The organism is Cytobacillus luteolus, from assembly GCF_017873715.1.
Taxonomy (GTDB): domain Bacteria; phylum Bacillota; class Bacilli; order Bacillales; family Bacillaceae_L; genus Bacillus_BV; species Bacillus_BV luteola.
Map to the genome: position 1 here is coordinate 1 of NZ_JAGGKM010000006.1, position 115343 is coordinate 115343.

The 115343-nt window shown below is 37.2% G+C and carries 110 protein-coding genes, 1 pseudogene and 1 riboswitch (1 of these 112 running past the window's edge); of the genes and pseudogenes, 44 read left to right on the forward strand and 67 right to left on the reverse strand.

Annotation, left to right across the window (positions count from 1 at the left end):
* Positions 1–308: 308 nt before the first annotated feature.
* On the reverse strand, positions 309–1178 hold the full coding sequence (locus J2Z26_RS16765; RefSeq protein WP_193539767.1) for a nucleotidyltransferase-like protein: 870 nt from the start codon (positions 1176–1178) through the stop codon (positions 309–311).
* A gap of 147 nt (positions 1179–1325) precedes the next feature.
* Between J2Z26_RS16765 and J2Z26_RS16770 the strand changes: the two genes are divergently transcribed.
* On the forward strand, positions 1326–1679 hold the full coding sequence (locus J2Z26_RS16770; protein WP_193539768.1) for a YgzB family protein: 354 nt from the start codon (positions 1326–1328) through the stop codon (positions 1677–1679).
* A 32-nt stretch (positions 1680–1711) separates the two neighbouring features.
* On the opposite strand, the gene perR is transcribed toward J2Z26_RS16770, so the two are convergent.
* The 4 genes from perR to J2Z26_RS16790 all read right to left on the reverse strand — a co-directional run bounded on the left by perR (position 1712) and on the right by J2Z26_RS16790 (position 4010).
* Positions 1712–2149, reverse strand: coding sequence for a peroxide-responsive transcriptional repressor PerR (gene perR, locus J2Z26_RS16775; RefSeq protein WP_193539769.1), 438 nt, complete (start codon positions 2147–2149; stop codon positions 1712–1714).
* Positions 2150–2297: 148 nt separating this feature from the next.
* Positions 2298–2846 carry a cob(I)yrinic acid a,c-diamide adenosyltransferase gene (locus J2Z26_RS16780; protein ID WP_193539770.1) on the reverse strand — a complete coding sequence of 183 codons (549 nt, stop codon included), beginning with the start codon at positions 2844–2846 and terminating at the stop codon, positions 2298–2300.
* A 226-nt stretch (positions 2847–3072) separates the two neighbouring features.
* Positions 3073–3537 carry a thioredoxin-dependent thiol peroxidase gene (gene bcp, locus J2Z26_RS16785; protein ID WP_193539771.1) on the reverse strand — a complete coding sequence of 155 codons (465 nt, stop codon included), beginning with the start codon at positions 3535–3537 and terminating at the stop codon, positions 3073–3075.
* A 65-nt stretch (positions 3538–3602) separates the two neighbouring features.
* Complete coding sequence (locus J2Z26_RS16790) at positions 3603–4010, reverse strand: potassium channel family protein (RefSeq protein WP_193539772.1); 408 nt, start codon at positions 4008–4010, stop codon at positions 3603–3605.
* Positions 4011–4213: 203 nt separating this feature from the next.
* Between J2Z26_RS16790 and J2Z26_RS16795 the strand changes: the two genes are divergently transcribed.
* The 3 genes from J2Z26_RS16795 to J2Z26_RS16805 all read left to right on the forward strand — a co-directional run bounded on the left by J2Z26_RS16795 (position 4214) and on the right by J2Z26_RS16805 (position 12057).
* Positions 4214–5509: a glutamate-1-semialdehyde 2,1-aminomutase gene (locus J2Z26_RS16795; protein WP_193539773.1), complete on the forward strand. Its 1296-nt coding sequence runs from the start codon at positions 4214–4216 to the stop codon at positions 5507–5509.
* A gap of 380 nt (positions 5510–5889) precedes the next feature.
* A complete protein-coding gene (locus J2Z26_RS16800) occupies positions 5890–10359 on the forward strand; it encodes a glutamate synthase-related protein (RefSeq protein ID WP_209794389.1) in 4470 nt (1489 codons plus the stop codon).
* A 627-nt stretch (positions 10360–10986) separates the two neighbouring features.
* Complete coding sequence (locus J2Z26_RS16805; RefSeq protein WP_193539774.1) at positions 10987–12057, forward strand: FUSC family protein; 1071 nt, start codon at positions 10987–10989, stop codon at positions 12055–12057.
* A gap of 49 nt (positions 12058–12106) precedes the next feature.
* Here the strand turns inward: J2Z26_RS16805 and J2Z26_RS16810 are convergent, their stop codons facing one another.
* A complete protein-coding gene (locus J2Z26_RS16810; protein WP_193539775.1) occupies positions 12107–13693 on the reverse strand; it encodes a glutathione ABC transporter substrate-binding protein in 1587 nt (528 codons plus the stop codon).
* Positions 13694–14060: 367 nt separating this feature from the next.
* Between J2Z26_RS16810 and J2Z26_RS16815 the strand changes: the two genes are divergently transcribed.
* From J2Z26_RS16815 to J2Z26_RS16830, 4 genes are read left to right on the forward strand one after another with little or no spacing between them, the layout of a single operon-like run.
* Entirely contained in the window at positions 14061–14960 is a 900-nt protein-coding gene (locus J2Z26_RS16815; protein WP_193539776.1) for an ABC transporter permease, read from the forward strand.
* A gap of 23 nt (positions 14961–14983) precedes the next feature.
* Positions 14984–15907, forward strand: coding sequence for an ABC transporter permease (locus J2Z26_RS16820; protein ID WP_193539777.1), 924 nt, complete (start codon positions 14984–14986; stop codon positions 15905–15907).
* Between the two features lie 21 nt (positions 15908–15928).
* On the forward strand, positions 15929–16951 hold the full coding sequence (locus tag J2Z26_RS16825) for an ABC transporter ATP-binding protein (RefSeq protein WP_193539778.1): 1023 nt from the start codon (positions 15929–15931) through the stop codon (positions 16949–16951).
* Complete coding sequence (locus tag J2Z26_RS16830) at positions 16948–17961, forward strand: ABC transporter ATP-binding protein (protein ID WP_193539779.1); 1014 nt, start codon at positions 16948–16950, stop codon at positions 17959–17961. The genes J2Z26_RS16825 and J2Z26_RS16830 overlap by 4 nt, the downstream gene beginning before the upstream one ends.
* Positions 17962–18150: 189 nt before the next feature.
* Here the strand turns inward: J2Z26_RS16830 and J2Z26_RS16835 are convergent, their stop codons facing one another.
* From J2Z26_RS16835 to fabL, 5 genes are all read right to left on the reverse strand, one after another.
* Positions 18151–19899: an ABC transporter ATP-binding protein gene (locus J2Z26_RS16835; protein WP_193539780.1), complete on the reverse strand. Its 1749-nt coding sequence runs from the start codon at positions 19897–19899 to the stop codon at positions 18151–18153.
* Positions 19900–20002: 103 nt separating this feature from the next.
* Positions 20003–20533 carry a nucleoside tri-diphosphate phosphatase gene (gene ntdP, locus J2Z26_RS16840; RefSeq protein ID WP_193539781.1) on the reverse strand — a complete coding sequence of 177 codons (531 nt, stop codon included), beginning with the start codon at positions 20531–20533 and terminating at the stop codon, positions 20003–20005.
* Between the two features lie 276 nt (positions 20534–20809).
* The gene (locus tag J2Z26_RS16845) at positions 20810–21064 is read right to left on the reverse strand and encodes a YgaB family protein (RefSeq protein ID WP_193539782.1); all 255 of its coding nucleotides are present in this window, start codon (positions 21062–21064) and stop codon (positions 20810–20812) included.
* A 203-nt stretch (positions 21065–21267) separates the two neighbouring features.
* Positions 21268–21453: a gamma-type small acid-soluble spore protein gene (locus tag J2Z26_RS16850; RefSeq protein ID WP_193539783.1), complete on the reverse strand. Its 186-nt coding sequence runs from the start codon at positions 21451–21453 to the stop codon at positions 21268–21270.
* A gap of 91 nt (positions 21454–21544) precedes the next feature.
* On the reverse strand, positions 21545–22294 hold the full coding sequence (fabL, locus tag J2Z26_RS16855; RefSeq protein ID WP_193539784.1) for an enoyl-[acyl-carrier-protein] reductase FabL: 750 nt from the start codon (positions 22292–22294) through the stop codon (positions 21545–21547).
* A 100-nt stretch (positions 22295–22394) separates the two neighbouring features.
* On the opposite strand from fabL, the gene J2Z26_RS16860 reads away from it, so the two are divergent.
* Positions 22395–22619, forward strand: coding sequence for a hypothetical protein (locus J2Z26_RS16860; RefSeq protein WP_193539785.1), 225 nt, complete (start codon positions 22395–22397; stop codon positions 22617–22619).
* Positions 22620–22681: 62 nt separating this feature from the next.
* Here the strand turns inward: J2Z26_RS16860 and mutY are convergent, their stop codons facing one another.
* Positions 22682–23773, reverse strand: a complete 1092-nt coding sequence (gene mutY / locus J2Z26_RS16865; RefSeq protein WP_193539786.1) for an A/G-specific adenine glycosylase — start codon at positions 23771–23773, stop codon at positions 22682–22684.
* A gap of 31 nt (positions 23774–23804) precedes the next feature.
* On the reverse strand, positions 23805–24113 hold the full coding sequence (locus tag J2Z26_RS16870) for a hypothetical protein (protein WP_193539787.1): 309 nt from the start codon (positions 24111–24113) through the stop codon (positions 23805–23807).
* Positions 24114–24194: 81 nt separating this feature from the next.
* Here J2Z26_RS16870 and J2Z26_RS16875 point away from each other — a divergent pair, with 81 nt between their 5' ends.
* Positions 24195–25175 (forward strand): metal-dependent hydrolase, encoded by a 981-nt coding sequence (locus J2Z26_RS16875; RefSeq protein WP_193539788.1) that lies wholly within the window; start codon positions 24195–24197, stop codon positions 25173–25175.
* Positions 25176–25203: 28 nt separating this feature from the next.
* On the opposite strand, the gene J2Z26_RS16880 is transcribed toward J2Z26_RS16875, so the two are convergent.
* Positions 25204–25473: a YfhJ family protein gene (locus tag J2Z26_RS16880; RefSeq protein WP_193539789.1), complete on the reverse strand. Its 270-nt coding sequence runs from the start codon at positions 25471–25473 to the stop codon at positions 25204–25206.
* 140 nt (positions 25474–25613) lie between these two features.
* On the opposite strand from J2Z26_RS16880, the gene J2Z26_RS16885 reads away from it, so the two are divergent.
* Positions 25614–25778, forward strand: coding sequence for a small, acid-soluble spore protein K (locus tag J2Z26_RS16885; protein ID WP_193539790.1), 165 nt, complete (start codon positions 25614–25616; stop codon positions 25776–25778).
* A gap of 66 nt (positions 25779–25844) precedes the next feature.
* On the forward strand, positions 25845–26006 hold the full coding sequence (locus J2Z26_RS16890) for a YpzG family protein (protein ID WP_193539791.1): 162 nt from the start codon (positions 25845–25847) through the stop codon (positions 26004–26006).
* 28 nt (positions 26007–26034) lie between these two features.
* Here the strand turns inward: J2Z26_RS16890 and J2Z26_RS16895 are convergent, their stop codons facing one another.
* Positions 26035–26352: a YfhH family protein gene (locus J2Z26_RS16895; RefSeq protein ID WP_193539792.1), complete on the reverse strand. Its 318-nt coding sequence runs from the start codon at positions 26350–26352 to the stop codon at positions 26035–26037.
* Between the two features lie 126 nt (positions 26353–26478).
* Between J2Z26_RS16895 and J2Z26_RS16900 the strand changes: the two genes are divergently transcribed.
* Entirely contained in the window at positions 26479–27147 is a 669-nt protein-coding gene (locus tag J2Z26_RS16900; protein WP_193539793.1) for an SDR family NAD(P)-dependent oxidoreductase, read from the forward strand.
* A gap of 233 nt (positions 27148–27380) precedes the next feature.
* Here the strand turns inward: J2Z26_RS16900 and recX are convergent, their stop codons facing one another.
* Positions 27381–28202, reverse strand: coding sequence for a recombination regulator RecX (recX, locus tag J2Z26_RS16905; protein WP_193539794.1), 822 nt, complete (start codon positions 28200–28202; stop codon positions 27381–27383).
* Positions 28203–28247: 45 nt separating this feature from the next.
* Here recX and J2Z26_RS16910 point away from each other — a divergent pair, with 45 nt between their 5' ends.
* From J2Z26_RS16910 to J2Z26_RS16930, 5 genes are all read left to right on the forward strand, one after another.
* A complete protein-coding gene (locus J2Z26_RS16910) occupies positions 28248–29159 on the forward strand; it encodes a TIGR01777 family oxidoreductase (RefSeq protein WP_193539795.1) in 912 nt (303 codons plus the stop codon).
* 51 nt (positions 29160–29210) lie between these two features.
* Positions 29211–30341, forward strand: a complete 1131-nt coding sequence (locus tag J2Z26_RS16915; RefSeq protein ID WP_193539796.1) for an amidohydrolase — start codon at positions 29211–29213, stop codon at positions 30339–30341.
* A gap of 314 nt (positions 30342–30655) precedes the next feature.
* Positions 30656–31216 (forward strand): GNAT family N-acetyltransferase, encoded by a 561-nt coding sequence (locus J2Z26_RS16920; RefSeq protein ID WP_193539797.1) that lies wholly within the window; start codon positions 30656–30658, stop codon positions 31214–31216.
* Positions 31217–31319: 103 nt separating this feature from the next.
* Entirely contained in the window at positions 31320–31448 is a 129-nt protein-coding gene (locus tag J2Z26_RS16925) for a YfhE family protein (protein WP_193471289.1), read from the forward strand.
* A 98-nt stretch (positions 31449–31546) separates the two neighbouring features.
* Complete coding sequence (locus J2Z26_RS16930; protein WP_193539798.1) at positions 31547–31729, forward strand: YfhD family protein; 183 nt, start codon at positions 31547–31549, stop codon at positions 31727–31729.
* A gap of 799 nt (positions 31730–32528) precedes the next feature.
* Here the strand turns inward: J2Z26_RS16930 and J2Z26_RS16935 are convergent.
* Positions 32529–33548, reverse strand: coding sequence for a DUF3231 family protein (locus J2Z26_RS16935; RefSeq protein WP_193539799.1), 1020 nt, complete (start codon positions 33546–33548; stop codon positions 32529–32531).
* A 1891-nt stretch (positions 33549–35439) separates the two neighbouring features.
* Between J2Z26_RS16935 and J2Z26_RS16940 the strand changes: the two genes are divergently transcribed.
* Positions 35440–36441, forward strand: coding sequence for a DUF3231 family protein (locus tag J2Z26_RS16940; protein ID WP_193539801.1), 1002 nt, complete (start codon positions 35440–35442; stop codon positions 36439–36441).
* Positions 36442–36612: 171 nt separating this feature from the next.
* Here J2Z26_RS16940 and J2Z26_RS16945 read toward each other — a convergent pair whose 3' ends face one another.
* The gene (locus J2Z26_RS16945; RefSeq protein ID WP_193539802.1) at positions 36613–36912 is read right to left on the reverse strand and encodes a hypothetical protein; all 300 of its coding nucleotides are present in this window, start codon (positions 36910–36912) and stop codon (positions 36613–36615) included.
* Positions 36913–37583: 671 nt separating this feature from the next.
* On the opposite strand from J2Z26_RS16945, the gene J2Z26_RS16950 reads away from it, so the two are divergent.
* The 6 genes and pseudogenes from J2Z26_RS16950 (at position 37584) to J2Z26_RS16970 (ending at position 43003) form a co-directional block, all read left to right on the forward strand.
* Positions 37584–38159, forward strand: a complete 576-nt coding sequence (locus J2Z26_RS16950; RefSeq protein ID WP_319638103.1) for a CBO0543 family protein — start codon at positions 37584–37586, stop codon at positions 38157–38159.
* Positions 38160–38539: 380 nt separating this feature from the next.
* The gene (locus J2Z26_RS16955) at positions 38540–39328 is read left to right on the forward strand and encodes a hypothetical protein (protein ID WP_193539803.1); all 789 of its coding nucleotides are present in this window, start codon (positions 38540–38542) and stop codon (positions 39326–39328) included.
* A gap of 4 nt (positions 39329–39332) precedes the next feature.
* Complete coding sequence (locus J2Z26_RS16960) at positions 39333–39791, forward strand: hypothetical protein (protein ID WP_193539804.1); 459 nt, start codon at positions 39333–39335, stop codon at positions 39789–39791.
* Between the two features lie 1265 nt (positions 39792–41056).
* Positions 41057–41569, forward strand: a pseudogene (locus J2Z26_RS22200) (peptidoglycan recognition protein family protein); the annotation flags it as partial.
* Entirely contained in the window at positions 41564–42115 is a 552-nt protein-coding gene (locus J2Z26_RS22455; RefSeq protein ID WP_319638106.1) for a peptidoglycan-binding domain-containing protein, read from the forward strand. The pseudogene J2Z26_RS22200 and the gene J2Z26_RS22455, both read left to right, overlap by 6 nt.
* Positions 42116–42223: 108 nt before the next feature.
* A complete protein-coding gene (locus tag J2Z26_RS16970) occupies positions 42224–43003 on the forward strand; it encodes a DUF4397 domain-containing protein (RefSeq protein ID WP_193539806.1) in 780 nt (259 codons plus the stop codon).
* Between the two features lie 39 nt (positions 43004–43042).
* Here the strand turns inward: J2Z26_RS16970 and J2Z26_RS16975 are convergent, their stop codons facing one another.
* Positions 43043–44347, reverse strand: coding sequence for a DUF2254 domain-containing protein (locus tag J2Z26_RS16975; RefSeq protein WP_193539807.1), 1305 nt, complete (start codon positions 44345–44347; stop codon positions 43043–43045).
* Between the two features lie 434 nt (positions 44348–44781).
* On the opposite strand from J2Z26_RS16975, the gene J2Z26_RS16980 reads away from it, so the two are divergent.
* Positions 44782–45048, forward strand: a complete 267-nt coding sequence (locus J2Z26_RS16980; protein WP_193539808.1) for a hypothetical protein — start codon at positions 44782–44784, stop codon at positions 45046–45048.
* A gap of 21 nt (positions 45049–45069) precedes the next feature.
* On the opposite strand, the gene qoxD is transcribed toward J2Z26_RS16980, so the two are convergent.
* The 10 genes from qoxD to glsA all read right to left on the reverse strand — a co-directional run bounded on the left by qoxD (position 45070) and on the right by glsA (position 54250).
* Positions 45070–45375, reverse strand: coding sequence for a cytochrome aa3 quinol oxidase subunit IV (gene qoxD / locus J2Z26_RS16985; RefSeq protein ID WP_193539809.1), 306 nt, complete (start codon positions 45373–45375; stop codon positions 45070–45072).
* The gene (gene qoxC, locus J2Z26_RS16990; protein ID WP_193539810.1) at positions 45376–45981 is read right to left on the reverse strand and encodes a cytochrome aa3 quinol oxidase subunit III; all 606 of its coding nucleotides are present in this window, start codon (positions 45979–45981) and stop codon (positions 45376–45378) included. It lies immediately after the preceding gene.
* Positions 45971–47947 (reverse strand): cytochrome aa3 quinol oxidase subunit I, encoded by a 1977-nt coding sequence (qoxB, locus tag J2Z26_RS16995; protein ID WP_193539811.1) that lies wholly within the window; start codon positions 47945–47947, stop codon positions 45971–45973. Before qoxB ends, qoxC begins: the two co-directional genes overlap by 11 nt.
* Positions 47937–48926, reverse strand: coding sequence for a cytochrome aa3 quinol oxidase subunit II (gene qoxA / locus J2Z26_RS17000; RefSeq protein ID WP_193539951.1), 990 nt, complete (start codon positions 48924–48926; stop codon positions 47937–47939). Before qoxA ends, qoxB begins: the two co-directional genes overlap by 11 nt.
* A gap of 597 nt (positions 48927–49523) precedes the next feature.
* Positions 49524–50078, reverse strand: coding sequence for a hypothetical protein (locus tag J2Z26_RS17005; RefSeq protein ID WP_193539812.1), 555 nt, complete (start codon positions 50076–50078; stop codon positions 49524–49526).
* Between the two features lie 4 nt (positions 50079–50082).
* Positions 50083–50715 carry an SCO family protein gene (locus J2Z26_RS17010; protein WP_193539813.1) on the reverse strand — a complete coding sequence of 211 codons (633 nt, stop codon included), beginning with the start codon at positions 50713–50715 and terminating at the stop codon, positions 50083–50085.
* A gap of 105 nt (positions 50716–50820) precedes the next feature.
* A complete protein-coding gene (locus tag J2Z26_RS17015; protein ID WP_193539814.1) occupies positions 50821–52512 on the reverse strand; it encodes a cbb3-type cytochrome c oxidase subunit I in 1692 nt (563 codons plus the stop codon).
* 13 nt (positions 52513–52525) lie between these two features.
* Complete coding sequence (locus J2Z26_RS17020; RefSeq protein ID WP_193539815.1) at positions 52526–52993, reverse strand: cytochrome c oxidase subunit II; 468 nt, start codon at positions 52991–52993, stop codon at positions 52526–52528.
* A gap of 11 nt (positions 52994–53004) precedes the next feature.
* Positions 53005–53145, reverse strand: coding sequence for a hypothetical protein (locus tag J2Z26_RS17025; protein WP_193539816.1), 141 nt, complete (start codon positions 53143–53145; stop codon positions 53005–53007).
* Between the two features lie 175 nt (positions 53146–53320).
* Positions 53321–54250 (reverse strand): glutaminase A, encoded by a 930-nt coding sequence (gene glsA / locus J2Z26_RS17030; protein WP_193539817.1) that lies wholly within the window; start codon positions 54248–54250, stop codon positions 53321–53323.
* A 165-nt stretch (positions 54251–54415) separates the two neighbouring features.
* On the opposite strand from glsA, the gene J2Z26_RS17035 reads away from it, so the two are divergent.
* From J2Z26_RS17035 to J2Z26_RS17050, 4 genes are all read left to right on the forward strand, one after another.
* Positions 54416–54895 (forward strand): glutathione peroxidase, encoded by a 480-nt coding sequence (locus tag J2Z26_RS17035; RefSeq protein WP_193539818.1) that lies wholly within the window; start codon positions 54416–54418, stop codon positions 54893–54895.
* 32 nt (positions 54896–54927) lie between these two features.
* Positions 54928–55362 (forward strand): MarR family winged helix-turn-helix transcriptional regulator, encoded by a 435-nt coding sequence (locus J2Z26_RS17040; protein ID WP_193539819.1) that lies wholly within the window; start codon positions 54928–54930, stop codon positions 55360–55362.
* 230 nt (positions 55363–55592) lie between these two features.
* Positions 55593–56792: an iron-containing alcohol dehydrogenase gene (locus J2Z26_RS17045; protein WP_193539820.1), complete on the forward strand. Its 1200-nt coding sequence runs from the start codon at positions 55593–55595 to the stop codon at positions 56790–56792.
* 30 nt (positions 56793–56822) lie between these two features.
* Positions 56823–58193, forward strand: coding sequence for an aldehyde dehydrogenase (locus J2Z26_RS17050; RefSeq protein WP_193539821.1), 1371 nt, complete (start codon positions 56823–56825; stop codon positions 58191–58193).
* Positions 58194–58465: 272 nt separating this feature from the next.
* Here J2Z26_RS17050 and J2Z26_RS17055 read toward each other — a convergent pair whose 3' ends face one another.
* On the reverse strand, positions 58466–58636 hold the full coding sequence (locus J2Z26_RS17055; protein ID WP_193539822.1) for a hypothetical protein: 171 nt from the start codon (positions 58634–58636) through the stop codon (positions 58466–58468).
* A 266-nt stretch (positions 58637–58902) separates the two neighbouring features.
* Here J2Z26_RS17055 and J2Z26_RS17060 point away from each other — a divergent pair, with 266 nt between their 5' ends.
* A complete protein-coding gene (locus J2Z26_RS17060) occupies positions 58903–59658 on the forward strand; it encodes a thermonuclease family protein (protein WP_193539823.1) in 756 nt (251 codons plus the stop codon).
* Positions 59659–59713: 55 nt separating this feature from the next.
* On the opposite strand, the gene pepF is transcribed toward J2Z26_RS17060, so the two are convergent.
* Together pepF and J2Z26_RS17070 are read right to left on the reverse strand one after the other, a co-directional pair.
* The gene (pepF, locus tag J2Z26_RS17065; protein WP_227413879.1) at positions 59714–61522 is read right to left on the reverse strand and encodes an oligoendopeptidase F; all 1809 of its coding nucleotides are present in this window, start codon (positions 61520–61522) and stop codon (positions 59714–59716) included.
* Positions 61523–61635: 113 nt separating this feature from the next.
* A complete protein-coding gene (locus J2Z26_RS17070) occupies positions 61636–62289 on the reverse strand; it encodes an HAD family hydrolase (protein WP_193539824.1) in 654 nt (217 codons plus the stop codon).
* Positions 62290–62507: 218 nt separating this feature from the next.
* On the opposite strand from J2Z26_RS17070, the gene J2Z26_RS17075 reads away from it, so the two are divergent.
* The 4 genes from J2Z26_RS17075 (at position 62508) to J2Z26_RS17090 (ending at position 66634) form a co-directional block, all read left to right on the forward strand.
* On the forward strand, positions 62508–63620 hold the full coding sequence (locus tag J2Z26_RS17075) for a Fe(3+) ABC transporter substrate-binding protein (RefSeq protein ID WP_193539825.1): 1113 nt from the start codon (positions 62508–62510) through the stop codon (positions 63618–63620).
* Between the two features lie 159 nt (positions 63621–63779).
* Complete coding sequence (locus J2Z26_RS17080) at positions 63780–65423, forward strand: ABC transporter permease (RefSeq protein WP_227413880.1); 1644 nt, start codon at positions 63780–63782, stop codon at positions 65421–65423.
* Positions 65423–66133, forward strand: a complete 711-nt coding sequence (locus tag J2Z26_RS17085; protein ID WP_193539826.1) for an ABC transporter ATP-binding protein — start codon at positions 65423–65425, stop codon at positions 66131–66133. The genes J2Z26_RS17080 and J2Z26_RS17085 overlap by 1 nt, the downstream gene beginning before the upstream one ends.
* A gap of 114 nt (positions 66134–66247) precedes the next feature.
* Positions 66248–66634 carry an SET domain-containing protein gene (locus J2Z26_RS17090; protein ID WP_193539827.1) on the forward strand — a complete coding sequence of 129 codons (387 nt, stop codon included), beginning with the start codon at positions 66248–66250 and terminating at the stop codon, positions 66632–66634.
* Positions 66635–66689: 55 nt separating this feature from the next.
* Here J2Z26_RS17090 and J2Z26_RS17095 read toward each other — a convergent pair whose 3' ends face one another.
* Entirely contained in the window at positions 66690–67061 is a 372-nt protein-coding gene (locus tag J2Z26_RS17095) for a hypothetical protein (protein WP_227413881.1), read from the reverse strand.
* Positions 67062–67329: 268 nt separating this feature from the next.
* Between J2Z26_RS17095 and J2Z26_RS17100 the strand changes: the two genes are divergently transcribed.
* Positions 67330–67500 (forward strand): hypothetical protein, encoded by a 171-nt coding sequence (locus tag J2Z26_RS17100; protein ID WP_193539828.1) that lies wholly within the window; start codon positions 67330–67332, stop codon positions 67498–67500.
* Between the two features lie 154 nt (positions 67501–67654).
* Positions 67655–68353, forward strand: coding sequence for a hypothetical protein (locus tag J2Z26_RS17105; protein ID WP_193539829.1), 699 nt, complete (start codon positions 67655–67657; stop codon positions 68351–68353).
* 61 nt (positions 68354–68414) lie between these two features.
* On the opposite strand, the gene J2Z26_RS17110 is transcribed toward J2Z26_RS17105, so the two are convergent.
* The 8 genes from J2Z26_RS17110 to J2Z26_RS17145 form a co-directional block, all read right to left on the reverse strand.
* Positions 68415–68876, reverse strand: a complete 462-nt coding sequence (locus tag J2Z26_RS17110) for a hypothetical protein (protein ID WP_227413882.1) — start codon at positions 68874–68876, stop codon at positions 68415–68417.
* A 640-nt stretch (positions 68877–69516) separates the two neighbouring features.
* Complete coding sequence (locus J2Z26_RS17115) at positions 69517–70983, reverse strand: protein adenylyltransferase SelO (RefSeq protein ID WP_193539830.1); 1467 nt, start codon at positions 70981–70983, stop codon at positions 69517–69519.
* Positions 70984–71070: 87 nt separating this feature from the next.
* Positions 71071–72060 (reverse strand): UDP-glucose 4-epimerase GalE, encoded by a 990-nt coding sequence (gene galE, locus J2Z26_RS17120; protein WP_193539831.1) that lies wholly within the window; start codon positions 72058–72060, stop codon positions 71071–71073.
* Positions 72061–72146: 86 nt separating this feature from the next.
* On the reverse strand, positions 72147–72515 hold the full coding sequence (locus tag J2Z26_RS17125; protein ID WP_193539832.1) for a PH domain-containing protein: 369 nt from the start codon (positions 72513–72515) through the stop codon (positions 72147–72149).
* Between the two features lie 153 nt (positions 72516–72668).
* Positions 72669–74192, reverse strand: coding sequence for an NCS2 family permease (locus J2Z26_RS17130; protein ID WP_227413883.1), 1524 nt, complete (start codon positions 74190–74192; stop codon positions 72669–72671).
* Positions 74193–74236: 44 nt separating this feature from the next.
* On the reverse strand, positions 74237–74806 hold the full coding sequence (locus J2Z26_RS17135; protein ID WP_193539833.1) for a xanthine phosphoribosyltransferase: 570 nt from the start codon (positions 74804–74806) through the stop codon (positions 74237–74239).
* Positions 74807–74953: 147 nt separating this feature from the next.
* Positions 74954–75055, reverse strand: a riboswitch (purine riboswitch).
* Between the two features lie 100 nt (positions 75056–75155).
* Positions 75156–76826, reverse strand: a complete 1671-nt coding sequence (abc-f, locus tag J2Z26_RS17140; RefSeq protein ID WP_193539957.1) for a ribosomal protection-like ABC-F family protein — start codon at positions 76824–76826, stop codon at positions 75156–75158.
* Between the two features lie 492 nt (positions 76827–77318).
* Positions 77319–78026, reverse strand: a complete 708-nt coding sequence (locus J2Z26_RS17145) for a M48 family metallopeptidase (RefSeq protein ID WP_193539834.1) — start codon at positions 78024–78026, stop codon at positions 77319–77321.
* 164 nt (positions 78027–78190) lie between these two features.
* Between J2Z26_RS17145 and J2Z26_RS17150 the strand changes: the two genes are divergently transcribed.
* Positions 78191–78919: a uracil-DNA glycosylase family protein gene (locus tag J2Z26_RS17150; RefSeq protein WP_193539835.1), complete on the forward strand. Its 729-nt coding sequence runs from the start codon at positions 78191–78193 to the stop codon at positions 78917–78919.
* Positions 78920–79304: 385 nt separating this feature from the next.
* Here the strand turns inward: J2Z26_RS17150 and nagB are convergent, their stop codons facing one another.
* Positions 79305–80078, reverse strand: coding sequence for a glucosamine-6-phosphate deaminase (gene nagB, locus J2Z26_RS17155; RefSeq protein WP_193539836.1), 774 nt, complete (start codon positions 80076–80078; stop codon positions 79305–79307).
* A 13-nt stretch (positions 80079–80091) separates the two neighbouring features.
* On the reverse strand, positions 80092–81276 hold the full coding sequence (gene nagA, locus J2Z26_RS17160) for an N-acetylglucosamine-6-phosphate deacetylase (RefSeq protein ID WP_227413885.1): 1185 nt from the start codon (positions 81274–81276) through the stop codon (positions 80092–80094).
* A gap of 247 nt (positions 81277–81523) precedes the next feature.
* Here nagA and glcD point away from each other — a divergent pair, with 247 nt between their 5' ends.
* Both glcD and J2Z26_RS17170 read left to right on the forward strand, forming a co-directional pair.
* Positions 81524–82936 carry a glycolate oxidase subunit GlcD gene (gene glcD, locus J2Z26_RS17165; protein ID WP_193539837.1) on the forward strand — a complete coding sequence of 471 codons (1413 nt, stop codon included), beginning with the start codon at positions 81524–81526 and terminating at the stop codon, positions 82934–82936.
* Positions 82933–84267, forward strand: a complete 1335-nt coding sequence (locus tag J2Z26_RS17170) for a (Fe-S)-binding protein (protein WP_193539838.1) — start codon at positions 82933–82935, stop codon at positions 84265–84267. The genes glcD and J2Z26_RS17170 overlap by 4 nt, the downstream gene beginning before the upstream one ends.
* Before the next feature lie 58 nt (positions 84268–84325).
* Here J2Z26_RS17170 and J2Z26_RS17175 read toward each other — a convergent pair whose 3' ends face one another.
* The 9 genes from J2Z26_RS17175 to murQ all read right to left on the reverse strand — a co-directional run bounded on the left by J2Z26_RS17175 (position 84326) and on the right by murQ (position 95242).
* Positions 84326–85378: a serine hydrolase domain-containing protein gene (locus J2Z26_RS17175; protein WP_209794391.1), complete on the reverse strand. Its 1053-nt coding sequence runs from the start codon at positions 85376–85378 to the stop codon at positions 84326–84328.
* 19 nt (positions 85379–85397) lie between these two features.
* The gene (nagZ, locus tag J2Z26_RS17180; protein WP_193539840.1) at positions 85398–87170 is read right to left on the reverse strand and encodes a beta-N-acetylhexosaminidase; all 1773 of its coding nucleotides are present in this window, start codon (positions 87168–87170) and stop codon (positions 85398–85400) included.
* An 18-nt stretch (positions 87171–87188) separates the two neighbouring features.
* Entirely contained in the window at positions 87189–88361 is a 1173-nt protein-coding gene (locus tag J2Z26_RS17185; RefSeq protein WP_227413886.1) for an anhydro-N-acetylmuramic acid kinase, read from the reverse strand.
* A complete protein-coding gene (locus J2Z26_RS17190) occupies positions 88358–89251 on the reverse strand; it encodes a MurR/RpiR family transcriptional regulator (protein WP_193539841.1) in 894 nt (297 codons plus the stop codon). Before J2Z26_RS17190 ends, J2Z26_RS17185 begins: the two co-directional genes overlap by 4 nt.
* A 24-nt stretch (positions 89252–89275) precedes the next feature.
* Positions 89276–90886, reverse strand: coding sequence for a beta-N-acetylhexosaminidase (gene nagZ, locus J2Z26_RS17195; RefSeq protein ID WP_193539842.1), 1611 nt, complete (start codon positions 90884–90886; stop codon positions 89276–89278).
* Positions 90887–91858: a carbohydrate ABC transporter permease gene (locus J2Z26_RS17200; protein ID WP_227413887.1), complete on the reverse strand. Its 972-nt coding sequence runs from the start codon at positions 91856–91858 to the stop codon at positions 90887–90889. It abuts the gene before it with no gap.
* A gap of 19 nt (positions 91859–91877) precedes the next feature.
* On the reverse strand, positions 91878–92807 hold the full coding sequence (locus J2Z26_RS17205; protein ID WP_193539843.1) for a carbohydrate ABC transporter permease: 930 nt from the start codon (positions 92805–92807) through the stop codon (positions 91878–91880).
* Between the two features lie 89 nt (positions 92808–92896).
* Positions 92897–94207 (reverse strand): sugar ABC transporter substrate-binding protein, encoded by a 1311-nt coding sequence (locus J2Z26_RS17210; RefSeq protein WP_193539961.1) that lies wholly within the window; start codon positions 94205–94207, stop codon positions 92897–92899.
* Between the two features lie 123 nt (positions 94208–94330).
* Positions 94331–95242 (reverse strand): N-acetylmuramic acid 6-phosphate etherase, encoded by a 912-nt coding sequence (gene murQ / locus J2Z26_RS17215; RefSeq protein WP_193539844.1) that lies wholly within the window; start codon positions 95240–95242, stop codon positions 94331–94333.
* Positions 95243–95604: 362 nt separating this feature from the next.
* On the opposite strand from murQ, the gene J2Z26_RS17220 reads away from it, so the two are divergent.
* Complete coding sequence (locus J2Z26_RS17220; RefSeq protein ID WP_193539845.1) at positions 95605–97182, forward strand: SpoIID/LytB domain-containing protein; 1578 nt, start codon at positions 95605–95607, stop codon at positions 97180–97182.
* A 51-nt stretch (positions 97183–97233) separates the two neighbouring features.
* Here J2Z26_RS17220 and J2Z26_RS17225 read toward each other — a convergent pair whose 3' ends face one another.
* The 11 genes from J2Z26_RS17225 to J2Z26_RS17275 all read right to left on the reverse strand — a co-directional run bounded on the left by J2Z26_RS17225 (position 97234) and on the right by J2Z26_RS17275 (position 109572).
* The gene (locus tag J2Z26_RS17225) at positions 97234–98379 is read right to left on the reverse strand and encodes an exo-beta-N-acetylmuramidase NamZ family protein (protein WP_193539846.1); all 1146 of its coding nucleotides are present in this window, start codon (positions 98377–98379) and stop codon (positions 97234–97236) included.
* Positions 98379–99371, reverse strand: a complete 993-nt coding sequence (locus J2Z26_RS17230) for an N-acetylglucosamine kinase (protein WP_193539847.1) — start codon at positions 99369–99371, stop codon at positions 98379–98381. The genes J2Z26_RS17225 and J2Z26_RS17230 overlap by 1 nt, the downstream gene beginning before the upstream one ends.
* A gap of 143 nt (positions 99372–99514) precedes the next feature.
* Positions 99515–101281 carry a methyl-accepting chemotaxis protein gene (locus J2Z26_RS17235; RefSeq protein ID WP_193539848.1) on the reverse strand — a complete coding sequence of 589 codons (1767 nt, stop codon included), beginning with the start codon at positions 101279–101281 and terminating at the stop codon, positions 99515–99517.
* A gap of 193 nt (positions 101282–101474) precedes the next feature.
* Positions 101475–102392: an ABC transporter permease gene (locus tag J2Z26_RS17240; RefSeq protein ID WP_193539849.1), complete on the reverse strand. Its 918-nt coding sequence runs from the start codon at positions 102390–102392 to the stop codon at positions 101475–101477.
* Between the two features lie 16 nt (positions 102393–102408).
* Positions 102409–103410: an ABC transporter permease gene (locus tag J2Z26_RS17245; protein WP_193539850.1), complete on the reverse strand. Its 1002-nt coding sequence runs from the start codon at positions 103408–103410 to the stop codon at positions 102409–102411.
* A 90-nt stretch (positions 103411–103500) separates the two neighbouring features.
* The gene (locus tag J2Z26_RS17250) at positions 103501–105147 is read right to left on the reverse strand and encodes an ABC transporter substrate-binding protein (protein ID WP_193539851.1); all 1647 of its coding nucleotides are present in this window, start codon (positions 105145–105147) and stop codon (positions 103501–103503) included.
* Positions 105148–105188: 41 nt separating this feature from the next.
* Positions 105189–106157: an ABC transporter ATP-binding protein gene (locus tag J2Z26_RS17255; RefSeq protein WP_193539852.1), complete on the reverse strand. Its 969-nt coding sequence runs from the start codon at positions 106155–106157 to the stop codon at positions 105189–105191.
* A gap of 1 nt (position 106158) precedes the next feature.
* Entirely contained in the window at positions 106159–107142 is a 984-nt protein-coding gene (locus J2Z26_RS17260) for an ABC transporter ATP-binding protein (protein WP_193539853.1), read from the reverse strand.
* A gap of 250 nt (positions 107143–107392) precedes the next feature.
* Positions 107393–108145, reverse strand: coding sequence for a hypothetical protein (locus J2Z26_RS17265; protein WP_193539854.1), 753 nt, complete (start codon positions 108143–108145; stop codon positions 107393–107395).
* Positions 108138–108857, reverse strand: a complete 720-nt coding sequence (locus J2Z26_RS17270; RefSeq protein WP_227413888.1) for a hypothetical protein — start codon at positions 108855–108857, stop codon at positions 108138–108140. The genes J2Z26_RS17265 and J2Z26_RS17270 overlap by 8 nt, the downstream gene beginning before the upstream one ends.
* Before the next feature lie 151 nt (positions 108858–109008).
* Positions 109009–109572, reverse strand: a complete 564-nt coding sequence (locus tag J2Z26_RS17275) for a TetR/AcrR family transcriptional regulator (protein WP_193539856.1) — start codon at positions 109570–109572, stop codon at positions 109009–109011.
* A 122-nt stretch (positions 109573–109694) separates the two neighbouring features.
* Between J2Z26_RS17275 and J2Z26_RS17280 the strand changes: the two genes are divergently transcribed.
* The 3 genes from J2Z26_RS17280 to J2Z26_RS17290 are packed head-to-tail and all read left to right on the forward strand — an operon-like array spanning position 109695 to position 112444.
* The gene (locus J2Z26_RS17280) at positions 109695–110942 is read left to right on the forward strand and encodes a glycosyltransferase (protein WP_193539857.1); all 1248 of its coding nucleotides are present in this window, start codon (positions 109695–109697) and stop codon (positions 110940–110942) included.
* Between the two features lie 4 nt (positions 110943–110946).
* The gene (locus J2Z26_RS17285) at positions 110947–112185 is read left to right on the forward strand and encodes an MFS transporter (RefSeq protein WP_193539858.1); all 1239 of its coding nucleotides are present in this window, start codon (positions 110947–110949) and stop codon (positions 112183–112185) included.
* Entirely contained in the window at positions 112175–112444 is a 270-nt protein-coding gene (locus J2Z26_RS17290) for a hypothetical protein (RefSeq protein WP_193539859.1), read from the forward strand. Before J2Z26_RS17285 ends, J2Z26_RS17290 begins: the two co-directional genes overlap by 11 nt.
* 369 nt (positions 112445–112813) lie before the next feature.
* On the opposite strand, the gene truA is transcribed toward J2Z26_RS17290, so the two are convergent.
* From truA to pdaA, 4 genes are all read right to left on the reverse strand, one after another.
* On the reverse strand, positions 112814–113551 hold the full coding sequence (gene truA, locus J2Z26_RS17295) for a tRNA pseudouridine(38-40) synthase TruA (RefSeq protein ID WP_193539860.1): 738 nt from the start codon (positions 113549–113551) through the stop codon (positions 112814–112816).
* Between the two features lie 16 nt (positions 113552–113567).
* Positions 113568–114953, reverse strand: a complete 1386-nt coding sequence (gene rlmD / locus J2Z26_RS17300; RefSeq protein ID WP_193539861.1) for a 23S rRNA (uracil(1939)-C(5))-methyltransferase RlmD — start codon at positions 114951–114953, stop codon at positions 113568–113570.
* A 71-nt stretch (positions 114954–115024) separates the two neighbouring features.
* Entirely contained in the window at positions 115025–115219 is a 195-nt protein-coding gene (locus J2Z26_RS17305; protein WP_193539962.1) for a hypothetical protein, read from the reverse strand.
* Between the two features lie 90 nt (positions 115220–115309).
* A protein-coding gene (gene pdaA / locus J2Z26_RS17310; protein WP_193539963.1) for a delta-lactam-biosynthetic de-N-acetylase crosses the window boundary here: on the reverse strand, positions 115310–115343 show its 3' end. The gene runs 752 nt beyond the window's last position; 34 of the gene's 786 nt are visible here — the last part of the coding sequence; its start codon lies off the right edge, out of view; the stop codon is at positions 115310–115312.

Below are 115343 nucleotides of genomic sequence, written 5' to 3' on the forward strand. Positions count from 1 at the left end.
TCAAACTCTCCAATAGAGTTGATTAGCTCATGCTAAAACAATTTTTAAAACAAACATTGACGCTTGTGTTGTGTTCAGTTTTCAAAGAACTTTTTAACTCAATCGCTCGTAAGCGACTTTATTAATATAACATGCTGTGTTTTTTAAGTCAACATGTTTTTTGTTTTTCTTTATCGCTGTTTGTTTGTGTATCGCAGCGACGAAATATAATATACCACGTATTCTTTTATAGAGTCAATACTTTTTCAGAAAAACTTTTTAGAGGTGAAATGGCTCCTATATTATTCTATAGAAGCCATACATTTTAATCAGCTCAGAGCTGTGTATCTTCTATGGTAAATACCCACACCTTTTGTCTCGATTCTTTCAACGGATACTAGTCTTTTTTCGATTAGATATTCTAGTAACACTTCTAAATCCACACTATACGACTCTAATTCCGGATGTTCTTCCATTTCACTGTAGGACCACGTTTCAGTTTTTGCATTCAGAACATTGATTAAGTGCTTCCCTCCAATTGCTGCTCGAGAGTGAATTAGAAATTCACTTGCAAGGAAAAGCAGCTCAAGTCTTTTGTTAATTGGCTCTTCACTTTCAATCAGTTCCTGATAAAGCTTATGTATTTGAGGTTCCATTTGCTTCACTTGATTCCAGACAGTTACTTCTGGATGAAATCCTTTTTCAATTACAGATAATCTTGCTAAATGATGAAGAGCGTGTACAACGTTGTTATAGGCATCCAGGTAATTTTTCTGTGCTAAAAATCCCTTTCCATCCTGATATCTTCTTATTAACTTAGCAAATTCGATTCCCATTTTCTTTTGACGGTCGGACATAGGAAACTCATGATATTCTTCTTTTAAGTGTTGGATATATTCATTTCGGTCAAAAAGAACCTTCCCATGTAGAACCCATTCCGAGACTTTCCGGTTAGTTCCGTATAGCAGCCAATTCTTTAGTTGATCATCCCTCACCGTGTATAAGGAAGCTTTTTGATTTTCGTATTCATAATGCCTTATTGTCATTTGTTTTTCTTGCTCTTTTACAATAACTAATATCACACTATCAAAGGAATCAGTAATCGCAAGTAAGCTTTTTGCTTTTTCTACCATAATGATTCCTAGCGTGTTTGTTTGACTCGCTCTTTCTTGATAAATAGGACGTAACAAATCTTTCATTCAACTGTCCTCCATATTTATAGTTGTGTAATACTTTCGACAGGACTATCAATAAACCCTTTCTAAATAGAAAGTTTTTGGGTCACAAAATTTCCCCTTTTTAAAGCTATTATGTAATATGGTATAGTATGTATAGGAGGAATGAAGATGGCATTAAAATATTCTAGTAAAATTAATAAAATTAGATCGTTTGCTCTTATCTTAATCTTTGTTGGGTTTGCCGTAATGTATGGAGGTATCTTCTTCCGTGAATCCGTTTGGGCAATGACCATTTTTATGTTATTGGGGCTTCTTTTTATAATCGCTAGTACAGTCGTTTATTTTTGGATTGGGATGCTTTCAACGAAAACCGTTCAAGTTGTCTGCCCTTCCTGCAACAAATCTACGAAAATGCTTGGAAGAGTCGACATCTGCATGTACTGCAATGAAACACTTACTCTAGATCCCGCTCTTGAAGGAAAAGAATTTGACGAGAGCTACAATCGTAAAAGTTTAAAATAAAAAAAGCTGATAGCTACTTGCTATCGGCTTTTTTAATGTGCATTATTTTTCTGGCAATCCGGGCATTCTCCGTAAACTTCCATTCGATGTTTATTCACTTTAAATCCAGTAACATGTGCAGCTAACGCTTCTACCTCATCTAGGCCTGGATAATGAAAGTCTACAATTTTTCCACAATTATCACAAATAACATGATAATGATCTGTAGTGACATAGTCGAAACGACTTGATGCATCACCGTATGTTAGTTCTCTGACAAGACCAACTTCACGAAATACTCTTAGATTATTGTAAACAGTAGCAACACTCATATTCGGAAATTTCCCTTCGAGTGCTTTATATATATCATCTGCGGTTGGATGAGACATGGCATTTATTAAATATTCAAGTACCGCATGACGTTGAGGAGTGATTCTGACCCCTGTCTCCTTTAACGTTTCAAGCGCTTCTTTTAGTTGATTATTAGACATCGCCATGCACCTCTTTTCTAAATAAAGATATTCTTACTTTATAATATTTATAATTAGTGTACCTTGTGATTCCTACTTTTGTCAATATTTCTACGTTTACTATATGATTAATCAAGGATTTTCATTACTGAGAATCACTTTCCTACTATTATTGATGAAGGGTTGGTTCTCCTTTTCCTTCTTTAAAGTTTATGAACCTTGCTGCAACAAATAAAAAGTCAGAAAGACGATTTAAATATGAAGAAACTATAGGATTTACTTCATCACCAATAGCAACAGCTCTCCTTTCGGCTCTCCTTACAATTGTTCTCGCAATATGTAGAACAGCACCCGCTTCACCGCCTCCTGGCAAAATAAAGTTAGTTAGTTGCGGCAATTGTTGATCCCATGCATCAATCACTGCCTCTAGTTCTTTAATGTCTTCTTCAGTTAATTTCCACTTCACTTCCTTACCTGTTGGTGTGGCAAGTTCTGCTCCAACATGGAAAAGTGTTGTTTGTATTTTACGTAGGATTTGAATAATGTCATCTTTTTCACTATAGGTAGCCTTTTGAATATGTGTTAAAGCTAAACCTATAAATGAATTAGCTTCATCACAAGTACCATATGCCTCAACTCTTAAGTCATTTTTAGATACTCTTTCTCCGTAAATTAGAGAAGTCGTCCCTTTATCACCGGTACGTGTATATATTTTCATTATATTACCCCCTGTCTGAATCTATTATCTATATTATCAAGTCTTATCAATTAAGAAAATACAGTAAAAAGAGATCTATTTCCCTTTCCTCAAAAAAAGGTGCGGGAAATCAATTCCCGCACTTCAATCACGCTAACATCTGAGGAGGTATGCCCTACACTCATAAAATACTCACCTGGCAGTCTTTTTGTATAGACGTATGCCTGTGTTTTGAAAAATAGGCTATTTATCTTTCTTTAATTTCTTCTAATGCTTCTTCCACATGACCTTTTACCTTAACTTTACGCCACTCTTTTACGATTTGACCCTCAGGATTAATTAAAAAAGTGGAACGCTCGATTCCCATGTATTCTTTCCCGAAGTTCTTTTTTAGTTTCCAAACATCATAAATTTTAGCCACTTGATGTTCATCATCGACTAGAAGTTGAAATGGTAAATCATATTTCTCTGTAAATTTTTGATGCTTCTCTGCTGAATCCGGGCTAACCCCTAGAATAACTGCGTTTAAATCAGAAAAGCTTTTATAGTGATCACGGAAGTCACAAGCTTGGGTTGTACACCCTGGCGTCATGTCCTTCGGATAGAAATAAAGTACAACATATTTCCCTTTGTAATCCGATAACTTAATACTTTCTCCATTGGTTGATTTTAATTCAAAATCTGGTGCTACCTTTCCAACTTCAACTGACATTACATTTCCTCCCTCAAACTAGTCTTTGCTTCTAGATTATCGAAAACTAGGCAGGAATACAAATGTTAGTCCCTTTCATAATTTACGACTGAACGTACTACAAACGCAGTCGGCATAATGTACCCTAGTAACGCTTCAATAATTGATAGCCAACGCCCCACACCAACTGGCGTTATATCTCCATATCCCACCGAAAAGAGAGTGATTGCACTAAAGTACATAGAATCCTGAAGTACAGAGAAAAAGTCACCGCTTATGTATTTTCCATCTTCAATTAAAATCGGTGCTCCTAACATGATAAATGAGGTATATATGATTCCGAATCCAAGTAACACCGTTATATAGATAAAAAATAGTAAAACAATGTTTTCAAAGGAGATGTACTGATTTCTCTTTCTACTCATCGAAAATAAGGATTTTATGCTCATCACTAAACCTGCTATAACCATTGATAAAATAAATAATGGAAACAAACCTATCACCTCTATTAATAGGGTTCATTTATGTATACGAGAGGCTTGGTTAACTTAGTACTGTTATATGGACAAACTCCTTCGACAGTATATATAGAAGGAACTAATCGAAGACGATTCGACAAGTGCGTGGCATTTGTCGAAAAACTGGTCAATTCATGCTAAAATAACCATGGATGTTAATTAGTACTGGAGGTATTTAAATGAACTTCTCTAAATCGGAAGAATTACATAAAGAAGCACTTGAACATATTGTTGGTGGAGTAAATAGTCCATCTCGTTCTTACAAAGCGGTTGGAGGTGGGGCTCCAGTTGTGATGGAAAGAGCTAAAGGGGCCTATTTTTGGGATGTTGATGGTAATAAGTATATCGATTATCTAGCAGCGTATGGACCTATTATAACCGGACATGCTCACCCTCATATTACAAAAGCGATTCAAGAGGCAGCAGAAAACGGCATATTGTACGGAACACCAACTCCTCATGAGATTAAATTTGCAAAGATGTTAAAAGAAGCGATGCCTGCATTAGATAAGGTCCGTTTTGTGAACTCAGGTACTGAAGCAGTTATGACCACAATTCGTGTTGCACGAGCTTATACAGGAAGAGATAAAATCATTAAATTTGCTGGGTGCTATCATGGACATTCAGATTTAGTTTTGGTCGCAGCTGGCTCTGGGCCTTCAACGCTAGGTACACCTGATTCTGCCGGAGTTCCTAAAAGCATAGCCCAAGAGGTAATCACAGTTCCATTTAACGAGATCGAACCTCTACGAGATGCCCTTGAAAAATGGGGAGATCAGATCGCTGCAGTATTAGTTGAGCCAATCGTAGGGAATTTCGGGATTGTTGAACCGTACGAAGGATTCTTAGAACAAGTTAATGAACTTACTCATTCAGCTGGCGCTCTAGTTATATATGATGAAGTCATTACTGCTTTCCGTTTTATGTATGGCGGCGCCCAAGATTTATTAGGGGTTAAACCTGATTTAACGTGCTTAGGTAAAATTATCGGTGGAGGACTTCCTATTGGAGCCTATGGTGGTAAAAAGGAAATTATGGAGCAAGTTGCACCACTAGGTCCTGCCTATCAAGCTGGGACAATGGCTGGAAACCCAGCTTCAATTCTCTCTGGTATTGCTTGTCTTGAGGTTTTAAAACAAGAAGGTGTGTACGAGCAGCTTGATAAGTTTGGAGCTATATTAGAAGAAGGTATTTTAACACACGCCAAAACCTATAATATTCCTATTACGATTAACAGGCTAAAAGGTGCTCTAACGATTTACTTTACGGATGAGAAAATTGTGAACTATGAACAAGCAGAAAATACAAACGGAGAAATGTTTGCTACATTTTTCAAGCTTATGCTTCAACAAGGGATTAATTTAGCTCCTTCAAAATATGAAGCTTGGTTCTTAACAATTGCACACACAGAAGAAGATTTAGATGTCACTTTAAAAGCAGTTGAACATTCTTTTAAAATTATGTCTGGTGAATAAATATACATTTTTTAAAGTTAGGGTATTTCCACTTTCCCTAACTTTTTTATTTTTTCTTTGAAAACGTTTACACCTTACTCCCTACTGTTTTGAGCAGTCTGAATTAAATGAATACTCTATCCAATTGGATGAATAGATAATTGATTTCACTTTTTTACTATGGTAAGATAAAGTATACTTTTCTGAAAATTTATTTTATTTGTTCTTTTTTTCACCGTGTAATCACTATCATTAACATAGTCTTACAATAATCTTATGCAAACAAAAACTTACAGGAGGTGAAGGCTGTAAGTAGGGGGAATGTAAAGAATTCATTAATTGAATAAAACCAATTCTTTTTAAATCCATTATTATTAAACCCTCCTCAAAAAGCCGCATTAATGAAAAAAAATTGGAGTCCAAGTACGTTTAGAGATTTCCACCATCAAGAGCATGATGCCTGTGGAATCGTATCCGCAATTGAAAAAAGAAGAATCCCCACAAAATTGAATATTGATACATGTATTAATGCCCTCGTGACAATGAATCACCGTGCAGGATTTATCAATGGTGAAGGTGACGGAGTAGGAATTCACATCGACATTCCCAAAGCGCTGTGGACAGAAAAGCTAGGAAAAGCTGGAGTGGATCCAAGTGTTGTGGATAACAAAAGCTTTATCGTTGGTCACTTTTTTATCAATCAAAACATCGACCTCGAAGAAAAGAAAAACTATATTCGTCAGCTCTTTGTTGAAAACGGATTAGATCTTATTTTTGAAACAGATGAAGCGACCTCTTCAAGTGCTCTTGGTCCAATCGCCACACAGCAGGAGCCTCTTTTTTGGCAGGTTGCCTTAGTAGCACAATCTCTTGAGAATCTACCAAAATGCCTATTTAATGTTTCTATTGATATCGAAGAATGTGGAAATGTACATGTTGCTTCACTTAGTAATTATCATGCCGTTTATAAGGTGTTAGGTGCTGGTGATATTTTACCTAAGTATTATCATGATTTGGCCAACCCACTTGTTGCTTCAACAATGACACTAGGACATAACCGTTATTCAACCAATACATTATCTAATTTTTTCCGTGTTCAGCCCTTCAGCTTGCTAGGTCATAATGGTGAAATTAATACCATTGCAAAGCTTCGCGATGAGGCTAGGATGATTCATGTTCCCCTAACAGATGGCGGAAGTGACTCACAAGATTTAAACCGTACAATTGATACCCTTATATCACGTGATGGTTATAGCTTATTTGAAGCTGTCGACTTTATGTTCCCACCAATCATCAATGAAATGAAGGCCTATCCAGAGCATTTACAAGATTTATATACGTATGCTCGTGAGGCATGGGGTCATTTTGCTCAAGGACCTGCGGGGATTATTTCTCGATATGGAGAAGAAGCAGTCTTTAGTGTTGATGCTCTCGGCTTAAGGCCAGTATGGATGCTAGAAACAGAAACCTCTTATTTATTTGCGTCTGAACCCGGTATCATCCCTTCTACCGAATATACAGCTGAGCCAAAACCACTTTCTCCTGGTGAAAAGGTTGGTATGCGCTGGGATACTAATGATACTATGCAGGTTTTCCATTACGCAGAGTTTCAAGAAGAGGTATATCAAAGAGTATCAAAAAGAGTGGATGTTACAGACTATCGCTCTAGATTATCGACACCTTCTTTCCCAAAAACAATTACAGTAACAAAATCGTCTACTGTCCACAATGGACAATATTCTGCCTTCGGTTGGGACCGTGAGCATATTCAGCTGATTGAACAAATGGCTGAAAAAGGTGCTGAGCCTATTCGATCATTAGGTCATGATGCTCCACTTGCAGCCATCGACCCTGGTAGAAAGAATATAGCAGATTTTATAAAAGAAAGTGTAGCCGTTGTAACAAATCCTGCCATTGATCGTGATCGTGAAACAGAACATTTTTCAACACGTTCAATTATCGGCAAGCGCCCTTCCCTAGTTTCTGATGACAACAATGACTTTGTGATCGAGCTATCTTCACCTTTATTAATTGAAGGAAGTCAGGGCTATGATTGCTCTTCAACACTAGGTCAACCATCGTATGATCAGGTTGTGAATGCTTTTTCCGAAAAAAAGCTAACTCATTATTTATCTGCAACGTATACAGAGAATGAGAGTTTACAAGATGCACTCGTTCGTCTTGCAAAAGAAGCTGAGGATGCAGTAGAACAAGGTAAATCACTATTAATTATTGATGATGCGAATGCACATCAGAACGGAAATCTATGGATTGACCCACACTTAATTTTAGCTGCGGTCGACCAAGCATTAGTAGGTAAGCAGATTCGCCGTCATTGTTCAATTCTCCTTCGTTCAGGAGCGATTCGTTCATTGCATGATATTATTGTTGCTTACGGTCTTGGTGCGAATATTATTAGTCCATATTTACTTTTTGCAACCGTTGTTGAAGAAACAATTCAGCCTTCTGTTAACCTATTCTCATCACTGAATAAAGGGTTAGAAAAGGTTATCTCAACGATTGGAATCCACGAGCTACGTGGTTATGGTCGGTTATTCTCAGCCATCGGTCTGAATGAAGAGGTTGCCGATGTGCTACGAGTTGTAAATTTCCTAGGTTCTGAGTCTGTAGCCTATAACTTTGAAACTCTTACAAAAGATGCACTCGAACGTGCAGAAGACTTCAAGAATGAGAAAGCAAGACCTGGTAAGTTGTTCCACATGTTCCCGCGTATTTGGAAATCAATCGGTGATGTTGCCCAAACTGGGAATTATGATAGTTACCGTGAAAAGCTTACAGAACAAGAAGAAACGAACCCTACAACGATTCGTCATCTAACTGCTTTGAAAAAATCAGATAAGAACGTTTCTCTTGAAAAAGTGAACATCGGCGTCGGAGACCATAGTCTACCATTTGTCATTTCGTCCATGTCCTTTGGTTCTCAAAATGAAATTGCCTTCCGTGCATATGCAGAAGGTGCAGAACGCCTAAACATGATTAGTCTTAATGGTGAAGGCGGAGAAATTAAGGATATGCTTGGCAAGTATCCTCGCACAAGAGGACAACAGGTTGCGTCTGGTCGTTTCGGGGTAAATGCTGAGCTCTTGAACTCTTCTAATCTATTAGAAATAAAAATTGGTCAAGGTGCTAAGCCTGGTGAAGGTGGACATCTACCTGGTTCGAAGGTTACTGCAAAAATTGCAGAAGCTCGTAATGCAACCATTGGTTCAGATTTAATCTCACCTTCAAACAACCATGATATTTATTCAATCGAAGACTTGGCTCAAATGATTGCAGAATTAAAAACAGCCAATGATCAAGCAAAAGTATCTGTTAAGGTTCCTGTTGTTCCGAATATCGGAACAATCGCAGTAGGTATTGCAAAAGCTGGTGCAGATGTTATTACGCTAAGTGGCTTTGATGGCGGTACAGGGGCTGCACGAATTCATGCACTTCAACACGTTGGTTTACCGGTCGAAATAGGAGTAAAAGCCGCTCACAATGCGTTACTCGAAGCCGGATTGCGTCAAAATGTTGAGCTTTGGGCAGATGGCGGTATCAAAAGCGCGCTTGATGTTATGAAGGTTATGCTTCTTGGAGCGAACCGCGTTGGTTTTGGTACTTTATCCATGATTGCCATTGGTTGTACGACTTGCCGTGGTTGTCACCTTGATACATGTCATGTCGGAATTGCCACACAAATTGAATCTGAGGCTCAAGCAAAAGAGCATGGGTTACGCCGCTTCGTACCTCGTCAACTGGATAATGCTGTTCAAGGCTTAGTTAATCTATTTGGTGCTTTTGGAAACGAGCTAAAAGCGTTAACCGCTTCATTAGGCTTTGACAACCTCCAAAGCATTGTCGGTCGTTCGGATTTATTAGAACAAGTTCGAGGACTAGATTCAATGGATTTAACTGAACTCTTAAAGCCTCTTGAAATTGAGCAACTGACCTTTAAAGAAGTGGCAGCAAGTGCCGAGGAAAAACAATTGCTAGTTGCTGTTGGCGCTGAGTATTTAGATAACAACATCGAGGAGCTTCACACTTCTCGTGAATTCGCAACTGTTACATCAGAGCAAAGGGTTCTAGGAAGTCGCGTATCCTGCCACCGTGTCCGCGGCAGATTAGATGGTTCATATCGAAATTTACCTGATATCACGTTGAAATACACGGAAGGTTCGATCCCTGGTAATGGCTTAGGTGCCTACAACAGTAGTGGTATTAATATCCACGTCCAAGGTGGGGCCCAAGATGGCATCGGTAAAACTGCATTCGGTGGAAACATCCTTATTTTTAAATCAAAAGGCAAGGATGGCCAGTTCTATAATGGTTCCGTCGGAAAAGGCTTTGGCTATGGAGCACAAAGTGGTGTTCTTTTAGTTCAAGGTAATGCCGATGCACGTGCTGGAATTCGTCTATCTGGTGCAGATATGATTATCGGTGGCCAAGTGACGAAACCAATTGAAGAAAGTGAACATGGCAATATCGGTGTTCATGCAAATATCAAAGGCTTTGCATTTGAGTACATGACTAACGGCCGAGGCCTTGTACTTGGAGATCCGGGTCCATGGATCTGTGCTGGGATGACAGGTGGAGTGGTTTATCTAAGACACCAAGCAGAAATGGGCCTAACAAAAGCAGCCATTGAAAGACGTATCGCTAAAGGAGCTAAGGTTTCCATTGCTACCCTTTCTGAAAAAGGGAAAAAAGACGTTGTTGAGCTGCTTACGAAGTACATCGATGGACTTGTACTACATGGGCAAGTTGGGGAAGCTGAGAAGTTGAGGAAGTTACTAGATAACCCAGCAGAACACTTCTTCCAGATTAACCCTACTAAAGAGCAGGCTGATCCGGCTGTATCTACTGAATAAAGCGAAAAGAGCACTCGTGGCGAGTGCTCTTTTTTCTTGCTAGTGGAGCTGATGGAACAAAGATGGGATTCGGACTTGTTTCAGGGATTTTTGCTGAACCTGTCCGAATCATCCTGTTATTCCGACTGGTCCCTTCGATTACATGCTCAACCTGTCCGAATCATCCTGTTATTCCGACTGGTCCCTCCGATTACCTGATCAACCTGTCCGAATCACCCTGTTATTCCGACTGGTCCCTCCGATTACATACTCAACCTGTCCGAATCACCCTGTTATTCCGACTGGTCCCTCCGATTACATACTCAACCTGTCCGAATCACCCTGCTATTCCGACTGGTCCCTCCGATTACATGCTCAACCTGTCCGATTCACCCTGTTATTCCGACTGGTCCCTCCGATTACAAGCTCAACCTGTCCCAATCACCCTGTTATTCCGACTGGTCCCTTCGATTACATGCTCAACCTGTCCGAATCGCCCGCGGACAGCGAGGTAGAAATTAAAGAAAATCTCTTTAATTTTCATTACAACTCAAGCCCTACTAACAATTAGGACTTTACTGTTTAAACATTTTGTAATAGGCTAAATACTATCATAAAGGTACTTTTACAAAGAAAGGTTTGTACATAATGAAACTTGGTGCCCGCATTTTTAAAACGGGAATAGCCATCACCTTAGCACTTGTGCTGGCTGATATGTTGAATCTATCAGCACCCGTATTCGCAGGAATTGCTGCCATTTTTGCAATTCAACCATCTATTTACCGGTCAGTTGTCTCCGTTATTGAACAGTTTCAAGCCAATGTGATCGGTGCTGGTTTAGCGATCTTTTCTGTCTTATTATTTGGTAATGATCCATTTATCATTGGATTAACAGCTATCCTGGTTATCGCTATCACCATTAAGCTTAAAATTGAAACTACCATACCCGTTGCTGTAGTCACCGTTATCGCCATTATGCAAAATCCTGGAGAAGAGTTTTTATCGTTTGCCCTTCTACGGTTTTCAACGATTATGCTTGGAATCTTATCTGCCTTCTTGGTCAATCTAGTCTTTATCCCACCAAAGCATGAGAAGAAACTCTATTATAAGATCGTTGACCAAACTGAAGAAATTTTAAAATGGATTCGAATGAACACTCGAAACGCATCTGAATTTGGCGTGTTAAAGTCAGATATTGATAAAATCAAAGACGGCATGCAAAAGGTAGAGCAGTTTTACGTATTGTATAAGGAAGAACGAAACTATTTAAAAAATAACAAATATGTTAAAGCCCGTAAATTAGTTATTTACCGTCAGATGATTAAGACAACAAACAAGGCTCTTGCTACTTTAAAAAAGCTACATAGACTTGATAATGAGCTAAAGAGCATGCCAGATGATCTTCAGCAATTAATTATTGAAGAGTTGAACGACCTATTGTATTTTCACGAGCAAGTGCTTTTAAAGTTTATCCGAAAAACAAAACCTCACCCAGAGGATCTCCATGGAGAGCTAGAATTCAATAAAAAATCAGTCATTGAACGATTTGTTAAGTATAACAAACTTGATGATGAACGAGCGCAAAAGGATTGGTATCACCTTTTTCCACTTATCTCCACAATCGTTGAGTATAGTGATGAGATGGAACATCTTGATACATTAATTGATCGATATCAAGCCCATCATAAAGCTGATGATGACTTTGAGAAAAATGCATAATGAAAACCCCCATTCGAATATCGAACGGGGGTTTTACTTTTGTTAGTTATTATTTAAGGCTAACACCTTTGAAGAATGGAGTACCACTGAAGTTTACGAATAAACCTTCGATACCATTCATACCGTGATTGAAGTCAGGGTGTTGTAGGTATGCCATAGGCACTTCTTCTACAAGAATTTCAGAGATCTCTTTGTAAGCCTCATTACGAGCGTCTTGGTCAGGATTTTGACGAGCAAGGTCTAGAAGCTCATCAACTCTTTCGTTTTTGTAGAATGAACGGTTACCAGGTGAACCAAAGTTCTTAGAGTGGAATAATGCATATAGACCGTAGTCAGCATCACCAGTTACAGTTGTCCATCCAAGGATGAATAATTCGTGCTCACCAGCAGCAGTCTTCTCAAGGAAAGTACCCCACTCGATGATATCAATTTCAACTTCAATTCCAAGCGGCATTAATTGAGCTTGAATTAACTCAGCGATATCTGCACGCTCTTTGTTACCTTCGTTAACCATTAATTTTGTTTTGAATCCATCAGCAAATCCAGCTTCTGCTAAAAGTGCTTTTGCACCTTCAACGTCATAAGGAAGTGGAGTTAAGCCTTGGTAGTTACCAACTACAGTTGGAGCTAATGGTCCTACAGCTTCAACACCTTGGCCATCTAATACTCCGTTTACGATATCGTCTTTATTAATTGCCATAGCAATTGCTTGACGTACTTTAATGTTATCAAAAGGAGCTACGTTCATATTGAATCCTAGGTAGTCCATACGTGTTCCACGAACATTATCAATTTCAATACCAGGCATAGCAGATACACGTTCAACATCTGAAGCACCAACTAGCATTACATGAGCTTCACCAGTTTCAAGCATTGCAACACGAGTTGCTTGCTCAGGAACGTTCTTCATTACTACACGGTCAACTTTTGCAAGCTCTCCCCAGTAGTTTTCGTTTTTAACGAATACAATTTCAGCACCACGGTTCCAAGATTCGAATTTGAATGGACCAGAACCGATTGGATTTTCGTCAACTTTTTTACCGCCACTTCTTTCTTCTTCAATTGCAGAAGGAGCAACGATTGAACCTGCGTTATGAGCTAAGTGAGCAGGTAGTGGAGCGAATGGGAATGCAGTTTTAACATGAACTGTTAATGGGTCAACTACAACAACCTCAGTGATCATGTTAAGTACAACAGCACGTGGTGATGCAAATTCAGGATCAATAATACGCTCAATGCTTAATTTAACAGCATCTGCATTAAAGTCTGTGCCATCATGGAATTTTACGCCTTCACGTAATTTGAATTCCCAAGTAGTTTCATCTACAGAACTGAACTCAGTTGCTAGTAAAGGTACAACAGACCCGTCAGCAGCATAAGTAGTTAAAGTTTCAAAAATTTGAGATGTTGCAGTAGTAGTAGATGTATCATTTGATCCGTGTGGATCTAGAGTTGGAGCATCTGAACCAGATACATAAACTAACTCTCCGCCACCTTCAGATGCTGCGGGAGCATCAGTTGAGTCTTTTGAATCAGCTGGTTTATCAGTAGCATTGTCTCCGCCACCGCTACAAGCCGCTAACGCAAATACGAAAGCTAGTACTAATAGTAGTAAGAAATTTTTTGTGAACTTCATTCGTGTTACCCCCTAATTAGTTTTTCTAAGATAGCTAAGCTACCTTTCACTTTTTTATAATAATCTAAAAATTATAAACTTACAATATATTTTTTTAATTTGTTTAATATTCTTGTAACCTTTGTAATAAAGTGGAAATAATTAGTGACTTTTGTTATTCGAATAATATTATTTACTTGTTCATATTTTCCAATTATAGTGTTAATCTCTCTTTTCTTCCTATATAAATTATATCATTTAGAAAATCTAGAAAAGTCTCTATATAACTATTGTAAATTCACTTTAACATAGCTATTATAGTTACTAACTGTGTTTAAAATATTACAAAAATTAAAAATGTTACATTTTAGAAAGGATGGAAAAGGACATGAGTCAACCGCAACTTCAACCTACAACAGGAACTCCTGTTAAAGTACAAAACACGAACACTACAGCTTGGAAGGCATTCTATAAGAAGCTTGCCAAAAATAAAGCTGCTCTTGCAGGAGCCTTCATCGTAATGGTTTTTGTATTTCTTGCGATATTTGCTCCTTTATTAGCCCCACATGACCATATCATGCCTGTAATGAGCAAAAAGCTTGAAACACCATCAGCAGAACATTGGTTAGGAACAGATGATAAAGGGAGAGATATTTTAAGTCGTCTGCTTTATGGATCTAGAATATCGTTAACAGTTGGAGTTCTATCAACTCTATTAGGTGCCTTTGTTGGTATCATCATGGGAATTGTAGCAGGCTACTATGGTAGATGGATAGATTCCTTGATTATGAGAATCTGTGATGTGTTATTAGCTTTCCCTGGTATTCTATTAGCACTTGCAATTGTAGCGATCCTAGGTGCAAGTACAACAAATGTTATCATCGCTGTTGCTTTCTTCGCGGTACCAACATTTGCACGTATTGTTCGAGGTTCCACTCTAAGTGTTAAAAAACTAGAATATATTGATGCAATTAAAGCAATGGGAGCTAGTGATTTCCGAATCATATTCAAACATATACTTCCAAACATTGTTTCACCAATTATCGTACAAGCCACTCTTTATATCGCGTCAGCAATTATTACAGCAAGTGCCCTTTCCTTCCTAGGAATGGGAACAAAACCACCTACTCCTGAATGGGGTACGATGCTAAGTGATGGACGCTCATATATTGCCCAAGCGCCACACTTAACTCTATTCCCTGGGTTAACGATTTTACTTGTTGTTATCGGATTTAACTTATTCGGTGATGGTTTACGAGACGCGCTTGACCCTAAAACAAAGAAATAATTCATAAAGGAAGGTGACTACAAATGTTGATTTATATGATTCGAAGACTACTTCAAACAATTCCCGTTATGATCGGGGTAACATTAGCTGTATTTTTGATGATGCACTTAATTCCAGGCGACCCTGCACAAATTATGGCAGGTGAAAATGCAAATCCTGAACAGGTTGAACAAATGCGTATCAACTTAGGCCTTGATGATCCACTTCATGTTCAATATTTCCGTTATGTTTCAAACGCTATCCAGGGTGACCTTGGAGAATCGATTAGAACGAAGCGTGATGTGACAGAAGAAATCTTTACAAATCGTTTTTGGATTACAGTCCAGTTAGCAGTTATCGGTACAGCATTATCCGTACTACTAGGTTTAGTAGCAGGTATTATCTCAGCTACTAGAAAGTACACCTTCGCTGATGTATCTATCATGATTGTTGCTTTATTTGGTTTATCAATGCCAAACTTCTGGTTAGGGATTATGTTGATTTACTTATTCTCTGTTAATCTAGGAGTTTTACCTGTAGCAGGCTGGGGATCTTGGGAGCAAATGATTCTTCCTGCCATCACACTAGGAACTGGTGGAGCAGCAATCATTGCTCGTATGACACGTTCTAGTATGCTAGAAGTTATTAATCAGGATTACATTCGAACTGCTTATGCAAAAGGGGTAAGCGATAAATTAGTAATTTATAAGCACGCTCTACGTAATGCATTAATTCCTGTTGTAACAGTTGTTGGTTTACAATTCGGAGGATTATTAGGTGGAGCAATCATTACTGAAACAGTATTCGCAATTAATGGTTTAGGTCGTCTAATCATTGACTCAATCCGAGCGCATGATTTCCCAATGGTACAAGGAACGATTCTTGTATGTGCGGTTCTGTTTGTATTTGTAAACTTCCTTGTTGATATTACGTATCGCTTAGTAAATAAACGTATTGATTTGAACTAGAACGAAGGACGGTGAAAGACTATGACTGAATCAAAAAAGGATCTAATTCTTGAGGTAAAAGGACTGCGCACCTCTTTTTTCACAGATGAAGGTGAAGTTAAGGCTGTAGATGGTGTTGATTTTTCAATCGAAAAAGGGAAAACAATTGGAATCGTTGGGGAGTCTGGATCTGGTAAAAGTATTACCTCTCTTTCCATCCTTCGTCTTCTAGAAGAAGGTATCGGTAAGATTGTTGGTGGAGAAGTCATCTTTAAAGGTCAAAATCTATTAAATAAATCTAAAAAAGAAATGCGAAATATCCGTGGTAACAATATTTCAATGATTTTCCAAGAGCCAATGACTTCTTTAAATCCTACTTTAACCTGTGGTGAGCAAATTGCTGAATCGATTCGTATCCACCAAAAGCTTGGCAGAAAGGAAGCATGGGTAAAAGCGGTAGATGCACTTCGTTTAGTAGGAATTCCATCCCCTGAAAGTCGTGCTAAGCAATACCCATTTGAGCTATCTGGTGGTATGCGTCAGCGTGTTATGATTGCCATTGCATTAGCTTGTAATCCTGAATTACTTATTGCAGATGAACCTACTACTGCACTTGATGTGACAATTCAGGCTCAAATACTAGATTTAATTAAAAACCTACAACAGGAGCTTGGTACTTCATTAATGATTATTACCCATGACCTTGGGGTTGTAGCGGAAATGTGTGATAAGGTTGCTGTAATGTATTGCGGAAAAGTTGTTGAGTATGCAGATGTTAAAACGATTTTCAATGATCCTAAGCATCCTTATACTATTGGACTACTAAACTCTGTACCAAAACATGACCAAGACTACGAAGGAGATCTTGCAGTTATTGAAGGCTCAGTACCGAGTCCATTTAACCTACCACAGGGCTGCAGATTTGCTCCACGTTGTCCATATGCTAGAGAAATCTGTCACTCCCAATTACCAGAATTAGTTACAGCTGAAGACGGAGATCAAGTTCGTTGCTGGATTCATACAGATCAATGGGATAAGGTAGAGGAGGTCGCAGGTAAACGATGAGTAAAAAAGCGTTGTTAGAAGTTAAAAATCTTAAACAATACTTCCCTATTAAAGGTGGAGTGTTCGGACGTACAGTAAACCATGTAAAAGCAGTTGATGATGTTAGTTTCACAGTGTATGAAGGCGAGACTGTTAGCATCGTAGGTGAGTCTGGTTGTGGTAAATCAACAACAGGTCGTGCGATTCTCCGTCTTGATAACCCATATGCTGGAGAGGTTAATTTCGAAGGTGAAAATCTAGTTAACCTTAGTAAATCGAAAATGAGGAAAAAACGTAAGGATCTACAAATCATTTTCCAAGATCCGTATGCGTCACTTAACCCTCGTCAAACGGTTAGTCAAATTTTAGAAGAAGCCTTAGCTATTCAAAATGTAGTACCCGCTGGAGAGCGACGTCAAAAGATTGTAGATTTGCTAGAAACAGTTGGTATCGGTGCTCACCAAATTGACCGTCACCCACATGAGTTCAGTGGTGGTCAGCGTCAACGTGTCGGTATTGCTCGTGCCCTTTCTGTTAACCCGAAGCTTGTAATATGTGACGAGGCCGTTTCAGCTCTAGACGTTTCAATCCAAGCCCAGGTACTGAATTTGTTGAAGGATTTACAACGTAAATTTAGCTTAACTTATCTGTTTATCTCACATGACCTTGGGGTTGTTCGTCATATCTCTGACCGCATCATTGTTATGTATCTTGGTAAAATTGTTGAGATTGGTGATAAGAAGTCTTTATTCGAAAATCCTCAGCATCCTTATACAAGAGCGTTATTATCAGCTATTCCAAGTACGAACCTGGATGAGAAAAAGGAGCGAATTATCTTAAAAGGTGATGTTCCTTCTCCTATCAATCCACCAGCTGGCTGCCGCTTCCATACTCGTTGCCCATTTGCAATGGACCGCTGTGCAACTGAAGAGCCTGCGCTTCATAACGTACCTGGCAAAGAGCACCAAGCAGCATGTCACTTAATTGAAGAAGGTCCAGTTGATTTTTCAACACTTACTTCTAACTATTAATACTTTTGTTTAAGACCAAACAGTGATTGTTTGGTCTTTTTTTTAGTTAAAAAATAAACAAACATTTATTTGTTTTTTTCAACCCCTTGATACTCTTGGGTTAAATCCAACTCCTCAAACGTTTGATTATTTTGCCTTAAATCAAAAAAGCTGCACTACCAAAAAATTAGTAGCTACAGCTTCGTTTAACTAACTATCCAATTGTTGCACCTGGAACAACTTAAAGTACGCTCCCTCTGCTTTCATTAACTCATTATGTGTGCCGACTTCACTGATTTCTCCGTTTTCTATCACAACAATCTTATCAGCATGGGTAATAGTCGAGAGTCGATGAGCGACAATAAAGGTTGTGCGGTCCTTTGCTAACTTTTCCAAGGCTTCTTGAATTAAATGCTCACTCTCCAAATCTAGTGAAGATGTTGCTTCATCAAGAATCAACAGTGGTGGGTTCTTTAAAAACACCCTTGCAATCGCAATCCTCTGTTTTTGGCCTCCAGACAACTTAACTCCGCGCTCTCCTACCTTTGTATCATAACCTTGAGGTAAGTTTAAAATAAAGTCATGGGCATTTGCCGCCTTGGCTGCTTCGATCACTTCTTCTTCAGTTGCATCTTCTTTTCCAATTAAGATATTGGCTTTAACAGAATCACTAAACAAAATTGTATCTTGTAAAACCATCCCTATTTTATCTCTCAGACTTCTAACCTTTAAATCCTTTATATCAACACCATCTACCAGGATACGCCCCTCTGTTACATCATAAAAGCGTGGAATTAATCCTACAAGAGTGGACTTGCCTCCACCACTCATACCTACCAATGCAACCGTCTCGCCCTTATTAACGTCGAGTGATACATTATGCAACACATCTGAATCCTCATCATTGTAGGTAAATGAAACATTTTCAAATTGAACATGCCCCTCAATCGTTGGACAATCAATTGCATTAGGCTTATCTTCAATGTCATACTTTTCATCAACAAATTCAAATACACGATCCATTGAAGCAATCGACTGAGTAAGTGTAGTTGAAGAGTTAACTAGGCGTCGTAGTGGATTATACAACCGATCGATAAATGCAATAAAGGCAACCATTGTTCCTACGGATAATTCACCTTGAATAACTTGATACCCCGCAAAAGAAATAACAAGTAAAGGAGCAATATCCGTAATTGTATTAACAACAGCATAGGTTTTAGCATTCCAACTTGTATGTTTTAATGCTTTATCTAAAAAATTACTATTCTGCTTATCAAATCGATTTTGCTCCAAATCTTCTATTGCGAAGCTTCTTATCACAGGCATCCCTTGAACCCGCTCATGAAGGTATCCCTGCACTTCAGCTAATGCTTGCGAACGATCACGGGTTAGTGAGCGAAGCCTTCCATAAAAGTGCTTCACTGATAAACCATAGAAAGGGAATAACACTAATGATACAAGTGTAAGCATCGGATCCATCGTTACCATGATTGCTACTGCTATGACGATTGTTATCATATCAAGCCATAAGTTCATTAATCCTGTAATAACAAATGTTTTCGTTTGCTCAACATCGTTTATAACACGAGAAATAACCTCTCCAATTCTCGTATTTGAATAATAGCGTAGGCTCAGTTTTTGGATATGTCTAAAGAGCTGATCTCTTATATCGTATAAAATTTTACTGCCTACCCATTGTGCGTAGTACTGTCTGTAATATTCAATGGGAGGACGAACAATCACAAAGATGAAAAAGATAAAGCCCATTATTTTTAAAAGCTGATTCGTCTTGTCCTCGGTTGACATGTCTTTCGAACCGATAATATCATCGACAACGTATTGCAACAAAAGTGGAATTAATAAAGGAATGGTAAACTTTATAACACCAATTGCTACTGTACCAATTATCTGCCAACGGTATGGTCTAACAAACTGCATATAGCGCTTAATACTACCCATATGGCCTCCTAAAATGATTCATGAATAAAAACCTGTTGTCACTTGATTCAACAGGTTTCATTTACTACCGAAACTATATACTCTCTTTATTTTCAAAGGTGATTTACCTGCGATACGTTAAATAACGTTCATACCATTGATCAATGAATTCTGGTGCAAAAGGCCCTTTACGCCCGCGAATCCAGCGAATTAGCCTGTCCACATTGCTCCAAAGGATACGGTCAATTGGTTCAGGATATTTCATTTCACGTCGATGGCGTTCATATTCATCCTCATCCAATAAAATATAGGTCATGTCCGGGAAAACTTTAATATCTAAATCATAATCTATATATTTTACTGCCTCTTGATCCCAAATAAAAGGGGAACTAATATTACAATAATAATAAATTCCATCTTCCCTGATCATTCCAATGATATTAAACCAGTGTTTAGAATGGAAGTAGCAAATCGCCGGTTCCCTTGTAATCCATGTGCGTCCATCTGATTCTGTCACGACTGTACGATCATTTGCACCAATTACAAGGCTTTGCGTCCCTTTTAGAATAGTGGTTTCATCCCAAACACGATGGATATTTCCATTGTGTTTATAGCTATGTATTTGTACTCTGTCTCCTTCCATGGGAGCATCCATTTCTCTTCCCCTACTTTCATCCTGGACGCTTTGTTACTATAAGCATATTTGCAATTAGTGTTTTCTTGATTTTATCAAGCATAGATTCAAAAAATTGTGAAATCAGTAAATAGTAAATGTGGTGAATGCTTGATAAAATTGTATGTAAAAGTGCTGTTTAGTAAACAAAGATTTTACCATTTACTACTATTATAACGGTTAAAGTCATAATTTAAAACAAAAGAGCCATCAGTTTTTTGATGACTCGGGATTTTTATAAATAATTATCCTGAAAAATTAAGCAATAGGCTGTTGTCTGTCTTGGTATGTACGGATGACTTCCTCGGTTTGGTGTTCGAATGTTTCTTGTATTTGGCGAAGTTCTAGTTTCATGTTGCTGATTTCTGCTTGGATTGAATCTAGTTCTGTTTGGTTTTGGAGTGTTATTAGTTCTTTTTCTAGTTGTTGGCAGCGTTCGATTTCAGATTGGATGAATAGTAATTTATCCATTGTTTTTAATTGTTCACTAACAAGTTGGTCAAAGCGATTCATTGTTGATTGTCCCCTTCCAATACTTTGGTCTCAAGTGGATGCTCAAAATCATCATACTATAGATTTCTTTCTGTTTTTGTTATTTCCTCTGACTAGTTATGGCTATTTTTGGTAAGTTTTGTCGAGAGAGGTATCTTTTCTTTTTTTCCACAAGAAAAGCACTCCCTATCGTAAGATAAGAAGTGCTATGGGTTAAGTACTAATTAAGAATTGCCTTGACCTTTGTTAGCTTGGCTTTGTTGGTTTTGACGTCTTACTTCTTGAGCGTTTGTTTCGCTAGCGAATTCAGTTCCGAATTGACCAGCTCCACCTTGAGATTGTGCATTCTGTTGTCTAACTTTTTGAACGTTAGTTCCAGCAGATGTTTGATTTGGATTTTGGTTTGCCATTGTAATCACCTCCACGAAGATTAATTTGTCCCGGAGGTAATTTTATTATCCAGAAAAAAAGTAAATTTTTTTTTTTGTTTTTTTTCGAAAATTAAACGAGTAGTGATCTGCCACCATCAACAATAATGGTTTGCCCTCTGATCATGCTTGCTTGGTCAGATAAAAGGAACATTACCGTATTTACAAGGTCTTCAGGTTCCACCATTCTACCAGCAGGTGTATTTTTTCTTGCATCATCTAACAATTCTTCCCGGTTCGGAAAGTGTTTTAGTGCATCAGTATCTACCGCTCCACCTGAAACAGCATTGACGATGATATTTTTTTCAGCAAGCTCTACTGCAAGATATCTTGTTAGTGATTCTACAGCTGCTTTTGAAACACCTACGGTTGTGTAATTTTTGAGATAGCGGATGGAGCCTAATGAACTTAAGCTGACAATTTTCCCTCCACCATTCTTCTCCATTCTTTTTGCAGCCTCTTGCGCACAGAAAAGAAGGCCTTTGCTGTTAATATCCATCGTCCAATCCCAATGAGACTCTTCAAGCTCCATAATTGGACGAAGCACACCTGATGCTGCATTACTAACTAATATATCTAACCTTCCAAAAGCTTCATCGATTTCTTGAAACATTTCAGCAATCTTTTCTGGTTTCCCTACGTTTGCTTTTACTACAAGAGCTTTACGTCCTAATGCTTCGATCTCTGCTGCAGCCTCAAGTGCCGCTGACTTGCTTCTCGCATAATTGATTACGATATCATATCCTTCGTTTGCTAAACGGATGGCAATGGCTTTTCCTATTCCTCTACTGCTTCCAGTTACAAGTGCTACTTTATTAGACATGTTAAATCCCCTTTTATGTAAATTTTAATTAAGAGTATAGACAGTGTTATTGTATCAAAAACTAAGTAAGATTTCGGTATTTCCGAGGAGGTTATATTCCATGTATGTAGGTCGAGATATGACTGAACTAACGATGATGAGCATAAATGATTGGAAGGATAGTGAATTAGCCTTCTTCCACCACTCCTTCCAGCAAATTGTTCCATATTTAAATGCAGAAGGTCAAGCCATCCATCGAGATATCATTATTGAAATCGAAAATAGAGGCGGCTTAATGAGGCAAGAAGCTGATTGGACGCACGGAACAAGAGTAACCTACGATTAAAAGGTTGGGGCCTGACCCCCGGCGCGTTAACACGTTAACGCACTGGGGGTCAGGCCCCGCTCTTAGTTTTTGTACTCTTTATATATCTTCTGGTGAGAAACAGGGAATGGATATTCAGTGATATCCTTCTCCGAAACTAATTTCAGGTTTTCTTGGCCTTCAAATTCGCTAACCAATTTTCCTTTATAGACGGCGATATTCCAGATTAAATGTGAAAACACATGTTGAATGGATGTAAATTGTTCTTTGATCTCAACTTTCAGGCCATAGGTCTCCTGAAGATAATCTTGTAAGTGTTTTTTCTGTACATCATATTCAGTCACTGTTTCATGATTCGGGAATTCCCATAGGTTAGCAAGTAATCCCTTGCCCGGTCTTTTGTGGATTAACACATTTCCTTCTGAATCTTCAATCACAACTGCAGCCATAGCGACTGATTTCGGCTGCTTTTTCTTACTTTTTACAGGCAGTTCTCTTTGGACTCCCTCAGCAAACGCTTTGCAATGCTTTTGAACAGGACATAATAAACAAGCTGGGTTTGATGGGATACAAATTAAAGCACCTAGCTCCATGAGACCTTGATTAAAGTAGGACGGATTTTCTTTTGAAATGATTTCTCTAATAATTTCTTCAAATTGCTGACGTGTTTTCGTTTTTCCGATATCATCCCAGATCGATAATATCCTTGATAGCACCCTCATTACATTGCCATCAACAGCCGGCTCTGGTACCCCGTACGCGATACTAAGAATGGCACCTGTTGTATACGGGCCAACTCCTTTAAGCTTCGAAATCTCATCAGCAGTATTTGGGACGATTCCATTATAGGATTCCTTTACCTCTCTAACACCCGCTTGAAGATTTCGTGCTCTTGAGTAATACCCAAGCCCTTCCCATGCCTTTAGGACCTTTTCCTCATCTGCTTCTGCTAAGGAGTCTATCGTTGGAAACTGCTCTATGAAGTTGTTAAAATAAGGGATAACCGTATCAACTCGAGTTTGCTGAAGCATGATTTCGGATATCCATACTTTATAAGGGTCTTTATTTTTGCGCCAAGGAAGATCTCTCTTTTCCTTTTCAAACCAAGTAATTAGATCATCCTGAAATTCATCTATAGAAAAATGTTCTAGTGTCTCTTTAGTTGTATTATTCATTTTTTCCCCCAGGTTGTCTGTGAAAAGTAGGTTATGAGCTCTTTTTTAAAGCCCAATATTGAATGCTCGCTCCCCCACCTTCAACAAAGTTTTCAAAATGAGTGAATAGTGCATGACTCTTAGAGGTACGTATCTTTTTTAAGGCGTAAAAATGAGCCTCTGTTGGTACCTGAAAGACTTCAATATATTTGTTCGTTTGGTGTGTTAAAGAATACCATTCAATTCTTTCTGCACCGAACTCAGATAGTAATGATATCACATTTTTCATAAGATGTTCATATTGATGATTAAAAGTCTTTTTAACTTCATATTCAATAAAAACTTGAAAGCTATTTGTCATTCTTTTTGTCACTCCTTTTAAAATCTATATAGTTGGATAAATTAAAGTGAAGAAGTTTCATGCTTAAGGAGGTTAAACTGATTGGATACAGGCACACATGTAGTCATGGGCCTTGCACTGGGTGGCATTGCGACAATTGACCCAACTGTATCAGCGCACCCTGCAACTGCCCAAGCAGTTATGTTAGGTGCAATTATCGGCTCACAAGCACCTGACTTAGATACCATACTTAAATTAAGAAATAATGCACAATATATACGAAATCATCGAGGGATCACTCACTCAATACCAGCCATTATCCTTTGGCCCCTACTAATTTCAGGGATCATTCATTATTTTTTACCAAACGCTAACTTTTTCCACTTATGGATTTGGACATTTATTGGTGTAATCCTTCATGTTTTTGTCGACATATTTAACGCTTATGGGACCCAAGCCCTTCGACCATTTTCGAAAAAATGGGTCGCTTTAGGAGTAATTAACACATTTGATCCTTTCATTTTTTTCATGCATATCGTGGGAATCTTGCTCTGGGGCTATGGTGCACATCCTGGTTACACCTTCCTAACCATTTACTTGATTCTCATTGGCTACTACATTTTGCGATTTAGTCAGCGTAGAAAAGTGGCGAATGCTGTCAATGAAAAAATTGAAAATATTGAAGAAATCATTATTTCACCAACCCTTCGTTTTAACCAATGGCATATTGCTGTTACAACTGACCGTTATTTTTACGTGGCAAGGTCTGTTAACAACGAAATTGTCATTCATGATACATTTGAAAAGTGCCCATTGCCGGAGTCACCGTTATTTAATGCAGCTAAAAAAGATAAAAATGTATCTGCTTTTTTATCTTTTTCACCGGTTTATCGATGGGAAGTGGATGACTATGATGATCACTACGAGGTTCGATTCATTGATTTACGATACAGAAGTAAAGGGTATTACCCCTTTGTCGCAGTCGTACAGCTTGATGCACAATTAGAAATTGTAAGCTCTTATACAGGATGGATTTTTAGTGAAGAAAAATTGAGGAAGAAACTTGAATTAATACCAAATTAAAAAGGCGGAGGTCCTAGAACCTTCGCCTTTAATGTTGCAAATAATCGTTCTGATTAAGCAAATGTTTATATTTTGGATTGTTTGTCACAAACTCATGAAGGTTTGCGCCATACTGGTTGATCCATTGGGTTACAATTTTCTCTGTTACTTCTTTCCCTTTATAATTATATCCCGCTTTAGCATAAGATGTTTCAAAATCATCCCATAATAATTCAACCCATGTTTTTGCCTGGGCATAGGAAAGACTATCGTTTTTTTCTAAAAGATATGCTGTTAACTTTTCATAATAATCGTTCATCATTTTTCCACCTTTCTGGTAATATTTCACGCTTCAAATAACACATACTCACACCCGAAAAACCCATACTAATAGTACGTGTTTAAAGAAAACACATTTCTTTTTACACGATACTTTTTGTTTTAGGAGGAATACTCTATATGGTTAGAAACAAGTCAAGAGGTTTCCCTAATCAAAATAACAACAAGTTTGAGGGTGAGCCGCGAGCAAAAGCTGAATATAATTCACGCCGAGCTGATGGCACTATTAACACTCACCCACAGGAACGAATGAGAGCATCGGGTAGACGACAAGACCACTTTTAAAAAGTGTACTGTGTAAAAATTTCTGATTAGCTAACGATTCCTTATTCAACAGCGGAGGTGCTTAGATTGGGAAAACATACTAAGAAGAAGTTTTACGATAATCTTTATTCGAATCCTTTTCAACAAGCTTGGGCTAATCCAAAACACTCTTGGGCTCAGGTTAATGGGGAAACAAAACAGACACAGAACCTCATTATTCTTGAACACCAAACTAGAAAGCGTTCGTAATTGTTAGGATAAGCTAGTTTTTACTAGCTTATCCTTTTCTTATGAGCATTGAAATTGGAAGTGCGTCTTCCTCTTTACTCCCTTGGCGGTGCCCCCATGCAAATATGCCGTTCATATAGTCAATCTTGAAGGTAGCCCCTGGGTCTCCTTCAATTTCATAGACTTCTCCGGGTTTAAAGTCCTCGGGATTTAAAAGGTATGCTTTCGCCATTACCACTTTGCGTTCAAGCACCGCATATTCATTCACCATTCCAAGCTGTTCAGCTTTTCGTGCCTTTTCAGTAAGTGTTGCAATTTCCTGCTTCAACTCATACTCACTCATTTGGCTATATCTTTTATCTTGCATCGATTTCCACTCCTATGTGTAAAAACTCTTCTTAAATTATAGAAGAAAATTAGGACTTAATACAATGTTTAAGGATATAACGTATAATAGTACTACAATTATTCCCTTATTAAAGGTGGAGTTCACTTGGAGACAATCTTAATTACAGGTGCAGGTTCGGGCTTAGGTAAAGAACTAGCCCTTCAATATGCAAATAAAGGTTATCATATACTATTAGTTGGCAGAACACTTGAAAAACTTACTGATACAGAAAAAGAAATTATTACTAACGGTGGAAAAGCTACATCATTTGCCATGGATATAGGTGATATCGATCAAGTAGAAAAATGGACTGCAACCATTTTAAAAAAACATAAGATTACACATTTGATTAATAATGCAGGTGTAGGCTATTTCGGCCCTCTTACCTCATTAACTAATCGTCAAGTGGATGAGATGATTCACACAAACATCACGGGTACTATAAATGTTACAAAGACACTACTACCACATTTACTCGCCCATCCTAACACAAAAATAATGAACATCATTTCAACCGCCGGACAAAAAGGCAAAGTTAACGAATCTGTTTATGTTGCTTGTAAATATGCCATTAGAGGATTTACTGAAAGCTTGATAAAAGAGCTTGAAGCGTCTTCTACGTCTGTCACCGCCGTTTATATGGGAGGCATGGATACGCCGTTCTGGAACAATGCCCCTGGCCATATCAAAGACAAATCAAGGCTTCGCACACCAAAGGATATTGCTTCGACGATTATAAGTGAGTTTAATGGGCAGGCGGAGTTATTTGTATAAGTGGCTGCGCTCCAAAAGGAAATTTATCGGACTCAGTCCACATAAGCTAGGTTAAAAAACAACTCTAGATATTTTTAATGGAGTGGATTGGAGCGAAAGGCACTTGACTCCTGCGGGAAGTAGAGGAAAGGTCGAGACCCCGCAGGCGAAACGCCGAGGAGGCTCGACTTCCTCCCCGCGGAAAGCAAGTGCCTGCAGCGCAAAGGAACGGTCTATGTTCATTGTGGGGGCCCCTACTCTTCCTCTTTCATCAACTCAATAAACCTCGAAATCAAATCCATAGAAAAACCTTTCCTATAAAGAGCCTGTTTCATCTTTTGCTCATACTCCCAGCCTTCATACTTTTTATAACGACTATGCGCTTTACGCCCCTGATATTGGACTGCCTCCCACTCTTCATCTTTTTCTGGATCATCATCGTCAGTTGCAACCTCTTCATTCACAATCTGAATAACATCCCATGAAAAGCCTTTGCGCATTAACATCTCTTCTGTTTTCTGTTTTTGTTGAATTTTAGATACCTTATTTGCCTTTTTCTGTATCTTAGTTGTAAGCTTTAATGCTGTTTCAACCTGATCTTCCTTACTAAACAGAGCTAAACTCGATTCAATAATATCCCTAGATACTCCCTTTTCTATTAACTCCTGTTTTATGATACCTGGACCTTTGCTGCTCGTATTGATTTGCGTTTTTACATACGCTTGGGCAAACTCCAAATCATCTACATAATTTAATGATTTTAATTTATGTATGATATCAGGAATGACTTGATCGTCAACTTCTTTACTTTTTAAATGAGCGACTATTTCTTTCTCTGAACGCATACGATATGACAAAAATACCAGCGCCTGATTTAATGCCTTCTTTATATCATCCTCAAACTGAATTTCTGTCAAATCAAGCTCGTCTAATTCTAAGCCTTTTTTTAAATGAAACTTTATTAAAACATCTTGATTGACACTAAAAGCATATTCCTCGCCTTTTCCGTAGTCGATGAACACATTATAGCGTTCTTTATTTTTTTGTTGTGTGGTAATCTTGGTAATATAAGCCATATTTATCACCTCATAAAATCTAACTTAATTATAGGGGGTCTTTATTTGAATATTGCAATCGCAGGTGGCACAGGATTTGTTGGAACCGCGTTGACACATTATCTCATATCAAAAGGACATACTGTTTTTATTTTAACTCGAAATGTAAACAATAAGAAAGAACAACACCCTAACTTACACTATGTAAAATGGTTAAGTCCAGATTCTACTCCTGAAGCAGAGCTAACCTCAATAGATGCAATTGTAAACCTAGCAGGAGAATCCATTAACAGTGGTAGATGGACGACGGAAAGAAAAAAGAGAATTTTAGCTAGTAGAATAAATGCGACAGAGAAAGTTGTTAACTTAATTTCTTCACTACCAAAAAAGCCTGAAGTGCTAGTTAATGCTAGCGCAATTGGAATCTATGGTACCTCACTAGATGAAACTTTTACCGAGAGTTCAAAACGTGTTGGCTCAGATTTTTTAGCAACAACTGTACACACATGGGAAAAAGAAGCACAAAAAGCTGAGGACCATGGTGTTAGGACTGTGTTAGCCCGCTTTGGAATTATTCTAGGTGAACGTGAAGGAGCACTACCAAGGATGGTCTTACCTTATAAGATGTTCATCGGAGGGACAATTGCTTCTGGCCAGCAATGGTTATCTTGGGTCCACATACAAGACGTTGTTAGAATGATTGAATTTGCGATTACTCAAGAGTCCATACAAGGACCATTAAATATTACTACTCCTGAACCGAAAAGAATGAAGGACTTCGGCAAAACCATTGGTGCTGTAATCGGTCGACCTCACTGGTTACCCGTACCAAGCTTTGCCCTACGTCTACTGTTAGGAGAAATGAGTACTCTCGTAGTAGATGGACAAAAAGTATTGCCTACTAAGATACAGCAAATGGGCTATCGTTTTCTTTATGAAAACCTTGAAGAAGCACTAGAAAACATACTAAAAACATAGTATTGTTGAAGCTAGTATATTTAATTTTATTGAGAGAAATGGGAGTACAAAATGCCAGAGATTTTATTTAAAAATGCAACTATTTATCCTATTACTTCAGCTAAGTTAATGAATGCAGATGTACTTACTCAAAACGGCAAAATTAAAGAGATAGGCTTTGGAATACAACCTACTGAACAAACAAAGGTTATTGAATGTGACGGTAAACACCTTCTGCCAGGATTGATTGATGTTCATACTCATCTTGGGTTATATGACGAGGGAACTGGTTGGGCTGGTAATGATGCGAATGAAACGATTGAGCCACTTACACCACATATTCGTGCGCTAGACAGTGTTCACCCACTAGACCCAGCGTTCGGTGATGCCATCCGATATGGTATTACTACAGCACATATTATGCCTGGAAGCTCAAACATTATTGGTGGAACGACCTCTGTTATCAAAACACATGGCAATAATGTTTCGAAGATGCTGATGCAGCCATTAGCAGGCTTGAAAGTTGCCTTTGGTGAAAATCCAAAGCGAATGCACAGCCATGGTAACAAAGAGTCAATCACGCGAATGGGTATTATGGGGATGCTTAGAGAAACCTTCTATAAAGCACTTTACGGAACTCATGCTGAAAATGATATTCGCGTCATTCCTATTATTAAAGCACTGAAGCGAGAAATTCCTGTCCGAATCCATGCACATCGTGCGGACGACATCATGTCTGCGGTTCGATTTGCCGATGAATTTAACTTGGATTTTAGAATAGAACATTGTACTGAAGGACATTTAATTGTAGATGAGTTAGCTGATCGAAATTTAAAGGTATCCGTTGGACCAACACTAACACGCCGTTCAAAGGTTGAATTGAAAAATAAAACCTGGAAAACGTATCAAGTGTTGACTGATAACGGAATTGAAGTTTCAATAACGACTGACCATCCTTATACACCAATTCAATATTTAAATGTATGTGCTGCAATAGCTGTACGCGAAGGTATGGATGAACATAAAGCGTTAGAAGGAATCACCATAACGGCTGCAAGAAACTTAAGAATTGAAGACCAAGTGGGAAGCCTTGAAGTTGGTAAAGATGCTGACATCGTTTTATGGAATCATCATCCGTTTCATTTTCTTGCAAAACCTGAATTAACTATGATCGGTGGAGACATCGTTTATCAAGGAGAATAAGGGGTTTTTATACACTTTGACATCGTTAGACAAATGTAAACTTTTTTCGTCGAATTATAGAAGAAATTTACATTATTTTTTTACAAAAAAGTAGTATCTTTTTCATTTAAATTTTAGTATTATACGTTAGTAATTAAAAAATTTAATAACTTTACTTAAATAATCTGTGATTATTTATGGGAAGGCAAATGGTGCGCCACCAGTGTGACTGGTTCTAGTGGGTTCGATTCCCACCCCGAAATTTTTCTCAACACAAAAATTTCGAGGGTGGATCGATACTACGAGTCTGTCTGTCCTCTTTTGGAGGGATAAAGATGCTGAAAAAACGTGATCTTCAAGATTGCCAGGCTCTTTATGAATTAATGGTGCACCCAGATGTCTTCCCTTTTGTGCGTCATAAAGCTAATTCATATGAAGAGTTTCTATTTTTAACAAAGCAAACAATTGAAGCTGAAGAGCGTGGTGAATTGATTTCACGTACCATTCTTGATGAGTGGGGCTCTCCAATTGGGACAATTAATTTATTTGATTTACAAGACAACGCAGGGTTTCTTGGTACGTGGTTAGGTAAACCTTATCACGGAAAAGGATACAACCAATTAGCAAAGGATCAATTTTTCAATGAACTATTTTACGATATGGATATTGAAAAGATCTTTATGCGTGTTCGAAAAATAAATGAACGTTCTAATAAAGCAGCTGCAAAATTACCATATGTGGCCTTTGCGAACAATACAAGAAAAAGCCTACTTGATGAAATTAACGCTGGGCAAGATATTTATAACTTGTATGAAATCTCTAAGGATCAATACACACTTCATACACTACGAACAGCAGCCGTATACGAAGAAAGCCAACATTTATTAGAAGCTTAATTATAAAAAAGTCTATTTTTAGAAATAGGCTTTTTTTGTTGTTTTAAATAACTAACATTAAGGGCAAAATAATACTAAATTGTGGAAAGTGAGGTTGTATATTATGGCAAAAGAGAAAAGAAGAGAACGTACAAAAAGCACTTTAAGCAGCGCACAGGAATTAGCATACGCTAGAGACTTTAAAATGGCTGACCAAGCTGGTGGCTACACTGAGAAAAAAGCACGTCATTAATATTTCCTTCTACTGCCACTTATGAATTAGTCGCGATAAGACAACCTATTAGATGAGGAATATCACATTCTTCATATACATGATAGGGGGCATTTGGTATGGGAAGATCGCATGGACATAAAACACGAGACAAAAATAAAGCAACATTGCCACAAGTACCTAAAAACATGAAATCTGACGGCATCGACGAGGAATTTTCACGTGAACTAGCAGACCAAAACGACTTGGAAGCACAAGCACGTGCTGATGCTGCAGACAGAAGACAAGGGAAAAACCGCTAAGAAGTTTTTCCGGATGTTGTAGCCCCAATCACCTATTGATTGGGGCTGCTCTTTTATAAAAAAACTATTGTAAAGACTAAACGGTTCCGTTTCTGTAGAGAAACATACGAAATAGCATACTAATTAGCAGACCAATTCGCATATGATTTGGTCTGTTGTTTTTTCCTTCTATATCAACGTTTATTGGTTATAAATACTCCGATTCGCATACTAAATCGCACCTCAAATAACATAGTGACAACAGCTGTTGTCAACGTGCTAATTACAATGTTAATTGGTATGTCATTTGCTATGAAGTTCCATCAATTAATTGTAATTAAATGTTAAAATAAATATAGAGCTTGTGAAGTGTTACACTTAAACTAACGGAGCAGGGTAGTGGAAAAAGTAAGTCATCATTTCTTAATACGTAGTAGACACATACTGTGCAACAAAATGTCTTTATTTTCAAATGACTTTGTGAGAAGAATTTACTTAAGTTAACGCAGAAAAGTAAAAAAAGACAAAAAGACTAAACAAATAACACTGCTGCTTAGTCTTTGTCTTGTCTTGGGGGAACTTGATTATCTTTGGCTAAGTAGTCTTTTTAGGCTCATAAAGCCGCTTATAAATAAAAAAGTAAAGGATAAAGATGTATAGTTATGAAAAAAATCCATTTTTTTCAAACGGTTAAGTTAGTTTTCCCTTCTATTCAACACTCCAAGACTGTCAAAGGAAGGCTATAAATTAAAAGTTTTTTTCTATTTTTAAAACATAAATATATACATCCTTTTTAACTTTATTGTGTAAGCCACTCATTTTATTTTGCTTGAGAAAGTTTCTTACGATCAGCGGATTGAGGTGGCTCTTCAAGCCAACCATTTTTTATCATGATATCAGCCCCACTTTTCCCTAACCTTGCAACCTCTAAAGCAAGTCTAAAATAGTCTGTTCCTAAATCCATCCTCATACTTACTGAAGCAGCCAATCCGTAATTCCCCATTCCAGTATTACTTATTAAAGTAGTAATAAACATCATAAGTTTATCGGAGAATGCAGGTGTTGTGGAATTCTTAACACTCGTATCCCATGACATTGGTGCCTGCATATCATTATCTACCAATGCTTTTCCGAACACCTTTATATGCTTCTGTGCAATTTGTTGTGCTCGTGTCATAAACTCTCGTACCTCTTTTGACTGTGCCATTTGTGCAAAGCTTGTAGTTAACATACTACCAAGTAAATTAGTTTGGGTATTCATAAATAAATGAGATACTTCAATAGCATTTAATGGCCGCTTACTAGTAAATGGGTTTAAACTGGCACTTAAATACTCCTTATCCTCCACAAATTCAACTTTCTCTGGGTATGATATGTATGGAGGTCTTACTAAAACTCCTTTTTGTACGGATACCTCAGTTGTGTTCTTGTATATATTACTTGTAGATACTAGACAATCCTGAAAGAACCCAACTATGTCTTCTCTAACTGCTAATGATGTTGCGCTGCTATACGTTACCATTCCTACCTTAGCCATTTGTCTTAAAAACAATAAAAAAAATGTATCTTCGTATATTCGGGGAACATTGGGAAACACATCTTTTTCTTTAGAAAAACCAACTGGTATAGGGATATTCTCAGTATTAAAAACTTGAGTAATAAACCCAATGTTTTGTTCAGAGAGTGTTCTCGCCATTTGAATAATAGGTTCAATATCAGAATCCTCGTTCTTTGCTAAAAAATATTCAGTTATACAAATGGATAAAGTATCATTTTGATAAGTAGTCCAAAGTGTTGCGATCTCTGCTGATGTTAACTTTATCTTAGAATGGGATGCCATTTTTAACCTCCTACTATAAAAAACATTTATTTCTACTTATTTTGCCTATAATATTTAATTTCATTAATATAGGAATTAAAATGTAAAGATTATTTAGCTTAAGGAAACTTTTTAAGAACAACTACAAAAAAGTCATTTACTGCATAGTACAACAAAGATAATGGTAATAGATTAATATTCAAGAGATAATTGCTTTTAAAGTATTCGTCTTTTTCTTATTTGACTAAATACTGAGCAACAATATTTATTAGTTTGTGTTACTTTGTGTAAACTAGTTGTGAATGGTATTGTAATGGTACTTTGAAACTTTTATTAATTGCGTTGAGAACTATTCATAAGGCAAAAGATTTCAGCTAAATTGGTGGTCTCGTTAAAAAGGAAAACTTGTTTACAGTTCGAAGAAATGGATAAAAACAGATGGATTTGGAATATTATAGTTAAAAGGAGGACATGAGGTGAAGTCTATATTCTTAATACCTGCTATGATAATATGTACAGTAACACACTTTCTCTTTACACGATATTCTCTTAATAAGCAGAAGAAAGCTTCTTTAGTCAGTGGTGTTATATTGACTTTGTTAGGTGTCATATATTCCACAGTCCAAACTCAATACATAGTGAATAAATTACCTAAGAAATTAAATGATTAACTATTTCCTTGCCTTCTAACTAGTTGTTGGTAGCGTTTAAATATATTCCACTAATCAAGGCTGGTCTTGATTAACAAAGGCATTCTATAATTCAATTATAAGACTAATATTTTTTTGATTTCATCAGGTTTTACATGCCTGTCATTTATAACAGGTCCCTTTACTGCAAAGTACAAAATTACTGTTTACAAAATTACCTAATATCAGACGAATACGGTCAAAGTGATTGTCTTTTTACATTTACTTATAGTGCGCAGTAATTTATTTCATAAGAATATATAAATTAACGAAATAGGCTAATGTAACATGAGAGCACACATCATTAAATAACATTGATGTGTGCTTTCGAGTTTTTTATATCCTTATATTTTTCGAAATAAATAATAAAAACAGAGTAATGACAGCTGGAATAGGCAATTCCCAATAACTCTCCTTACTCTTATGACTAGAGCGATAAAGTGGAATAAAATTGAGTTGATAAATTTTTAAAAACTGACATAGATGGATTTTAATTACACATACTAAGATTGTTAAGTTTTACTTGACTTGACAACTGTCATCCCAAACAACGCTGACGGGAAAGGTGTTGTTTGGGTAATTATGTAGATTTGAACAGAAAATACGATCAGACATTGTGAGTAAAGTTGGAGTCGGTCCATACTTATAACCGTTCTGAAAAACATTTCGATTAGATTGAGATATAAGCATTGCATAGTTGCTATGTTTGTTTCACAGGGGCAATTACTGCTTGATAATTTAGATTTATTGTGGCAAATTACCATACCTATTCTCTTTTTTTTTTATTATAGAGACTTCTTCGTTGGGAAAAGATGGACAGTTTATGAAGTCCTAAACTCCGACATAACAAGTTTAAATTTAACTACTTTAGCAAGAAATTCTCCAATTGCTTTAGATATTGCTATGATTGCATTTCATGACCAACCTTTAATAGCTTTAACATTTTTATATGCTGCGCAGTACAACGATGCTGTTCAATAATAAATTAATGATGAACAAATTGGTCTATTTCAAGTAAGTGTTGGTGAAAGTCTTACTAGTAGGGAATTGTTTCGGTAAGTATCTTTAAAAAATCTCACTTAACAATATTCCAATTAGAAACCATTCATTCTGATCAAACTTTTCGGGAAAGGGAAGAATCATTATTAACGATTACAATATGGTTTTCCATATGGGAATCTTTTTTGTATTTGGAAAAAATATATAAAAAGGGGGACTGTGCTATGACTACTCATAACAGCGTTAAATTAGTATCATCAGAATTAGCTAATATATGGAAGTTATATCAGTTTGAGACTTTAAACAGATGTATGTTACAGCATTTTTTAGAGACTGTTGAGGACAGGGATATAAAAAATATCATTCAAATAAAATTAGAGGCAAAAGAAGTTAGAATACAACAAATTGCTTCTATCTTTAATAAAGAAGAAATACCCACACCTGTAGGATTTACTGAAAAAGACGTTCATTTGAAAGTACCAAGACTTTTTACGGATGTATTTATGGCAGAATATATTTATTATATGGCTATTGTTGGATTAGAGTCATATGCTAGAGCAATGTCTATTTCTCCTCGTGCAGATGTTCGTCATTTCTTTTATGAAGGTATGACCTTTTTTGGGGATATTCAAAATAAGATTATGGACCTTTTACTACAAAAAGGGATTTTTACTCGACCGCCTTATATTCCATATCCCACTCGGGTTGATTTTGTAAAGGAACAAAGTTTTTTAACTGGATGGTTTGGAGAGAGAAGATCTCTTCATTGTATGCAAATTACACATTTATTTTTTAATTTAAGAAGGAATGCGATAGGTAAAGAATTACTAATAGGTTTCAGTCAAACTGCCCAATCAGAAGAAGTTCGTGAATATATGGTAAGAGGAAAAGAGATAACAAATAAATTAATTCATACATTTCATTCCATATTAGTAGCTGATGATATAACACCTCCTACCTTTGGAGGTATGGTAGTCACAGAGTCAAAAATTGCCCCTTTCTCAGATAAGTTAATGCTTAGTTTAATAACGTTTCTTGACGCATTTGGTATGGCTACATATGGATTATCCTTATCGGAAAGTACAAGAAGGGATTTGTTTGCTCAATACACGAAAATCATTGCACAAATTGGAGCATATGGAGAAGATGGGATAAATTTAATGATTAAGTACGGATATTTCGAACAACCACCGAAAGCTCCAGATAGAAATAAGCTTTCTCAATAGTTTTTTTCCAATACGCTTCCTTAAAACAAGTTTATATTTATGTAAATGTAAATAGGAAAGCAGTGAGATTTCGGTGGAATCTACTTCTTTTTTAGGTGGATATTAACATATGGTGAGAGATGTTCATATTAAGTTACTGCACAGTACAATACTGTGCATATTCACTCCATACTATAAAGCATGCTTATAATTCTCACTTACAGATTCCTTTCTGATAATTACACCAATAAGTATTACCTTTAGATAGTTTGATATATTGCTGTTTCTCTCTTTTATAATTACTAATTGATTTAATAAATTCATTTTTTCTTCATAGGATAAATTTTCCTTGATTGTTTTGATTATAGACTTCTGGTTAAGTAGGTAAACTTTTTTGTCTATTTTTAATTTAATTTCTATTTCTGGTATATAATCGTATGTTACGTCTTTCTCACATAGTTCTAGCATGTAATCAATAACTTTTGTGCTCATTATTTGTCATTTCCTCCTTGGTGACTTGGCTATCATAGTGTATATGAACACTTTAAACCCATAGTATTTTGTCCATATCTTCAGAAAAAACTAGGTTTTAATAAACACTATATAACATTTCGACAAATTTCGCATCAATAATTTTTAGAATATAAAATTTATTCAGTATTTTAGGTTTCCGAAATAAATTAAAGAAGGGCCTTAATAAAAAAAAGAGCAGGATAATGAAATAAAAAGAAATAAAAAAATGGGTAATTCGCTAGAGCACTTTTAATATAAAATTTGTATAATGTTATTAACAAATCACCTCCAAATGATTTGTACGACATGATAGCACTGTTTCTTTCCTCCTATTCGGTTAGAAACGGGGAGAGGCAATTACCCTTGGAAAAGGTAATTGTCTTTTTAATTTTGGTATTTTAACTAATTTCAATAAAAATACAAAGATTAGAAATGAGCCTAAATAAATGACTTATTACAATTAAATAAAACTATCTGTGAGTTACATAGTCAATACTGGCCTACAGAAGTTGTTATTTCGTTTTCCTAGTGGTATTAATAGTTACGAATTTATATGATGTAAATTCTTATATTAGGTATATCCATTTCAACCTTCATAAAATGCGGTTAATTAACAAATAATAAATGTAAATTTGAGAGGGGGAAACTCTTTGGAGTATAAAATGGAAAAAAATCAGGAAGAGTTCTTACAAAAGATACGACACACTACTGAAGATCTTTACCAACTTCAAACTGATTACTGGAAAGAGTTTTCTTACTTCGATGATTTGAAATTTTGGGTCGTAGTCCTAATGTTAATTGTTCCACTAATAATATTATTCATTAAGATTGATAGAAGTAAAATCTTACTATTAGGATTTTATGGACTCAATTATCATATATGGTTTGCATATACAAATTCTGCCGGTATTAGACTAGGTTTATGGGAATATCCTTATCAAGTTTCTCCAATAATACCTAGTTTTGCATTAGATGCTTCTTTAGTACCAGTTGCATTTATGCTTGTATATCAATGGACACTAAATAAGAATAAAAAATTTTATCTCTACTCAACAGTTCTTTCAGCTTTCTTTGCTTTTGGTATGAAACCCATATTAGTAAGTCATCATTTTTTTAGGATGTTTGAATGGGTAAATTACTTACACTTGTTTTTGTTTTACATATTATTTTTTGTAATATCTAAATTAATTACGAATGGGTTTTTAATCCTTCAAAAAAGCCGTTGATAGAAAAATTTCACAAATGGTGTAGAAGATTTAAGACAAGGACAAAAATGTGAAACTATGGTTGTACAGCACAAAGGCAGATAATGAAAAAATTGCTGTAGTATTTAACCTATTTAATTTCAGTTAGTGCTCTTAAGCTAAAGGGGGCAAGAGAGGAACAAGGAGTTGCCAGTATGGCAGCTCCTATTGTATTAAAGAGCATTAATGTGGAATAAGCAGTCGTAGATGCGTAGTAGACTTATACTGCACAGCAAAAACTTAATTTTTTTAGGTAACTTTGCGAAAAGAATGTAAGAGCAGATGAGGTGAAGAAGCGAATAGATAAAGAAGCTTTAAGGAATGATATTAGTTAAATATTGTATTTCTTAAGGTGACTTCCTATGGACAATTATACGAATAACAACACCGCAAGACGATATAAAGCCCATGTTAGTATTTTGGGGACGACTCAAATTCATTTGCGAAATCCATATATTATTGCATGGTGGAGTGCTGCATTTCCAGGATTCGGACACTTGCTTCTTTCAAAATATTTACGTGGATTTGTCCTTTTTATTTGGGAAGTAATTGTGAATATCAAAGCAAATGTCAACTTAGCAATGATTTATTCATTCCAAGGCGAGATTCAAATGGCAAAGGATATATTAGATACAAGGTGGCTTCTCATTTATATTCCTGTTTACTTATTTGGGATATGGGATAGTTATCGAACAACGGTTGATATGAATAAGGTGTATTTGTTAGCAGAACATGAAGAACACAAATTTAATTCGTTTAGTATTGGTGCACTTGAAATCAATTATCTAGATAAAAGAAACCCCATTATGGCTGTAATTTGGTCTTTATTTGTACCTGGTCTTGGGCAGCTTTATATACATAGAATCATAACAGCATTTTTTGTGATTATTTGGGTAGTCACATTCTCGTATTTTTCGCATGGTCTTGAAGCTATTTCTCTTTTATTTTTAGGAAAGGTACAAGAAGCTACATCCGTATTAAAGCCTGAATGGCTTCTCTTTTTCCCTTCCATCTATGGATTTTCCGTCTTTGATTCATACATCAACACAGTAGAAAATAATAAACTTTATGAAAAAGAGCAGAGAAAATATTTAAAAGAAAATTATCAGGCAAAGACTTTTAAAATTCTAAAAGGACAAAAAGTGAAGTGATGACATGCAGCTAATTTCCACATTTGAAAATAATGCATTTTTAGAACTAGCGATATCCATGCTTGAGAAAAAGGGAATAAAAAAAGAAAACATCTATGCAGTACCATTAGATAATCGAAAAGATGAACGTAAGGTTTTTGATACCATTCATCGTTCAGATGGCACATCTCTTATAGATATTGGAATGGCTCTTGGAACTGCTTTTTCTGTTATTGGAGCAAGCATTGGGTTTAAGTTATCATGGGGTCCCATCTACTGGGGGTTAATTGGGGCTTTTATTGGATTTATGTTAGGTTTTGTTATCCGTCTTTATACAGAATTAGTGTTGAAAAAGAAAAAAAGAGTCTTGAAAGGAAAACAGTCAGAAGTTGTATTGATTATAGAGTGTGAAGAGGCACAATCAGAGTTAGTTGAAAATATTTTATGGCATCACTATGCGCTTGGAGTGGCTAAGGTTAAATGAAATATTTTTTAATTGGACTCTACATGTAACGGGAAGCTTTGGTTTAACAAGGACTTTTCATTTTTAAATGCTTTTGCTGCACAGTACAACGATACTGTTTCAGCAGGAAAATAAAAAGGATGAATGCCACAAAAGTGGAATTCGTCCATCTTCAACTATAGGGAGCTTTACTTGAATAAGGAGTAAAAAACAAAGAACGTTTGGATATGAAAAAACTCCAAGCGTTCTTTTTGCTATTTCTACTGCAATTATGGTGCTAAAATCACTGTGATTAGGTATGCTATTTCATCTGTTTTTTTACGTTTTCCCCACAGTATCGGAACCGTTTATGTAAAGACTTGTTAGTTTTTAAAATTTTTCTTTGTTACTAATCTGGAGTCGAACTGGAGTAGCTAATTAACGTGCATCTTCTCCGAATGGGCCTAGTATTTCGACTCGACTAGGGAAATTCTCGCGCTTCCTGTCTGATTAACCTCTGGATTCAGACTCGTTTTGCCCTGCTACTACTCAACCTGTCCGAATTAGCAAGGAATTCAAACTTGTTTTCCCTTACTACTACTCAACCTGTCTGAATTAGCTCGGGATTCAGACTTGTTTTCCCCTGCTACTACTCAACCTGTCCGAATCAGCAAGGAATTCAGACTTGTTTTCCCTTACTACTACTCAACCTGTCTGAATTAGCTCGGGATTCAGACTCGCTTTCACTTGCTACTACTCAACCTGTCTGAATTAGCTCGGGATTCAGACTCGTTTTCACTTGCTACTACTCAACCTGTATGAATCAGCCCCGTATTCGGACAGGTTTGCCCCTACTTCCTAACTTCCTGCCCGAACCCACCTCCGTAATCGTCTATTCTAAGCTAATTTCCAACCTAATCCATTTACTTTATTTTGACTGTTCACAAATTCTCCATATTTCTGTGCACAACTTGTCCACAGTACTGTGGATAATGTGGATAAGGAATTCTACCACTCTATTATGTAGTTATATTGACTTACTAAGATTGTGTATACTTTCTGTGGATAAGCACTGTTTTAATGTGGACAATGTGGATAAACCTGTTGGTATGTTCATTTATAGTCTTATGCTACTGCGTCAATATAATCAACTTTTACCTACTGAGGAACAATGGGCTCTTTATTGTCATATGCTAAAATGACTCCATTTTACTCTAAGTGATTTGGAGTTACTCTTTTTCTCTATTCCATAAATCACGATATGCTAACCTACGAATCCCTTAAACTGTTGAAAGAGGTGTTTTTTAGTGAGATATACTATTACACAAGATTATATTCGGACAGGTAATTCAAGGTCCGGACAGCAAATTTCGAATGTAAGATTTATTGTAAGTCACGATACCGGAAATCCTGGATCCTCTGCATATGCAAACCGTAATTACTTTGACCGCCAGCAACCATCAGCATCTGCTCATACATTTATTGATGACCAGTATATTTTAGAAATCATTCCTTTAGATGAAAAAGCTTGGCATGTTCAATACAATAAACCCACGGATAATAGATTGTTTGGAGCAGATTCAAATGATGCTGCTATTGGAGTTGAGCTTTGCTATGGTGGTCGAATAAACTTTAACGAGGCGTATAGACGGTATGTTTGGTACCATGCCTATTTGTGTGATCGATTTAATCTGGATCCACAAAGACATATTGTGGCTCATAGCCGATTAGATCCTGAGCGACGAACAGATCCCCAAAATGCACTTCAGCCTCGAGGCATTTCCTGGAATGGTTTTATTGAAGATGTTCAAAATGTGTATAACCAAGACTTTAATGGCAACTCAGGCGGTTCACCAAATGACGAACCCGCTGTAAGAGGTATTTCTACTAGACTTCCATTAAGAGAAGGAGATAGTGGCCAATTTGTAAGAGAGATTCAACAGGAGCTAATAAGTGCTGGGTTCCCACTCCCACGATTTGGAGCTGATGGCCAATTTGGGTCAGAAACCGATGGAGCTGTAATGAGATTTCAAAAGCGCTATGGTTTAACAGTTGATGGACTCGTAGGTACTAATACAATCAATAAGCTACGTGAAGTCAATATGCAACAGCATGCTACTACTTCGGTTGCATTCCCTCTTCCTGAAGGTATCTATAGAAGTGGAGCTGAAGGAGAAGAAGTACGGATGATCCAAAGAGCCTTAAGGCATCTTAACTTTGATCCTACCTATATTGATGGTATATACGGAAATCTTACTGAAAATGCAGTACGCAGATTTCAATCAACCTTTTCAGCTTTAGCTAATGATGGTGTATACGGTCCGAATACAAGGAAGTATATGCAAATGGAACTAAACGATAACTAGCCCACACTTATGTGGGTTATTTTTTTTACCAAAAACCAGTGGACAATTTGCGAGCCCATTTTTTAAGAATACAATACCTTGGTATTACTTTTTAAAAGGAGTGGCAAAATGAACCATCATTATCAATATACTGACCAACTTGTTCAAAAGTCCCTTAAATACGAGCTGTTAGCCAACTATTACAAGTATATAGACCCAGCAAGACATATTCATTATTACCAAAAGCACTTCCAATGTGTTCAGCGCCTTATGACAATGGGCTACAGAGCTGACATGCAGCAGCTAATGAACATGATGGAATCAACACCTCGAATGGCTAACATCCGTGTATTACATGCTTCACCAAATGCACCAGCAGTAGACGTATATGCAAATGGGCAACAAATTTTAAAGAATGTATCTTATAAACAAGTGAGCGATTATCTCTCCGTTCCTTCTGGTGAATATGTCATTGATATCGTTCCAACAGGAAAGCCTGCACAGCGTGTTTTACGTCAAAGAGTTATGATTCAACCAGGTGCGACAATTACTGTTGCAGCAGCTGGAACAGTAGAAAATCTTCAACTTATTCCTGTTACTGATAAAACCAGCTCTTCACCTGGCAAGGCTAGTGTAAGATTCTTTCATCTATCACCAGATGCTCCAGCAGTTGACATTGCAGTTGAAGATGGACCAGTCTTATTTAGAAATGTATCGTTCGGTAATGCTGCAAACTATATCGAAATTGATCCAGCACAAGTTAACCTTGAAGTGCGTTTAGCAGGTACGGATACCGTAGTGCTTACAATACCTAATGTTAATATCCAACCAAATAAGGCTTATACAGCAGTCGCTGTAGGATTAGCTGAAGGAACACCATCATTAGAAGCGATTTTTTTAATGCCATAACAAAAAGAGCAGAAACACACTCGTGGATTCTGCTCTTTCTTATTCTCTATGGGTATACCGATGTAAAATATCCAACTTCTTATCTATGTACTCTCTCTCAATTCTATGTAGTGAGTCCAAATTATTATTGATAATATAGCAAACATACTCCCATATAACCTTTCTATTACTAATCGAACCATCTTCTTTAGCCATTATAATCAAGGCATCGATGACCGAATGAAGCGTACTAGTATTTTCTTTTCCATCCAACTTGAATTCGGTAAAGGTTAAAAATAGTAACTCCTTTAAATCCAATATGGGAATAAAGATTCTCGGAACCGACCTTTTATCTTTATAGATCATATTGCCCTCAGTTATCCACAGAATTTTAGCCATAGCCTTCCCTATATTTCGGATGCAATGTTTTGCAGTATAAGGGTCATTAATTGCTGGAGAGGTTGCTCGTAATCCTATTTCAATAATTTTTTGTAAAGCATAAGATACATCTTGTGTTGAACTTCTTACACTATCTAATGTGATCGCACTCAGAACTCGATTCTTGATTTCATGATCTAGCTGATTTTGATTTGAATAGATGGTTAATAGCAATGTATTTGGTGTTAGAAACTCTCCAATTCGTTCATTTACAGAAATAAAAACATCATATTCTTCTGCTATTTTCACGAAAACATCCATGTCCATTTTTTGTACATATCCTGTTGTATTTGCTTTTATCTCAAAACTCTTGGAATATTTCTTTTCATAGTATTTTGATTCTTTTTTAACGATCTCCAGGAGATTGGTTTTTATAAGTTTTTTAAATTTGTCCCCTATGTCCTCCACTTCTTTTGTCAATTTTTCAATTAATAAATCCACCTGAATCGATTTACCAACGTAGTTTATAAAGTAAATGAAAAACAGCAAACAGATTATAGCAATAAATACTCCAACAAATGCCGAAATTACTAGCTGATTATCTAAAGACTTTCTCATAAAAAGAAGGCTGAATATCGAGTAAATAAACCCTCCCATGAACACCCCTAATACTGTTGCTGTTTTTTTGTCCGTAATAAAATTAGGCAGTACTCTAGGTGAAAATTGGGAAGTATAGGTCGTAAGGACAACCATACTAATGGAAAAAGTAAATGTCGTCATTGTAATAAGAGCAGTTGATAGAACGGTTGATATCGTTGTCGCTAATTCAACATTTGTTAATAGAAGGTCGGGAAAAAGATGTGGATGTTTGTTGACATAATTTTGGTCAATATAGATGACCGCAATCGCAAAGATAAGTCCTAATAGGCTGTAGATACTAGGGATAAACCACAGACTGTTTTTTATTTTTACTAGTAAGTTTTTCATGCGACCTACCTCTTGTATTTTAGACTCTATTCCTTTTATGGTCTTATTCTATGGATGGTATACTTATTTGTTTCTGTAAAATCTAAACTGGTCAGCGATAATACATGGGATTATTCGCAAGAATCCACTCACTTTCCTCGGGAGGAATATAGAAAATGCCATACTGCCGGCTTTTTCAAAGGCGATTCCTCTTCGGGCAGTCCGGGAGCCTCCTCGGCTTCGCCTGCGGGGTCTCCCGTTGACGTGCTACTCCCGCAGGAGTCTCGTGGATTCTTGCGAATAACCTAACTCTACACATAGATTAGTAATATAAATGTAAAACAAAAAATATATACACTTGAAACTCCCCTCAGCTAAATTTGTCTAAAAATCGAAAAAAATTTGACAAATTTGTGAACAAATATAATATAATAAGTCTAAAGGGGTTGAACGTGATGAACGAAAAACAGTTAAAACCATTATTATTTATTAAACGTATAACAACAGTTGGATTAATTATCGGCCTTGCGCTTGCGATATTCAGCTTCTTTGTAAGCGGTATCAGCCAAGGATACTTTTTATCTGTTGGCATTAGCATAATGGTATCCTCCATGCTTGTTTTCGGATTTGGAATGTTCCTCGCTTTAATCGAAGAACTAAGTCAAAACAATCAAGTCAATAAGTCTGCAAATGCATACTACGCAAAAAACTCCAGCCGTTAATGGCTGGAGTTTTCTATATTTTTAATGCGCCGCATGACCGGCTGTCATAACCCAGATCGTACCTAACACGATAACTAGAGCAATGAAAATACCATATACGATATTGATAATCTGTGCTTTCTTGTCTTCACCCTCGTTCACATGCATGAACATGAATAACTGCAGTCCAGCCTGGATAATCGCAAGTGAACCGATAATCCACATAACCACGTTAAACGATAGGTTTGTTTTTAAAGCAACAGCAGCCGCTATAACTGTTAAAATCAGCGATGCCAAAAATCCAACGACATGAGCTATCGGAAAGCCTCTCATAGTTTTAGTAGCCATCTATAGCACCATCCCTTTTAAATATACGAATGTAAAGATAAAGATCCAAACCACATCAAGGAAATGCCAGTATAGTCCGATAATAAATGTTTTACGAGCAGTAACTGGTGTTAAGCCTCTTTTATAAAGCTGAATGATTAACATCGTTGCCCAGATGATACCGAATGCAACGTGTGCACCGTGAGTGCCTAGTAATACCCAAAGACTTGAAAGGAAGGCACTCTCCTGCATTGATGCACCGATATGGATATAATGGATAAACTCATTAATCTCCATATAGAGGAACCCTGCACCTAGAAGTAACGTAATAATCAACCATGTGATAAGCCCTTTAACGTTATTACGGCGCATTTCATAGATTGCTAGACCACATGTGAAGCTACTCGTTAATAGTAGGAATGTCTGAATCATTACTTCTTTTACAATAATAATATCCTGATGAGTAGGTCCACCCGCATAACGCTCACTTAATACTCCATATACTGCGAAGAGAGTTGCAAATAGAACAATCTCAGCTCCAAGGAATATCCAGAAGCCCAAGATATTAAAGCGGTTTTGCTCTGTTTGATATTCCAAAGGTAATGACGTATTTACACTAGCTGACATATTTGTTCACCTCAGCCTTCCCTTTTCTCCAAGCTTGCTCTGTTTCCTTCACTTCATCAACGCTCACATAGTATCCATCGTTATAATCAAACGATCTGTAGATTAATCCTGCGATAATTCCCACTGACGCTATGGCAGCTAGGATATGCCATTCAAAAACAAGGAAGAATCCAACGATACCAAATACTACGCACATAATAAACGGTTGGCCAGAGTTACTTGGCATATGAATTTTCTCAATTTCATTTTCGTGTAAAGTTAAGCCTTCATTATTCTTTTTCATGTGCCAGAAAGCATCAAGTGTCTTAACTTCTGGTAGTTTAGCAAAGTTATAGTGTTGAACCGGAGAAGCTGTAGCCCACTCAAGAGTTCTAGCATCCCATGGGTCACTAGAAATGTTACGGTCTGCATAACGCATGCTCCAGTAGATGTTGTAACAGAATGCCGCAAATCCGATAGCTAAAATTACAGATCCAATTGCTGAGACTAGGAATAATGGTGCAAATCCTGACTCAACAGAGTACGTGAATGAACGTCTAACTGCACCATTTAAGCCTAAGAAGAACATTGGCATAAACGTTACATTAAATCCAATGACAAATAACCAGAAATGCCATTTACCGATTCTTTCGTTCAGCATGTGACCAAACATCTTCGGCCACCAGTAATATAATCCAGCGAATACAGCGAATACGACCCCTGGAATCAGCACGTAATGGAAGTGAGCAACTAAGAATAATGTGTTGTGATATTGATAATCTGCTGCTCCCATTGCAAGCATAACTCCAGTAACTCCACCGATAACGAAGTTCGGTACAAATGCTAATGCCCAAAGCATGGCAGTAGTCATCTTAATCCGACCTTTTCGCATCGTGAATAACCAGTTAAAGATTTTAACCCCTGTCGGAACCGCAATCATCATCGTTGTAATTGAGAATACTGAATTCACAAGAGCGCCTGAACCCATTGTATAGAAATGGTGAACCCAAACAACCATACTTAAAATCGCAATACCAACAATCGAAACTACCATTGATTTATAGCCAAATAGTGACTTACGTGAGAATGTTGCAATAACTTCAGAGAAAATACCGAATGCTGGTAATGCTACGATATATACCTCAGGATGCCCCCATAACCAGAATAGGTTCGCCCACAGCATATCCATTCCTCCACCTGAAACTGTGAAGAAATGTGTTCCATACAGACGGTCAAAAGTCATTAATGCTAATGCTACTGTGAAAATTGGGAAAGAAGCAACAATGATTACTGACGTTACTAAAGTTGTCCATGCGAACATAGGCATTTTTAATAATGTCATACCTTTAGTTCTCATTTTTAAAATCGTAACGATAAAGTTAATACCTGTCATTAGTGTTCCGATACCTGCAATTTGTAGTGCGATCGCGTAGTAGTTATTACCGATACCCGGACTAAACTCTTTCCCTGCAAGTGGGAAGTAAGAGGTCCAACCAGCATCTGGCGATCCACCGACAACAAAGGAAATATTAAATAACATTGCTCCACTAAAGAAGAGCCAAAAGCTAAGTGCATTTAATTGAGGAAACGCAACGTCCCTAGCCCCAATTTGTAAAGGAATAACAACGTTCATTAATCCGATAAGGAACGGCATTGCCATGAAAAGAATCATGATAACACCATGCGTTGTAAAAATTTCGTTGTAATGCTGCGAGCTTAGGAATTCCATTTCAGGTCTAGCCGTCTGTGCTCTCATAAGCATTCCGTCCATTCCACCACGGAAAAACATTATTGTAGCAGCAATAATATACATGATACCAATACGTTTATGGTCTACAGTTGTGATCCATTCAGACCAAAGCCATTTCCACTTTTTAAAATAAGTTAAACCTCCAACAACACCAAGCATGGTTAATACTATCGAAATCTGTGCCCCTAATATTAAAGGATCACCTGTAATTAATATCTCATTCCATTTAATGTCCATGGTGGTCACCTCCGTGGGTGTCTTTATCTTTTACATCTTCTTCTTTTTCAGATGATTCTTTGTCTTCATCTTTGTTTTTGTAGTTATCTTCTTCGTCGAAAATTCTACCAGGATACCCGGTATATCTATATAACTCTGGGTTTGTATAGGATTTAGAATCAATGTCAGCATGGTTAACCCATTCTAAGTGAGTGTTAGAAAACGTTAATCGACCTAAATGTGTCGGTTTAAGCAGTTCTTCGTATTCTGACTCTGTAAGTTTTGGTGCTGTATTTTTAACATCCTTCACCCATTGCTCAAATTCAGCATGTGTTTGGGCAAGTACTTCAAATTCCATTCCAGCATACCCACGGCCATTGAAGTTTGTGTTTTTACCAAAATAAGAACCAGGGTTATCAGCTAAGAGGTACATTTGAGTTTCCATTTTCGCCATCGCATATTTCTGTCCGCCTAATGCAGGCACCCAAAATGATTGCATTGTACCAGCAGAAGTTAAACGAAAATCAATTGGCGTGTCTTCTGGAATATTTACATAGTTAACTGTTTGAATCCCTTGCTCTGGATAGCTGAAAATCCACTTCCAGTCAGCAGATGTAACATGAATCGTAATAGGCTCTGTTTCTTCATAACCTTGTGGAACTTCCTCTAACGCATAAAGCGTTTTTACGGTCGGAATCGTTAGAGCAACTAAGATAAGAATCGGGATAACTGTCCAGACAATTTCTAATACAGTACTGCCGTGCTCCTCAGGTGGCTCATAATCCATGTTTTCTGGTTTTTCTCTATATTTCCAAACAATAAAAGCAAACATCGCGAATACAACAACAACGACAATTAGCATCCAGAAGATTGACCAGTTAATTAAGTCTGCAATACTTCTCGCTACAGGACCCTGTGGATCAAGAACAACCAGGTTCGATTCACAGCCAGTCAAAAAAAGTAAGGCCAAGACTAGTAGTCCTAATGCTTTTTGTTTCATATACTTCATGACACTCATCTCCTTAAAGTGCAAGTCAATTTGGTTGCTTGATTTACTATATAACCATAGTGATTAAATTGTGTACTAGTTCACAAAGTTGTAAAAAATAAATAGTTGACCTGAAAGAAATGACAACTATGACAAAAATGATTAGTGATTTTTGTGAAATGACCGTGATACATTGTTCATTGTTTCACAAAGAAGAATGGTGATATTGTGCATTCATTCACATATTCACCAAAAAAATTTTAGTTTTTGTAACTCTAAATCTCACAGTGTTATTGGAAAAGACGTTTGGTGAATGTATCATAACTTGATCGTTTATGTTGTGATGTTTATCACTGTGATTATGATGATAACATACGAAACTCGGTTAAGTTGTGACAAAAATATAAAGGAAGTAAATTCCAGATTAAGTTGTGTGCAATTTAATTTCGGTAGAACATCTAGGAATCAATGCCACTGCGGTTTTGAGGATAAATTACATATCGCGGAAGGTATTCGGTGCCTATGACATAAATTAGACATAATTATGTCAAGAGGGGCCTGACCCCCACTGCGATAAAGCTTTAAAGCAGCGGGGGTCAGGCCCCTATTTTAGTATACTGTTTTGTCTCTAAAAGCTTCGTAAACTAGGTAGATCATGATGACAATGGCTGTGGTTAAAAAGCTCCAGCCGAGGGTGATTTGGTCAACCATTAAGTAGTTATTACATAATTGATTGTCAATATTAATGTATAGTACACCCATTCCCAAATATTTTATCGTAAAAAATATGAAAATAGTGTTTTTTGCTTTTGAAGAGAGCTTTGTCCAACTATCTCTTAGCGGTACTCCGGCTAGAAAGGCCAAACTGATAAACTTCCATACTTGCATCGTCGGCTCTAACAAGGTTTCATCCATAATACGTGGGATGGTCCAGTAAATCATAATGACGATAAATAATAAAGTGCCCGGTATTCCGTTTTGGTTCCATTTTTCAAAAAATCTAGGAAACTTCAGTTGAAACAATTTTCCCATAAAGAATCCTGCAACAACGATAGCCGGCATTTGCATATGCATATGAACAACCATAATCGATTCCATTAAGTTTGATACTGGGGGAAGTGCTAGAAAGATAAAAATAACTAGGCCATAGATAAATTGTGTCATAGACTTACTCCCCTTTTTCAGCTGCAATAAGTTTCTCAATTTTAGTTGCAGCTTCTTCAACTAATGTGTAATCCATCACTTCTTGTAGGTGTCCTTTTCGATCAACTAAGTAAAATGCAGAGTTGTGAGCAAAGTTGCCATATCCATCTGGAATGACCGTCACACCAAATGCTTTTAGCAGAGAATCCAATTGTGCTTGGTCTGGAACTCTCGCCATTCTCCATGTTTCACCATCACTGCCGAAGTAATCCTTATACTTATCAAGCGTGGCAGGAACATCTCGCTCAGGATCAAAGCTAATACTTAAAAATACAATTTCTTCCCCTATATATTCAGAGGGTAACAACTCATACACTTGAGACATGTTCATTTCTAACTGCGGGCACACCGTCATACATGCTGTATATAAAAACGTAATAAACACGTATTTATTTTCAAACTCAGAAATACTGTAGGTTCTTTCATTACTGTCCTCTAACATTACATCAGGGAATTTTGGCTTATCTTCTATTAGTTTATTCACTCTTGCTGTTTCCTCCGTAAATGCACTGAATCCATCTGTACCGATAAAGAACAATACACAACCGAAGAGTACAACAATCATACTTGCCAATGTCGTATGCCGATTTTTGATCATAAGAGATCACTTCCCAAATCTACGTTATTTTCAATCTATGTTGCGTTTCCATTTTTAGCAGAAAGAGATAGCCCTCCATTGCCCGAGCTATCTCTTTACATTTTATTACCAAGTTTTAAATGGTGGTGAGCCTGGTGGTGCATTTACAATCATATCTACAATTGGCACAACGTAGGCCATAGCGATTGTTAAAATCATAAGCACTACCCAGATACCCCATCGCTCAGTCAAATATGGAGTTTTTGCTTCTCCTTTTTCTACATCAGCAATTGGGAACTCTGTTTCCCCTTTTGGTGCAAAGAACATCATGTTAAACACCGCATACACTTGAATGATCACTGCTACGAATAATAATGTTCCACCGATTCCTAAGAACATTAGATATGGATCCCAGCTTAACGCTGTCGCATTATCGAAATAAGTTGAGTATGACGTTCTACGTGGTGAACCTAATACTCCAACCCAGTGCATTGAGATAGACATTAGTAGCATACCAACTGTCCAAATGATCGTTTGAAGAACTCCAATTTTATTCATTTGCGGAGTTAGTACGCGTTTTGATAAATATGGTATTAGCCAGTAACTTACTCCGAAGAAAGTCATTACAACGGACATCCCTAATGTTAAATGGAAGTGTCCAACTACCCATAAAGTATTATGAACAACTTGGTTTAATTGGTTTGTACTTTGAACGATTCCACCAACACCTGCTGGAATGAAGGCAGCCATAGCGATAAATGGTGCTAGGAAACGAACATCACCCCAAGGTAATTTTTTATACCAGCCAACAAGACCTTTTCCTCCTTTTCTTCTAGCTGTACGCTCAAATACTGCAAACATAGCATAAGCTGTCATTAACGAAGGGAAACCAATAGCTAAACTCATGAATACATGCATAAATTTAACGGATTCTGAGATACCTGGGTCAATAATTTGATGGTGGAATCCACCTGTGATGTTCATGATTACAAGTGCGATTACAACTACACGAGTTAGATAATCGTTCCAACGAGTTCCACCGATTACTTTTGGTACAATTACATACCACATTGAAACAGCTGTTAAGTACCAGATGTTAACTGCTGTATGCCCGAAAGCCCAGAACAGTGTACGAGAAAGCATTACGTTAATTCCATCAACCCATCCAAGTGACCATGGAATAATTAAGAATAATACCTCAACTGCTACGAATAACGTTGCTCCTACTAATAGGATAAATACCCCTGTTGCAAAGAAGGAAAGGATTGGTAAGTGCTGTCCAGGGTTTCTTTTTCTCCAACTTGCGACTTGCATAAAAGCACCAATCGATAATGCCCAAATTCCGAGTACGATGAATACTAATCCAAAGTAGAATACCGGGTGTGCTGCCATTGGCGGATAGAATGTAAACATTACAGATGCTTCATTCATTAAGATCGGAATGACAGCTAAAACAAATCCGAACATTTTCATCCAGAAGCCGTTCCAAGCTATTTTCCTGACGACTGGAAGCAGTCCACCTAATGTATGAGAGAGTGCTGCGTAAAAGTAACCGATTGTAAAGAATGCTGATAGTACAACAACCAGCAGTATACCGTGGGCTGTTAATACTTGATAATAGTTAAACCATGCTGGTAATTCTAGTAATCCTGCCCGGTTTAATCCTTGTAGAAGACCAAGTGCTCCCCCAAGTAATAATGCGATAAATGCAACAGATAAATAAGATTTTGAGATGTTTGCATCCTCTAGACTTATACCAAGGACTCTATTTGTTTTTTCTTTAAACGTTTGTGTATTTGAATTTACAACTGTTTCCATTGACTTTCCCTCCTTACTTAACCGTAATCGTAGTAGCCATTAACTGGTGACCTGCACCACAATATTCGTTACATAGCACTAAATACTCACCAGGCTCTTCAAACGTTTGAGTAATCTTTGTAATATGTCCTGGCATAACCATTGCATTTAGGTTTGTGTTTGCGACTTGAAATCCGTGTACAACGTCTTTAGAAGTCATCGTAAAATGAACTGTTGCTCCTGCTGGAATTTCAATCTTGTTTGGTGTGAAACTGAAAATCTGAAGTGTCATTACTACTTCGTACTCGTTTTCGCCAATTTGTTTTACGCCTGGATTATCAAATGGTGCGATTTTATCAACGTTATTCGGATCGATTGTTTCCTTATGGCTCGGTGGTCCCATTTCTAATGCAAAAGTTTGGTAACCAGTGAAAATCATGAATCCCATAATCATACCGAAGCTTAAAAATAGCCATATCTTTTCATCAAGATGCATTTTCATGCCTTTCCCTCCTATAATCTATCGAAGTAAACTCCAAAAAATAGTAAATACGTACCAAGTAGAACTGCTGCTAAAACCCCTAAGGAAATCCACGTTCCTACTCTCGATGTTTCATGCTCTAAACCATTGTTGTTTTTATGGTTAGCTCCCATTGAAAGGTACCCCCTTATACTTTTGATATACTTACATATTAGATGGTAACCGTTCTCATAGTAGTGAACTGAATCACTTGTATAAAATCTAAAAGTGACAAATTTATGAACAAAAATAGGGCCTGACCCCCGGTGCGTTAACGCTTTACAGCACCGGGGGTCAGGCCCCACTCCATTAAAACATACTTAGATTATAGTTTTTTGATAGGATTTCCAGCAGTTTAATCCCTGCTATACTATTCCCTTTTTCATCTAGAGCCGGTCCGAATATTCCAATTCCAAACTTACCAGGAACGGACCCCATAATACCACCTGATACCCCACTCTTGGCAGGTATCCCGATTTTAATCGCAAACTCCCCAGAAGCATTATACATTCCACAAGTAACCATGAATGTCTTACAAATACGTGCAACATCCTTAGGCATTATCTGCTTTCCAGTGAGAGGATCAACCCCATCCATTGCAAACACTTCTCCGATTCTTGCCAAGTCCAAACAATTCATTTCAATTGCACACTGTTTTGTGTATAGACTAATTAGGCCCTCCACATCTTCCTCGATAATGAGATGTTGCTTTAAAAAATAGCAAAGTGCCCTGTTTAAATCAGCCGTATCATACTCGGATTGGGCTACCTCTTTACAGTAGCTAATATCTTGATCCCCTGTTAACTCACGGACAAATTGAATTAGTTTTTCAAACCGATCCTGGGCGGAGCACCCTTTAATCATATGTGTTACAACTAATGCACCAGCATTGATCATGGGGTTTAGTGGTTTTGCTATTCCCATCGTTTCTAGTTTCACAATTGAATTGAAAGGGTCGCCAGTTGGTTCCATACCCACTCGCTCAAACACATACTCAGGTCCGCTTTCAATTAATACAAGAGCAAGACTGATTACCTTAGATATACTTTGGAGTGTAAACTTCTTATCAATATCACCAGCAGATATACAACGGCCATCTGGATAATGAAGCGCGATTGATAAATCATCAGGATTCGCTCTCCCAAGCGCAGGAATATAATCTGCAACCTTTCCTTCGGCCGTATACTTCTTCGCCTCTTCTACTAACTCATTTAATTCCTCACTCGTTCTGCACGGCATTATCATCACCCATACTAAGTATGAGCAAAAAAAACCGACTTTATCCCTTTAAAGCACTGGGGGTCAGGCCCCACAAGACACATTTCTTGATACTTGAATTTAAATCGTGTAAGATTTAATCGTACACGATTTATCTCACTCGGAATTTTTAAAGGAGGATATAACATGGAAACTGTTTATGATTTTAATGTGAAGAAGACAAACGGTGAACTGAAATCATTAAAGGATTTTCAAGGGCAACCCCTCATTATTGTTAATACTGCTAGTAAGTGTGGATTCACACCTCAATTTAAAGGTCTTCAGGAATTATATGAAAAATACAAGGACCAGGGATTAGAAATTTTAGGTTTTCCTTGTGATCAATTTAATAATCAAGAATTTGAGAATATTGATGAGACTACTCAATTTTGCCAATTAAACTTTGGTGTTTCCTTCCCGATGTTTGGAAAGATTGATGTAAACGGAGACCATGCAGACCCGCTATTTTCTTTTTTGAAGAAAGAAAAGAAAGGTATCTTAACGAGTAATATCAAATGGAATTTCACAAAGTTCTTAGTTGGACGCGATGGAAAAGTCGTTGAACGCTACGCCCCAACTACAGAACCAAAGAAAATAGAAGCAGACTTACTAAAACTTCTAGGATAACCCTTTAAATCTATTTTCAGTCAGGTGGTAGTATGAACGATTTCTTAACATTAGAAAAACAACTGTGCTTTGCAGTCTATGAAACCGCAGGTGAATTCACAAGATTGTATACGAGTATTCTCCAGCCCTTTAATTTAACTTATCCACAGTACTTAGTTCTGGTCGCTTTATGGGAACAAGATGGACTCACTGTTAAAGAGTTAGGAGAAAAACTTGGCCTAGGAACTGGAACACTCACTCCCATGCTAACTCGGATGGAAGGACATGGGTGGTTAAATAAGGTTCGGTCCACTTTAGATGAACGAAAGGTTTTAGTACACCTTCAAACTAAGGCAAACGAACAAAAGTCTGCTATAACAGAAACTATTTCAAAAGAAATAGAAGCTTGTAGAATTGAACTCGAAGAGTATGAACAACTTATGGAAAACTTAAACAAACTGCATAAAAAGCTAAGAGAAAGAAACTAAGTTTACCATCTCCCCTAAAGCAACGGTCCGAAGGATTGTTGCTTTCTTTGAACCACTCACTTTAACGCTTTAAACCACCGGGGGTCAGGCCCCATCCGACACATTCGACATAATTTTACATTTATTTTGCGTTTTTTAAAGGGAATTTCGTCTTAAAGTCTAATTAGTAAACATAGAGTTTTAATAGAGTAGAAATGCTAGTGCACTATAATTGAAGGTGGGGGGATTTATTGTATAAGGTATATTGTCGATCATATCAGGGGGTTTTTAGGGTTGTTTCACGTATTTTGCCTTGGCGTGAGCCGGAGCTATTAGAAGGCGAAAATAGTTTATTAAAATTGCCACCATTTATTAAAGCTAAAGGTATTAACAAGGTGCTTATTGTTTCAGACCAAGGAATAACCTCTATTGGGTTAATGAACCCATTAATAGAAGGCTTACAATCAGAGGGTATCGACTTTATTATCTATGATAAAACCATTCCAAACCCGACCATAGATAATATTGAAGAAGCACTAGAATTATATAAGAGTAACAACTGTGAAGCTCTCGTTGCCTTTGGAGGAGGTTCTCCGATGGATTGTGCAAAAGGTGTAGGTGCACGAATAGCTAGACCGAATAAGACAATCCCCCAATTAAAAGGTGAACTTAAGGTCCGAAAAAGCATTCCACCACTTTTCGCGATTCCTACTACAGCTGGAACCGGTAGTGAAGCTACTGTGGCTGCTATCATTTCTAATAGTACGACCCATGAAAAATATGCGATAATTGATATGGCCTTAATGCCACATTATGCTGTTCTAGATCCTTTACTAACAGTTAACCTTCCACTACATATTACATCGACCACAGGAATGGATGCGCTTACACACGCTGTTGAGGCTTATATCGGGAAAAGCAATACTGCAGAAACTAGACAATATAGTTTAGAAGCTACAAAACTAATTTTTGAAAATCTACCTGAAGCATACTCAAACGGTACAAACCTCACTGCACGCACAAATATGCAAAAAGCAGCCTACCTAGCAGGTGCTGCGTTTACCCGGGCATTTGTCGGCTATGTGCATGCCATCGCCCACACCCTTGGAGGCTTTTATTCGATACCCCATGGATTAGCCAATGCAATCATATTGCCATATGTCCTTGAATACTATGGTTCAGTTGTTCATAAGCCTTTATCAGAGCTGGCTGATCTCGTAGGCATAGGTGAAGCAGCCGACACACCTGAGCAGAAATCTCAAAAGTTTATTGAAGCAATCAAATCCCTAAACCAACAAATGAATATCCCAACTAAAATCAGTGGCATAAATGATCACGATATACCGGTTATGGTTGACCGAGCTTTTAAAGAAGCCAATCCTCTATATCCTGTTCCTAGGATTTTAGATAAGAAAGATTTATACTATCTTTACGACCTCATTAAAAAATAGATACCTCTTCAAACTAAAGGAGAATATACTATGACTGACTATAGTGAAATATATAAGAAACAAAGAGCATTTTTTCGTACAAATAAGACAAAAGATATCGACTTCCGAATTAAAGCTTTAGAAGATTTAAAAGCATCTGTTCAAAAAAATGAAAAACAACTTATTGATTCACTCAAAGCGGATTTGAACAAGTCAGAGTTTGATGCCTACTCAACAGAAATTGGGTTTGTCCTTAAGGAAATAAGCTTTATCCTGAGTAACTTACGATCATGGGCTAAGCCTGAAAAAGTAAAGACACCAATTACTCATATAGGATCAACTAGTTACATTTATTCCGAACCATACGGAGTGGCCCTGATTATTGCACCCTGGAATTATCCTTTTCAATTATCCATTTCTCCATTAATTGGAGCAATTGCTGCTGGCAACTGTGCCATTATAAAGCCTTCAGAATTCACACCAAAAACCTCTGAAGTTGTGGCTCAATTAATTAAGGATACCTTTCCAGAAGAGTTTGTCACGGTAGCATTAGGTGGAATCGAAACAAGCCAAGCTCTGTTAAAAGAGAAGTCAGATTATATCTTTTTTACAGGAAGTGTTCCAGTAGGAAAAATAATTATGGAGGCTGCTTCCAAAAACCTTACTCCAATTACCTTAGAGCTAGGAGGAAAAAGCCCTGGTATCGTTCATAAAGATGCCAACCTTAAGTTAGCTGCAAAACGGGTAGCATGGGGTAAGTTTACAAATGCCGGCCAAACGTGCATTGCTCCTGATTATTTATATCTTCATAAAGATAGCAGAGATGAATTCCTTACTTATTTTAAAGAATCAATACAGGAGTTATATGGTGAGAATTCACTTAAGAATGAAAATTACACTCGCATCGTTAGTGAAAATCATTTTAAAAGGCTTTCTTCCTTTCTTTCTAATGGTGAGACTCTTGTTGGAGGGAAGGTCGACACTGAAAGATTGCTAATTGAACCAACATTACTAACCAATATTACTTGGGAAGATCCTGTTATGCAGGATGAAATCTTTGGACCTATTCTACCAATCCTAGAGTATAGTCAATTATCAGAAGTCATTGAGGGAATTCATAACCATCCTAAGCCACTGGCCCTTTATATTTTCTCAGAAAGTGAAAAGATTCAACAGGAAGTGCTAAACAGTGTTTCATTTGGTGGAGGGTGTATCAATGACACAATCTATCATATTGCAAACCCATATCTTCCATTTGGTGGTGTTGGTCCAAGCGGAACGGGCGCCTACCATGGCAAGGGAAGTTTTGATACATTTTCACACAAAAAAAGCGTCCTAAAACAGACGACTGCATTCGATATCCCATTAAGGTATCCAAATGTGAAAAATGGGCTTAAGAAGATTAAACTATTACTTAAATAAACGATTAGTATACTGGAGCTCTCGTCCTAAAACTCGGCGAGAGCTTTAGTGCTTTCTTAGCCAACTGCCAGAAACGAAAACAAAGATTTCCTCAGGTGTCTTCACAGAAAATGGGAGGATTCTTTACTCGTACAATCAGAAATTCTTTAGAAACCTACCATTAAGGACTCTACTTCCTACAGCAAACTCTCCCCACAAGAAATACCCTATATCTTGTGTAATCATAGTTAGTTTGTAAAGATTTCTAAGATGACTTTTAACTATGTAACTATTTACGAAATACTTTTTTTGATTGCACTTTCCCAGTCAGGAAAATAATAAAGTGCATTCTTCATCAACTGAGGATGAGTCTTTTTAATTTTCTTCTTATTCAAATTTTCCTCAAGCTTAATGAGCCTTTGAATCCCAGTCATCACTTCATCAACCGTCATATCTGCTTCCATCACATTACCTCCTTCCCATTAAATTATTTTTATAATCACCTAACATGAATTAATATATACCGACTTTTTAGAAAATTTATTATAAAAATTCTATTAAAAATCTTGACATGTTTTGGGGCCAGACCCCCGACGCGGTGATGCGTTAGTGTATTAATTCACATTGTCTTTTGCTACGTTAAACATAGTATTAATGTGTTATTTCTAATAATCTGCTAAAATAGAGACTTAAAATAGACTCGAAAGATTGCAAAAGGAATGGAGAATTAATGAGTAAATATCTATCGTTTAGCATGGTTTTTGTGTTAACTATCATTCTATATGGATGCTCTACTATAACTATTCCCGATATTCCAAATCGACCTCATGAAGAACAGAATGATAGCTCTTCTTTCGCTAAAATCGAAGTTGAGTTAGACCATGGAATTGACGGAGATACAGTTTCCGTGTTCTATAACGGAAAAGAAGAAAGTGTTCGGTTTTTATTAATTGATACACCTGAAACATCACATCCCCGATTAGGAAAGCAACCCTTTGGACAAGAAGCGAAAGAATTCACAAATCGCTTAATCCAACAGGCAAATACAATCGAATTAGAGTTTGATATTGGAGCCAACAGGGATAAGTATGGAAGGCTATTAGCTTATGTATATGTTGATGGCAAGATGCTGCAAGAGGAACTACTAAAAGAAGGGCTTGCTAGAGTAGCCTATGTGTATCCGCCGAACACCAGATATGTTGATGAATTTAATGCACTACAACGAACGGCTCAAAAAGAAGGAAAAGGTATTTGGGAGATAGAGGACTACGTACGAGAAGATGGTTTTAACTCAGAAGTGATTGAGTCCGATACAAATACAGACTCCATTTCATCAGATTGCAACATTAAAGGAAATATTAATTCCTCTTCTGAAAAAATATATCATACCCCTGACTCTCCATGGTATGAGAAAACAAAACCCGAGGTCATGTTTTGCACCGAAGAAGAAGCTGTTAAAGCTGGTTTCCGCCCTCCCAAACAATAAAAAACCTGACCCCAGCACGTTAACACTTTAACGCACCGGGGGTCAGGCCCCAATTTTAATAGCTTTTTTCGAGTTCGTCGATGAGTGAGCCTACATAAGCTACTGCTTTTTTGATTGGCTCTGGTGTAGACATATCTACTCCTGCTTGTTTCATTAGGTCAAGTGGCTTCAACGTTCCTCCAGCTTTTAGAACAGATAGCCAACGGTCAACAGCTGGTTGGCCTTCTTCTTGTATCATTTGTGCTGCTGCAGTAGAAGCAGTTAGTCCTGCAGAATACGTATAAGGATATAACCCCATATAGTAGTGAGGTTGACGCATCCACGTTAAGCCTGCTCCTTCATCCATTTCAACTGCATCTCCCCAGAAGGTAGAAAGAGCCTCTAACTTTTGCTCATTCAATAGCTTCGCAGTGATTGGCTTACCACGCTCGGCCAAATCATAGACTCTGCGCTGCAGCTCCCCTTCAAGTACATGCGTAACAAAGTTATGATAATACGTTCCTAGTGACTGTAAAATAACCCATCTACGCATCCGCTCATCATTCGGCTGTGATAAAATATGCTGGCTCAATAGCATTTCATTCATCGTTGAAGGTGCTTCAACAAAATATCTAGACGGACGTGTATTAGATATCGTTTGATAGCGACCTGCCAATGCAAAATGCCCCGCATGCCCTAATTCATGTGCTAGCGTAAATGTATTTCGCATTGAATCATTCCATGTCATTAAAATATATGGATGAACCCCATAAGGACTTGAGCAGAATGCACCTGATCTCTTACCAATGTTATCAGCAAGATCACACCAACGGTTATTGATTCCCTGTTCCATAAACTCCATATATTCAGGACCCATTACTTTTAATGATTCAAGAATAATCTTTGAAGATTCCTCATATGAAATCTTTGGCTCGAATTCTGGGTCAAGTGGAGCTTTTAAATCACTGTAATACATCTTATCGAGACCTAATACACGCTGCTTCAGTTTTGCATAACGACGCATATGCGGTGCCAATTCTGTTTGAATCGTATCTAATTGGTTATGATACATTTCCTTTGTAACCTGTTGATCATGTAAAAGCATATCAGTAACAGATTCATAGTTTCGTAGTTTTGCTTCAATGACTTGTTTTTTCACCTCAGTAGCGTAAGTTGCAGCATACGTATGTTGATATTGCTTTAATGTATTTGTAAATGCCTCATATGCCTTTCTACGTAGCTCCGTATCCGTTGAACCTTCATAAGAAGGAAAAGAGTTAAATGTTAAAGGATGCTCCTCTCCATCACTCGTTGTAAAAGAAGAAAACTTCATATCGGATGTTTTGCTTCTTTCATAAATCATGTAAGGTGCATCATGAACCTCTCCGAAAGCTGCTAAAATTTCCTCAGCATCAGGAGAAAGTCGATGTGGTTTAGTCTCCAAGAGATCATTTAGTGTCTTACGGAAGTCCGCTAACCCCTTTTCTTCTTTTATGTATGTTTCAATAGTTTCTTCATCTAGTTGAAGTATCTCAGAATCAATAAACGATGTATTTGCACTAATCTCTGACAACACTGAACCAACACGTGCTGCATTTGCTTGGTTATCAGGATTCGTTCCATCCTCTGATGAACGTAAGTGTGCAAATGTCATCACACGAGTCGCACGCACGCTTAAAGCATCTTTAGCTTGTAAACAAGCGAACAAAGTCTTGGGGCTTTCAGCAAGTCGACCTTTATACTGAGTCACAGACCCTATTTCGTTTTGAATCGCCTCTAGTTCCGCCTCCCAGGCAGCCTCCGATTCAAATAAATCACTCAGGTTCCAAGTCTGTTCTACAGGTACCTCTGAACGGCTTAGCGTATTTTTCATTACTTCTGGCATGAAAATTCCCCTTTCATTTACAAAAATCAAATATATTTCGAGTATCGAAACTATTTTAAGTATAAATGAAAATCCGAATGAATTAAACCCCTTCGTCAAAAAACAAGCAACATTCAGATAACTAAATCTACTATCTCTATAAGATCATTAACAATATAATCAGCTTCTACCATCGACCATTGGGCATCTCTTTTCCAGACACCTACCATCCCCATCTGCATGGATGCCTTCACATCATTTTCAGGATGATCCCCAATAAACATCGCCTCACTAGCTGACAGATTTAGCCTGTGTAATGCTTTTTCAAAAATCCGTTTATCAGGTTTTTTCAGACCCTCCCATTCAGACACAAGGATGATATCAAAGTACTCTTCAATACCAAGTGCCTTGATATTATCCATCTGGAATTTCCCTTGCCCGTTTGTGATAATCCCTAACTTTAGTGACTTTCCCTTTAATTCATCTAACATCCGTATAAGATTGGGAAACGGTACACAACTATGCTTAAATTCTTCTATATAATCCTTCAATAAATCTTCCCAGTGAAACTTCGTTATTTTATACTCTTTCACTATCTGCTGATATACGGTGTCCTTCCACACATATCCTCTTGCATCTAATTCTATAAATCTAGCTATGTATTCTTCCTTAGGTATATGTCCAACACTATCCACTAAACGTTCATACTGATTTTGAATAAACTGGGCTACAGAAGCATCCCGATTTAATAATGTACCGTCTAAGTCAAAAAGAACCGCTTTTATCACTCTAATCACACCCTATCCCTGAAAGGTATATGGAACATTGAATTTAACTGTAATTTCAATACCTATAAACCACACAAACAATTATGACACAAATTGGCCATACTTTTTTTAAAAAAACTTTGAGAATTCTATTGACTTTGATAATCGTTATCAACTATTATAAGTATTGTGATATTGAGATTCATTATCAAATAATAAAAAGTAGGGGTGTATACATAATGAAAAAGACAACATTATTTTGGGCTTTTGCACTTATTCTGCTCATTAGCTTAATGGCAGGTTGCTCGAGTTCAGAGGAAACAGCAAAGAAAGAAGAAGAAAAAGTACAAACAGAAACTAAGGAAAACACTGCTGCAACTGAAGAAAAGAAGGAAGATTCAGGTGTAGTAAATTTATATACAGCTCGTCACTATGATACGGATGATGCAATTTATGCAGCATTCACTGAGCAAACTGGTATTAAAGTAAATGTAATCAAAGGTGAAGGCGATGAATTAATGGAACGTCTTTCACGTGAAGGTGAAGCAACTGAAGGTGATGTGTTCATTACAGTTGACGCGGGTAACCTACACAGAGCAAAAGAAAAAGAATTATTCCAACCAATCGTGAGCGAAACAGTTAATGGTAATATCCCTGAAAATCTTCGCGATGCAGATAACCAATGGGTAGCTTTAACACAACGTGCTCGTGTTATCGTATATGCTAAAGACCGTGTAAACCCTAGCGATCTATCTACTTATGAAGCATTAACAGGTGAAAATTGGAAGGGTAAAATCCTTATCCGTTCTTCTGAAAATATTTACAACCAATCATTACTAGCTTCTTTCATCGAGTTAAATGGTGAAGAAAAAGCAAAAGAATGGGCTGCAGGAATTGTAGCAAACATGGCTCGTGAGCCAAAAGGTGGAGACACTGATCAAATTAAAGCAGTAGTTGCTGGCGAAGGTGATATCGCTATCTCTAATACTTATTATGTTGGTAGATTAATAAACTCTACAAACCCAGAAGATGTAAAAGTTGCTGAACAAGTTGGCGTATTCTTCCCTGATCAAGATGGAAATGGAACTCACGTAAACGTAAGTGGTATTGGGTTACTAAAACATGCTAAAAATACAGAGAATGCAATTAAATTCATTGAATTTATGACAAGCCAAGAAGCTCAAGGTCAGTTTGCTGAAGGAAACAATGAATATCCTGCAAACACTGCTGTTGAAGCTTCTGAAACATTAAAATCTTGGGGCGAGTTTAAGGCACAAGACATTAACATGACGATTCTTGGTGAAAAGAATACGGATGCAGTTAAGCTTTATAATGAAGTGGGCTGGAAGTAATCTTTGAAGCTATATGAAAATGCCGTATCATAATATATGATACGGCAATTCGTCTTTTCCTTGTCATTCCCCCTAAAACTATAGATTTTTTCGTTAAATTCATGTAAACTCAAAGTCGAAATTTCTTATAACTCAACATTTTTAAAGGATGTGCAAACCTTGAAACTGCTACTTCGCAACCTAAAAGTACAATACAATAATTGGGCAGTTTTAAGCCTACTCTTTATCGCCATTCTCCTTTTACCTACTCTCACCATAGGTGTAAGGTTTTTTAAAAAACCAAATGAAAATTGGTATCATATTCAAGAGTTTCTTTTAGCTGAATATATCTCTAATACTCTTATTCTAATATTCTTTACCGGTATCTTCTCTGTATTAATTGGAGTAAGCCTAGCATGGATTGTATCTGTATATGAGTTTCCTTTTAAAAAGTTCTTTAAATGGGGATTAATCCTCCCATTAGCGATACCACCGTATATAGGGGCATACACATATAACGGCATGCTAAATTACACCGGGATTATTCAATCAACCTTACGTAATTCCTTTGGGTTAAAGGTAGACCAAAAGTATTTTGATATCATGACGATGCAAGGAACCATCTTTATATTTACAATGTTTCTCTTTCCCTATGTTTATATCATCACAAAAGCTTTCTTAGAAAATCAGTCTGCATCACTCATTGAAAATGCAAGATTACTAGGTAGTAACTCATTCGGAGTATTTTTCCGCGTCGTCCTACCTTTGTCCAGAACAGCCATTATCGGCGGAGTTAGCTTAGTCATATTAGAAGTCTTAAATGATTACGGAGTTGTGAAGTACTTTGGTATCCAAACCTTTAGCACTGCCATTTTTCAAGCGTGGTTCGGAATGGGTGACCTCGACTCAGCGATTAAGCTTGCTGGAGTGTTAATGACGATTGTTGTTCTTGTATTAGTTTTTGAAAAGCTTGTTAGAGGTAGACAGAATTTTAACTACTCTACTACAAAAATCAGACCTATCCAGCCTTATATTCTTCCTAAGTGGCAGAGTTGGACTTTATTTGGATATGCGGCTGCCATTTTATCGCTCGGATTCATCATTCCTTTAGCACAGCTTATTTACTGGCTGTTTATGACCTATGAAAGAATTTTTAGTCCTGACTTTATAAAACTTGTCTGGAATTCAGTTTCGGTTGCATTTATTTCTTCATCCATTATTATTATTGTTTCATTAGTCATAGCTAATTTCAGCAGATTATCTCAAAGTACACTTGCTCGGTTTATCTCGAGGGTAACTGTACTTGGCTATTCAATTCCAGGTACGATTATTGCCATTGGTGTGCTAACGGTTTTCATTGCTTTAGACAAAAACCTTTTCGGATTTTATAAAATGATTGGCTTAGAACCGACTCTTCTTTTAAGCTTAAGTATTGCAATGCTCTTATTTGCGTATATCATTCGATTTTTAGCCATCGGTTATAATTCGATTGAGGCTGGTTTTGAAAAAGTAGGCACCTCGTTTACAGAGGCCTCTAGAATGCTAGGTAATACGATTACTAGCTCCTTTTTTAAAGTTGATTTAAAAATGATCAAAGGTGCTGTGTTAGGTGGATTTCTCTTAGTTTTCATTGATATTTTAAAGGAATTACCATTGACCTTACTACTACAACCCTTTAACTTCTATACACTTGCAACTAAGGCCTTTCAATATGCGAACGATGAAATGATACAAGAAGCTGCATTAGCTTCATTATTAATTATCTTGGTAAGTAGTGTTTCAATTATCATTTTCCACCGAATCTTTGAGAAGGAGGCAAGATAATGTTTATTCAATTAACTGATATTAACTTTCGTTATCGAAATGCAGATAAATTAACCCTGCAAAACGTAAGTCTTTCTATTAATAAAGGTGAGCTTGTTTCCATTCTTGGTAAAAGTGGAAGTGGAAAAAGTACCATTCTTCGCATTATTGCAGGTCTTGAGGTTCCCTCTAGTGGCTCTCTACTAGTTGGTGACAAAACACTTGTTGATGAAGCCTGTTTTGTGCAACCCGAAAAACGTGGAATTGGACTGGTTTTTCAAGACTATGCCCTTTTCCCCCATTTAACTGTGGCAGACAATGTTAAATTCGGGTTGCGTAAAATGAGTCGAAAGCAAAAACTGCAACGTCTAGAGGAAGTGTTGCAGCTAGTTGATTTAGTTGGGTATGAAAAACGTTATCCATATGAACTTAGTGGTGGTCAACAGCAACGTGTAGCACTGGCTCGTGCACTTGCACCTAACCCGGCACTTATTATGTTTGATGAACCATTTAGTAATCTTGATGCTGACCTGCAACTACAAATTCGTGAAGAATTACGTTCTATTATAAAAAAAGCGAACATCACTTCAATTTTCGTCACCCATGATCAATCTGATGCTGCTGCATTAGCTGACCGTGTGATTGTTATGGACGAAGGAAGAATTAGTAAAATTGGTACAACTGAAGAAATCTTAGGAAGAACTTGTGTTTTTGCTAATAAAAGTTGTTAAATGATAGCGCTTTGCAGGTTGCAGAGTGCTTTTTCTATGGAATTAAAATAGCTTTGCTTCATTTGTGGTACAATCATAGGGAAAAAAGAAATTTTGAATTGGCTGGTGAAAAATATGCTTGAAATTAAAACCTCCCCACTTAGTGATGGAGAATTCAATAGAGGAGTCTTTGCAACGTGTGATATCAAAAAGGGTGAATTAATTCACGTAGCACCTGTTATTCCTTATCCAAATGAACAGCACATGCTAATTGAACATACCGTTCTTGCAGATTATGTCTATGAATATGGAATTAACCACTCTGCGATCGTTCTTGGCTACGGAATGCTTTTTAATCACTCGTATGAGCCAAATGCTAACTACGAAATTAAATTCGAAGATCACACATTTCGCTATTATGCATACAAGGATATAAAAGCAGGCGAAGAAGTTCTGATTAACTACAACGGTGATGTCGATGAAATGGATCCGCTGTGGTTTAATAAAAAAGAAGAAGAATAAAACAAATCAGGTCCCCTCTTATTGTGGGAACCTGATTTTTTTATTATTGATATATTTAAACAAACAATTTAGTAACTTGGGAAACGACTTTTTTATCCTTTGTCGAAATCTTCTTAGGCTTTTTGGGAGTTACTACATTGTATTCGTCTAGATGTTCTACAGAAGTAATTTGAAGATAAAAAGCATCTGTCTTTTTATCACCTTTAAGGTAGCCTTTTAAAATTTTCATTTTTTCAACTGTCCCTTTAATTTTCCTGCTGTAATCCCAAATAATTTCGTTCTGGTACGTTACATCCATTTTCTCTTTAAAGGCAAGTGCTTCTGAAATCGCTTCCCCGGGGGTTTTAAAAAAAGAATTTGTTCTTTTCATTCTTTTTTTCTTGAATCCATCTCCTACGTGAACTTGGTATACCATATTTGTTGTCAAATTGGTTAACATCCTTCCTGGATTGGTCTCTTGCCTACTGCTACCTGAGAATAAGCACCAGAAGACCAAGGGTATATCCCTTCTTACTAGTATACCCTACTCTTCCAATAACTACCACCATGAGCAAAACTTTCTACTCTTGTTGTTTTTACATTTCTCAATATACATATATATGTTAGTGAATAATAAGAAATACTAAGGAATAATATTAAAAATGGACATAGTATGAGATAATAGAATTATCTTTGTAGAAAAGGACGGATTGTATATGAAAAGTAAAAAGAAGTTTGTTGTAGATGAAAAGGTATTGTTAGTTGCAACTGGTGAAACTGTGACCATCAGCAATTGTAGTTTTGTTGCAAATATGAAAAGGTATTCTTATACCCTTAAGGAACATCCTAATACGTTCTATTTTGAAGAGGAATTAAAGCCTATTTAAGCAGAAATAGGTTGTTTCCTCTGATCTTCCTCGGAATGCTTTCTGCACTCAGCCCTCACCCAAATTGTTTTATGATGTAACACTAATGTTTCCTTATCGTCTAATAGGGTAGAGATAAAAAACCTCTCCTACAACAAGACAAGGAAGTGTTAATTTGAAAAAGGTTTTAATTATATTATTAAGTATGGTCTTTTCTCTTAGTTTGGCGGGATGTGCAGGAAATTCTGACACCACTACAGAACCTCCCGCAAAGTCTACCGACGAACCGAAGGAACAGGTTGATCAGACGCCACCAAATAATGATACTGATGATTCACCTGAAAACAGTAATGGAAATAATGATTCCGATGATGAACCTATTTCTGTTTCAGAAACGGCTCAAACCATTTTACAATTATTAAAAAATAAAGATATGAAGACACTCTCAACACACGTACATCCTGATCATGGGCTCCTTTTTTCTCCATATGTTTATGTGTACCCGGAAGAAGCTATAAAGCTTAAGGCAGCTGAAGTAGAAGGTTTCTTTGAAGATCAGGAAAAGTATGTATGGGGAGTGCGTGACGGCAGTGGTGAACCGATTGAGTTAACGCCTAGTGAGTATTACGAAGAATTTATTTACACTCATGATTACCATACAGTTGACCCAATCATTGACGAGGTCCACCAACGCGGGAATGCTTTAAATAATATAAAAGAAGTCTTCCCAGAAGCTACTGTTTTGGAATTTCATGTAGAAGGTACTGAAAAATACTCAGGCATGGACTGGGGCAGTTTGAATCTTGTGTTTCAAGAAGATAGTAATGGTGTTTTTTATCTCGTAGCTATTGTTCGTGATCAATGGACGATTTAACAAAACAGTGCTAGACACATTTTACGTGTCTAGCACTGTTTTGTTAATCGCAGTTTTTAGATCATACACATGTGAACGATCGAACTCTTCGTAAGTCCGTCCCAAAGTAAACCCACATAAATCCTGTCCAGCGCCATCCTGATACTGATCTTCTTCCTACAAAGGTTGGATAAAACCAGAACTGTTGGCCATTAGTTAGCCAAAGGTAAGTATACCGGAATAGGCAACCTCTAATTGATCCTGGGTCTACCGCAAAAGCACTTGCTTGTTGTTGAATTGGTACACCCGCAGGTGGTGGGCCTGGTGGTGGACCACCGGCTTGGCTTTGTCCTGGTGATGTAAATGGCAGGCCTCCGGATGGAATACCTGAAGGTGGACCGGATGGCGGACCCATTGGCCCCCCTGGTGGAAATGGACTAAAAAATCTGTCATCATACATTAACTCACTTGGTTGGAACTGATTTGCATAGTTATATGAATCATGCCCATAACCGTAATATAACTGTTCTTGATATGGATACATTTGATGCACTCCTTTAACTTATAGGCTTACATCATCCTATGCATTTGTCTTGGTCCATTCACCTTGTACGAAAGAAAAGGGCTTTTGTCTAGAGGACGTGATACTAAGTCAATAAAAGATAAAGCTACCCAATATTAACTGATTTATGTGCCCTCCAAATGGGGTTTCAAACAAAACGAGGTCGCATAAATGGATTTATGCGACCTCAGAATGGGGCTTCAAACAAAACAAGGTCACATAAACGGATTTATGTGACCTCCAAATGGAGATTCCAACAAAATCAGGTCACATAAACGGATTTATGTGACCTCCAAATGGAGGTTCCAACACAATAAGGTCACATAAACGGATTTATGCGACCTCCAAATGGCGGTTCCAACAAAATAAGGTCACATAAACGGATTTATGTGACCTCCAAATGGCGGTTCCAACAAAATCAGGTCACATAAACGGATTTATGCGACCTCCAAATGGCGGTTCCAACAAAACAAGGTCACATAAACGGATTTATGTGACCTCCAAATGGCGTTTCTAACAAAATAAGGTCACATAAACGGATTTATGTGACCTCCAAATGGCGGTTCCAACAAAACAAGGTCGCATAAAACATTATTGTTGTATTAGCTGACCGTATCTCTTATTAAGTACCACAAAAAGTTCGATATGGACGACCTGATGGGTCCGGAAGTGTGCAATATTCAACCTGTTCAGATGAATCGACGTAAGGGTTTGAAAGAACTTTCAACAAACGCTCCATCACACTATAGTCATCATGCACAGCTGCTTCTAGCGCCTCTTCCACCTTATGATTACGCGGAATTACCGCAGGATTATTTTTACGCATTAACTCTAGTGAGACTTCCTTTGATTTCTGCTGCCTATCAAGTCTTTCCTGCCATTCCTTATACCAACTCGAAAATTCATCAGTTCCATAAAAGTCCAACTCTTTATGCTTTCCGAGTGTTAAAGAACGGAACGTATTTGTAAAGTCAGCCTTATTTTTTTGCATAACAGTCAGCAGCTCTTGAATTAAGGCATCATCCTGTTCCTCTTCATTAAGCAACCCTAATTTTGCTCTCATGCCTGTGAGCCAATGTTGACGGAAATGGCCTGAAAATTCAGAGATGGCATCTTGAGCAATTTCAACGGCCTTCTCTTGCTCATCATGTAAGAGTGGCAGCAAGGCTTCAGCAAAGCGTGCTAAATTCCAACCTCCAATATAAGGTTGATTTCCATAGGCATAACGACCTTGCCTATCAATTGAACTGAAAACCGTCTCCGGGTCATATGTATCCATAAACGCACAAGGTCCATAGTCAATTGTTTCACCACTAATGGCCATGTTATCTGTGTTCATAACCCCATGGATAAAACCAACTAGTTGCCACTTAGCAATTAATGCTGCCTGACGTTTGATGACTTCTCGAAGTAACAACAGATATTGACTGTCTTTCCCTTCAATTTCTGGGTAATGGCGCTTAATCGTATAGTCAGCTAATGCCTTGATATCCTCTTCAGAGCCCCATGTAGCCACATACTGGAACGTTCCAACACGAATATGACTAGATGCAACACGTGTAAGTATAGCCCCAGGTAAATCATCTTCCCGAATAACTGCTTCTCCAGTTGTTACAACCGCTAAGCTTCTAGTAGTTGGGATGCCAAGCGTATGCATCGCTTCGCTTATAATATATTCCCGAAGCATTGGACCTAAAGCAGCTCGACCATCTCCTCCACGAGAATAAGGCGTTCTTCCTGAACCCTTTAGCTGAATATCAACTCGATCTCCCTTTGGTGTGATTTGTTCACCAAGCAAAATCGCCCTGCCATCTCCTAACATATTAAAATGGCCAAACTGGTGACCTGCATAAGCCTGTGCTAATGGCAAAGCTCCTTCAGGAATTGTGTTACCAGCGAAAACATCTACCGCATGAGCATCCTTTAGACTTTCAGCATTAAAACCTAGCATCTCTGCTAATGAAGAATTAAGAATGACCAACTTCGGTGATCTAACCGGAGTTGGATTTTGACTACTATAAAATGAGTTAGGCAAACGGGCATAACTGTTATCTAAATTCCAACCTGCGTCTTTCGCATCTTTTGACATTGTATCTCCCTTACCTCTTTTGACATTAATCTGTACTATTATCCACTTTCAAATGTTGCACTATGCAATGTGTCTAACAACAGCTCCTTATTTATCATAGCCTTTTGGATGAGTGGAATGCCACTTCCAAGCACTTTCAATCATTTGCTCAATGGATACAAAACGTGGTTTCCATCCAAGCTCTTGTTCAGCTTTTGCCGAAGATGCTACTAGCTTTGCTGGGTCTCCTTGTCTTCGTGGTGCGACTTCTGCCGGAATGTCAATGCCTGTCACCTTTCTAGCTGTTTCTATCACTTCTTTTACTGAATAACCGTTTCCATTACCTAAATTGTAAATACCACTTTCACCTTTGTTTCGTAGTCTTTCCATCGCTAAAATATGAGCAGCAACCAAATCTGTTACATGGATATAGTCCCTAATACAAGTCCCATCATGAGTTTCATAGTCATCACCAAATATCATGATTTTCTCTCTTTGACCAAGAGCAACCTGAAGAACAAGGGGAATCAAGTGTGTTTCTGGAGAATGATCTTCGCCGATATCCATTTCAAGATGGGCACCAGCTACATTAAAATAACGTAATATAACATACTTCATGCCATATGCCTGTTCTGACCATTTCATCATCTTCTCAACCGCTAGCTTCGTTTCTCCATAAGGATTTGTTGGAGTAGTAGGGGTTGTTTCTACAATAGGTATCTCCACGGGATCTCCATAAGTAGCAGCAGTCGAAGAAAATACAATCTTCCTCACATCGTGATTATTCATTGCCTTTAAAAGACACAACGTACCATATACATTGTTTTCATAGTACTTTAAAGGATCCGACATACTTTCACCTACTAGAGAATCTGCAGCAAAATGCATAACTGCTTCAATCTCGTTTTCTGAGAATACACTTTCCAGAAACTTTTGGTCACGAAGATCCCCTATATACATTTTTGCAGACCCTACGACGGCTTCTTTATGTCCTGTTTGTAAATTATCAACTACAACAACCTCTTTACCTTTCGCAATAAGATCTGCTACAGCATGACTACCAATGTAACCTGCTCCACCACATACAAGTACTGCCATACTATCGCCTCATTTCTCCCTAACTTAAAAAAACAGGAAACCAGATAATGATTTCCTGTTCTTTACTAAGTTATATGAAACGAACATTATAATATTGCATTAGCAATTAATTTATCAAACTTACGAATATCTACACCTTTTTTAAGGTTAACTTTGATATGACCTGCTTTCGTCCATAGCTCGACCTCTGCGTTAACATCAAGAAAGCTTCCTGCATTCTCAGTTGACCACATTGTAATTGATGAATATGGCAATGAATAGATTTCTACCTTTTTCCCTGTAAATCCTTGTGCATCTCTAACAATTAATCTCTTAGTTGTAAAAATAGCACTATCACGGAACGTCTTATAAGCAGCAATTGCTTCTTCACCTTCCACCAACAATTCGTTAACATCATTTGGAATAGGACACTCAGAAACAAAAGTCCATGCTAAAATCCCTTGTGTTGCAGCCATTAAAAAACCTCCCTTTATAATAAGCTAACTATTAACCTTTATGTAATTATATTCCACTAAAACCCTTCAAATTTCCACTAATTTCTACTAAATACTCTACAAAAAAACAGGAAACCAAATAAAGATTTCCTGTTCTTTACTAAGTTATATGATTTAAGAAACGGCTTTTTGACCAACAGTTGTTAATTCTTCTTCTTTCACCGTACTGCTCGCAAGTTGATAAGCACAATATACTAAGAATACCGATACTAAAATATACGCTAATGAAAACTGAGGAGCAGCATTTAGTGCTAGCCCAGGTGCATGCATTAACCCTACATAAGAAAGCGCTGCCCCGACTAATGAGAAAATACTCGCTCTTACATATTGTCGATCAATGATATAAACAGTAATAGCACCTAAGATGATTGCAGTAAACATAGCCCCCTGTCCTAGAGGCACAATTCCCTCAGAGATTCCAGATACAACTTCACCAGCAGACTTATTAAAACGAGTCATCACATAATTTGCAAAGTAAGGTAGCATTGCAATCGCTACAGCTGGGAAGTATTTTGCTTCATTTGACTGGAAAGCAGATCCAACCATTGAAATACCAACAAACACCAAGATTGGCGCCACTGCCGCAAGTGGGATTAGTGCAGCTAATGCAGCAATCACACCTGTCATTGCAGCAATCCCAAATACAACTGCATTAAGAATACTGTATCCACGCCCAGCTCCCATCTTCTTAGAACCTACAGTCGCAATATATACTGTTGTTGGGAATAATCCACCAAAAACAGCCCCAAGCATTGTACCAACACCATCTACTGCCTGGCACTCTCTTACATCATACGAATCTCCCGCTGCTGCCATTGCATCAACATTGTTCATCGTTTCAATCGCATTATAAAGTGTGATTGGCAAAATAACTGCAAGTAATCCTATTAAGCTACCAAATAACAATGTCATACCATCAAAAGCCGCTAAGCTTGGTAAAATTGGATAAAAGCCAACATTTGCTAAGCCTTCAACAATTTTAGTAGGAGATTGATAGCCAAGTGTAAATGCTAAAATTGTACCAATTAAAACTGCAAATAATGAAGTTGGGATTTTGAATGGCATTGCTACTTTTCCAACAATCCCTACGATAATGATTACTAAAGTGACAAGACCTACAACCGGAATTGAAAACGTGTTAAACAGCATTTCACCAGCAATAAATGTAAGTGCTACACCGGCAAGAGCTCCTAGCATAGCTGCTCTAGGAATTTGATTACGAATCCAATTGCCAGTCACACTTACGATTGCTTCAATTAGACCACTTAAAAATGCAGCAGCAACTGCAATTTTCCATGCTAATTCCGGATCATTTGTTAATGCTTTTGCTGGTGCAAGAACTCCAAATAAAAATACAAACATTACAGGTGTACTAATTCCATAGGATAGTGCAGTTACATCTGTTCGACCTTCCTTTTTTGCCAGTCGATTTGCCATGTAAGCATAATATAAATTACCAACCATTACGGCTACGGCTGCACCAGGAATTACTTTTCCAAAGACGATGCTTGCTGGGAATCCCATTCCTAGCATTGTTACAGCTATGATTACAAAGTTTGCTAGATTGTTTTGAAATAGGGCAAAGAAAGCATCTGTGTCTTCTTTCTTATACCAAGGATAGTTAACTGTTTGATTCATGATATCTTCTCCTCTTCTATTCTTCATTGTTTTATAGATGATTCTTAAAGAAACGTAACTGTCCCATTCTCTAGTGATAGGATACGTGCAAGTGATTCTACTCGGTATCCTTTTTGTTCAAGTTGGGCTCTTCCGTCTTGGAAGGATTTTTCTATGACGATACCGACACCAACTACTTCAGCTCCCGCTTGTTCTACGATATTGATTAGACCTAGTGCTGCTTGGCCATTGGCTAAGAAATCATCAATGATTAGAATACGTTCTCCTTTTTCTAGATAGTTTTTTGAAACAGCGATTTCATTCGTTTCTTTTTTCGTAAATGAATATACACTGCTTGTATAAAGGTTATCAGTCATTGTTAATGATTTTCTTTTTCTAGCAAAAACAAGTGGGACATTTAACTCATTTGCTGCCATAAAGCTTGGTGCAATGCCTGATGATTCTAGAGTTAAGATTCTAGTTACATTAGCGTCTTTAAACTTTTTTGCAAACTCTTTTCCAATATTTATCATTAGGTTCGTGTCAATTTGGTGATTTAAAAAAGAATCAACTTTTAAAACACCATCAGCGACTACCGACCCTTTTTCTAGAATTTTAGCCTTTAATTCTTCCATTTTTAAGCTTCCTCCTAAAGTTGGCTTGCTCTAAGCGAATACAAAAAAGCCGAATGCATAGAAATTCACTGGACTACAAGTGAATTCTATACATTCGGCTAATCATTAAAATGGAAAAGCTAAAGAAACTTCCCCAATATAAAGACACCCAATCAGAACATCACTTGTAGTCAAGTTATTTACGGTAACTTGGTAGAGACTTGTGGGCCATATTCCCACTATTATACAAGGATAGTTTATATTATTCGTATATGAGAGTGATTATAAATGAAACAACTATAAAATGGAACCCTTTTTTCTTAAAATACGAATAAAAATTTAAATTGGATATTTTTAGTTCGTTATAAACTCACACTCTTTCCTTCTCAATCTCACCTTTATAATCATCATAGTTCCCTTGGTAGCTTTTCAAGGAATTGTCCTGGATTGCAATAATCCTTTCACCAATTTTGTTGATAAAATACCGGTCATGAGAGATGAAGAATATTGTACCTTCAAATTCTTCTAAAGCTTCTTCAAGGGTTTCGATGGAACGTATATCAAGATGATTCGTTGGCTCATCTAGTATTAATAAATTGATATCCTGATATAAAAGCATAGCAAGCTTTAACCTAATTCTTTCTCCTCCAGATAAATGCTTCACTTTTTTGAATACGTCCCTTTTAAAAAACATAAATTTTGAAAGGTATTCCCGAGCTTTACCCTCTGGCAAGGAGATATCCTCTCTAAAAGCTTCTAGAACTGTAAACTCCTCGTTAGTAAACTTTATTTTTTGCGGTAAATAGGCTGTCATGACATTTGCACCTAATTCTACCGCTCCACTATCTGGGTGTTCCTCACCTAATAACATCTTTAAGAAGGTTGTTTTCCCACTTCCATTAGGCCCAATCAATCCTACTCTTTCCCCATAATGGACCATTACATTAGCATCCTTGAAAATCACCTTATCTTTATAGTTTTTAGTGAGTCCAATAGCCTTAATGGTTTCCTTTCCAGACCGCTCTGCCACTTGCAAATCAAGTTTCATATTCTTTCTTTCAAAAATAGGTTTATTAATTCGGTCCAATTTTTCAAGTTTCTTTTGAATACTGGCCGCACGTTTGAAAAACTTGTTATTATCGGCACGCATCGCCCAGTCTCTTAGTTCGGTAACCTGCTTTTCCATACCTTTCACTTTCTTTTGCTGCTCTCTGAAGTGCTCGTATTGAATCCGCATATTTTCTTCCTTTTGACTAATAAAGGAAGAGTAATTACCCTTATAGGATTTGGATTCCATGTCCTCTATTTCAACAATTTTGTTCACGACCTTATCCAAGAAATATCGATCGTGAGATACAATAATGATAATGCCTTTATAACTTTTGAGATAACCTTCAAGCCATTCAATGGCTTCCATATCTAAATGGTTGGTCGGTTCGTCTAGTAACAAAATATCGGGATTATGGATCAACAGTTTCCCAAGACCAACCGTGGTTTTCTCTCCACCACTTAATAAATCAAAATCCTTGTTTAAAAAACTCTCTGAAAAATGTAAACCTGTGCAAACCTTGCCTAACTTTTCTTCTCGTTCATATCCTCCTCTGACTTCATACAACTGGACTAGGTCACTGTATTTATTCAGGGCTTTTTCAAGAGCATTACCTTCTAAAACCTTCATTTGTTCCTCTAAATCTCGCATTTGATTCTCTATGCTGACAATCTCCTTGAAGGCCAGGTTCAAGATATCGATTACTTTTAAGCCTTCGGGATACACAGGTGTCTGTTCAAGATAAGCCTTGGTGGCTTCTTTATGCAGATGAATAAGACCTTCGTCATATCCATAACTTGAAGTTTGTGGGTATCCGGGATAGTAGTGCATAGGCTCAAGTCCGGCTATTATTCTAAGCATCGTGCTCTTCCCACTACCGTTTGCCCCAACGATTCCAATTCTGTCTCCTTCAAATGCTTCTAGTGAGAAATTGTTCACAACAAGGGTTGCTTCCATGTATTTTTTTATGCCATGTACTTTTAGTTCTAACATATCAATTCCTTCTTTCATCCATAATGTACGTTACGCTTTTTATGGACAGGCTAAAGAAGACTTTCGTTACTATTCACTTTTAATAAATAAAAAAGACCGCAAGAAGATGTGTCTTCTTACAGTCTTAACTAGTCAATGAGTATAATGAGGGTAGAGTAGATCTAAACATGTGTATGCTTAAAAAAGCACATGGTTATGCTTAGATTTTATTCACCAGTCTTGTGAACTGGTTGGTTGTTTCATGAGTGTCATGAATACCCTATGTATTATATTCTAAGATATTAGTAAAGTAAGTTTACCTTCTAAATTGCCGCAATTCCATAAAGAGCATAACGAATAAACCTATCGTTTGTAGGTAAATCAAGCTCGTTACAAAATCTATATTAATTTAAAATTAAATTAATAATTAGCAAGTAGTTGGTTCCATAAACTTACTTTCCCCCTCCTTAGAATTTCCTTTATTATCTCATCTTTACAATATTTTGTAAATCGTTAAACCGTCATTTTCCAGTTTGATTTGGCTAGCCAGTTTTCTTTTTCTTTGTAGTCGGGCATGATTTTTCCAACTAGGCGCCAGAAGGAGCGGTCGTGGTTGAGGTGGACCATGTGACACATTTCGTGTACGACTACGTAGTCGACCACTTCTATTGGTGCCATAGCCAGTCTCCAGTTAAAGGTTAATTGAAGATTCGAGTCACACGTTCCCCAGTTTGTTTGGTTATCTGTTATACGCACAGAACGTGGTTTCGTTTTAAAATGTCTCTGATGAGATTGGATACTCTTTTCCACTAAGGCTTTGCATTGCTGATAGTAGAATCGCTTAAGGGATTGTTTTATCTTTTCATCGTCATGGTTCTTTACAAATATCGTTAATTGGTTATCTTCAAAAACAACATGGTCTTTCTCGATATTTCTATCTAGAGAGATTTTTATCGGATAGGAGTTCCCCAAATACAGAAAACTCTCTCCCTGGTCATAAGCCTTCTGCTGTGGACCATCCAACCTTTTTTTCATCTCTTTTGATTTGGTCAGTATCAGCTCCCAGTTGGCTTCTAATAGATTAACCACCTGTTCATCATGTGTCTTCTTTGGAGCTTGAACTATTACATTTCCATAACCGTCTATTGAAACACCAATTGATTTACGGTTTTTGTATATAATTTCAACATCGATTGTTTCACCTAAATAAGTATGTCTCATTTCACTTTTTCTCCTGATAAATACTTTTTTCATCTATACTAATTCATATTTTATTCTTATCTCACTCTACCTTCTTCTACCACTGGAAGTAAAGGTACAAAATTTGAAAGATCATATATTGAAGGATAAAATAATTAGTTATAAACCGTACAGGAGGAACAAATATGTTCTTTTTTAATAACTATGAACAAAGCATTCATCAGTTACCCAGAAAAGAAACCTATTTAAAAGAAGATTTGATGAAAGAAAAATTTCTATTATCAGTAGACAACAAACTTGAGGTTTACTGGGCTCCCTTCGAATACATTAATAAAGAAGCAAAAGTAATTATATTGGGGATCACACCAGGGTGGACCCAAATGCAGCTAGCATTCAACTATGTTCGGAAAAATATCGGAGTAGAAGATAAGGAGACCATGCTTCGTAATGCTAAAAAGCAGGCGAGTTTTGGTGGAAAGGGAATTAGGAAAAATCTAATTGAAATGCTCGATGAAATTGAGCTTAACAAGCACCTTAACATTACTAGTTGTGCAGAGCTTTATGAAGATAGTAATCATCTTCTACACTCTTCTTCAGCTCTAAGGTATCCAGCTTTTATCAATAAGAAAAATTACACCGGATCGACTCCATCGATGTTGAAGCACCCTGTACTATTTCAAATGATACATGAACTGTTAGTACCTGAGTTAAGCGAAGTGAAAGATGCTGTAATTATACCAGCAGGTAAAGCAGTTACCGAAGTTGTACGTTACTTGGTAGACGAAGGCAAGATTCATAATAAAACAATTCTATATGATTTTCCCCATCCATCAGGTGCGAACGGTCATCGCAAAAAGCAATATGAGGAGAAGAAAGAATATTTTATAGGAAAACTAAAGGATCATTTCAACTAAAGAAAAAGAGGCATCCTCTTGTATTAACGGGTTTTTGTAGTACCCCTTACCAATAGGCTGCCTTGTCCTTAATTAAGCAACCAGCGATAGTAAAATAAGCGGAGATTTTCCCGTTAAATTTTGAATCGAGCACTTTTGAGGCCAAATAAGGGGAGGATTTCCGGTTATGCCAAGCAAAATCCCCTATTTTCATGTTTTTTGAGTCAATAGGCGGAATCTCTCCGTCTATTAAAGCTATTTTCGATAGTATTTTCTATTTAAGCGGAATTTTTCCGCCTATTTATCAAACCTGGTGCTTATCTGATCTCCCAACCGATAATAGTAGGAAGAGAAAAAGCATGATGATTAAATTGCTAATCACCATGCTTTTTACATCCCTAGACTTTTAAAATATCGTTCTTGAGTTCTCCAAGTTTAAGTGTTGATTATTGTCATCTGAATTGTATGCAGCCTCATCAACCACAATTGTTACATTAGGGTGTGTTTTTAAAATAGTAACTGGCCAATCAGCATCAATTTCATCTGTTCTAAGTAATTGATAGATGGCTTTCGCTTTTTTAGAGCCACTTGCAAACAAAATGATTTTCTTTGCCTCCATGATTGTCTCAATACCCATCGATATTGCTTTTTTCGGCACATCCTCTATGGAATCAAAGTATCTTGCGTTTGCTTGTATTGTCGATTCAGCCAAATTCACTTCATGTGTTCGGCAATGAAACGACGTCTTTGGTTCATTAAACCCAATATGACCATTACTTCCTACGCCTAATACTTGAATATCGATTCCTCCATGTTCCACAATAAGCTTCTCATATCGTTTACATTCCTCAGCGATATCTTCTGCAAGCCCATTGGGAAGATACGTCTGTTTTTTTGAAATGCCCATAGGCTGGAAGAAATACTTATTCATATAAAAGTGGTAGCTATTATCAGACTCAGGGGCCAGGCCAATATATTCATCAAGGTTAAATGTTGTTATATCCTTTAGGTCTAGAGGTGTATTTTCATGAAGCTTTCTCAAATGGGTATACACACCGATTTGAGTACCACCTGTAGCCAAGCCCAATGTTATTTTTGGATTACTAGATATATCCTGATAAAGAATTTCGGCACCTTTTTTGGCCATCTCATCATAATTTTTCACGACTATGGTATTCATACTATTCACCTCACTAAGCTTTATAGATTAAATGACCACGACAATAGGTGCTGATTACATTGAATGCTTGATCTAAAATAACTAAATCTGCATCCTTCCCGACATCAATGCTTCCTTTTCGGTCATAAACCTTTAGTTCCTTCGCTGCATTCATTGACGACATTTTAGCAAGATCTACTAGTTCACAACCTTCTAATTCACTTGCATGTCTAACAGCTTCATTCATTTTTAACACACTGCCAGCGAGGGTTCCATCCTTAAGTCGTGCCTCATTTCCTTTTAGATCGACAGTTTGACCGCCAAGCTCATACGTACCTTCCCTCAAGCATTTTGCTCTCATAGCATCTGTAATTAACTGCAACTTATTGCTGCCTTTCATTTTAAATGCCAATTCAACCATTTCCTTCACACAGTGAACCTGGTCAAAAATGATTTCTGCCATAATCTTATCTTCTAATAAAACACTTCCTACAACTCCAGGGTCACGATGATGCATTGGTCGCATGGCATTATACAAATGTGTAGCATGACTTAATCCATGTTCTACAGCAAGCTTTACCTCTGAATGTGAAGCATTAGAATGTCCAATTGATGCAATGATTCCCTGTGTAGTTAAAGCTTTTACAAACTCAAGACCATGTTCCTCTTCCGGAGCAAGTGTTACTAACCGAATCGCACCTTCTGCAAGCTGGTTCCATCCTTCGAACAATGCAAGGTTCGGTGATATAATCTGATCAATAGGTTGTGCTCCTGCATACTTTTTATTAATAAAAGGTCCTTCTAAATGAACTCCAAGTACTTCTGCCCCTTTATATTCTTTCTTCATAAATGAAGCGATTGAAGTTAATGTCTTTGAAATGCTTTCATCACTTTGTGTAATTGTTGTTGCCAAGAAACTGGTTGTTCCTTCCTGCGGTAACACCTTCGCCATTGTACTCAATGCATCTTCAGTTGCATCCATCACATCAGCACCAGCCGCCCCGTGGATATGAACATCAATAAAGCCAGGAAATACAAAATGATTTTCATCAATTGTAGTTACAGGATGAGCTGACCATTTTGAAGGAAGGGTGTTTTTTTCACCAATTTCTATTATTTTTCCATGTTCAATCATGATCCACCCTTCATGAATCACTTTAGTTTCGGTAACGATCGTTCCACCGATTAATAATTGGGGAGTATTATCAACATAGGACAAAACTTACACCATCCCTTATATATAAACTTTTAATTAGTGTACTCATATTGTTTTTTGGTATCAGGTTTCCAACACTATAATTAAAATAATATTTTAATTATATATAAGTTTAGTTGATTTTATATTTCAAAGCAAGCAAATCTCTATTATAATTGAATTAGAATTAATTATTTTTATGACAATCTTTTTATCTAAATAAAGCACTAATCCTGTTATATTTTATAAGACCAAAAGAAAGGTGATATGTATGATCACAGCTGAAATAAAAGATAAATTAATCCGAATCGTTAGTGATAAAAACTTTGAAGATAATATGACTTCAAGGCTTGTCTATTCGTATGACGCAACACCTAACTTTCAATCCCTTCCCGATGCCATTGTCTCTCCTAGGAATACAAAAGAAGTGTCAGAAGTAGTAAAGATTTGTAATGAATATAAGATTCCTATTGTTCCTAGAGGTTCTGGAACAAACCTTTGTGCAGGGACTTGTCCTACTGAAGGAGGTATTGTTCTGCTTTTCAAACTTATGAACAAAATCCTTGAAATTGATGAAGAAAACCTAACTATTACAGCTCAACCAGGTGTAATAACACTGGACTTAATAAAAGCAGTTGAGAAAAAAGGTTTATTTTATCCACCTGATCCGAGCTCAATGAAAATCTCGACAATTGGTGGAAACATTAACGAAAACTCCGGTGGATTACGCGGGTTAAAGTACGGAGTAACGAGAGATTATGTCATGGGGCTGGAGGTTGTTCTTGCCAACGGAGATATTATTCGGACCGGTGGTAAGCTTGCAAAAGATGTTGCAGGCTACGATCTTACTAGGTTACTAGTTGGATCTGAAGGTACTTTAGGCATTGTAACAGAAGCAATATTAAAGCTTATCCCCATGCCAGAAACCAAAAGAACGATGCTATCACTCTATCAAGATATGGAAAAAGCTGCCCAAACAGTTTCAAAAATTATAGCCAGCAAAATAATCCCTACAACATTAGAATTTTTAGATCAACCTACACTTAAAGTTGTAGAGGACTTTGCTCAAATTGGATTGCCGGTGGATGTGCAGGCAGTTTTATTAATTGAACAGGACGGGCCAAGAGAAGTTGTAGAAAGAGATATGAAAAAGATAGAAGAAATATGTAAAGTAGAGAATGCAATCTCAGTAACAGTTGCAAAGACTCAGGCCGAAGCAGATGCATTAACTACTGCTAGACGCTCTGCTCTATCAGCTTTAGCTCGGTTAAAGCCAACCACTATTTTAGAAGATGCTACCGTTCCAAGATCTGAAATAGCGAATATGGTAAAAGCAATCAATGAAATATCGAAAAAATACAATGTGGATATTTGTACCTTCGGACATGCTGGAGATGGAAACCTTCATCCAACCTGCCTCACTGATGCACGAGATCATGAGGAAATGGAGCGAGTGGAGAAAGCATTAGAGGAAATTTTTCAAAAAGCTATTGAACTTGGTGGGACGATCACTGGTGAGCATGGGGTCGGGACAATGAAAGCACCCTACTTGAAATTAAAACTTGGCGAAGCTGGCATCAATGCGATGCGATTGATTAAAGAATCCCTAGATCCTAACAATATTATGAATCCAGGAAAAGTGTTTGCAAAGGATACTAGAAAACGCGTGGTGGTTTCAAAATGACAACAGCAAAAGAAAAACAAATGATACAAGAAGAGTTCGCAAAGAGAATGGATGAAAATGAACTGTTAAACTGTATGCGCTGCGGTTTTTGTCTTCCTTCTTGCCCTACTTATATTGAATCGGGTTTTCAAGAAACACATTCCCCTCGTGGCAGAATTGCTTTGATGAAAGCAGTTGTGGACGGGATCATTGAGCCTGATGAAGATGTAGAGAAATCATTAAATATGTGCCTTGGGTGCAGAGCATGTGAACCAGTATGCCCTTCCGGCGTGAAGTATGGTCATTTATTAGAAGAAGCTCGTGATATTATTAATCAAAATAAAAAGCATTCTGTTCCTGTTAAAGCATTACGGCAGGTTGTTTTTACAGGTCTTTTTCCACACCAAAGTCGAATGAGATCATTTATAAACTTAATTGGATTATACCAACGGTCGGGCTTGCAAAAGGCTGTCAGACAAACTGGCTTACTTCGTCTTTTTCCAGATAGTATGGCAACGATGGAAAAGGTACTCCCTGTAATACCAACTTTAAAAGAGATGAAGAATAGACCTACACAACTATCAGCGGAAGGGAAAAAGAAAAAGAAGGTTGCCTTTTTCTCTGGCTGCCTAATGGACACCATGTTTATGAAAACAAATGATGCAACGATTAAGTTATTACAGGCTGTAGGCTGTGAAATTGTCATTCCAAGAGAGCAGGTGTGTTGTGGCGCACTTCACGGGCATAGCGGAGAGAAAAATACGGCAAAAGAACTGGCAAAACAAAATATCCAAGCCTTCGAAGCACTTCAGGTTGATTACATTATTACAAATGCCGGTGGATGTAGTGGTTTTTTAATAGAATACCATCATTTACTGAAAGACGAACCTGAATGGCTGGAACGTGCTATGACATTCACTTCGAAATTAAAAGACCTTTCGTCCATTTTAATAGAGTTGGATTTTGATAAACGAAATCTTAAACTGAATAGCCAAACAGTTACCTACCAAGATTCCTGCCACCTCAGAAATGTCATGAAAACCTACAATGAACCAAGGAAATTACTAAATAGTATTGAGGGTATTGATTTTAACGAGATGGATGATGCAGACAGGTGCTGTGGTTCAGCAGGTATTTACAATATTGTAGAATCCGAGATGTCGATGCAAATTTTAGATTATAAAATGGAAAAAGTAAAAGAAACAGAGGCTGTTACAATCGTAACTTCCAATCCTGGCTGTTTACTTCAAATGAAACTGGGGATTGAACGAGAAGGGTTAAGTGAAAAAGTACGTGCTGTCCACATCGCAGACTTACTGCTAGAAGCATTGGAAAACAGTTCAACCTCATAAATTTACTAAATAAAAGCCTTGCGAAAATAGTTTTTCGCAAGGCCTTTACTATTTATAATTAAACAGCGGCATCTATCATTTCATGCAGCTTCCTTCTAAACGCATTTATATTTTGCGGGCTATCTGTATGAAGTCTGTTTGTAAGTACCACGACAGTCAGTCTTCTCACTGGATCAATCCATAAGGATGTACCTGTGAACCCGGTATGTCCACAGCCAGTCGGATAAATGTCTGATAGCTCCCATCCAAGCCCTCTAGTACCTATCTGCTTGGCTATCGCCTGCTCTACTATCGATTGAGATATATACTCTTTACCATCTAACTTTCCAAGGTTAGTATAAACCTCACCAATCTTACTCAAGTCCTCTGCATCGGCAAAAAGACCCGCATGCCCAGAAACACCCTTAAAGTAATAATACGCATTTCCGTCATTTACTTGTCCACATATGGGAAGATTAATATCCCTCCAACCTGAAAACGATACATTTCGTTCCTTACACATGTTTTGTTCTATTCGATTCCCAAACTCTGTTGCAGCTACATTATTTGAAACAACAGGACCATAGCTCATTGTTTTTGCGTTCAATGGAATTCTAATATATTGATTAAGAGCTTCTTGTAAGGATCGTTTCGTAGATTCCTTAACAATCTCAGCTAGTAACATATAATTCAAATCACTATACCGTACACCTTCTGTTTTTTCATTCGTCGAGACAATTTTTACTAACTGATTATAAAAATCCTCACTACTCGAATAAAATGGATACCAATCTAGTAATCCTGAACTGTGTGTTAATAGTTGTTGAAGAGAAATAGTACCAATGGATTCATCAGTAACAGCCGGCAGAAGCTCTGCAACGGTTGAATGTAATGAGAATTTATTCTCTGAGATTAGCTTTAAAATAATCGTTGTAATAACCACTTTTGTTAATGAAGCAATATCGAATAGTGTATCTTTGTTCATATCCCGCTTATCATCTTTCGTATTAAGCGCCTTTCCATAGGCTTCGTGAAGCAAGACCGTATTATCCTTTTTTACATAAACAACTGCACCAGGAAACACACCAGCATGAATTTGGGATTCAATAAAGACCTTTACTTTCTCATCCATCAAAATAACTCCATTCTGATTATTCATTAACTCGTACAGGTAAAACTCCTTGTGCTTGTTTTTTTCCAAACAACACATCTAATGCTGCATTAAATGAAGCAGTTCCTGTATCGTATTGTGCTATATAAGCATCATAGTTCTCTAGAGTTCGACTATCATATGGATTACGTGTAGAAACGATGATTGATTGTTTACCAATGTCGATGATTGATTGAACCGCACCCATTTTCCAGCCGTTCTTACTTAAGTCTTCTTCATTTGCTGTGTTGGTTGCAACGATAACTGTCTTTGCTTCCTTAATCTTCTTTAATTGATCATTACTTAGCTTTCCAGACCAGTTTTTAGACTTAGACAGCAAAATAGGTTCATTCCGCCATTGATATTTTTTGGTCGCATTAGTTAATCTTGTTAAACTTTGTCGGTCAAATGCAACTAGAGCAATTTTTTCCTCAGAAGTTTCATCAAGTGGTAGTATTTGATCGCCTGAAACAATAGTAATGGATGCATTCGCAACTCTTTGTTCAAGCTCTACGATTTCTTTCGTACTGAGTTTTGTAAATTCAGTAGACTCTTGAAATAGAGTAGAAGATTTGACTTGAAGAATTCTTTTAACCGATTCATCAATTCTCTCCTCTTCTATACGTCCTGTCTTAACCGCGTCGACAATCCCATCAAATGCATGTTGTAAATTCTCTGGCATGAGGACAATATCAACACCCGCTTCTACTGCAAGAATAGATGCTTCAGCCGTCCCAAAGTGATTAGCAACTGCTTTCATATCCATTGCGTCTGTAAAAATTAACCCTTGAAACGAAAGGTCAATTCGGAGAATGTCTGTTATGATCTTCGGAGAAAGCGTTGCTGGAAGTTCAATTGGAAGTCCATCTTTTTTGGATTTAACCGTTTCAGGTTCTATTTTATGAAAAGCTATATGTGCAGTCATGATTCCTTGGATACCACTCTCAATTAGTGACTTAAAAGGAACAAGCTCAAGTTTTTGTAAATCATTTATCGTTTTATTACTCTCTGGTAGCACAAAATGTGAATCAAGTGAAACATCACCATGCCCTGGAAAATGCTTACCTACAGCAAGAACACCCGCTTCGTTTAAACCTTCCATATACGCATGGCCTAGTTTAATAACAGTATTAGGGTCATCTCCAAAAGCACGCACTCCGATAACTGGGTTGTTAGGATTATTATTTACATCCAGAACCGGACCGAAATTAACATGAATGCCTAAACTCCTTAATTCGGAACCAATACCTATTCCAACTTCTTTGGCTAAGGTAGGATCATTCGTGGCACCTAAAGCCATATTTCCAGGCATTGATGGCATAAATGGAATACGTGTTACAAGGCCACCTTCTTGGTCAACACTTATCATTAAAGGAATTTCAGCCTGCTCTTGCATCGATGAAATTAAATGAGTCGTCTGGGCTTTATTTTTAAAATTCTCAGCAAAAAGGATAACTCCACCTATATGCTTGTTTTGAATTTCTGACTCTATTTCATCATTCAAACTAGCGACTGGTATATCATTCCATTCACGGAAATCTGGCATCAGTAGCTGGCCAACCTTTTCTTCTAACGTGAGAGTCGCAATAAAGTCATCCAAGGATATCTTTTGTGATACGACATCATTCCAATTGCTATTACTAGATTTATTGATTTGTGTTGAATTAATTTTATGATCATCCTTATTAAGAGGAATCGTGTCAGTAAATTCCATAATCACAAATATGAGAATAACGATAAGAGCCATTCCCACTACTAGTTTCTTAATTTTCATCACATCCTAGTCGTTTATCTAGGGTAACACTAACTTCCCCATCATCGTTTTTCTTTTTGCACCTGTTGCTGAAGGAAGATTATTCGTATTTCCATGTATAAACTCATTGCCTAAAATGGCAAATGCAACAGCCTCTTTTGCATCACTAGATACATTAATGGCTTCCATCGATAAGACGTTTTGCTTCAGTCTTTTTTGGAGCGCATTCATAATAAATGTATTATGAACACCACCTCCACCAACTAAAACCTCACTAATATCCACTTCATTTTTTAAGCACTGTTCAATATTAAGAGCAATTGTTTCAACTGTGAATTGTGTTACCGTGGCAATAATCGATTCAAATGAAAGCCCTCTTGCTCTTCCTTCGAGCCATAGATTACGAGCAACATCACTCGTATAATATTCTCTACCAGTACTTTTTGGAGGTGCTTCATGAACAAACGAATCTGAGTCCACTAGTTTTTGAAGCCATTGGGTATCAACTGTACCCATTTGTGCATATTTGCCGCCTGAGTCGAAACTTTCATTCCCATTGGTGCCAATTGTTACAATTGCATCTATTAACACATTCCCTGGCCCTGTATCAAAGGCAAGTATGTTTTCTTCTTTTGAATTAGTAGGAATCACAGTTATATTGCTCATTCCACCTACGTTTAGTAGTATTCTGCCAATACTCCGATGATGGAAAAGTAAGTAATCAACAAAAGGTACAAGTGGTGCTCCTTGCCCACCTACAGCCATGTCATTTGGCCTGAAATCTCCTACTGTAACACATCCTGTATTCGCTGAAATAACAGCTAGCTCCCCGATTTGAAGAGTCGCTCCAACTTGGGGCATGTGGTAAATTGTTTGACCGTGTGAACTAATCAAATCAATATCACCTGGTTTCTTACCTGCTTTTGAAATGACATGTAAGGCTGCAGCCGAGAATTTCTTCCCTAGCTCTACATTCATGTGGCAGATTTTATCGACCGAAGATGTTTCAGGGTTACATAATTGTAATATTTCATTTTTTTCATTCTCAGTAAAAGCTACTGTTTCAAATCCTAGTAGATTCACTTTCGTTTGTTTTCCGTATCCCTCAATCTCTACAAGGGCTGCATCTACCCCATCTAGTGAAGTGCCAGACATCAATCCAACAATAAGCTTCTTATTTTTCGAATGAATAGCAGACAGGAATTCGATCATTCCTGTTCACCTCGCAGCTCAATTCTCTTCCCCATTTTATTACCAAGCATGTCAATCGTTTCACGTGTTTGATCTAAATGACGAATAGTCTCATCATAATTTTGTGTAGCAACAGACATGAACAAAATATCAATGATATGAAGTTGAGCCAACCTCGAAGAAGTGGCACCACTTCGGAAAGTTGCCTCCTTAGACGCTGAGGTATACAGCTTAATTTGTGCTCGGTCAGAAACAGGTGATGAACCGAATTTTGTTAATGAAATAGTTTTGGCACCCTTTTTGTGAGCTAAATCCAAAATTTTTGCCACTTCGATCGTTTCTCCAGAGAAGGAAATGCCAAAGACGACATCACCTGGTTCAACATTTGCAATTAACATCGCAACAATATGTATATCCGTGAAAGCTGTTGCTTGTTTATTAATCCTCATAAACTTTTGTTGCGCATCAAGAGCAATAATACTTGATGCTCCTACACCAAAAAAGTGAATCGTTTTTGCATGTTTAACAGCTTCAACGGCTTTAGAAAGCTCATTACGATCTAATACTTCTACCGTTTTGCGAAGAGTTTGGATACTATTGTTTGTCATTTTATCTATAACCGTAGCTTGTGATTCGTTCGGTTTAATATCTCTGTAGCCTTCTTCATCTTTTTTATGCAAATCTCCAGCTACTTTTAACTTTAGTTCCTGTATTCCCTTCAATCCTAATGACTTACATAAGCGAATAACAGCAGCACCACTCGTAGAGCTGCGCTCACCAAGCTCACTTGCTGTTAATGTAATAGCTGTATTAGGATCCTCCAATATATATGTGGCAATTTTTCTTTCTGAAAGTGGAAGTTTATCTAGCATTTCAGATAGAATAACCAATCCCCCAGTAGTTGTTGACATGCTGTTCACATCCTTTAGGACTATCTATTTTTTAAGTGTAATTGGTAGTTTTCCAGTGACCATCTCTACACCATACATCGCTTTAACTGCCATTCGTAAAGCTGGAGTTGTAAACTCATACGTTGCAATATATGCGTCAATTTGTGGTGGAAGATAGGAAATGTCATAAGGACTTCTCATCGCAATTACGATTACTTTCTTTCCTAGTTCCGACAATTTTTCGATTAGTCGAATGTGCCCAGGCGAATTTGAAGCAGTTAAGGTTCCTACTATTATTATTTCATATTCTAATGCTTTTTCAATAACATCTATTGTATGCTCTTCCGTTAAGTGAATGGGAAGAGATTCTATTGTTGCAGCAGGATTCACCTCTTTAATCACAGAGCCCAAAGCATTACTAGAATAGCGTTTATCTTCCACTTCTGTTAGATACGAGTTAGTAGGATACATAACGAGTACCTTATTAGTTGATTCAGTTGATAATGGCAGAATACCCTCATTTTTTACAATCGTAATTCCATGCCTGAATGCTTTTTCAGCCATTTGTTGGTGTTCATCACAACCTACAGCATCTGGAACTTTTACATCATCAAGAGTTTTAGCAATATCACCCCAAGATAAATAACGAGTTTTCAAGTTTCGAACACGTTCCAATGCAGCATCTATTTGTTCTATCGAAATTTCTCCATTTTCAACGGCTTTTTCAATGGCTCCAATTGCGTCCTTTTGAAGAGTTGGAAGATGTGAAATCATGATTAGATCAACACCAGCTTTGACTGCTTCAACCGCACCTTGTGCCGTTCCAATTGTATCAGAGATAGCTTTCATCTCCATACAATCGGTTGTAACAACCCCTTGAAAGCCTAGTTTTTCTCTGAGTAGTCCTGTAATGATTGATTTTGACATCGTTGCAGGGACACCTGGTTGCTTTTCAATGGCAGGAAAATAAACATGTGCAGACATAACTGTATCTGCTCCTTCAAGAATACACTTTTTGAATGGAACAAGCTCAACTTCTTCTAGTCGTTCCATTGTATGGGTAATGGTTGGTAATTCTAAATGTGAGTCTAAATTTGTGTCACCATGTCCTGGAAAATGCTTGAGTGCTGTGATAACCCCAGCAGCTTGCATTCCTTTCATAGCTGCCGCACCAAACTCAGCTACTTTTTCAGGGTTTTCACCGAATGAACGGACCCCAATAACCGGGTTATCGGGATTATTGTTTACATCTACAACTGGTGCTAAGTTCCAATTAATTCCGAGTGCCTTTAGTTCTGTTCCAGTTGCAACTCCCATTTCATAGGCGAAATTTGAATCATCCGTTGCTCCTAAAAGCATTGCACCCGGAAACACAGTCGTACCTTCTCCTAGTCTTCTAACCACTCCATTTTCTTGATCGATACAGATGAGTAGTGGTAATTCTTGACCTGCATTTTTTGCTTCAAGTTGTAATCGTGTATTTAACAGTAAAATTTCATCTGGTGTGCCTATATTTCGGCCAAATAGGATGATTCCACCCACATGATAATCTCTTATTAACTCAAGTATTTCATCAGATGCTTCGACTGCTGAATTTGCTTTAAAACCACATACCATTAACTGTCCAATTTTTTGTCTAAGCGTAAGATTTTCCATTTACTCCTTCACTCCTCCCATTGCTAGACCTTTTACAAAATATCGTTGGAACAATAAGAAAAATACAATCATCGGGATTGCAGCAACACTTGCTCCTGCCATTAGTAGTTTAAAGTCTGCTAGATTGGCATCTTGTAATGTCTTAAGACCTACTGGTAGTGTGAATAAATCCTTATCGTTTAATACAATAATCGGCCATAAAAAAGAGTTCCACATTAACACGAACGTAAAAATTCCTAATACTGCCATTGCTGGCTTAGCTAGTGGCACGATAATTTTCCAAAAAATTCTCCATTCAGATGCCCCATCTATTTTGGCAGCCTCAATTAGTTCATCTGGAATTGTAAGTAAGAATTGTCTCATTAAGAAAACACCAAATGCTAAAGAGATACTTGGTAGAATTAATGCCCAATGTGTATCAAATAATTGTAATTTTTGAACCATGATGAAGGTTGGAACGAGAGTAACTTGTTCAGGTATCATCATTGTCGCAATGATCATCCAAAAGATAATCATTTTACCTGGAAAGTCCTTTTTGGCCAGTACATAGCCAGACATCGTATCAAATAATACAATTAGCACTGTTCCTAATATGGCTATATAAAGACTATTAAACAGCCATTTTAAAATAGGAGTTCTTTCAAATAAAATAACAAAGCTTTCAAACGTCTTTTGACGCACCTCTGTCATTTTTTCACCATGATACTTTGCTTGTTCAAGGTCACCCTGTGCAGTTGCTTCTCGTTTCTTTTCCCATTGTGAAAAGTATTCTGTGATCCCCATTGGATACACCTTAGGAGGATTTGATTCAACATAAGATATCGGCTTTGACATTTCCTCATTTTGATAGCTAGGTAATTGTAGGGCAGTAGAAAATATCCAATATAAAGGTAATAGTGAGGCAACAGCCATCCCTATTAATAGTAAATACGTTATTATTCTACCAATCTTATAAGACATTTGATTAGACATATCTATTTTCACCAACTTTTTATTTATCAGATTGTAAAACTCGGTATTGGAAAATCGCGAAGACCATGATGATCGCAAAAAGGATCATTGATTGAGCAGATGCTCCGCCAAAATTAAAGTCCCTAAATGCCGTTTTATAAATAACATGAACAATTGTCTCTGTTGAATTTCCAGGTCCCCCGCCGGTCATCATGATGATTTGCGTGAATACCTGAAAAGATGAGATTGTACTCAGAATAACCAGATACAACGTAGTAGGTTTTAATAATGGAACGGTAATTTTCATCCAGCGTTGGAAGGCGTTTGCTCCATCAATTTTTGCAGCTTCGTACAATGATGGATTAACATCGTTCATCGCAGCAAGGTAAATAATGATACCAGATCCTGGTGGAATAAGTATTGCCATAATCATTAATGAAGGTAGTGCTGTTGCAGATTGCCCTAACCAGTCAATGTTTTCAATTCCGAAAAAGTTCATTATATAATTAAATAGTCCAAATCGATAATTGTACATCCAGCGCCAAACCATTGCGATGATAACCATGGATGTTACTTGTGGTAAGTAAAATGCGGCACGGAAGAATGATTGCGAATGTTTACCTAACGGATGTATCAATGTAGCGATTAATAGTGCTGTAATAACAAAAGCCGGAACAGTTATGATTGTATACAGAAATGTATTCCAGAGTGATACCATGAACACTTCGTTTTTAAATACAGCGATATAGTTTTTTAACCCTACCCATTCTGAATTAAATACACCTACATCTTGGAAAGATAAAATAAATGACCATATGATCGGAATAAGCATAAAAACCGCAAAGAATAGTAGTTTTGGTAGGAGGAAGAGGTATGCAATTTTATTTTTCTTGACCTTTGTCCAGACGCTGTCTTGCTTGATTTCAATGCCGTTTGTTGTTTTGTAGTTTACTTTTTTGTTTAGTTCCATTCTTTCACCCCTCATAAAAGGAAAAACATAATACTATGTCTATTTTAAAAAATAGCTCCCTTCCTTTCAATCGGAAGAGAGCTTCAATTTTACTCGCCTAGAATGCCTTCTACAGCTTTTCTTGCATCTGTTAGTGCTTCTTCTGGAGTCTTTTCGCCATTTGCAGCTAATTGTAATTCTTTTTGGATTGCTTCATCAATTCTTGCCCACTTTTCATGACGAGGCATAGCAACTGCATGTGTTGTTAACTCTTGAGCTTTTGCCAATTCTGGATTGTCACCAAATGGATTTTGGTCTACAGCAGATTGACGAGATGGGAATGTACCATAGTTTTTAGCCCATTCTACTTGCTCATCAGCTGTTGAAATAAATTTAATAAATTCTGCAGTCATACGTTTTTTGTCCGCATCTTCTTGTTTGAACATTACCCAACCACCGACACCGCCGATTGTTACAGGCTCACCAGTATCTCCAGTTGGATATTCTGCTACCATAAAGTTTGTTTTGAACTTTTCACCTTGTGCTGCTGCGATAGCCCATGTAGCCCATGGTTGAACTGCAACAGAACGTTGGTCTGCAGCTGCCCAAGCATTCCATGTGCCACCAACATCAGCTCCACCCATTTCTTGAGGAGCTACATTATGTTTGAATTTAAGGTCAACTAACTTTTGTAAACCGCTAATTGCTTCTTTTGAATCAAATGTATACTCAGTTGCATCTTCATTTAACGGGTATCCGCCATCCATTAACAGGAATGGCCATGCTTCATAATAACCAGGTAATAAATAAGTAGAGAATCCGTATACTCCATCACCTGTTAAAGCTTTCATTTTTTCTACAAACTCATCATATGTCCAACGACCATCTACTGGTGGTTCAACACCTTTTGCTTCAAAAATATCAAGATTTAAAAGCATTGCGTGTACTGTCATGGAGTTAGGTATACCATAGTATTTTCCATCAAAATCATATGCTGCTAAAGCATTTGGATAGAAATCTTTTAATTCGTCTTCAGAATAAAAAGCTCCAACCTCTTCAATAACACCTTGTTTAATGTGGTTAATATTTATAGCACCACTAATATCAACAGCAGCAATGTCCGGCCAAGCACGACCTGCAATTGCAACACTTAATTTATCATTAAATTCAGCCCATGGAGTTTGAACGATTTCAATTTCTACTCCAGGGTACTTATCTTGGAATTCAGCCTTTTTCGCTTCTAACCAATGATATTTGTTTTCTTTGTCATCAGCCCAACGAGGACCATCCCAGATTGTAATTTTACCTTCCCATTTTTCCCAGTCCCCACTTTCAGTCGTTGAAGCGGAATCTTTACTACAGCCTGCAAATACTGATAAAGTTAGTAAAATTAGAGCAAACATGGTAAACAGCTTTTTCATATTCACGATTTTTCCCCCTTAATAATTTGTTTAAGTCTATGATAAGTCTTATAAACTATAAATTTATAAAACATTACCGCCTATTGTAAACGCTTCCAAACCTTTTAAAGAATAGCAAAAATTCTATTCCCCTTTTGCTAGATTAATTGCTTTTCTAACCATTCCTTCTGCCAATTCAATCACTTTATTCGCTTCTTCGTATGTAACATCAGCTTCAATCATGACAATGGCTGGCTTCACTTCATAGTTTGTTTTTTCTAATATTGCACTTGCTAATTCTTCGTCAGCATTAGTAACCGTCATAACAATATTCTTTGCTCGTTCGATCAATTTTTGGTTACTTGCCTTAACATCAACCATTAGGTTTTCATACACTTTTCCTAATTTGATCATTACAGTTGTCGATAGCATATTAAGCACCATTTTTTGAGCAGTTGCAGCTTTCAATCTAGTTGAACCAGTCACAACCTCAGGGCCCGTAATTACTTCAATAGGATGATTAGCCATCTTACTAATCTCAGAATCTAGATTACAAGAAAGCGAAATTGTCTCTGCTCCTATGCTTTTTGCATATTCTAAAGCTCCTATTACATAGGGCGTTCTACCGCTAGCAGCAATGCCTACAATTACATCTTTACTTGAAAAATTCTGTTTGTCTAAGTCACTGCTACCTAGTTCTGCATCATCCTCAGCACCTTCAACAGCAACTAATAGAGCCTTTTCACCACCAGCTATAATTGCTTGAACTAAATCTGGGTCTGTACTAAAGGTTGGAGGACATTCAGCTGCATCAATCACACCTAACCTACCACTCGTTCCAGCACCAACATAAAACAATCTTCCACCCTTTTTTAAGGATTGATAAATTGCGTCCACTGCTTTAGCAATTTGTGGAAGTGCAAGCTGAACAGCATCTGCGACAACTCGATCTTCCTTATTTATTAGCTGCAATACTTCTAGCGTAGACGATTGATCAATTTTCATCGAATCGCCATTTCTTAGCTCTGTTGTTAATTTAGAAAGGTCCACACTCATAATCATCACAACCAATCACATTCTTGTTGAAATCTAATTTTAATATTATAATACAACATTAAAATATTTTTTCAATACTTTTTGTGAAATTTAATTTGAAAAATTTTGAAATTATATATTAAAACATAAGTTTCATTTTAATATTACACATGATTATTTTGTACCATTTTTTTATCATGTTTTTTTACAATCAGTTAAATTCTTCAATAATAGTAATGGTTTTGGATGTCTAGTACTTTTGTCACTGAAATAAAATTTTAGATATTTTCGAAAATACTAAAAGGAATTTTTAATAACTTCAAAGAATAGCTTTAAATATAAGGGCAAAATGTCCCCGATTATTAAGTAGGAGGAATGATGGTATGTTTCAAAAGCTAGTAAAATATTCTTTCGTCGTTTTACTTGTAAGCGCTTTATTGTTACAGGGTGTTAGTGAAATAGCAGCTACTACAGAATCTGCGGAACCGATGATACGGATTGGTGTTGAACCAGAAAAAGAAACAATTACTCTTGGTAGTGATGGTGATTATGTTATTAAGGATAAAGTAACTGGGGACGTGCTTTTTGAGGGCAGTAATGATTCTGTAGAGATTACTTTGGGTTCTTCTGCTGAGATTAAGAATAATTACAGGTTGCAAGTCGCATTTACATCAAGTGAACCATATGTTGCCGATTGGTTGGATAGAGCTAAAAATGCTGGCCACCCTACCTATGTTGAGCCGTATAACAATGGATACCGTCTTTTTATTGGAGAATTTCCTGCAGATGCATCATTTTCAGATAGAACTGCTTTTAAAAATGACATGATTAGGCTAGGGTTGGCTGCTAGCGATGCCTTCTGGAAAGTTGTAACAATTGCTGAAGGTGAATCAAAACTAAAAGTAACTAGTGGTAGTGAAGCAAAAGCTACAGAAAACTCCGTTGTTATTGAATCTAGTAATGACCATATTAAAATCAACGGCAAAAAATATCGTGGACTAGGTGAAGTTGCTTTTAACAGTAAAGGTACCTTAGCTGGCATTAATGAGTTACCTATGGAAGAGTATTTGTATGGTGTTGTTCCTCGTGAGCTACCACCTGTACCATATGGCGAAGTTGAAGCACAGAAATCTCAGGCTGTTGCTGCACGTACGTATGCAATGTCTAATCTTGGCAAGCGAAAAGCCGATGGCTATGACCTTCTTCCAACTACTTCAGACCAAGTGTATGCAGGATTTGAAGCAGAGCATCCAGTCTCAAATCAAGCAGTAGACGAAACAAAGGGAATTGTAGCTACATATGAAGGAAAATTAATTACTGCCGTTTTCAACTCGACTAGTGGCGGATATTCTGCTAACAATGAGGATGTTTGGAATTCAGAGGCTGTCCCTTATCTTCGTGGTGTTCCTGATGCAGAAAGAGGTAAAGCATTAGAGCATGTCCCTAGTTTAGAGGTTTTCAAAAACCATAAAAACGCTAAATCACTGCGAGCAGCAGCAGAAGGTGATTATGAGTCAGACTGGTCGAGATACCATCGTTGGAACTTTGAATGGACTTCTGAAGAAATAAGTAATGTATTAAGCACTTACTATAATACGGAAGTTGGTAAAGTATATGAAATTAATGTATTAGAACGATCTAACTCTGGTCGTGTATTAGAGATAGAGTTTGTAACAGAAGCAGGTAATTTCTACGAGTATAAAGACAGGGTTCGTACGGCATTAAAATATATCAATGCTAGTGGGAACCAAGCCTCTTTGTTAAGCACATTATTCTTTATTGAACCAGTTGTTGATAACAAAACAAAAGAAGTAATCGGATTCAAAACATATGGCGGAGGTTGGGGCCATGGTGTTGGAATGTCCCAAACAGGTGCAATGGGAATGGCTGTCAAAGGATATACATTTGACGAGATTCTTAAACATTATTATCAAGGGATTGAGTTAGAGAAGAACTATTAATCTTTTAGTATCAAAAACAGCCAGTTCACATCTGGCTGTTTTTGTTTTCTCCTAATATAGTAGATATTTCTTCCTTATAACTTTAAACTCCTCTAATTTTGACTCCTCAACTTTTAACCAACCTAAAAGATTTTCTTTACCATCAACGCGTAACCGCAATTGATCCGTCCCAGCCAGCAAATCAATAAAGTATCTTCCTTTAATGGGATCCAGCCATTTAAACTGGCTAGGATATAGGTTTTTCAAAGATTCTATCATCGCACATCCTACATGTAACGGCTTCATCAGTTTCCTATCAACTATATGTACCTGTATTCCTTCACACAACTCGCCTGCATATTTTGACGTAGTTGGAGTGAAATGTGTTGGTCGAAACATAACTCCATCTAACTTATAAGCTTGTAGTTTTTCATACCACTCTTCAGCATCAATCCAAGGTGCCCCAATCATTTCAAATGGACGAGTTGTTCCTCTCCCTTCAGATACATTGGTTCCTTCAAAAAGACAGGTACCTGGATAGAGTGCGGCCATCTCTATTCCTGTTGCATTCGGTGAAGGCATAATCCACTGTAAAGCAAGCTCATCAAACCACTTCTCTCTTTCCCAACCTTCCATCTTAATAACAGTTAATTTACAGCCCATTTTATATTCATTGTTAAAATACGTTGCTAGCTCGCCCACTGTCATTCCGTGGCGTATCGGCAGTCCATATTTTCCAACAAAAGAATCGAATTTAGAATTGATTATGTTCCCTTCTACCACATCCCCTGTAATTGGGTTAGGCCTGTCTAAAACATAATAATCCAAACCAAACTTAGCCGCCGTTTCAATCGAATAGGCCAATGTGTATATGTAGGTATAGTATCGAACACCAATATCTTGGATATCAAAGACAAATGCATCTATCTCTTTCATGCTTTCAGACGAAGGACTCCTTGAATCACCATATAGGCTATAGATTGGAATTCCTGTCTTTTTATCAACTTGATGTGCAACCTTTTCACCTGCTGCTGCATTTCCTCTAAAACCATGTTCTGGAGCAAAGATTGCTTTAATTTTATAGCCCCTGCTTAACAACACATCTAGACTTAATTTTAGATCCTGATCAACCGACGTATGATTAATAATAAGTCCGATTCGTTTTCTACTTAATTCCGGGTCACTTTCCAATAGAAGCTTATCCAACCCATTGATCATCAATTCCGCTCCTCCTCTCTATTTTCAAAATAGCTCTTTAATCGCTTTATAAATTCGAGATCAATTTCTCCCTTTAACATCTTTAATCCGCCAACCACTGAGCCGACGATAGGTGGGACGGTTGGTACGATAAGATTACAATTTAACCCTACCAGTTCTAATTGTTCTTTTATTGTTGATATGAACCAATCTTTTCTTGAGAACAATCCACCTGCAAGAACCACTGGAATTTGTGTTTCAGTTGTACTATACAGTTTCGGTGCAAGGGACTTTATATTGTCGGCAATGTCTCTTGCTGTACTCAATAAAACTTGTTGAGCACCACGGTCGCCTTCATCCGCTGCTGCAAATACTAAAGGAACAATAGAAGCTACTAATTTCCGGGGATCAGGATTGCGGTAAATAATCGGAATTAGATTAGATATTTCGGTGATTGAGAAATACCTTAACACTTTTTCATCCAGTAGTGTTTTCTCCTTACAATTATCATAACGATCAAAAAGTCCTTTAAATGCTTCTTGACCAATAGCAAATCCACTACCCCCAGCATCTACTAAATAACCCCAGCCACCTACTCTTTCTGTCTTCCCATCACGGTTAATTCCAAATGCAATAGATCCAGTACCTGAGATATGGACCATCCCCTCCTGTCCAAGCGATCCAGAGTACAGTGCAGGAATTGCATCATTTTCTACATGAATAGGGATATCCTTTTCAATCACTTTGCCAATTATCGTTTCAAGTTCATTTTTATTTGAGTCATTCCCAGCGCCGGCCATTCCCGCAAAGACAACAGATAATTGGTTGAATGCTTGTACATCAAGTGCTTTTAATTCAAATACCAACTTCTGAATTTCTCCCTCTACTCCAACCGAACCTACCGTATTTATATTTGTTGCACCAACCTCAGCTATAGCCTTCACTTCTCCTGTAGAAGCAACAATTACTCCTGTAGTTTTAGTTCCTCCCCCGTCAATACCAAGTATGTACATACTAATCCCCACTCTTAAAATCATATTTTATATTACTAGATTATATTAAAATTAAATTTTAAACCCATTATGTATCACAACTATGTCGCATTTCAATAAAAAAGGCTTAGTCATAAACACTCAATGACTAAGCCTCATACTAACTATTTTGATTCAGTAGAAAATTGTTCCATCATTTTCTGTAATTCTTCACTTAACGTATTAAGATTTTCTGCAGACGTGGCAATTGTACCAATGACACCGACTTGCTCCTCAACAGAAGCTAGAACTTCTTCAGAAGATGCTGCTGTTTCTTCAGCAACAGCAGATATATTTTGAACAGACTCTACAATACTCTCTGTATGGTTGGTAACAACTAATATCTCTGAGTTTAATCGCTCAATCACTCCAATAATTTGATTGATAGACTTAGAAATATGACTAAATTGACTTTCCGTATCATTTACAGCAAGATCAAGTTTAGATGAGATCTCTGTTGTATTTTCCATTGCCTTTACAGTTGATTCTGTCTCTTTTTCGATACTATTAATCATTTGTTGGATTTCATTTGTAGCTTTGTTTGTTTCTTCAGCTAACTTTCGAACTTCGTCAGCTACAACCGCAAATCCTTTTCCTGATTCACCCGCTCTAGCAGCCTCGATACTAGCATTTAATGCAAGTAAATTCGTTTGTTGAGAGATTGAATCAATCGTTGTCACGATATTTGAAATATCTTTAATGCTGCGATATAAGTGATTGATTCCTACACCTATTTGTTCAGATGCTTTCTTCGAATCTTCATTAGAAGCTTGGAGTATAGTTACCTTTTCCTTACCAAGTTCAATCGCATTAGTAGAATCAACAGAAAGTGTTCTCATCAACTGATTCTGTTCATTCATTTTAATAATTGCACCACTAAGCTCTTCTGTTTTTTGACTTGTAGATTCAATATCAGCGGCTTGTGAGACAGAGCCTTTCGTAATTTCGTTGATTGCCCTACTCATTTCTTCGCTTGTTGAACTAGTTTCTTCCGTTAAGGCCGAAAGCTCTAGTGCTGACTGTGAAACTTTCACACTTGTAGTTTGGATGTTCGAAAGAATTGTTTTTAACTGATCCGTCATTTTATTAAATGCTTTACCCAGCTGCCCTAGTTCATCTGCTGATTCAGGCAAAGCTGGAACATCTAAATTGCCCTCTGAAATCAGAAGAGATGACTTAGTAATCGTCTCCATCAGTTTCAATTTTTTTCGTGTAACAAAGTAAAACACTACTAGCCCAATAATAGTAATCAAGATTGAAATTCCTAATATTAAATATAAAAGAGTATTTAAAGACTCGTAGAACTCGTACTCATAAGCCCCAATACCAATATTCCAGTCCCACGGTTCATAATAAGCGGCATAGACAATTTTATTACGCTCAGCTGTCTCACCTGCGTTTTGCCAAGCATACTCATAAAATCGATCTTCTGAACTGCTCAATTTTGCAGTCTTCACAATATCTTGAACAACATACTGCCCTTTAGAGTTTTTAACGTCTTTTTTGTCATCTCCAACTTGAATGCTTGGATGTAATTGTGCAATATGGCTTGAATCATATGCCATTAAGTATCCTTCTTTTTTGTAAAGAAAAGATGTCTGTGTAAAATCATAAGTAGTTTTTCCATCCATAGTTGTAGGTGGTCCTACTAATAATTCACGTGCTCGCATCTTTGCTTCTTCAAGTGTTAAATCACCTGATTCAACTTGTTCATTTAATAATTCAAGTGCAGAGATCGAATTATGTACAATATGTTGTAAATCTAGCTTCCCGCTATCCACAAGCTCTTGTTTAGCAAAATTGTAGCTAAGTAACCCCAAAGTGGTAGTCGCGATTAACACTAAAATAGTGATACCTAATAATAACTTTGTGGATATCTTGTTGAAATTCATGATAGTGTCTCCTTTATATTTCATTAGTGGTCTTACCACTATTGCTATTTATATCGACATTTTTCGATGAATTTTAACAGAATAGCACTAAAAGAAGATTGGAAAATCCAGGTACAATCAATAAAAAAGCTCAATCGTAAACATATACGACTAAGCCTTATAAAATTATATCACCGACACTTAATTTTCCATTCTAACTCTTCATCTTCGGATCAAGCGCATCACGCAATCCATCACCAATTAAATTAAACCCTAAAACAATCAACATAATCGAGAAGCCAGGGAAAAGTACAGTCCACGGTGCACTTTGAATAAAGCTCCGGGAATCTGAAAGCATTTTACCCCATTCTGGGTCAGGTGGTTGTGCACCCATTCCTAAAAATCCTAATGCAGCTGCTTCAAGAATGGCTGTCCCAAAACCTAATGTAGCTTGAACAATAATTGGGCCCAAGCTATTTGGCAAGATATGATGGATAATAATTCTAGAATCCTTCATCCCTTGAGCCCTAGCCGCCATGATATATTCTTCATTTTTCAAACTTAACACCTTAGAACGAACTAATCTTCCAAAAATAGGAATATTAACTATTGCAATTGCTATCAGAGCATTTTGTAAAGAAGGCCCTAAAATAGCTACAATGGCAATGGCTAGTAATATACTTGGGAAAGCTAGCATAATATCAAAAATTCTTGAGATTATACTGTCTCTAAAGCGTCCATAATAACCAGCAATAACCCCTAATAGAGTCCCAAAAAATAAAGCACCAGTAACTGCAAAAAAGCCAACCCACAAAGAAATACGAGCACCATATACAATCCTTGTAAATATATCTCTTCCAAAATCATCCGTCCCAAACCAAAATTCAACTGAAGGTGCTTGTAAACGGACTGACATATTTTGATCATTGATTCCATGAGATGTTATCAATGGAGCAAAAAGGGCAATCAATATAAAGAAGAGAATGATCCCTGCGCCAACCATCGCTAATTTATTCTTCTTTAAGCTTCTATATGCATCTTTCCAAGGTGAGATGGCTTCTTCCTGGCCATTATTGACGTGAGGTGGTTGATTTAGTTCAGATTGGCTTGTTTCATTTTTTAATAGTCCCATATAATCTCACCCCTTATCAATATTTAATCCTTGGATCTAGATATGCATATAGCAGGTCTACGATTAAATTAACCATTACAAATATAAAAGCTACTAATAAAATACCTGATTGAATGACTGGGTAATCTCTACTTCCTATCGCCTCAAATATATAACGTCCCATCCCTGGCCAACTAAAGATGGTTTCTGTTAAGATTGCTCCACCTAACAATGTACCAGTCTGTAGACCAACTACTGTGATTACCGGAATCAACGCATTTTTCAAAGCATGTTTATAAATAACGATAAATTGATTTGCCCCTTTCGCTCGAGCCGTACGAACAAAATCGGAGCGCAATACCTCTAGCATACTAGAACGGGTCATACGAGCAATAATAGCCATCGGAATCGTACCTAAAGCAATACCTGGCAAGATTAAATGCTTCATTGTAACCCAAAATTGATCAAACCTTCCGGAGAGTAACGAATCAATTAGATAAAAGTGTGTTACGACCTCAACTGGATCTCTTGCATTTTCTCTTCCATAGGCTGGTAGCCATTGAAGCTCTTGCGCAAAAATCCATTGCTCAACCAAGCCTAACCAGAAAATTGGCATCGAGACACCAATTAAAGCAATAAGCATGCTGATATAGTCAAACCATGAGTTTTGTTTCCAAGCACTTATAATACCAGCATTAACCCCAACGATAATAGCAAATAGCATAGCAAAGACGGTTAACTCAATTGTAGCTGCAAGAAAGGGTTTAACCTCTTCGATAATCGGGGATTTTGTTAATAATGACGTTCCTAAGTCTCCAGTTACTAATCCTTTTACATAAATACCATATTGAACAAGATAAGGTTTGTTTAATCCTAGATTTTCCTCTAAGGTTTCAATTGCCTCAGGAGTCGCTTGTTCCCCCAACATTGTTTGGGCTGGGTTTCCAGGAATTAAATGAATGATGGAAAATGTAATTAAAGACATTCCTATTAATACTGGTATAAGTAAAAGTAAACGTCGTATTGCATAAGCAAACATATAATTCACCACCTTGGTTTCTAGCTAGCTGTGTATAAAATGGGTAGTAGAGCATTCCTCTACTACCCTACTTAACTACTAAGATTACGTTTATTCTAAGTCTACTTCAGCTAATGATTCACTTGTTGAAGGATGTGGAACATAATTTAGTACATTTGAGCCAGATGCCAACACTGGTGTATTGTGAACAAGTGGAATCCAAGGTGCTTCATTGTGCATGATTTCTAGTGCTTTTTGGTACATGCTTTCTCTTTCGGCAACATCAGTTACCTCTGTTGCTTTAATAAGCAATTCTGTTACTTCATCATTTGCATACTGAGCACGGTTTCCGCCTGGAATTGAGTTCTTACTTAATAATGGGTTTAAGAAGTAATCAGGGTCACCGTTTGTTCCAGACCAACCAAGCATAAATACATCATGTTTACCCTTAGTTGTTTCATCTAGATACGTAGCCCACTCCATACTTACGATGTTTGCTGTTAAACCAATCTTAGCAAAATCTGCTTGTAGCACCTCTGCTGCCTTTTGAGGATCTGGCATATAAGGGCGTGCAACCGGCATCGTCCATAAATCAAACGTAAAACCATCTTCATAACCAGCTTCAGCTAGTAGCTGCTTTGCTTTTTCTGGATTATACGAATATTCTTCTACAGAATCGTTATAGCCTAAGTATCCAGGTGGTAAAGCACCCTTAGCTGGCACAGCTAGGTTATTATATAAACCTGCAATTAGGGCTTCTTTATTTACTGCATAGTTCATTGCAACACGTACTTTTGGATCATCAAAAGGAGCCTTTTGTGTATTAAATCCTAGGTATCCAACGTTATTAGCAGTACGTTTATATAGTTTAAGGTTAGAGTCAGACTCTACACCATTGACATCATCTGGGTTTAAACCGTCCATAATATCAATTTGTCCTGCTTTTAATGCAGTATATCTTGCTGAGTTGTCTGGAATTGTCTTAAAGATAACTGTATCAAGCTTCGGAAGACCTTCCTTCCAGTAGTTTGGATTTTTAACAAGAGTAATAGATTCATTTCTCTTCCATTCCTTGAACATGAAAGGTCCCGTACCAACTGGATTCTCAATTATTTTGCTACCATAATCTTCAAAGCTCTTAGGAGAAGCAATCGCAAATGATGCCATCGCCAAGTTTTGAATAAATGGTGCATAAGGCTTGGTTAATACGAATTCAACTTGATGATCATTTAGCTTATTGATTTCTTTAATAATATGTCCTTCATCACCTTTATGACCGCCAAATAATGTTTGATAGAAGGTATATGCAAAGCCTTCATCTGCATAATGGTGAGGGTGATTTTTATCAGCCCATCTCTCATAGTTAAAGATTACAGCATCTGCATTAAAGTCTGTTCCATCATGGAACTTAATCCCTTTTACTAAATCAAGGATATAGCGCGTGCCATCATCTTCAATTTTCCAGTCGCTTGCTAAGCCTGGCTTTACATTGAAAGAATCTTTATCATATTCAAGTAATGACTCAAAAATTTGCATTGTAACACGAGATGTTTCACCATCTGTTGTACTAGCAAAATCTAAACTATTATTTTCACCACCACGCGCGAAAATCAAAGTTTTAGGTTCAGCATTCTCACTAGTGTCATCTTTAGGTTTTTCCGGATCATTAGACGTACTTGGCTTGTCGCTACATCCAACTAAAGCTAATGATGTAATTAGCCCTAGGATGAACATAATAATTAACCCTTTTCTCTTCATAATATGCCCCCTTAAATTTTTATATCAAACGTGTATGTCTTTTATCCAAATAAGTGACATGCCACGAAATGACCATCAGATAGCTCCTGAAATACTGGTCTTTCTTTTTTACATATTTCCATGCAAGCAGGACAGCGAGTATGAAATGCACAACCACTTGGTGGATTAGATGGACTCGGCAAATCCCCTTCAAGCAGAATTCTTTCTTTTTTATAGTCTGGATCAACGATTGGCACTGCAGATAATAATGCTTCCGTATAAGGATGTTTTGGGTTTTCATATAATTCATCCTTAGGAGCCAATTCTACTAATCTACCTAAATACATAACGCCTACTCGATCACTTATATGTTTTACAACACTTAAATCGTGAGCGATAAAGATGTATGTAAGGTTAAACTCTTTCTGTAAATCCTGCATAAGATTCAATATTTGTGATTGAATGGATACATCTAATGCTGACACAGGCTCATCTGCAATAATTATTTTGGGGTTAACAGCTAAAGCACGAGCAATACCTATCCTTTGGCGCTGCCCACCACTAAATTGATGCGGATATCTTGACGCATGATAACTACTCAAGCCAACAGTTTCTAATAAATATCGAACTCTTTCACGTCTTTCCTTTTTAGTACCAATACCATGGACAATCATTGGTTCTTCAATAATTTTTTCTACTGTATGCCTTGGGTTTAGTGAGGCGTATGGATCCTGAAATACAATTTGCATATCTTTTCTTAGCTTTCGCATCTCTTCTGCTTTTAAAGAAGTAATATCTGTTCCGTTAAAATAGATCTTGCCCTCGGTTGGTTCAATCAACCTTAAGATTGTTCGACCAGTAGTAGATTTACCACAACCACTTTCACCGACGATTCCTAAAACTTCACCTTCTTTTACCGAAAAGCTAACATCATCTACCGCTTTTACACTTCCAACCTTTTTGGATAAAACCCCACCCGTAATGTCAAAGTACTTTTTAAGATTTCTCACTTCTAAAATGATATTATCCATACTAATCTCTCCCTTCTAGTTGATATAGAAGGCACCTGCATTTATGACCCGGTGCAACCTCAATCAATTCTGGGTCCTGTTCCTTGCAAATATCGATGGCTTCATCACATCTTGGAGCAAAGCGACAACCCATCTTAATACTGCCTGGTTTCGGAACATTTCCAGGGATAGAATAGAGGCGCCCCGATTTTTCATGAAGTTTCGGTAATGAGCGGATTAACCCTTTTGTATACGGATGTTGAGGATGTTTGATAATCGTTCTAACATCACCTTCCTCAACAACTTTTCCACCATACATAACAACTACGCGGTCGCAAAGCTCTGCTACCACGGCTAAGTCATGGGTAATAAGCATAATCGCTGTACCTTTATTCTTATTTAACTGTTTCATTAAATCTAAAATCTGTGCTTGAATCGTTACATCTAAAGCAGTAGTAGGTTCATCAGCAATCAGTAACTTTGGCTCACAAGCCATGGCCATTGCAATCATCACCCTTTGTCTCATACCTCCAGAAAGCTGATGAGGATATTCATGGACAATTTGGTCTGCTCTAGGAATTCCAACCTTTTTTAACATATCAACAGCCAGCTTTATTGATTCTTGCTTCTTAACTTTCTTATGGAATCTAAAGGCTTCTCCAATTTGGTCACCGATTGTATACACCGGGTTCAATGAAGTCATGGGCTCCTGAAAAATCATTGCAATTTCATTTCCTCTCAATGAACGCATTTCTTTTTCTGAGAGCTCTAGCAAATTTTTAGAGTTAAATAATATCTCACCACCGGCTATTTTCCCGGGTGGAGTAGGTATTAGACCCATGATTGACAAGGATGTTACACTTTTTCCACATCCTGATTCACCAACAATCCCTAGTACCTCGCCTTCATTAATACGTATGGAAAACTTGTCTACTGCAGGAATTACCCCATCGTCTGTTATAAAGTGTGTTTCTAAATCTTTTATTTCAAGTATTGTTTCTGACACAAGAGTTCCCCTCTCTTTTGATACTTTTTATGTATGAATAATCGCTCTTACTTCATTTATTCGAAACTATTAGTAACCCATGTAAAAGTTCGTACTAGTTTTCCTTAATGTTATATATGTAAATGGAGTGTTATTTATAACGAACTTTTTTAAAATGTAAAGATGCCGGAGATTTTCAAATCAAAAAAACAAGCGAAATCCTGTGGATTTCGCTTGTTGCTAGTCTAGCTTTATATTATCTATGCATGCTTTATTTTTCAACTTCCCATTCATTTAATATCATCACATAATCTATCTCTATATCACCGTTTGAATAACCACTGCCATTCACAGATTTTTCCGGAAACGCCTCTTTGTTTTCTTGGTCATACGGAATCCAGCCATAATAAACATGTTGTTCCCATGAAAATTGATTAAAAAATACATCTAAATTGGATTGTTTAGCTAATTGTGTATCATTTATAGATCTAACAAAAGTGGCCCATTCCTCAGGGATTTTCAGTACACCATATGTCTCTTCTTCAAATGAAACAGTTTGTTGCATCTGTACTCTTGGATAATACATTTCTTTTGTTACTTGTGTATAGCTGTACCCTCTGTCCCTAATCATATAAAAATTTATGTGTTTTAATTGGTCATCAGGATGAATATTCCAAACAAAATGATAAGAGGATGGGTCTCTTTTATTTACTTTCCAAATATGAGGTTCTCCAGTCGTATCAATGTACGCAACTCGCCATTTATACTTATCCCACACCCAAAAACTCTTTCCATAGCTATTGTTATTTGAAATAAATGGAACATACTTATTTTTTTCGTTAACGTCGAATATTCCTTGGATCTTATTTACATTAGCATCTGGAAAGGTACTATTGATTTCCTCGATTAATTGTTTTTCCGACAAAAAAGAAGATGGATGTGAAAAATAAGATAGATAGATAAAGGTGGATATCAACACGAATATAAGTCCAATAAAAATATAGACGAACTTTTTCTTATTCACTCTGATCTCCTCCCTTTAAAACAGAGCTGTTAGCACGAAAGTAATATTGCTTATCCTTAGTGGAAATTAAAATACCTTTACCATCTTCCTCTATATAGATGGTGCTGTGAGTTCCACTGCCCCACTTTGGCTTTGCGTCAATCAGCAAGTAAGGGAAGCGCTCGTTTCTCTTATTTGAATCCGCATTTATATAGGTCTCCTCATACCATACTTCATTCAAAATACGGCTTCGTTCAAACTCATCTAGTTGATTTACTACTGTCTCTTTGTTTAGTACCATCTCAATTGCTGAAGGATGAATGGTAACAATAGATGCATTCTTTACACTTGAAATATACGTTGATGCCTTTGTGTCAGGATAGATGGCGTTGTAAATAGGCATCGAAAAGAGAGCAGTTGCCAAAAAGATGAAGTTCGCCCAAAATCCTAACCAGGCAAAACGACGATAGGTTTGCCATCTTCCTTCTTTTCCTTTTAATCCTACATACAAAATCCATACACCTAATGGTAAAATCGAAATTTCAAGTACAGTATCAAACATAGTCCAATTAATGGAGAAGGAAAAAAGACCAACAATAATGACTACTACAATCTTCCATAATCTTGGTTTTTCCGATTGCTTGGTATAAATACGATATGCTATGTACCCAATTGTTCCCCAGGCTAATAATCCAATTAGAAAACCTATGATATCAAAACTAACATTCCACAAATTTATCAAACTCCTTTTGACCCTATCGTATTTCTTCGGTTGTTGAATTTTAATAGTCCAATAGCTATCTATTCACACCTTCCATAAGCTATTTCCTTATGAGAAGTTCTGCCATCTTTCAGGTTAATACGTACTACATCATGTCCTTCAATTATTTTGATAAATGTTCCATAACACCATTTTCCATAAGATCCTGCATTAAAGCAATCAAGTCCTCTGCTGTCATCGCTTTATCATGTCTAAACCAATAGCTCATAATACCCACCATTACTGAAAGTACATACTCCAATATGAAATCAAATTCTACCTGATTTACTTCATACTTTTCCGCGAATGCTTGTTTAAGGATGGGCTTTGTTGAATTTTTAAGTTTACTTGCAAAAGCAGGATCACCATTATCACCTAGCAAAACAGAATAATACTTGCTATTTTTCTCATATAGCTTCATGAACATATCAATTGGTATACCCATATTTTCATTACCAATAGAAATGGGCGGCAGTTCATCTAGTGTAGGTATTAAGGATTCTTCTATTTGCTCAAGAACATCGTATATATCTGTAAAATATTCATAAAAGGTCCCGCGATTATAACCTGCTTTCAGCGTAATTTCCTTTACCGTTATTTTCTCTATTCTTTTTTCGCAATACAAGGACCAAAAGGCATCGATTATATTTTGCTTCGTCTGTGCGGTTACTTCGGGTTTCTTCTTCATGATTTTATCCCCTTTAAAATCCGACACTTGCTATTGTATTGTCGGTTGTTGATAAGAAAAAATGTCTATATACTTTAATCATACAACAGGTTGTTGGATTAAACAAACGGAGGATGAAAATTATGATTACAATACTGTGTGCTGGATCTCGTGGAGACTTTCAACCATATATTGCACTTGCCCAACAGCTTAAGAAGCTAGGTAAAAATGTGCGTATTACTGGCCTTAGAGACATGGAAGAATTCGTAAGAAGTTATGGCATCGAATATTTTTCAATTCAAGCGGATTTTAAAACTCTTAACGTTGATGAAAAAATGTTAAAGGAAGCACAAAGCGCCGATAACCCATTAAAAATGCTACTCACCTTTAATAAGATGAGAAAATATGGAGTTAGTATAGCAAATGAATACTACGCTTCTTGCAAGAATAGTGAGTTAATCATATATCATCCAGGTGTTACGCTAGGCTACTTTGCGGCTGAGAAGCTAGGTATTCCCTCTATCTTAGCATCTCCATTCCCGATGCATAAGACAAAAAAACAGACTTCGATTATTCAATATGGAAGAAAGAAGTCTACTCCGATTACGAACATAATTAGCTACTATATGCTTCAAGGTATGCTGTGGTTGGCATCAAAGGATTCAGTCAAGGGTTTTTGGAAAAAGGAGTTCGGTGGACTACCCGAGAAGTTTGGATGCCCCTATGAGCGCCATACAGACAAAAAGCATCCAGCAATCATTTCCTGCAGTAACTATGTATTCAAGAGACCTAGTGACTGGAATGAAAACATACACCAACATGGCTATTGGTTTGTTGAAGAAGAAACGAATTATATTCCTAGCAAGGAATTAGAAGACTTTTTACATTCGGGAGATAAGCCTATTTATATAGGGTTCGGAAGTGTATTTCATGATGATCAGAAAGAAGCCCTAACTACAATAATAGTTGATGCTCTTGCCAAGAGTGGAAAACGTGGAATAATCTGTGGAATGGGCAAAATTCATAACCTACCAAAAAATATTATTGCAATTGACAGCATACCACATACATGGCTCTTCGAAAGAGTTGCTGCTGTATGTCATCATGGAGGAGCTGGAACAACCGCTGCAGGATTTAAGGCAGGTGTTCCCAGCATCATCGTACCCTTTGCTAACGATCAGCACGCTTGGGCACACAGAGCCTACGACTTAAGTGTAGGTTCAAAGCCAATTCCTATAAAGGCACTTACTTCTGACAATCTCGCAACTGCAATTCACTATGCCTTAGAAGAGAAAATTGTTGAAAACTCAAAAACTCTTGCAAAAAATATCGCTACTGAAAACGGCGTAAGAGATTGTGCAAGAGTAATAGTAGAAAGTCTTATGGCGTAGTTCTATGAAAAAATTAGAAGAATGGCAGAAGTCCTTTTTCATCTTATATATCGGCCAAGCAACTTCTCTTTTAAGCTCGAGCGCCGTTCAATTCTCCATTATTTGGTGGATCACATTAGAAACAGGCTCTGCCCTTTCACTTACAATAGCAAGTATGGTTGGCCTACTACCTCAGGCGATTTTAGGTCCATTTGCAGGAGTTTGGATTGACAGATACAATCGAAAAAAAATAATGATTATAGCTGATAGTGCTGTAGCATTATCAAGTTTAATTTTAGGAGTTACATTTTTATTAGGTATTCAATCCATTCTATTGGTTTATCTGGTTCTATTTATCCGAGCTCTTGGGGAAACATTTCATAAACCTGCCCTACAAGCAGTAATCCCTCAACTCGTTCCTGCGAGCGAACTTACGAAAGCAGGTGGATATGGGCAAATGATTAACTCAGCATGTACTATGGTCGGTCCTATGCTTGGTGCGTTTATAATGAGTGTTACTTCACTTCCATATGCGATGCTTGTCGACGTTTTAGGAGCAACTATTGCCGTAGTAACATTATCTTTAGTAAATATTTCAAAGCAATTAAAAAAACAAAGCAAAAATTTAGACTTCATACAAGACATGAAGCAAGGTATAAATGCTTTTCGATCAAACAAAGCATTAAATCGGCTTGCCATTCCAATGTTAATATCAACCATCATTTTTGTTCCTATTGGAACAATGTTACCACTTATGGTTATTGGGTATTTCAATGGAACCGCATGGCACAATGGCATTGTACAAACCTTATTTTCTATCGGAATGTTAATTGCAGCAATGTTAATCGGCATTACCGGAGGTCTTAAAAGGCAATTTTTAATGATTTCATTATCTACGGGTTTACTAGGTATATGTGCATTAATTGGCGGTATTTTACCTCCACATTTATTTTGGATCTTTTGTATCGTAGTGTTTGTAATGGGAACAACGGGTATGGGTTTCAACATTCCCTTTACTTCCTACATTCAAAGAACTGTTCCAGCAGAAAACTTAGGGAAAGTGATTTCTCTTATTACAAGTGCGATGAGTTTCGCAGCACCAGTGGGCATGTTCATTGCAGGTCCTATATCAGAAATGATCGGGGTAAGCAACTGGATGTTTTTTTCAGGAGTATTTATGATCCTTATAGGTATTGTATGTTATTTTCTGACTAGAGAGTTCGACATTTCAGTAAATAATGAGGTAATGCTAGATGAAAAGTAAAATCTTAAAAAGTATTTTAGCTCTAATTGTTTTATCTATTTCTCCTTTTGTCATGATAGCTGCAGTTGGCATGCTATTCGTTATATTGCAAATGATTGGAGGGGCAACCTTTACAGGAGGAGTTGTGTCATTTGTTAATTTCATTTATAGTCTTGTGCCATTATATCCGTACCTAACAGCAATACCTACAATAATAGTTTTGGCTGTAGCAATTATTAAAAATAGAAATAAGCTAATAAAATTATTTGTAAATCGATAAATCTAGTATTTATAATCTTAACTACCTCATGGTGCTATCAAAGAAGTATTTCATTTCATAACCTTTCATAGCACCTAAAACGTTTCTTCTTCTCAATCTATATGCAGATTTGCAAAAAATCTACATTTTCACGCAAATATGCGCAGTTCCGCGTAGCCGAAGACCCCCAAGGATCTAAAAACCCCCGAACTGTTAGTCCAGGGGAACATAAACCACAATTCAATATTTAGTTAAAAACAGCTATATCTATTGCCACCATACTATTTCAACTCTATCAATGCAACTACCTCAACATGTGTAGAGTGTATCTGGCAACACATGAGATGCCGGTGATTATAGCTCCGCTCTTTTAAAAAATAAGGAGATGGTTTAAAAACCAACCTCCTCCAAATACAACCCCTCTGCATCCGCCATACGACCTGTTTGAATTCTTTCTTTTGACTCGAGGATATTAGGTATTGCAGTAGCATCTTTTTCTCCTAATCCAACTTCAATTAAGGTTCCTACAATTTTTCTCACCATATTGTAAAGGAAGCCATTGCCTCGCACCTTGATTTCGATAAAGCCTGCATTCTCATTTATTTCAAGTGAGTATATTTCACGCACCATGGACTTTTTCTTCGACTTTGCGTTGGAATAGGATGTAAAGTCATGCTCACCTAAAAAGTATTTAGATGCTTTTCTCATTTTATCGATATCAAGCTTTTCCTCAACATGCATACTGTACTTTCGCATGAAGGGATGTGTATATTGCTCGTTCCAGATCTTATACAAATAGGTTTTATCTTTAGCATTGTAGCGTGCATGAAAACGATCATGAATTAACGTAACATCAACAACGCTAATATCATTGGGAAGATATCTGTTTAAATAATGCATAACTTCCTCTTCCGTTGCATTCTTACGCATCTTAAAATTAGCGATTTGAGAAAGAGCATGTACACCTGCATCCGTTCTACCAGATCCAATGATTTCAATCTTTTCTCCTGCCAACTCTGTTAATACGTTTTCAATTTTCCCTTGAATAGTGCTGTCACTATTACCGAGTCGTTGCCAACCCTTGTAACGGCCACCATCATACTGAATGGTCAATTTATAATTGTTCATTGCTTTCTCCCTTAGCTTATTTCAACTCTAGCAACGCAACTGCCTCCACATGTGCTGTATGTGGAAACATATCTACTGGCTGAATATAGCTTACATTATATGATTTAGATAATACCCCAATATCTTTAGCTAATGTTGAAGGATTACATGAAACATAAACTACCTTTTTCGGTTTTACCTTTAAAATGGTTTGTAAGAGCTGATCATCACAGCCTGTTCGAGGCGGGTCAACCACAATCACATCTGGTTTCCAGCCTTCCTTCACCCATTTCGGCAACCATTGTTCAGCCTTTCCAGTTACGTACAGTGCGTTTGAAATTCCATGATTCTTCGCATTCTTTTTTGCATCTTCAATCGACTCAGAGATTGTGTCCATTCCACGAATCTCACTTGCCTCTTTTGCAAGCCAAAGTCCAATTGTACCTACTCCACAATACGCATCTACCAGTTTTTCTTTCCCTGTTAATCGTGCTGCCTTTTTTACTTCGTCATAAAGCTTTACAGTTTGATGAGGATTTAATTGAAAAAATGCACGTGCAGATAACTCAAACTGAAGGTCCCCTAGATTTTCTTGTATGACCTCTTTACCATGCAGTCTCTTCGTTTCATCACCAAATATGAGTGAAGTTTTATTACCATTTATATTTTGTACAATCGATTTTACTTCAGGAAGTCTCTTCTTAACTTCAGTGATGAATTGTTCCTTACGTGGTAGTTCGGTTTTTGCAGTTATGAGAACCAGTTGTACCTCGCCGGTTTCAACTCCTACCCTTGTTACAATCGTCCTGATAATCCCTTTTCGTGACTTTTCATTATAAATTGAAATGTTTAATTCCTGTAGTATCGTTTTTACAACCTGTGTCACTTTATTAGTTGCTTGGTGTTGCACCATACAATCTGATATATCAATTAAATGATGCGAGTTTAATCCATAAAGACCCGCAATCACCTTTTGGTTATTCAGTCCTACTTGAAATTGACTTTTATTTCGATAGTTCCAAGGATTGTCCATTCCAATCGTATCTTTAATTATGCTAGGGTTGAGATTTTTCACATACCGCTCAAAGGCTTGAACGACGATATCTCGCTTTTCTTTGAGTTGCTGATTATAGTCCAAATGCTGAAGCTGACAGCCACCACACTGGTCGTAAATTGGACATGGTGGTTGAACACGATGCTCAGACTTTTTGCGGACTTTCTTAATTTTAGCTTCAGAAAACTTCGGGTGAACCTTCGTCGCTTCAACGACAACCTCTTCCCCTGGTAATGCCCCCGGTACAAAGACAACTTGTCGCTTGAAATACCCCACACCTTCCCCGTTTATCCCAAGTCTCTTTATTGTTAATGGGAAAGTTTGTCCAAGCTCAAGCTTCGGTGATTGTACATTTTGTTTTTGACTCATTTAGTTACAACTCCATGTCTATTCTAAAAATTCCTTGTTATCAGTATCACACCTAGTATCTCACTACATACCTAGGCAAACCACTTAATGTAAACCACTAATCCAATTAACAACAATAAAATGGTTATGATATAAATTAGAGTTAAATTCATTGTGTTTTTTTTCGTTGCATCACGATAGTTTTCGTCACTTTTACCGGCCAATGAAATCGTTAAAACTAAGCCTACCAATAAAACAACAACAACTGCTATCATTGCTAATTGCATGTCATCACCCATCACTTATTTTAATATCTCATTCTAACATAGAACTCAGAGCTTTATCCAAAATAAAAACACATGGAGTAACCATGTGTTCTACTGGATATTCAATATTAATGGTTCATCAATA

Coding starts and splice junctions, on each gene's coding strand:
- qoxA (WP_193539951.1), bottom strand. CDS start 48,926: ATGAAACAAAAAGCATTAGGACTACTAGTCTTGGCCTTACTTTTTTTG.
- nagB (WP_193539836.1), bottom strand. CDS start 80,078: ATGAATACCATAGTCGTGAAAAATTATGATGAGATGGCCAAAAAAGGT.
- J2Z26_RS16980 (WP_193539808.1), top strand. CDS start 44,782: ATGAACGAAAAACAGTTAAAACCATTATTATTTATTAAACGTATAACA.
- abc-f (WP_193539957.1), bottom strand. CDS start 76,826: ATGTTAGAACTAAAAGTACATGGCATAAAAAAATACATGGAAGCAACC.
- J2Z26_RS17130 (WP_227413883.1), bottom strand. CDS start 74,192: ATGAATCAAACAGTTAACTATCCTTGGTATAAGAAAGAAGACACAGAT.
- J2Z26_RS17205 (WP_193539843.1), bottom strand. CDS start 92,807: ATGGAACTAAACAAAAAAGTAAACTACAAAACAACAAACGGCATTGAA.
- mutY (WP_193539786.1), bottom strand. CDS start 23,773: ATGAATAATACAACTAAAGAGACACTAGAACATTTTTCTATAGATGAA.
- J2Z26_RS17235 (WP_193539848.1), bottom strand. CDS start 101,281: ATGAATTTCAACAAGATATCCACAAAGTTATTATTAGGTATCACTATT.
- J2Z26_RS16925 (WP_193471289.1), top strand. CDS start 31,320: ATGGCAAAAGAGAAAAGAAGAGAACGTACAAAAAGCACTTTAAGCAGC.
- perR (WP_193539769.1), bottom strand. CDS start 2,149: ATGTCTAATAATCAACTAAAAGAAGCGCTTGAAACGTTAAAGGAGACA.
- J2Z26_RS17210 (WP_193539961.1), bottom strand. CDS start 94,207: ATGAAAAAGCTGTTTACCATGTTTGCTCTAATTTTACTAACTTTATCA.
- J2Z26_RS17085 (WP_193539826.1), top strand. CDS start 65,423: ATGTTTATTCAATTAACTGATATTAACTTTCGTTATCGAAATGCAGAT.
- J2Z26_RS16845 (WP_193539782.1), bottom strand. CDS start 21,064: ATGAATCGCTTTGACCAACTTGTTAGTGAACAATTAAAAACAATGGAT.
- J2Z26_RS16810 (WP_193539775.1), bottom strand. CDS start 13,693: ATGAAGTTCACAAAAAATTTCTTACTACTATTAGTACTAGCTTTCGTA.
- J2Z26_RS16970 (WP_193539806.1), top strand. CDS start 42,224: ATGAACCATCATTATCAATATACTGACCAACTTGTTCAAAAGTCCCTT.
- J2Z26_RS16935 (WP_193539799.1), bottom strand. CDS start 33,548: ATGGCATCCCATTCTAAGATAAAGTTAACATCAGCAGAGATCGCAACA.
- J2Z26_RS16835 (WP_193539780.1), bottom strand. CDS start 19,899: ATGGGTAGTATTAAGCGCTATATGCAGTTTGTTAGACCATACCGTTGG.
- J2Z26_RS16815 (WP_193539776.1), top strand. CDS start 14,061: ATGAGTCAACCGCAACTTCAACCTACAACAGGAACTCCTGTTAAAGTA.
- J2Z26_RS16800 (WP_209794389.1), top strand. CDS start 5,890: ATGAAAAAAAATTGGAGTCCAAGTACGTTTAGAGATTTCCACCATCAA.
- J2Z26_RS17175 (WP_209794391.1), bottom strand. CDS start 85,378: ATGGATGAGAAAGTAAAGGTCTTTATTGAATCCCAAATTCATGCTGGT.
- J2Z26_RS17200 (WP_227413887.1), bottom strand. CDS start 91,858: ATGTCTAATCAAATGTCTTATAAGATTGGTAGAATAATAACGTATTTA.
- fabL (WP_193539784.1), bottom strand. CDS start 22,294: ATGTCTAATAAAGTAGCACTTGTAACTGGAAGCAGTAGAGGAATAGGA.
- J2Z26_RS16930 (WP_193539798.1), top strand. CDS start 31,547: ATGGGAAGATCGCATGGACATAAAACACGAGACAAAAATAAAGCAACA.
- nagZ (WP_193539840.1), bottom strand. CDS start 87,170: ATGAAAATTAAGAAACTAGTAGTGGGAATGGCTCTTATCGTTATTCTC.
- J2Z26_RS16850 (WP_193539783.1), bottom strand. CDS start 21,453: ATGGCAAACCAAAATCCAAATCAAACATCTGCTGGAACTAACGTTCAA.
- J2Z26_RS17190 (WP_193539841.1), bottom strand. CDS start 89,251: ATGTCAACAACTACTGGGGGATTGGTTATTCTATCTGAAATGCTAGAT.
- J2Z26_RS16955 (WP_193539803.1), top strand. CDS start 38,540: ATGGACAATTATACGAATAACAACACCGCAAGACGATATAAAGCCCAT.
- J2Z26_RS17055 (WP_193539822.1), bottom strand. CDS start 58,636: ATGGAAGCAGATATGACGGTTGATGAAGTGATGACTGGGATTCAAAGG.
- J2Z26_RS17150 (WP_193539835.1), top strand. CDS start 78,191: ATGTTCTTTTTTAATAACTATGAACAAAGCATTCATCAGTTACCCAGA.
- J2Z26_RS17230 (WP_193539847.1), bottom strand. CDS start 99,371: ATGTACATACTTGGTATTGACGGGGGAGGAACTAAAACTACAGGAGTA.
- J2Z26_RS16770 (WP_193539768.1), top strand. CDS start 1,326: ATGGCATTAAAATATTCTAGTAAAATTAATAAAATTAGATCGTTTGCT.
- J2Z26_RS16915 (WP_193539796.1), top strand. CDS start 29,211: ATGCCAGAGATTTTATTTAAAAATGCAACTATTTATCCTATTACTTCA.
- murQ (WP_193539844.1), bottom strand. CDS start 95,242: ATGAGTGTGGACCTTTCTAAATTAACAACAGAGCTAAGAAATGGCGAT.
- pepF (WP_227413879.1), bottom strand. CDS start 61,522: ATGCCAGAAGTAATGAAAAATACGCTAAGCCGTTCAGAGGTACCTGTA.
- J2Z26_RS17100 (WP_193539828.1), top strand. CDS start 67,330: ATGAAAAGTAAAAAGAAGTTTGTTGTAGATGAAAAGGTATTGTTAGTT.
- J2Z26_RS17110 (WP_227413882.1), bottom strand. CDS start 68,876: ATGTATCCATATCAAGAACAGTTATATTACGGTTATGGGCATGATTCA.
- nagZ (WP_193539842.1), bottom strand. CDS start 90,886: ATGGAAAATCTTACGCTTAGACAAAAAATTGGACAGTTAATGGTATGT.
- bcp (WP_193539771.1), bottom strand. CDS start 3,537: ATGTCAGTTGAAGTTGGAAAGGTAGCACCAGATTTTGAATTAAAATCA.
- J2Z26_RS17075 (WP_193539825.1), top strand. CDS start 62,508: ATGAAAAAGACAACATTATTTTGGGCTTTTGCACTTATTCTGCTCATT.
- J2Z26_RS17225 (WP_193539846.1), bottom strand. CDS start 98,379: ATGATCAATGGGTTGGATAAGCTTCTATTGGAAAGTGACCCGGAATTA.
- J2Z26_RS17250 (WP_193539851.1), bottom strand. CDS start 105,147: ATGAAGAGAAAAGGGTTAATTATTATGTTCATCCTAGGGCTAATTACA.
- J2Z26_RS17285 (WP_193539858.1), top strand. CDS start 110,947: ATGAAAAAATTAGAAGAATGGCAGAAGTCCTTTTTCATCTTATATATC.
- qoxC (WP_193539810.1), bottom strand. CDS start 45,981: ATGTCAGCTAGTGTAAATACGTCATTACCTTTGGAATATCAAACAGAG.
- J2Z26_RS17090 (WP_193539827.1), top strand. CDS start 66,248: ATGCTTGAAATTAAAACCTCCCCACTTAGTGATGGAGAATTCAATAGA.
- recX (WP_193539794.1), bottom strand. CDS start 28,202: ATGGCTTATATTACCAAGATTACCACACAACAAAAAAATAAAGAACGC.
- J2Z26_RS17050 (WP_193539821.1), top strand. CDS start 56,823: ATGACTGACTATAGTGAAATATATAAGAAACAAAGAGCATTTTTTCGT.
- J2Z26_RS17005 (WP_193539812.1), bottom strand. CDS start 50,078: ATGACACAATTTATCTATGGCCTAGTTATTTTTATCTTTCTAGCACTT.
- J2Z26_RS17060 (WP_193539823.1), top strand. CDS start 58,903: ATGAGTAAATATCTATCGTTTAGCATGGTTTTTGTGTTAACTATCATT.
- rlmD (WP_193539861.1), bottom strand. CDS start 114,953: ATGAGTCAAAAACAAAATGTACAATCACCGAAGCTTGAGCTTGGACAA.
- J2Z26_RS16920 (WP_193539797.1), top strand. CDS start 30,656: ATGCTGAAAAAACGTGATCTTCAAGATTGCCAGGCTCTTTATGAATTA.
- J2Z26_RS16895 (WP_193539792.1), bottom strand. CDS start 26,352: ATGCAAGATAAAAGATATAGCCAAATGAGTGAGTATGAGTTGAAGCAG.
- J2Z26_RS16860 (WP_193539785.1), top strand. CDS start 22,395: ATGTATGTAGGTCGAGATATGACTGAACTAACGATGATGAGCATAAAT.
- J2Z26_RS17135 (WP_193539833.1), bottom strand. CDS start 74,806: ATGGAAGAATTAAAGGCTAAAATTCTAGAAAAAGGGTCGGTAGTCGCT.
- J2Z26_RS17020 (WP_193539815.1), bottom strand. CDS start 52,993: ATGAAAATGCATCTTGATGAAAAGATATGGCTATTTTTAAGCTTCGGT.
- J2Z26_RS16870 (WP_193539787.1), bottom strand. CDS start 24,113: ATGACAAATAGCTTTCAAGTTTTTATTGAATATGAAGTTAAAAAGACT.
- qoxD (WP_193539809.1), bottom strand. CDS start 45,375: ATGGCTACTAAAACTATGAGAGGCTTTCCGATAGCTCATGTCGTTGGA.
- glsA (WP_193539817.1), bottom strand. CDS start 54,250: ATGCCGTGCAGAACGAGTGAGGAATTAAATGAGTTAGTAGAAGAGGCG.
- J2Z26_RS17015 (WP_193539814.1), bottom strand. CDS start 52,512: ATGGAAACAGTTGTAAATTCAAATACACAAACGTTTAAAGAAAAAACA.
- J2Z26_RS16825 (WP_193539778.1), top strand. CDS start 15,929: ATGACTGAATCAAAAAAGGATCTAATTCTTGAGGTAAAAGGACTGCGC.
- J2Z26_RS17040 (WP_193539819.1), top strand. CDS start 54,928: ATGAACGATTTCTTAACATTAGAAAAACAACTGTGCTTTGCAGTCTAT.
- J2Z26_RS16780 (WP_193539770.1), bottom strand. CDS start 2,846: ATGAAAATATATACACGTACCGGTGATAAAGGGACGACTTCTCTAATT.
- J2Z26_RS16795 (WP_193539773.1), top strand. CDS start 4,214: ATGAACTTCTCTAAATCGGAAGAATTACATAAAGAAGCACTTGAACAT.
- J2Z26_RS17035 (WP_193539818.1), top strand. CDS start 54,416: ATGGAAACTGTTTATGATTTTAATGTGAAGAAGACAAACGGTGAACTG.
- J2Z26_RS17220 (WP_193539845.1), top strand. CDS start 95,605: ATGTTTCAAAAGCTAGTAAAATATTCTTTCGTCGTTTTACTTGTAAGC.
- J2Z26_RS17290 (WP_193539859.1), top strand. CDS start 112,175: ATGAAAAGTAAAATCTTAAAAAGTATTTTAGCTCTAATTGTTTTATCT.
- J2Z26_RS16975 (WP_193539807.1), bottom strand. CDS start 44,347: ATGAAAAACTTACTAGTAAAAATAAAAAACAGTCTGTGGTTTATCCCT.
- J2Z26_RS16940 (WP_193539801.1), top strand. CDS start 35,440: ATGACTACTCATAACAGCGTTAAATTAGTATCATCAGAATTAGCTAAT.
- truA (WP_193539860.1), bottom strand. CDS start 113,551: ATGAACAATTATAAATTGACCATTCAGTATGATGGTGGCCGTTACAAG.
- J2Z26_RS17025 (WP_193539816.1), bottom strand. CDS start 53,145: ATGGGAGCTAACCATAAAAACAACAATGGTTTAGAGCATGAAACATCG.
- glcD (WP_193539837.1), top strand. CDS start 81,524: ATGATCACAGCTGAAATAAAAGATAAATTAATCCGAATCGTTAGTGAT.
- J2Z26_RS17280 (WP_193539857.1), top strand. CDS start 109,695: ATGATTACAATACTGTGTGCTGGATCTCGTGGAGACTTTCAACCATAT.
- J2Z26_RS17125 (WP_193539832.1), bottom strand. CDS start 72,515: ATGGCTGCAACACAAGGGATTTTAGCATGGACTTTTGTTTCTGAGTGT.
- J2Z26_RS16805 (WP_193539774.1), top strand. CDS start 10,987: ATGAAACTTGGTGCCCGCATTTTTAAAACGGGAATAGCCATCACCTTA.
- J2Z26_RS16945 (WP_193539802.1), bottom strand. CDS start 36,912: ATGAGCACAAAAGTTATTGATTACATGCTAGAACTATGTGAGAAAGAC.
- qoxB (WP_193539811.1), bottom strand. CDS start 47,947: ATGGACATTAAATGGAATGAGATATTAATTACAGGTGATCCTTTAATA.
- J2Z26_RS17145 (WP_193539834.1), bottom strand. CDS start 78,026: ATGAGACATACTTATTTAGGTGAAACAATCGATGTTGAAATTATATAC.
- J2Z26_RS17275 (WP_193539856.1), bottom strand. CDS start 109,572: ATGAAGAAGAAACCCGAAGTAACCGCACAGACGAAGCAAAATATAATC.
- J2Z26_RS17240 (WP_193539849.1), bottom strand. CDS start 102,392: ATGGGACTATTAAAAAATGAAACAAGCCAATCTGAACTAAATCAACCA.
- J2Z26_RS16885 (WP_193539790.1), top strand. CDS start 25,614: ATGGTTAGAAACAAGTCAAGAGGTTTCCCTAATCAAAATAACAACAAG.
- J2Z26_RS17245 (WP_193539850.1), bottom strand. CDS start 103,410: ATGTTTGCTTATGCAATACGACGTTTACTTTTACTTATACCAGTATTA.
- J2Z26_RS16820 (WP_193539777.1), top strand. CDS start 14,984: ATGTTGATTTATATGATTCGAAGACTACTTCAAACAATTCCCGTTATG.
- J2Z26_RS16880 (WP_193539789.1), bottom strand. CDS start 25,473: ATGAACGATTATTATGAAAAGTTAACAGCATATCTTTTAGAAAAAAAC.
- J2Z26_RS16960 (WP_193539804.1), top strand. CDS start 39,333: ATGCAGCTAATTTCCACATTTGAAAATAATGCATTTTTAGAACTAGCG.
- J2Z26_RS16830 (WP_193539779.1), top strand. CDS start 16,948: ATGAGTAAAAAAGCGTTGTTAGAAGTTAAAAATCTTAAACAATACTTC.
- J2Z26_RS17115 (WP_193539830.1), bottom strand. CDS start 70,983: ATGTCAAAAGATGCGAAAGACGCAGGTTGGAATTTAGATAACAGTTAT.
- J2Z26_RS17170 (WP_193539838.1), top strand. CDS start 82,933: ATGACAACAGCAAAAGAAAAACAAATGATACAAGAAGAGTTCGCAAAG.
- ntdP (WP_193539781.1), bottom strand. CDS start 20,533: ATGGATGCTCCCATGGAAGGAGACAGAGTACAAATACATAGCTATAAA.
- J2Z26_RS17010 (WP_193539813.1), bottom strand. CDS start 50,715: ATGATCAAAAATCGGCATACGACATTGGCAAGTATGATTGTTGTACTC.
- J2Z26_RS17255 (WP_193539852.1), bottom strand. CDS start 106,157: ATGGATAATATCATTTTAGAAGTGAGAAATCTTAAAAAGTACTTTGAC.
- J2Z26_RS17185 (WP_227413886.1), bottom strand. CDS start 88,361: ATGATCGAATTCCTGTCTGCTATTCATTCGAAAAATAAGAAGCTTATT.
- J2Z26_RS16765 (WP_193539767.1), bottom strand. CDS start 1,178: ATGAAAGATTTGTTACGTCCTATTTATCAAGAAAGAGCGAGTCAAACA.
- J2Z26_RS17305 (WP_193539962.1), bottom strand. CDS start 115,219: ATGCAATTAGCAATGATAGCAGTTGTTGTTGTTTTATTGGTAGGCTTA.
- galE (WP_193539831.1), bottom strand. CDS start 72,060: ATGGCAGTACTTGTATGTGGTGGAGCAGGTTACATTGGTAGTCATGCT.